This is a genomic window from Polaromonas glacialis (genome assembly GCF_000709345.1).
In the GTDB taxonomy this organism is placed as follows: domain Bacteria; phylum Pseudomonadota; class Gammaproteobacteria; order Burkholderiales; family Burkholderiaceae_C; genus Polaromonas; species Polaromonas glacialis.
In genome coordinates this window covers 3343419-3432450 of sequence record NZ_KL448323.1, presented here as the reverse complement: position 1 = coordinate 3432450, position 89032 = coordinate 3343419, and the positions used below count along the sequence as shown (strand labels likewise).

Below are 89032 nucleotides of genomic sequence, written 5' to 3'. Positions count from 1 at the left end.
TGGACTGGCGGGTGCAGCTGGCATCGGTGCGCCGGTTGAAGGACGCCGGCCGGGTGCGCTACGTCGGCATCACCCACTACACCGCCTCAAGCTATGCCGAAGTCGAGGCGGTGCTGCGCGCCGAAAAGCTCGATTTCCTGCAGATCAACTATGCGCTGGACGACCGGGCTGCCGCCGAACGCCTGCTGCCGCTGGCGCAGGCGCGCGGCGTGGCGGTGCTGGTCAACCAGCCGTTTGGCGGCGGCGGCCTGCTGCGGCGCCTGGCCGGCAAGCCGCTGCCCGGCTGGGCGGCGGACATCGGCTGCGCCAGCTGGGCGCAGGTGCTGCTGAAGTTCGTGCTGAGCCACCCGGCCGTGACCTGCGCCATTCCCGGCACCGGCCGGCCGGCGCACATGCTGGACAACCTGGCGGCGGGCCGGGGCGCGCTGCCGGATGCGTCGTTCTGGCGGCTGCATGGGGCTTTGCTGTTGGGGTGAGGGCTGGGCGTGGTTATGCCTGTGCTGGTGATTTATTTTTTCTTTACGCTTCGCGGTCTTGCTGGCCGGGGGGTCGCCCGGCCAGCAAAGCCACAGAAAAACACCAGCCGGCGCCCGATTCCCGCCGGCACCTCCGCTGATTGACAGCCGAGTTTTTGCGCCGGACGATTCAACACACCGACCACCCTTAACTTGCAGGCCAGCCCATGCTCAACACCTACCTCGACCACTTCCTGGCGCCCGTCGTCGTCCTGACCGGCGCTTCCAGCGGCATCGGCCATGCCACCGCCCTGGCCTTCGCGCGCCAGGGAGCGCAGCTGGTGCTGGCCGCGCGCGGTCCCGAGGCGCTGGACAAGGTGGCGGCCGAATGCGTGCTGCTCGATGCCCAGGCGCTGGCCGTGCCGACCGACGTGACCGACGCAGACGCCGTGCAGGCGCTGGCCAATGCGGCCATCGAGCGCTTTGGACGCATCGACGTCTGGATCAACAACGTCGGCATCGGCGCGGTCGGCGCGTTCGACGCCACGCCGATGGAGGCGAACGAGCGCGTGATCGCGGCCAACCTGCTCGGCCACATGAACGGCGCGCATGCGGTGCTGCCGCATTTTCGCCAACGCGGGCGCGGCACGCTGGTCAACATGATCTCGTCGGGCGGCTGGGTGCCCGCGCCTTATGCCGCTGCCTACACCGCCAGCAAGTTCGGGCTGCGCGGCTTTTCAGAGGCGCTGCGGGCCGAGCTGGCCGGCCTGCCCGACGTGCATGTCTGCGAGGTCTACCCGACCTTTGTCGACACGCCCGGCCTGTTCCACGGCGCCAACTACACCGGCAAGCGCCTGCGCCCGCCGCCGCCCGTGCTGGACCCGCGCGAGGTGGCCGCCGCCCTGGTGGCGCTCAGCCATGCGCCGCGCGACGTCACGGCGATTGGCAGCGTGGCGATTCCCGGGCGGCTGGCGCATGCCGTCGCGCCCGGCCTGACCGCCCGCCTTGCGCGCTGGCTGACCGACCGGGCGCTGGAGCGCGCCGACCCGGCGCCGATCACCAACGGCAACTTGTTCGAGCCGTCACGCGTTCACACCATCGACGGCGGCTACCGCACGCTGGCGGTGCGCGCCATGCCGGCGCTAGCGGTGGCGCTGGCCGGCGCGGTCGGGCTGGGGATGCTGTGGGCCATGCGCCCGCGCCGCAGCCGGCCTCAGGACACGCGGCGGCTGGCCGCGCGGCCCAGGCCCGCGCGCTGACCCACTGCCAAGCTCACGGCCGTTCACCAGCCGCCTGAACCCGGCCCACCCTTGAACGGCCCGACCACCTCGGGCGTGATCCAGCCGGCATAAAAACCGCCGGGCTGCGGCTGCACCTGCAAGCCGTCCACCCGGCAATCCAGGTGCTGCGGATAAAAGCCGAAATGGCCAGCCAGCGCTTCGTAAGGCGCCAGCGGATGCGGATAAGACCAGGCCACGCGGTCGAGCATGCCGCCCCCTGGCAGCCGCACCGACCAGTAGGCCGCCTGGCCCTTCCACTCGCAGTGCGAGGCGCCGTCCGCCGGCACCAGCCGGTCGGTGCAAACATCCTGCGCCGGCAGGTAAAAGCCCGGCGGGCTGGCGGTTTCCAGCAGGCGCAGCGCGCGGCGGCTGCGGGCCAGCACAAGGCCGCCGGCCCTCACGACCACTTCCCGGTTCTCAAGCACCAGCCGGGGCGGGCGCGGATAGTCCCAGACCGATTCCTGGCCCGGGCCGGCCGGCAGCGCAAAAGACGGCCGTTCGCGGCCAGTGTGCTGCCACAGGGCGGTGGCGCGGGCCAGGCGGTCGGCGTTGCTGCGGTTCATTTGAGGCTCCTGTAAAAATTGCGCGCTGGCGCCTGCGGGGTTTCGTCGCTGCCCTTCAGGAATTCCCCGGCGGGCACCCGGACCCACTTCATGCGCAGCGGGTTTCAAGCACCTGGCGCGCAGGAAAAGCACGGTGCGAGGGCGCATCTTGTTTCAACATGTCAAGTCGGGAGCACCACTTTAGGGCATCAGGCGAACCCTGTCCTGAAGAGGGTGCAGCCGGCGCGGTACGCAGTTGCCGGGGCGGGCCGGCGCGAATCAAGACCTGCGAAGGCGGCGCCGACACCTGGCAGGCGCTGCAATGGCTCCCTCAAGCTCAACAAGCGCTAACGATTTCGCCAGGAATGTCTCTGGTGCCCTGATTCTTTCAGGCCTATTCTTTTGCTTTGGCCTGAAGGCCATTTCTGCACTGAATGCATGCCATGACTGTCGAGCGGCGCCATCACGTTCAGGTAGCCGGCAGCGGTCCGGCGACCATTTTCTTTGCCCACGGCTTTGGCTGCGACCAGACCATGTGGCGGCTGGTGCAGCCGGCCTATGCCAGGCGTTTTCGCACCGTGCTTTTCGACCTGGTCGGCGCCGGCCAGTCTGACCTGTCGGCGTATGACCCGCAAAAATACGGTTCGCTGCAAGGCTATGCCGATGACGTGGTGGAACTCATCAAGCAATTCGGCCAGGGTCCGGTGACCTTCGTCGGCCATTCGGTCAGCGCCATGATCGGCCTGCTGGCCGACCTGAAGGCGCCCGGCCGCATCGCCGCCCAGGTGATGATCGGCCCGTCGCCGTGCTATCTCAACGACGGCGACTACACCGGCGGTTTTGAGCGCCAGGACATCGATGCGCTGCTCAGCACCATGGACAACAACTACCTTGTCTGGGCCAGCACGATGGCGCCGGTCATCATGGGCGCGCCCGACCGGCCCGAACTCGGCGCGGAACTCGCCAGCAGCTTTTGCCGCACCGACCCGGACATTGCCAGGCAGTTTGCCCGCGTCACCTTTTTGTCCGACCACCGCGCGCAGCTGCCCCGGCTGAAGACGCCCACGCTGATCCTGCAATGCAGCGACGACCCGATCGCCCCGGTGTCGGTGGGCCACTACATGCGCCAGGCCATGCCGCACGGCACGCTGAAGGTCATCCGGAACATCGGCCATTACCCGCATCTGAGCGAGCCCGGCGCCATCACCGACGCAATCGATGCCTTCCTGGCCAGGCAGGGGCTGGCAACGCAAAACGCCGGCCCGGCCGGGGTCACCGAAGCGCCGGACCTGCTTGATCAGGCGCCCTGCGGGCTGGCGCAGACCGATGCGCAGGGGCTGCTGCGCCGGGTCAACCTGACGTTTTGCCACTGGCTCGGCTACACCGCAGACGAGCTGGTCGGCAGGCGCAAGCTCCAGGAATTGCTGACCACGGGCTGCCGCATTTTTCACCAGACGCATTCGCTGCCCCTGCTGCAGATGCAGGGCTCGGTTTCGGAGGTGCGGGTGCAGATGCTGCGCAAGGACGGCCAGCTGCTGCCCATGCTGCTCAATGCGCGCCGGCACACGCAAGATGGCGAGGTGGTGGATGAATACGCGCTGTTCATCGCGCAGGACCGCGACAGGTATGAAAAGGAACTGGTGCAGGCGCGCACCAAGCTCGAAGCGATGGTTGCACATGCCAACGACCTGCAGGCGCAGGCCAGCGACCGGGCGATGTTTGCCGAGCAGATGGTCGGCATCGTCAGCCATGACCTGCGCAACCCGATCATGGCCATGCTGATGAGCGCCGAACTGCTGGGCAAGGGCGTCGTCACCCCCGAGCAGTCGGAGGTGCTGGCCCGCATCCTGAGGGCCGGCGACCGCGCCAGCCGCCTGATCGCCAACCTGCTGGACCTGACGCAGGCGCGGCTGGGCAGCGGCCTGTCGGTGTCGCCGCAGGCCATGGAGCTGCATGCCACGGTGGCCGGGGCGGTGCAGGAGCTGTCGCAGGTGTTTCCCGACCGGGTGCTGCACCATGTGCAGCAGGGGCCCAGCCGGTGCATCGCCGATGCCGACCGGCTGGCGCAGCTGGTCGGCAACCTGGTGTCCAACGCCATGGCCTATGGCGAGTCCGGCGCTCCGGTGCTCGTCACCTCGACCCGTGAAAAGGCATTTTTTTCCATCTCGGTGCAGAACCGGGGCCGGCCCATTCCCGCCGGCATCATGGACGGGCTGTTCGACCTCATGGTGCGCGGCTGCGACGAGGTGAACACCGGCCGCAGCGTCGGCCTGGGGCTGTTCATCGTCAGCGAGATCGCCAAGGCCCACGGGGGCACGGTGTCGGTCACCTCGACGCTGGAGGATGGAACGGTGTTTACCGTGGTGATCCCGCAAGCGCGCGCTTCTTAAGACCGTTATTGCTATTTTTTTAATAGCTGCAAACGCTTTCTGGTATTGCCAAAACACCTGATTCTGTTCAAAAAAATTGACTGTTCACGTTTCCTATTTGATCGCTGCGTTTTTTTTGGGTTTTTGGTGGTTTCTTCTGTGGTTTGAGGGGTGAGCCACCCAAAGTCCAAAAAAGAAAACGCAGCGATCAAATCGCAAGCGTTAGCAGTGACCAAAAAAAGCAAGGCCAGCGCCCTGCAATGGCAAACCACCGGCTTCGTGTCCAATACGCACGATGAACCCACCGCAAGGCACCGAGCCCCTTCCCGCCCCGAGCCTGCTTGAGCAACTGCGCGCCGGCGCGCTGGCCGGCAGCCGCCGCCTGAGCCTGTCCTGCGGGCTGGAAACCTTTCCGCCCGAGATCTTCACGCTGGCCGACACGCTGGAAATCCTCGACCTCTCCGGCAATGCGCTGAGCGCCCTGCCGCACGACCTGGCGCGGCTGCACCGGCTGCGCATCATTTTTTGCTCGAACAACCGCTTCACCGAAGTGCCGGCGGTGCTGGGCCAGTGCGCGCAGCTGGAGATGATCGGCTTTCGGGCCAACCAGATTCGCCACGTGCCGGGCGCCGCGCTGCCGCCGCGCCTTCGCGCGCTGGTGCTGACCGACAACCAGATCGACACGCTGCCGGCCGCCCTCGGCCGCTGCACGCGGCTGCAAAAACTCATGCTTGCCGGCAACCGGCTGCACGCCCTGCCGCCGGAAATGGCCGCCTGCACCCGGCTGGAGCTGCTGCGCATCGCCGCCAACCGCTTCACCGCCCTGCCCGGCTGGCTGCTGGCGCTGCCGCGCCTGGCCTGGCTGGCGTATGCCGGCAACCCGCTGTCTGACGCCGGTGAAGCCGCCGCGCTGGCCGATGCGCCGCTGGCCCGCATCGACTGGGCCAGCCTGCAGCTCGGGCCAGTGCTGGGCGAGGGCGCTTCGGGCGTGATCCGCCAGGCGCTCTGGCAGCAGGGCAGCGCGGCGCTGCCGGTGGCCGTCAAGGTGTTCAAGGGCGCGCTGACCAGCGACGGCCTGCCTGCGCATGAAATGGCAGCATGCATCGGCGCCGGCGCGCACCCCGCCCTGATTGCCGTGCATGGCCGCATCACCCATCATCCGGCAGGCAGCGACGGCCTGGTGATGGCGCTGGTGGCGCCGCACTTTGGCAACCTGGCCGCGCCGCCCAGCCTGGACACCTGCACCCGCGACGTGTATGACGCCGCGACGCGCTTCACACCCAGCGCGGCGCTGCGGCTGGCGCAGGACGTGGCGTCGGCGGCCGGCCAGCTGCATGCGCGCGGCGTCCTGCATGGCGACCTGTATGCGCACAACATCCTGTGCGCGGCGGGCGGCCAGGCGCTGCTCGGCGACTTTGGCGCGGCCTCGTTTTTTCCGCCGGACGACGCGCCGCTGGCGCTGGCCCTGCAGCGCATCGAGGCGCGGGCGTTTTCCTGCCTGCTCGAAGAACTGCTGGCCTGCTGCCCGGCGCCAGCCGGCGCGCGACAGGCGGCGCTGGCGATGCTGGCCGACCTGCAGGCCGACTGCGCACTGGAAGACACGGCCCGGCGCCCGCTGTTTTCCGACATCGTGCAGCGGCTGGCGCAGTGCCGGCAAGCCTGCTGAAACGACGAGGCAGCGCAATTCGCTCCTGAATCAATAGCTATCAGCCATCGACCCACCAGCCCGCACCCGGCAAGTTAGGGGGCAAAAAATGGCGGAGTCGACAGCGACGCGCGTAGCGCAAGCCAACCAGACCAACCAGATCAGGCAGAGCGTGAAGCTGTTGGCGAACGAGCGGTAGAACCAGCCAGCCTCCGGCATTGGCCACCGGCCACCGATCAAGGAACCCAGGGCCCAGCGAAGCGATGGCCCGACAGAGCGTTCAGCTCTAACCCGCTCCCGACCCCAGGCAACTTTCTTGGCTATGTCACTGTTAAATGTGGAAATTTTCCCAAGGCCATCGCCAAGACAGCTTGCCCAGAGTCGCCATGGTGGCTGTCCAGGGCGCGAAACCAGCCCAGGTAGTTGTCCAGATAGCCCGTGGCAACGCCGTGAAAGCGGTGCAGCCACTGTTTGAGACGGCCGTGATAGGCGTTGACATTCTGGACATGGATGGCGCCGTTGACGCGCACGCCTGCGTTCAGATTGACCGCCTCGTGCGCCAGGTGCGCGTCGTGCGCAAAGCCGCAGTAGGTCCGGTTGCCATCGCTCACCAGCAGCGCATCCTTGGCCAGCACGGGCTGCAGTGCGCCGGCCAGTGCGGCTTTTGTCATCTGCCCGCGTCCCATCACCCAGTCCAGCGTCTGTCCGGCACGGTCCCGAGCCACCAAAACGCAGACCAGTTCACCGGACAGGCCCGCTTTTCTCGCCTTGCTGCCGCGACGGCGAGGCGGGCGGTCCAGCTTGCGACAGCCCTTGCGCGACTCCAGGATATAGGTCTCGTCGGCCTCGGTAATACCTTGCAGCGTTGTCGCGCGGTCTGCCTTGAGGCCGCTGAGAAAGCGATGGCGCCAGCGCAGCGCCGTGTTTCGGTGAACCTGCAGGGCAGTAGCGGCCCGGCGAAGGGTGAGGGACGCGGCCAGGGCTTGACTAAAACCGAACCACTTGCCCTTCTTGCGCAGCCGCGCCAGCGCGGTGCCCGTCAGGGCATTGAACGTGCGGTGGCATGTCCGGCAGCGGTAGCGCTGCAACCCACTGACGTGGCCATGCCGGTAAAGCTCGCTGCCTTGGCAGTGTGGGCAGCAGCGCGGCTCAGTCGCGCTGGACGACTCAATGACGGCCAGCCCTTTTTGCTGCTCATCGAGTTCATCCAGACGCTTTTTGAGCAGTTCACGCTGGCGCAGCGTGAGCCGGGGCACCTGTTGGTTCATCAACGCATTGAAAGTCTCGGCGTTCATGGCTAACCTCCTTCACGGTTCGCTATGAACTCTACGCCTCTGGAAAAAAAATTCCACATCTAACAGTGACAGAGCCACTTTCTTTGGTGGGCTTTCTTTTTTGCCAGAAAAGAAAGTTACCCCCCGCCGGGAAGGCGCTCACCCCCCAAACCACAGAAGAAGCAAACCCAAAGCCCAAAAACAAACAAAAAAAAACGCAGGTGGAAATCCACCTGCGTTTTTAGGGAGCGAAAGCGAAAAAATTACTTTTGCGGAACGATGACGACCGTGTCGCCGCCGGTCTTGCCGGTGTCGCCCTTGCTGCCGTCAGCGCCGGTTGCGCCCGTCGCGCCGGTGTAGCCGGTGGAACCGGTGGAACCTGTCGAACCGGTGGCGCCGTCATTGCCGGTCGCACCCGTGGCGCCGGTGGCACCCGTTGGGCCGGGAACGGCAACCGTTGAACCGGTCGAGCCCGTAGAACCGGTAGCGCCCGTGGCGCCGGCCGGGCCAGCGGGGCCGGGAACCACGACGACCGGTGCGGCGGCAGGCGGCGCAACGGTGGTTTTTTCGCAGGCGGTCAGGCCGAGCATCGCAACCAGGGCGGCAAGCAGTAAAGAGTGTTTCATGGGAAGTCCTTTGAGGTGAAGAATAAGCCGCACATCAAATTCAGTGTGTGCGTTCACAGTTTTATCTTGCCGCGACATTTAACAGTCACTGACAAGCTGTAACGGTAATTTACTAAATAAGTTCCGTCTCCGGTGTAGGACGGCTTCACAAACGGCTGTCGCCTTTGGGCGGATGGCGTTTCACCGCAGCCGGCGGCAATTGCCGGCGCGCCCTGCCGGACCGGGCGTGGAAAAGCGCCTGTAGGTTTGGGCTGACGGCATCTACCCCGATGTTCTTTCAGCCTGCGCGCGGCAAACCCGCAAGATGGACGTTCATCCGGTCAACAACGCAACATGAATTCCTTCACAGCCGAAACCACGCATCTTGCCGGCGTTCCCGGCCTCGCAGGCGCAGGCGAACGCACCGGCAGCGTGCGGGTGTGCAAGGTGGTTCACCAAGTCACCGAAGCGGTGGCGGACACGCCGTGAGAACCGGTTTTTTATCAGCCCACTGATCAACCTTGATCCATTTCAGGAGTCGAGCCATGCAGACAATAGTAGGAGTTTTTGACACGGTCGACGAGGCGCGGAACGCGCGCGATGCCCTTCTGGACAGCGGTTTCGATGCCAGCGAGGTGCGCCTGCAGTCCAACCCGGCCGCGCAGGAAAGCGACACGCTGACCACGACCGACCGCACGATCACCGGCACCTCCCGGGGCAGCGAGGACGAAGGTTTCATGGCCAGCATCGGGCGCTTTTTCAGCGACCTTTTCGGCAGCGACGACACAGAGCATGCCGGCCACTATTCCGAAGCCGTTCGCCGGGGCAGCACGGTCGTGGCGGTGACGGTGTCCGACCCGGGCCGGGTCGAGGAGGCCCGCTCCATCCTGGCCGCCGCTGGCGCGGTCGATATCGACAAGCGAACCGAAAGCTGGCGCGAGGAAGGCTACGCGGGCTTCGACCCGTCGGCCCAGCCTTACCAGCCCGACCAGATCGCCGCCGAGCGCAGCCGCTACCAGAGCGCCAGCCTGCGCTCGTCCGACGATCTTCTGACACCCAACGATACCCGCGTTGACCCTGCAGACCAGGGCACGGTGCTGCCGGTGGCACGCGAGGACCTGGAAATCGGCAAGCGTGAAGTGGACCTGGGAACGGTGCGGGTGTTCCCGCGCTCCAAGACACCGCCGGTCGAGGAACAGGAGCAGTTGCGCAACACCGTGGTCGAAGTTGACAAGAGCGGCAACGCGACACTGAGCACGGCTGCGCCCGACTACCGCAGCCACTACGACGCCAACCTGGCCTCGCTGAACGGTGCCTACGAGGACTATGAGCCCGCCTACCAGTACGGCTCGTCATTGCGCGCCGACCCGCGCTATGCCAGCCGTTCCTGGGACGAGGTCGAGGCCGATGCCCGCAGCGACTGGTCCCACCGCTACCCCACCGGCGCCAGCACCTGGGAGCAGACCAAGCAGGCCGTGCGGCACGGCTGGGAATCGATGACCGGCAGGCGCTGAGCCCCTCCAGGCCAGCGGGCCTGTGAAGCCTGGCGGTCAGGTGCCCAGGCACCGGCCCGCCGGGCTTTTTCGCTTGAAACGGGCCGCATCAGCCTTACCTGTGTTTCTTTGAAAAGAAAGCGACCCCCATGCCTTCCTCGCCCGTTCTTCGCATCGAGCCGCTGGGTTTTCCGTGGCCAACGGTCGATCCTTTCCTGTTTTGCGTGTACCACGACGACGCCTATCCGCAAGGCAATGCGCAGCACGGCCCGGCGGCGTCGCTCGCGGGGCGCGACATCGGCCAGGACTTCAGCCGCAAGGACGGCTGGAGCATGTACCACGGCAGCACCGTGCCGGGCTTTCCGGCGCATCCGCACCGGGGTTTTGAAACCGTGACCATCGTGCGCAAGGGCCTGGTCGACCATTCCGATTCACTCGGCGCGACGGCGCGTTTCGGGCAGGGTGACGTGCAGTGGCTCACCGCCGGCCAGGGCGTGGTGCATTCCGAAATGTTCCCGCTGCTCGACCCGGACGGGCCGAACCCGCTGGAGCTGTTCCAGATCTGGCTAAACTTGCCGGCTTCAGCCAAAATGGCCACGCCGCACTTCACCATGTTCTGGGCGCAGGACATTCCGAAGTTCACGGCGACCGATGAAGCGGGCCGCACGACCGACGTGGCGGTCATCACCGGCCGGCTGAACGACCCGGACGCCAGCGTGGGCGCGCCCTTGCCGCCGCCGCCCGACTCCTGGGCCGCGCGGCTTGAGGCCGACGTGGCCATCTGGACGCTGCGCATGGCGCCCGGCGCTCGCTGGACGCTGCCTGCCGCCGCTGGCGAATCCACCCGTCGCCAGCTGTATTTCTTCAAGGGTGCCTCCGTCACCGTGGCCGGCCAGGCGGTGCGCCAAGCCAGCGCCATCGCCTTGCGCGCCGATGCCGCCGTCGAACTGGTCAACGGGCCCGGGGAATCCGAATTTTTGCTGCTGCAGGGCCGGCCGATTGGCGAGCCGGTGGCGCAGCATGGCCCGTTCATAATGAACACCGACGCCGAGATACGGCAGGCGTTCGCCGACTACCAGCGCACCCAATTTGGCGGCTGGCCCTGGCCGGATGCGGCGCCAGTGCATGGACGGGTGCCGGACCGGTTCGCGCGGCACCCGGGCGGCGCCGAGGAGCGGCCCGAAGCGCACGCCAGCGACCCGCTTCGGGCCCTGTCGTCGCCCAGCTGAAAAAGGTTTCAGGCTGTGCCGGACCCGCGCGCTGTCCTACTCTGGCTGGCGTTATTGGACGGCGGCGACCTTTCCCTGAAAGTGTTTCCATGGGCAAGGGAGTTTTCCTGATGGGCAGCAGCAGCTGCCACTCAAACACACAGGCGCTCTATGCAAACCTTGATTGCCTACCTGGTTGAAGACAACCCGGTCGTGCGCACCAACCTGATCGAAACCCTTGGCGAAATAGCCGCTCTGGAAATTACCGCGCATTCGGCGACCCAGAACGAAGCCAGCCAGTGGCTTGACCGCCATCCGGACTGGCACCTGGCCATCGTTGACCTGTTTTTAAAGCAGGGAAGCGGCCTGGGCGTGCTGGCCGCGTGCCAGGACCGCGCGCCTTTCCAGAAGGTCGTGCTCCTGACCAACTACGCCACGCCGGAAATCCGCAAGCGCTCGGTGGCGCTGGGGGCCGATGCGGTGTTCGACAAGTCCACCGAACTCGACCGCCTGCTGGACTTTTGCATCGAGCAGACCCGCCAGCTGGCCAGAAAACGGCCCGACGCGCCGGACTCTGGCTTCCGGCTGAACTAGATTTCAGCATCAAACAGGCTGCTTGCGCACGACTGGCATGCGCAAGCAGCTATGAATTCAGTAGCAACAACTGTCAGGCGCCATGAGGCCAGGAATTTCGCGCCAGCCGGCAGGCGGCTTCTGCATGAACAGCTGCCAGAATCCCTTCACTTATTTGTCGGGAGCAGCTTGTGAAAATTGCAATCTTGGGCGCGGGCGCATTGGGCTGCGCCATGGGCGGCGTGCTGACCGAGGCGGGCCACGAGGTGTGGCTGATCAACCGCAATGCGGACCAGGTCGAGGCGATGAACCGCCGGGGCTTGATGTTGCGCACCGGCGGCGTGGACCGCACGGTAGCGGTGCATGCGGCCACCACGGCGCAGCCGGCGGGCACGGTGGCGCTGGTGATCGTGCTGGTCAAGTCCTTTCACACCGCCGAGGCTATGCAGGCCGCCACTTCCTTGCTGGGGATTGATACGGTGGTGCTGTCGCTGCAAAACGGCCTGGGCCATGAAGACGTGCTGGCCGGCATCGTCGGCCGCGAGCGGCTGCTGGCGGGCAAGACCTATGTGGGCGGCACACAGCTGGCGCCCGGCCATGTGCTGGCCGGCACGGTGAACAAGCTGACGCTGTTGGGCGAACCGGGCGGCGGCGTGTCGCAGCGCGTGCTGCGCATCGCCGCGCTGTTCAACCAGGCCGGGCTGGACACCACGGTCAGCGAGAACATCTCGGGCGCGATCTGGGACAAGCTGCTGGTCAATGTGGCGACCGGCGCGCTGAGCGGCATCACGCGCCTGCCCTACGGGCTGCTGTACCAGTCGCCCGAACTGCAGGCCTGCGCCGTCGCGGCCGTCAGCGAGGCAATGGCCGTCGCCAGGGCCAGCGGCATCATATTGAGCATTGCCGAGCCGCTTGATGCCTGGCGCATGGCCGGCGCCGGCCTGCCGTTCGAGTTCAAGCCGTCGATGCTGCAAAGCCTGGAAAAAGGCTCGATCACCGAGATTGACTACATCAACGGCGCGGTGGTGCGCCAGGGCGAAAAGGTCGGCGTGCCGACGCCGGTCAACCAGACGCTGGTGGCCTGCATCAAAGGCATCGAGCGCGGGCTGGCGGGCTGATCCAGGCGCAGGGCGACATGCATGGCCCAGGCACCTATGGTTTGCTATTGATTCAATAGTTGGTTGTGCAGGCGCAGCTTGCGCAAAAGGCAGTTTTTGGCAACAAAATCGTAACTGCTAACGCTGCTGTTTTGATCGCTGCGGTTTCTATGTTCTTGGGCTTTGGATTTGCTTCTTCTGTGGTTTGGGGGGTGAGCGCCTTCCCGGCGCTCCAAACCCAAAAAACCAAGACAAGCAAGCAAAAGACACAGCAACCCTGCGGCAACACCCAGGCAAGGACTGACAAAGCCGTTGACCTGCAGCGAAGCAGGAAGTTAAAAAATCAAGGCCAAACAGGCCTGCCCGGCCAGCACAGCCGCCAGATAGCCGAGCGTGTAGCATTTGGCCGCGACACCGACGCCACGGCGCGGGACGGTGTGCTGACTTCGGAGCCCCAGGCATGACAGATCTTTACGCCGTTATCGGCAACCCCATTCACCAGAGCAAATCGCCCCTGATCCACGGCATGTTCGCGCAGGCCACCGGCCAGGACATGCAGTACACCGCCCTTGAAGGCCCGCTGGACGGCTTCGCCGGCGCGGTCGATGCGTTTCGCGCCGCCGGCGGGCTGGGCCTGAACATCACCACGCCATTCAAGCTCGATGCCTTTGCCTATGCGACCGAGCGCTCGGAGCGCGCCGAACTGGCCGGCGCGGCCAATGCCATGAAGTTTGACGGCGACCGGGTGCTGGCCGAGAACTTCGACGGTGTCGGCCTGGTGCGCGACGTGGTCCACAACCTGAACTGCCCGCTCAAGGGCAAACGCGTGCTGCTGCTCGGCGCGGGCGGCGCGGCGCGGGGCGCGCTGCTGCCTTTCCTGGCGCAGGAACCCGCCGAACTGGTGATTGCCAACCGCAGCCTGGACAAGGCGCAGGTACTGGTGCGCATCGCCGAAGCGTCAGGCGCCGGCCCTGTGCGCGGCTGCACCTACGCGGACCTGGCGGGGCAGGCGTTCGACGTGGTGTTCAACGCCACCTCGGCCAGCCTGCACACCGAGTTGCCGCCGGTGCCGGCCAGCGTGTTCGCGCCGGGTGCCCTGGCCTATGAACTGGCCTACGGCAAGGGGCTGACGCCGTTTTTGCGGTTCGCGCAGAACGCCGGCGTGCAGCAGCTGGCCGATGGCGTCGGTATGCTGGCCGAACAGGCCGCCGAAGCTTTTGAGTGGTGGCGCGGCGTGCGGCCCGACACCCGCGCGGTGATCGAGAAACTGACCGTTCCGCTGGTCTGAGAAACCCTTCAGGCGGGCCGGCTCCGGCGGGCTGGCGTCAAAAACCCGGCAAGCCGGGCGGGTTCAGGCCGCCGCCTTGGCGGCAAGGCGCTTGGTGCGCGCCCGGATGTTGAGCGCCTCCACCGTCAGGGAAAACAGCATGGCCACATAGACGTAAGCCTTGGGCACATGCACATCAAAGGCTTCGGCGACCAGCAGCGTGCCGACCATGGTCAGGAAAGCCAGCGCCAAAATCTTGATGGACGGGTGCGCATCGACGAACTCGCCAATCGGCTTGGCCGCGAACATCATGACGGCGACCGATGCCACGACGGCGGCCACCATGACGCTGATGTTGTCCACCATGCCGACGGCGGTGATCACCGAGTCCAGCGAAAACACGATGTCCACGATGCCGATCTGCACGATCGTTCCCCAGAACACGGTAGCGCCGGCCTTGACCTTGTCGACCCCGGCGCTGACCTCGTCGGACTCATGCGCCTCGACCTCCTGGAAAATCTCGTGCGAGGCCTTGTACAGCAGGAACAGGCCGCCGCCAAGCAGGATCAGGTCGCGTCCGCTGATTTCCTGGGCGAATACGGTGAAGATCGGCGTGGTCAGCGTCATGACCCAGGCCAGGCTGAACAGCAGCGCAATGCGCGAGACCATCGCAAAGCCCAGCCCCAGCCGGCGCGCCAGGTCGCGCTTTTCAGCCGGCAGGCGGCTCACCAGGATGCTGATGAAGATGATGTTGTCAATGCCCAGGACGATTTCAAGCGCCGCGAGCATGAAAAAGGCGATCCAGATATTCGGGTCGGAAAGAAGTTCCATGAGAATTTCGCAAAGGTAAAGCCGGCGAGTCTAATGAGATTGTGCCAATCGGGGCACCGGCACCGCCCATGAATCCACAAGCGAATCAAGGCTTATCCATGCGGCGCCATGAACCCGGCGCCGTGTACCGTGGGCTGGAGCAGCCGAAAAAAGCCGGCATGCGGGCGCCCGAGCTGCCGCCGGCTGAAATGGCCATGATTCGCAGGCAAGCTGGCCGGGCGCTTTTTCCGATGCGGCCCGTCCGCACGGGTGACGCGCGCCTGTCAATCCCTCGCAACCGATCAGGAAGGCTATGTCACTGTTAAATGTGGAAATTTTCCCAAGGCCATCGCCAAGACAGCTTGCCCAGAGTCGCCATGGTGGCTGTCCAGGGCGCGAAACCAGCCCAGGTAGTTGTCCAGATAGCCCGTGGCAACGCCGTGAAAGCGGTGCAGCCACTGTTTGAGACGGCCGTGATAGGCGTTGACATTCTGGACATGGATGGCGCCGTTGACGCGCACGCCTGCGTTCAGATTGACCGCCTCGTGCGCCAGGTGCGCGTCGTGCGCAAAGCCGCAGTAGGTCCGGTTGCCATCGCTCACCAGCAGCGCATCCTTGGCCAGCACGGGCTGCAGTGCGCCGGCCAGTGCGGCTTTTGTCATCTGCCCGCGTCCCATCACCCAGTCCAGCGTCTGTCCGGCACGGTCCCGAGCCACCAAAACGCAGACCAGTTCACCGGACAGGCCCGCTTTTCTCGCCTTGCTGCCGCGACGGCGAGGCGGGCGGTCCAGCTTGCGACAGCCCTTGCGCGACTCCAGGATATAGGTCTCGTCGGCCTCGGTAATACCTTGCAGCGTTGTCGCGCGGTCTGCCTTGAGGCCGCTGAGAAAGCGATGGCGCCAGCGCAGCGCCGTGTTTCGGTGAACCTGCAGGGCAGTAGCGGCCCGGCGAAGGGTGAGGGAGGCGGCCAGGGCTTGACTAAAACCGAACCACTTGCCCTTCTTGCGCAGCCGCGCCAGCGCGGTGCCCGTCAGGGCATTGAACGTGCGGTGGCATGTCCGGCAGCGGTAGCGCTGCAACCCACTGACGTGGCCATGCCGGTAAAGCTCGCTGCCTTGGCAGTGTGGGCAGCAGCGCGGCTCAGTCGCGCTGGACGACTCAATGACGGCCAGCCCTTTTTGCTGCTCATCGAGTTCATCCAGACGCTTTTTGAGCAGTTCACGCTGGCGCAGCGTGAGCCGGGGCACCTGTTGGTTCATCAACGCATTGAAAGTCTCGGCGTTCATGGCTAACCTCCTTCACGGTTCGCTATGAACTCTACGCCTCTGGAAAAAAAATTCCACATCTAACAGTGACAGAGCCATCAGGAAAGCCCATGAAAATCCTCACGCTCAACGGCGTCAAACTGAACATGTTCGGCGAGCGCTGAACGCACGGCCAGGCCAAAAAGCAAGGCAAACGTAAGTTTCGTGTAAGTTCAAAGATTCATGCTGCACTGCAACATGAACGCTTCTTCCTTATCCCTTCAAAATGGACTCGAAGACATCTTGGGCGACCTGCGCTTCGCTCGCAGGAAGGGAGACCTGGGCCGGCTGGCCTTGCTGACTTACTGCGAGGTCCGGCGCTGGGCGCGCCAGGCCGAGGCGCAGGAGCTGGCCAGGCATTCATCGGCGCTGGTCAGCAATTTTCCGCATGCCAGTCGCGAAGACTTTCTGGCAGCGGTTGACGCGCTGATTGCCGAACTGGAGCAGGTCCGCTGCAGCGTTGTCAGTGCGCCTGGCAGCAGGTTTTCCGACAGCCTGCACTGATGTCAATCCGCATGAGCGCGTATTCGCTGCAACCAGAAAGCAAGGTTTTTCAGAATCAAAAAGGCTGCTTTGGCATGCGCAGCCTACGCAAGCAGCTATTAATTAAATAGCAAAACCCGTCAGCCGCCCTGGCGGCGCAGCAGCCGCAGGCCGTTGGCCACCACCAGCAGGCTGGCGCCCATGTCGGCGAACACCGCCATCCACATGGTCGCGCTGCCAAACACGGCGAGCACGAAAAACACCGCCTTGATGCCCAGCGCCAGCGTGATGTTCTGCCACAGCACGGCGTGCGTTCGCCGCGACAGGCGCACCGTCTCGGCAATGCGCAGCAGGCTGTCGTTCATGATGACCACGTCGGCCGCCTCGATGGCAATGTCGGTGCCCGCGCCGCCCATGGCAAAACCGATGTCGGCCTGCGCCAGCGCCGGTGCGTCGTTGATTCCGTCGCCGGTCATGCCGGTCGGCCCGTAATCGCTTTGCAGCTGGCGGATGGCGGCCAGCTTGTCCTCTGGCAAGAGGTTGCCGCGCACGTCGTCAATGCCGGCCTGCGCGGCGATGGCCCGGGCGGTGGCGGCGTTGTCGCCGGTCAGCATCACCGTCACCACGCCCAGCGCCTTCAATTCGGCCACCGCCTGGCGCGAGCTGTCCCGGATCGTGTCGGCGACCGCAAAAAAGCCCAGCACCCCCTGCGCGCCGGCCAGCAGTGTCACCGTCCGGCCCTGCGCTTCATGCACCGCCAGCGCCGCTTCCAGCGCGGGCGAGCATTGCCCGCGCGCCTCCATCAGCCGGTGGTTGCCCAGCACGTAACTGGCGCCATCGACGCTGCCCTGAACGCCCTGCCCCGCCAGCGCGCCAAAAGCTTCAACCGCAGCAGCGCCGGCACTGCGGCTGTCGGCCAGCCCCTGGGCAATCGCCCTGGACACCGGATGGTCCGAGCGGGCCGCCAGGCGGGCGGCGATGTGGTGGACTTCAGCCTGATCAAGCCCGCCCCAGGCCTGCCAGCCGACCAGCGACGGCGCGCCCTGCGTGAGGGTGCCGGTCTTGTCGAGCGCCACGGCCTTCAGGCGGCGGGCTTCCTCCAGGTAGGTGCCGCCCTTGATCAAGATGCCGCGCCGCGCCGCCGTCGCCAGGCCGCTGACCACCGTCACCGGCGTGGACACCACCAGCGCGCACGGGCAGGCGATGACCAGCAGCACCAGCGCCTTGTACAGCGCGTCCAGCCAGGTCCAGTCGAGCAGCAGCGGCGTGAACAAGGCGACCGCCAGCGCCAGCACGAACACGGTCGGCGTGTAGACGGCGGCGAAGCGGTCGATCAGCGTCTGCGTGGGCGCGCGCTTGCCTTGCGCCTGCTCGACGGCGTGGATGATGCGCGCCAGCGTGCTGTCCTGCGCGGCCGCCGTCACCGCCAGTTCCAGCTCGCCGGTTTCGTTGATGGTGCCGCCGAACACACTGTCGCCCACGCCCTTGTCCACCGGCAGGCTTTCGCCGGTGACCGGCGCCTGGTTCACCGCGCTGGCGCCGGCCGTGACCAGCCCGTCCAGCGGAATGCGCCCGCCGGGCCTGACGCGCACGGTGGCGCCCAGCGGCACGTCATTGAGTGCCACGGTCTGCCAGTTGCCGCCGGGCTGGCGAACATCGGCTTGCTCGGGGGCCAGCGCCATCAGGCCCTTGATGGCATTGCGCGCGCGGTCCACCGCCATCGCCTCGATCAGCTCGGCGAGCGAATACAGCGCCATCACCATCGCCGCCTCGGGCCACTGGCCGATCAGGAAGGCGCCGGTCACGGCCACCGTCATCAAGGCATTGATGTTGAGCCGGCGTTTGAACAGCGCGGTGAGGCCTTTCTGGTACACCTCCAGCCCCGCCAGGTAGATGGCGGCCAGCGCCACCGCCATGCCAGCCAGCATCCACGGCAGGCCTTCGGGGGCGAAAAAACTGATCGCCTCGGCCACGCCCGCCAGCACCAGCGCGCCGACCAGCCGGGGCAGGCCCGCAGGCAGCGCGTGGCCGTCGTCATGCGCGTGGTCGTGCCCCTTGTGCGCGCCTTCATCCGCCGGGGCCGTGGCAAACGGCTGCATCTTGTAGCCCGCCTGGCCAATCGCCGCGACAGCGGCCTGCACGGCGTCATCCGGCGCGTCAATCGCGAGGGTTCGCGCCACCAGCTGGAAGTTCAGCGAACGGATGCCCTTCACCGGCTCCAAGAGGCGGCGGATATCGGCCTCTTCCACGGCGCAGTCCATCGCCGGAATGCGAAAGCGCGTGGCGCCCGAGGGCGGGGGCGCAGCAGGCGCCACGGGAATGGCGCAGGTATCGGAAGGTTTTGAGCAGCAATCGGTCATGGTTTTTTTTCCTGTGCCACCATTAAAAACCCTGAACCCACTTGAAGGTCAAGCCATGCTTGAGTCAAAACCCCTGCACCTGATCGGGAAAGCCGCCGCCCTGAGCGGCGTCAGCACCGCCAACATCCGTTTTTATGAAAAAGAAGGCCTGCTGGCGCCCGGCGCGCGCGGGGCCAACAGCTACCGCGGCTACTCCGATGGCGACATTCACCAGCTCAGGTTCATCCGGCTGTGCCGGGCGATGGACATGTCGCTCGATGAAGTGCGCACGCTGCTGCACCTCGACCTGGCGCAGAAAGCAGACTGCGCGCTAGCGAACGCCGCGCTCGAATCGCATATCGCGCATGTGGCCGAGCGGCTGGCCGAACTGCAGGCCTTGCAAGACGACTTGATCAGCCTGCGCGCGGGCTGCGACGGCAGCGGGCCGCAATGCCGCATCATGGAAGCGCTGCATGAGCGCGCCGAACACCTGCCGCGTGAAGAGCCCAGGTCGCGCGCGCATCGGCATGTTTGATGCGCCGCCGCGCCATCGCCGCGCGGCAGTCGAAAGTGCTGACGCCTAACACGCAAGGGCCGGGCTTCACCGGCAATGGCAAAACGGCCCGCCACCAGGTCGTGGTCACGATCAGCAACAAGCGCCAAAATGAGCGACCGCTACACTCGCAGACGCTGCAGCCGGACGGGGTCCTGGAAACGCTTCATGACCGCAAGCTGGCGATGGCGCGCCAAGCAAGTGCCGCTCAGCGTCCTGCAAATGCTCCTGTTTTAATAGCTTTAAGCGCCCGTTGCCATTGCGCCAACGGCCTTTTTCATAGAAAATTTCCCTGTGCAAACGATTATTTCCATTCAAAAGCTCGGCAAGGTGTATGCCTCGGGCTTTCAGGCGCTCAAGTCGGTGGACCTGACGATCCGGCGCGGCGAGATTTTTGCGCTGCTGGGCCCCAACGGCGCTGGCAAGACCACGCTGATCAACATCGTTTGCGGCATCGTCAGGCCGAGTTCGGGCAGCGTGACGGCCGACGGGCACGACATTGTTCGCGACTACCGTGCGGCGCGCGCCAAGATCGGGCTGGTGCCGCAGGAGCTTTCGACCGACTCGTTTGAAACCGTCTGGTCCACCGTCAGCTTCAGCCGCGGGCTGTTTGGCAAGCCGCCGAACCCGGCGCACATTGAAAAGGTGTTGCGCGACCTGTCGCTGTGGGACAAGAAGGACAGCAAGATCATGACGCTGTCGGGCGGCATGAAGCGCCGGGTGCTGATTGCCAAGGCGCTCTCGCACGAGCCGCGGATATTGTTTCTCGACGAACCCACCGCCGGTGTCGATGTCGAATTGCGCCAGGGCATGTGGCAGATGGTGCGCAACCTGCGCGAAAGCGGCGTCACCATCATTTTGACCACGCATTACATCGAGGAAGCCGAGGAAATGGCAGACCGCATCGGCGTCATCAGCAAGGGCGAGTTGATCGTGGTGGAAGACAAGGCGGTGCTGATGCGCAAACTCGGCAAGAAGCAGCTCACGCTGCAACTGCGGTCGCCGCTGCCAACCCTTCCCGAGGCACTGGCCGGCCTGCCGCTGGAGCTGACTGAGGGCGGCCAGGCGCTGGTCTACACCTTCGACACCCAGCAGGAGGAAACCGGCATCGGGGACCTGCTCAAGCGGCTCGCCGGCCTGGGCATCGACTTCAAGGACCTGCATTCGAGCGAGAGTTCGCTGGAAGACATTTTTGTCAGCCTGGTCCATGCGGGAAAGCCGGCCCCGCCGCTGGTCATCGACAACAACCAAAACAACACCAAGGAGATCGCATGAACTGGCACGCCATCCGGGCTATCTACCGGTTTGAAATTGCGCGCACCTTCCGCACGCTGACGCAGTCAATCGCCGCGCCGGTCATCTCGACCTCGCTGTATTTTGTCGTTTTCGGCGCCGCCATCGGCTCGCGCATGGGCGACATCGACGGCATCAGCTACGGCGCCTTCATCATTCCCGGCCTGGTCATGCTGTCGCTGCTCAATGAGAGCATTTCCAACGCCGCCTTCGGCATCTACATGCCCAAGTGGTCGGGCACGATTTACGAGCTGCTGTCCGCGCCGGTGTCGTCCATGGAGGTGGTGATGGGCTATGTGGGCGCGGCGGCGAGCAAGTCGGTGCTGCTGGGCCTGTTGATCCTGGCGACGGCGCGCCTGTTTGTGCCCTACAGCATTGCGCACCCGTTCTGGATGCTGTGCTTTTTGCTGCTGACCGCCGTGACCTTCAGCCTGTTCGGTTTCATCATCGGGCTGTGGGCGGACAACTTCCAGAAGCTGCAGATCGTACCGCTGATGGTCGTCACGCCGCTGACCTTTCTGGGCGGCGCGTTTTACTCGATCAACATGCTGCCGCCGGTGTGGCAAAAAATCGCGCTGTTCAACCCGGTGGTCTACCTGATCAGCGGCTTCCGCTGGAGTTTTTATGGCGTTGCCGATGTCAACGTGGGCGTCAGCGTGGCCGCCATCCTGGGGTTTCTGACGCTTTGCCTGGTGGCGATTGCGTGGATTTTCCGTTCGGGATGGAAGTTGAAGGCCTGAGGCTGCGGGCAGCCGCACCCTCGCGCAGGTCGAGGCGGCCGCTCCAGTACGTCAGCGCCAGCGCGCCCAGCACCACCAGCGCGCCTATCCACGGCGTATGCATCACGCCCAGATGCGTCACCACCAGTCCGCCGGCCCAGGCCGCAAAGGCGATGCCCAGGTTGAAAGCGGCGATGTTCAGGCCCGAGGCCACATCGACCGCCTGCGGCGTGTGGCGCTCGGCCTGGCGCACCACGTAGACCTGCAGGCCCGGCACGTTGCCGAAGGCCACGGCGCCCCACAGCAGCACGGTGGCCACCGCCAGCCAGGGATGCGGCGCGGTGAAGTTGAACACCATCAGCACGGCGGCCAGCAGCGCAAAGATGATCTTCAGCGCGGCAATCGGCCCCTTGCTATCGGCCAGCCGGCCGCCCCAGATATTGCCGGCGGCCACCGACACGCCGTAGACCAGCATCACCCAGCCGATGGCGCCGGCGCCAAAGCCCGACTGCTGCAGGATGGGCGCCAGAAACGTGAACGGAATGAAAGAGCCGCCGTAGCCGACCGCCGTGGTCACATAGACCAGCAGCAGGCGCGGCTGGGCCAGCACCTTGAACTGCTGCGCCAGCGACGCGGGCGGCGTGTGTTTGAGGCTGCGCGGGATGAAGATCAGGCTGACCGCAAAGGCGATGGCGCCCAGCGCCGACACGGCCAGAAAGGTTTCGCGCCAGCCGAAATGCTGGCCGATGAAGGTGCCCAGCGGAACGCCGGTGACCAGCGCCACGGTCAGGCCGGTGAACATGATGCTATGCCGCCGCGCCCACGCTGAGCGCCTCCAGCGGCGAAACCATGCGCCAGCTGGCGCTGGCCGGCATGGGCATTGTCTGCCTGGCCGACTTCATGACCGAAACCGACCGCCAGCGCGGCGACCTGGTGCAGGTGCTGGCGCGCGAGACGGTAGACCTGCGCCAGCCGGTCAACGCGGTGTATTACCGCAACACCGCGCTGTCGTCGCGCATCACGGCCTTCCTGGATTTCATCGCGGCGCAGATGCCGCCTTGAAACCGCGCCCCGCGTCCACTACAGTGCGGCCATGCACACGACACTTTTTCCCTGGCGGCTGGTTCTACTGGCGCTGCTGGCGTCCGCCCTGGCCTTCGGCGCCGGCGCGCAACAGGCGCCGCCCCGCATCCAGCCCGACAGCGGCCCATGGGACAGCGGCGCGGGTTTTGACTTTGACCTGGGCAAGAAAAAAATCAAAAAAACCCGCCAGTCCGTCAGCGGCATCGCCTGCAACCTCGACGCCAGCCAGCGGCGCTTTTGCCTCGTCGTTTTTGACGAAGGCGCGCAGGCGCGCTACGCGCAGATCGGCAACAAGGCATTGACCATCGATGCCGAGCCGGTGGTGCTGCGCGACACGGCCGACGAACTCGATGCCGAAGGCGCGGCCACGGACGGGCGTTATTTCTACGTCACCGGCTCGCACTCGGCCAAGCGCGGCGACTGCGCCAGCAACCCCGGCAGCCGCCATGTACTGCGCTTGCGGCTGGACCCGGCCACCGGCCGCGCCTTGCGGTCCCCTGGCGGCAGCGCGCTGGCGGACCGTGCCGACACCGGGCGGCTGTGGGCCATCATGCAGGCGCAGCCCGGGCTGGCGCCGCATGTGGGCGAACGCAAATGCCTGGGTTCCGAACCACCCGAGGAAGCGCCAGCGCTGGCCGGCCAGCAAGGCGTGAACATCGAGGGCCTGGCGGCGCAGGGCGGGCGGCTGTACTTTGGCTTTCGCGGCCCGGTGCTGAAAGACACGGCGCTGGTACTGGCGGTCGATGCCGATGCGCTGTTCGACGCACAGGCCGCGCGCGACCCGAAAGCGACGGTGACGCGCCTGGCGCTGGGCGCCAACCGGGGCATTCGCGACATGGTCGCTGTCAAGACCGGGTTCCTGCTGCTGGCCGGGCCCGACGACAGCCGCGCCAGCCAGGGCGCGGGCTGGACGGTGGCCTGGTGGGACGGCAAGGCCGACGCAGGCCGCGTGGTGCAGCCCAAAATCCTGGCGGCGCTGGACCTGAGCCGCGTCAAGCTGCGCAAGTGCGACAAGGAAACCAAGCCCGAGGCCATGATGGTGCTGGAAGAAACGCCTGCGGCCTACCGGCTTTTGGTGCTGTCGGACGGCATGTGCGACGGCGGGCCGCTGGCGTTCACGGTGGCGCGCTGAGGGGCCGGCGCTCCTGAAAACATAGCTATACGCGCTCGTCCGCATTGCGCAAACAGCCAATTTAGTTGCGAAAATCGTTACTGCTCAGTGCCCTCGAAGCGCTTCATTTTCTCTTTTGTCATTGCGGGCCTGACCCGCAACCCATGTCCCTGTGTCCCCATGTCCGATGACAGCGCCCAGCAGAAGTCATGGATCCCGGGTCTGGCCCGGGATGACAGCGGGGGGTGGGCTGTCTATATTCATGTTTCATGTGAGAGCGCGGCGTTGACCACGGCTTCATCCAGAACCGCAAAGCGCGTGTTGTGCCGGTCGGTCAGCGGGCCGCCGCCCGGAATGAGCTGGCCGTCCGCGTCATGGCCAATGGCCTTGAAATTCCACACATTGCCAATCAGCTTGAGGTTGCCGACGCACTCGCCCTGGCTGGACAGCACACGCACCACCTGGTCATTCACGGGGTGCAGGGTCAGTTTGTTCATCATTTTTTCCTTGCATGCGCAGCGCATGGAACGATCATAAGAAGGCTTGTGAAACTGGGGGAAGGGCAAGCGTATCAACCACTGCAGGGCCTCTGAATAGGCGTTTGGCTGTCCCGGGCTGCTCGCTGTGCCTGCAAAGACGGCAAAGCCCGTTAATCTCGGGCCTTGGTGCAACTTACCGCAAAGGCGCAGATGCTTGATTTACTCGTCAAAAATGCCACCCTGCCCGATGGCCGGACCGGCATGTCAGTGGCCGTGCGCGATGGCCTGATCGCCGAAATCGCGCCCGGCCTGGACGCCCCGGCGCACGAGCTTGTCGACGCGGGCGGCTTCCTGCTGAGCCCGCCTTTCGTCGATGCCCATTTCCACATGGACGCCACGCTGAGCTACGGCCTGCCGCGTGTCAACGAAAGCGGCACGCTGCTCGAAGGCATCGCGCTGTGGGGCGAACTCAAACCCACGCTGACAGCCGACGCCATCATTGAACGCGCCCTCGCCTACTGCGACTGGGCCGTGGCCAAGGGCCTGCTGGCGATCCGCAGCCATGTCGATACCAGCGACCCCAGCCTGCTGCCGGTCGAGGCGCTGCTCGAAGTCAGGCGCCGCGTCGCGCCCTACATCGACCTGCAGCTGGTCGCCTTTCCGCAGGATGGCGTGTTGCGCTCCAAAGGCGGCCTGGAGAACCTGAAACGCGCGCTGAACCTGGGCGTGGACGTGGTCGGCGGCATTCCGCATTTCGAGCGCACCATGATTGATGGCGCGGTCAGTGTGCGGCTGCTGTGCGAACTGGCGGCCGAGCGCGGTCTGCTGGTGGACATGCACTGCGACGAGAGCGACGACCCGCTGTCACGCCACATCGAGACGCTGGCCTTCGAGGCGCAGCGGCTTGGCCTGCAGGGCCGCGTCAACGGCTCGCACTGCACGTCGATGCATTCCATGGACAACTATTACGTGAGCAAGCTGCTTCCGCTGATCGCCGAGAGCGGCGTCAGCGTCATCGCCAACCCGCTGATCAACGTCACGCTGCAGGGCCGCCACGACAGCTACCCGAAACGCCGGGGCATGACGCGCGTGCCCGAGCTGATGGCCGCCGGCGTGAACGTCGCCTTCGGCCACGACTGCGTGATGGACCCGTGGTATGGCATGGGTTCGGGCGACATGCTGGAGGTGGCGCACATGGGCCTGCACGTGGCGCAGATGACTAGCCAGCAAGGCATTCGTGCCTGCTTCGACGCGGTGACGGTGAATGCGGCGAAGGTGATGCATTTGCCGGGCTACGGACTTGATGCGGGCTGCGATGCGAGCTTCGTGCTGCTGCAGGCGCGGGATACGGTGGAGGCGATTCGGTTGCGGGCGAATCGGCTGAAGGTTTGGCGCAAGGGGGCGCTGGTGGCTGAGACGCCGGAGGTGGTGGCCCGGTTGACCGTCGTCAACCGACCCGCCAAGACCGCCTTCTTCAAGGTAAATTAGGAATTCTGACTGTCCCCTTGAGGAGCATCCCCCCTCAAGGCACCGGCAACACGATGTCCACCCGCCCGCCGCCCATCGCGCCGCGCGAGAGCTTCAGCTCTCCCTGGTGGCTGGCCACCAGGTCGCTCACCACTGCCAGCCCGACGCCGTGCCCGGGCACGCGCTCGTCCCCCCGCACGTGCAGCCGCAGCACCGACTCGGTGTCGCTGAACCCGGGGCCGTCGTCCTCGATGCGGAGGCACAAGCGCCCTGCTTCGCGCCACACCCGCACCAGGACCCGGTTGCGCGCCCACTTGGCCGCGTTGTCCAGCAGGTTGCCCAGCACCTCGAACAAGTCGCCCTCGTCAATGCGCCAGGCCAGGTCGGGCGGGCACTCGACGCTGAAGTCCAAGGCCTTATCGGCATAGACCTTGGCCAGCGCGTCGCGAATGCGCTCCACGATCGGCGCCACCAAAAGCGGCGGCGCAAAGCGCGCGGCGCCCCCGGCGATGGCGCGCCCCAGCTGGTGCTGCACGATGTCGTCCATGCGGCTCACCTGCTGGGCCACCGTTGCTGGCAGTTGCGCCGGCTCGGCCAGTGCGCTGCGCAGCACGGCCAGCGGGGTCTTCAGGCTGTGGGCCAGAAAGCTCAGCGCGTCGCGATGCCGGATCTGGCGCACCCGCTCCTGCTGGATCAGGGTGTTCAGGTTGTCCGTGAGCCCGGAGATTTCGGTGGGGTAACGGCCCTCGATGCGCGATTGCTCGCCCCCTTCGATGCGCCGGATCTCGCTAGCCACCTGCCGCAGCGGCGCCAGGCCCCACCGCAACAGCCACAGCTGTGCCAGCAACAGCAGCCCGGCGGCGCCTCCCAGCCAGAGCCACAGGGTGCGGGTGAAGGCGCTGACTTCGCGGTCGAAGGCCGCACGGTCTTCCAGTACCGTGAGCACCAGCGGTGCCTCACGCGCGGAGGCCTTCCAGATGACGGCATAGCTGACCGACAGGAAGGACCTGCCAGCCCCATCCGCCGTCTCGTTAAGCCATTGACCGGGTTGCAGGCTGCGCCGGAACGGTGGCTGTTGGCCCAGGGTCGAGGCCGACTGCCACTGCTCCCCCCGCACCACGTTGTAGATACCGGCGTACAGACCGGAACCCGGCAGCGACAGGCGCGGCTCCGCAAATGCCGGAGGCATCACCAGCGCACCGCCGGCATCGAGTTCGGCAGCTGCCAGCAGCAGATAGATGGTGCTCTGCAGGCGGCCGAAATAGGCCGCCCGCACGCTTTCGGCATTGGCACGCTGCACCGCCAGCCCTGCGCCCGTCATAAAGGCCAGCAGCATTAGCGCAGCACCCAGAAGCAGACGGGTACGGATGGCGTAGCCGGCCCTCATTTCAGGTTGAACCGGTAGCCGCGCCCTCGCACGGTCTCGATCGGGCCGAGGCTGCACTCCGGGTCTAGCTTGCGCCGCAGCCGGCCCACCAGCACCTCCAGCACGTTGCTGTCGCGGTCTTCCCCGTGCGGGTACAGGTAGTCCGACAGCGCCTGCCTGGTGACGATGGCCGGGCGCTGGCGCACCAGGGTTTCGAGCAGGCGATATTCAAAAGCCGTGAGCTCCAGCGCCGCGCCATTGAGCCGCACCGCCTGCGCTGTCAGGTCGATGCTGAGGGGACCAAGCGTCAGCATGTCAGAGGAAGCTCCGAGCGAGCGCCGCAGCAAGGCCTTGAGCCGCGCCGCCAGCTCCGGGTATTCGAAAGGCTTGACCAGGTAGTCGTCGGCACCGGCTTCCAGGCCGACCACCTTGTCTTGCCAGCTGCCGCGCGCGGTGAGGATCAGGATGGGTAGGGCGCGCCCCTCCTGCCGCAGGCGCTGCACGATGCTCAGCCCATTCAGCTTGGGCAGCCCCAGGTCGACGATGACGAGGTCTACCGGGTACTCGCGCGCCAGAAACAGGCCCTCTTCGCCGTCCCTGGCCTGGTCGACCCGGTAGCCATCGGCCTCCAGCTGGCGGGCCAGGGTGAGCCGCAGCGCGGCATCGTCCTCAATCAGCAACAGGCGCATGGGACTTAGGCTGCCGCAGGCCGGCCCTAGCGGACTTGGCCGGTGGCGACGTCCACCTGGATCACGCGCACCTCGCCAGCCGGCGTGACCACCTTGACGCGCCACACCGGCGGTCCCGAAGACTCGGACTTCTCGACCGACAGCACGCGGCCGCCACTGGCCCGCTGGGCCACTTCGGCCGCGTCGTCGCGACTCAGGTCGGCCCAGGCCAGGTTGGACGCCAGCAGCAAGGTGGCGCAGAGCAGTTTGGCAAATGCGTTCATCGGTTGTAAGCACCATAGTACTCGCGACCGCCACGGTCATCGCGCCTGCCTTGGTATTCGCTTGCGCCCTGGTACTCGCGCCCCACCGGCTCCACCGGCGCCACCGAGACGCGCACGGGCAAGGTGCGGCCCGGGTTCTCGCGGGTCACCGTGCTGTAGACCTGACCGCGGTACTCGTACTCGACCTGGTAGCCCGTGAGGCGGGTCTGCACGTCGTTGACGGTGCGGCAGTTCTGCACCTGGCGCTGCTGCTGCGGCGCTGCCTGTTGGTAGCCGCCCCAGCCGTTCTGGTTGGCAAAGTGCTCGCCGGTCAGCGCGCCGACCACGGCACCGACGGCGGTGGCGGCTTCGCGGCCGCGGCCCCCGCCGACCTGGTTGCCCAGCAACGCGCCGGCCACACCGCCGATCGCCAGCCCGCCATAATTGCGCGAAGCCGGCACGGCTTGCTGCTCGGTTACCCACTGGCTGGTGCACTCGTTGCGCGGCACGGAGATGTTCTCGTGCTGTGGGGTGACATTGCGCACGCGGGCAGTGTCGTTGAAGGTCTGGGCCTGGACGCCCGCCGCCAGCAGCGTGGTCAGGCAAAGAATGGCAGAACGTTTCATGGAGAGCTCCTTGGTTGATGTGAAACAGAGCTTACGAAGGAGTGGGTGAACAGAAGCTGAACGAAATCGATAAAAGGTTCGTCACGACCCCTACCCCAAGCGTCGCAGCATGACCCGCGTGCCCGAGCTGATGGCCGCCGGCGTGAATGTCGCCTTCGGCCACGACTGCGTGATGGACCCCTGGTACGGCATGGGCAGCGGCGACATGCTGGAAGTGGCGCACATGGGCCTGCACGTGGCGCAGATGACCAGCCAGAAAGGCATACGCGCGTGCTTCGACGCGGTGGCGGTGAATGCGGCCAAAGTGATGCACCTGCCCGGCTACGGCCTGGAGGCGGGCTGCGATGCGAGCTTCGTGCTGATGCAGGCGCGGGATGCGGTCGAGGCGATCCGGCTGCGGGCGAATCGGTTGAAGGTTTGGCGCAAGGGGACGCTGGTGGCGGAGACGGCGGAGGTGGTGGCGCGGTTGCTGCTGCCACAGCGGTCCTCGATCACCCGCTTCATGCCTTCTCGATAGGCTCCTTGCTGCTTTGGGCGTCGTTGGCCGGGTAAGGTGGACACTGCCGAATCAGCTTCTGGCTTTCAAGCTAAATCCAAGGATGGTCACTTTTTCCTTGAAGAAAACCGGCCGCTGGCGCTTATTTCAAACGGATTCAAACGGGTTGAAAAGCTCGACACCAAAATCAGAAAAATCCGCCACGTTGCGCGTCACCACCTTCAGTTGATGGCGAATGGCCGTTGCGGCGATCATCGCGTCTTCATACAGCGTGTCAGAGCGCCGGTGCATGAGCTTTGCCCAGTGGCGAAAGGTGGCTGCGTCCATCGGCAGCACGTTGTAAGACGCGGCCACCAGGTCAGCCCACTGCTCTATCTCCGCTGCCTTGGCCGCATCCTGGTCGCGCGTGAGTTCAATGCCCGCCTGAATCTCGCCCAGGCTGACCGCCGAAATGTGCAGCTCACTGTCAGCAACCGACTCCAGCCACGCCAGCACCGCGCCATGCGGCCTGGGCCGGCGCAGTTCAGAAATAACATTTGTGTCCAGCAAGTACACAGCGCTTACTCCAGCGCCTCAACCTGCCGCCGGCGGGCAGAACCACGCGGCGGCACCAAAAACTCGGTGCGGGCAGTGTCCGATAAAAGCAGTTCCTTCAGCGACGGCCTGGCAGCAGACTGCAATCGCTTCCACTCAGCCGCAGGCACCAGCACAGCTGCCTCCGCACCCCGGCGCGTGACCATCTGCGGACCGTCTGCCAGGCAGGCATCGAGGAACTCACTGAAACGCGCTTTTGCGTCTTGAACGGGCCATATATTCATGAGGGCACTCCTGATTTAACTAGTCATCTGCCTAGTCATTTTAATGTAAACCGGAATGCGTTGAGGCGACTTGCCGAAAATTGCGCACGAATGAAGTTCGTTTTTATCGAACAGTCGTTATGACATTTTTAGGTAACCACATTCAAAAATCCGTGCGCCATCAATGACAGAAAAAGACTGACAAGAGTCAGTCGACCTCCGGAACTGCTTGCTGCATTCCCGACATTGGGACCAGCAGCTTGACCGTCAGCAAAGGGGCGACGATTTCGATGAGCGCAGCACCGGCACCCGACCAAGAGCTGTCGCTGAATCTATTAAAACCAATGTCCGCTCTAGACTAATTCTGCTGAAAAACTCGATTTTGAGGGCGGGCTCCAAAAATTCCAGGCTTTAGAGGCCATCTAATTTCTCGGTAAGGGTCGACCATATGCTGCCCACTAGATTGCTGCCACGGCCTCGGTAAATGCTTTCACGAATGTCCCACTCCTTGCATTGCCCGCTGAGACGACAACCACGGCGATTTCTCTCATCCTGGAATTTGGAGTTTTTCAACAGAATTGACTGATTGCAGAAGTTCAGAATGGGCAACTGCTAGGTCCGCTCCAGGCCTGGGTGCGGTCGGTAATATTCAGCGGTTGAACGACCGCTCTTACTTCCAGGATGAACCAGCCTCAGCCCTTCCACCACCCCTTCACCGCTGCCCAGAAGCCCACTGGGTCACGCACAGTCGCAGACTTGCTTGTAGTCTCCCGGGGAGGCTGGAATGACGGCATCGCCGATGCTGCGGCTGGCGGGGCACTTGGAACGGATTTCTCGGCCGAGAAGTAAGCCGCCTTGTTTTGACGGTCGCGGGTCCGGCCGAGCTCGATGGCCGCATTCGACATGTTGCTGGCCCACGCAATCGCACCTCTATCAATAATGTAGTGGGAACGGCACGGAAGGCTCCAATTGCCTATTGATGGATTGAGCGAGATGGAATCACCGTCGAAGATCAGCGACCAGTAGGTGGGCGACAGAGGCGTGACCACCTCCTGGCCGCAGAAGGAGCTGCTCGCGCTTTTATCCACTGACCTGTAGGCTAGTTTGATAGATAAAAGTGACGGTTTTCAGCGACATGAAAGGCCACACGATTCATTTTTTGCCTTTTTCAGGGTTCATTTTGGCCGTCAGCCCAATCAATACGTGCGCAAGCAACTACTTATTTGGTAGCGTTTTTCGATAGCTTGCAAGGCCGTCAAAAATATTTGAGAAGATGTCGATTGCATGCAGCTTCGCGCATCACAGGGTTAGGCCCAGCAATGTTGCAGAGGGCCCATGACAACTTTATTTGGAGAAATACCATGCAATTCATGTTGATATTTAAAGAAACTGACAGCGATGTGGCCCAGAAGACCAACCCCCAGGCGTCCCCCGCTTACTGGGGAGCGTGGAACGCCTACGTTGGCGCATTGGGCCAGGCCGGGGTGATCGTCAGCGGCAACGGCTTGCAAGAGCCGCACACCGCCACCCATGTGCAAATGCGCGGCGGCAAACGGGTGATTCACGATGGCCCTTACGCAGACACCAAAGAGCACCTCGGGGGCTACTTCATCATTGAAGTACCCGGCCTGGACGAAGCACTGACCTGGGCGGCACGTAGCCCGAATGCGGCGACGGGTACAACGGAAGTACGCCCTGTGCTGCCACCCCCGGTTGCATCGTAAAGCGCACCACGCAGCATGCTGGGTGCCAGCTTTCGGGGCGATGCGGACCATGCGGTAGAACGAGCCGCCCGGGAGTCTTACGGGCGGCTGGTGTCCTACCTGGCGTGGCAGTGGCGTGACATTGCTGCTGCGCAAGATGCGCTGGGCGATGCGCTGGTCAAAGCACTGGAGACCTGGCCACGTGAAGGTGTTCCAGATTCGCCAGATGCCTGGCTGCTGACGGTGGCAAAGCGGCAGTTGCTCCAGATGGCCCGGCATGACAAGGTACGCTTTGACCCAGCAGTCACCGCACTGTTGGCAAAAGACGAGGCCGAAGTACACACCTTCACTATCCCCGATGCGCGGCTCAAGCTGTTGTTTGTCTGCGCGCACCCGGCGATTGATGAAAAAGTACGCATTCCATTGATGTTGCAAACCGTCCTTGGTCTGGAGGTGGCCGATATGGCGCACGCCCTGCTGCTGTCGCCCACAACGCTGGCCCAGCGGCTGGTACGCGCCAAACAGAAAATCCGAAGCACCGGCCTGCGCTTTGACGAACCCGAAGCGCGCGAGTTGCCGGAGCGCCTGCACCATGTGCTGGAAAGTATTTACGGGGCTTTTGGCTTGAGCGTGGACGCCATGGACGGCGCAGAGGCACGCGTGCTCGACCTGAAACACGAGGCCTTGTATCTGTGCAGCATCGTTTGCCAGTTACTGCCCGAGTCAGCTGAAGCCAAAGGCCTGCTGGCGCTGATGACCTTCAGCAATGCCAGACGCGCCGCACAGGTGGATGCGCATGACCGCTTTGTGCCCTTAGCCCAGCAAGACGTCCTACTTTGGGACAAAAATGCCATCGTGCAAGCCGACCAGTTGCTGTGGGTGGCTGCGCAGTCGCGCACTCCGGGCCCTTTTCAATTGGAGGCAGCGGTTCAGTCGGCCCACTGCCACAGACTTTTTACCGGGCAAACACCGTGGCAAGGCATTGCCGACCTGTACCGGCAGATCAATATGTTTTACCCCACCGAGGGCGCCTGTGTGGCAGGTGCGGTTGCATTGGCCGAGGCGGGAGACGTCGCAGCTGGACTCCAACAGCTTGATACGATGAATCGGGACACCGTCAAAAGCTTTCAACCCTGGTGGGTGGCGCGTGGCTACCTGCTGTCAAAGCTGGACAAGCAGTCGCTGAACGCAGCAGACGCGGCCTATCAAACCGCGATAGGCCTAACCACCCAGCAGAAAATCAGGGATTACCTTGAAAGCGTCAGGGCTGGGTTAAATTGAGATTGGTTCAGCTCACGAACGACCGCTGACGGGCAAGTCAACCGTTGAAATTCAACATCCATAAAGCTGCCGCTCGCCAAGGGCAGGTATCGCTGCATTCCGGCTGTTCCCGATAAATTTTTTCCGTTGACGTGGTCGATCTCACTGGACTTATCGCATGTCCAGTCTTGCAATGGTGGATAAAAACTGACCAGACAAGATTTGAACAATGCTGATGTCGGCCACGCCCAAGGCGTTTAGGAAGTTTTACATACTCCTCATGATTTGTTCAAATATTATTGAACAAATCACGCTATTTGCTAAGCTATGCGATATGCCACAAGTAGCCTCAGCCCTTGAAACCCTGCCACCCGCCGCCACAGCCGCACTGCGAAAACTCGGTGCTGACCTCGCCACCGCCCGCAAGCGGCGCAAACAACCGCTGCGCGCATGGGCGACGCGGCTGGACATTTCCGTTCCCACGCTCATGAAGATGGAAAAGGGTGACGCGGCGGTGTCCATCGGCGTGTACGCCACGGCGCTCTGGATCATCGGTCGCCATGAAGCCCTGGCCCTGGTGGCCGATCCGAAAGAGGATGTTGCTGCGCTCGAAAACGAGATCAGTGCAGCGGCGCAGCGGCACCGCCGCAGCCCGGCAAAGCCGAAGGACTGAGCAACATGGCTGACAACTACATTCTCCAAGACCGCCTGTTCCTTTGGTGGCTTGGCGATCCTGCGCAGCCGCGCCCGGTCGGTGAACTAGGCCTGGCTGCCGGGGGCCGTGCCGTGTCCTTGCGCTACTCGCCCGACTGGCTGCGCTCCGGCTTTGCACTGAGCGAAGACCTGCCATTAACGGGCGATCTGTTCGTGCCGTGCGAAAAAGACTGTGCGGCGGGCGCCGTGGACGATGCCCGCCCCGACCGCTGGGGCGAGCGGGTGATCCGCAGGTTTGAGCCCTCGCCAAGGCTGTCGATTCTGGAGTTTTTGCTGTTTGCGGGCGATGAGCGCTACGGCGCGCTGGGGGTCAGCTTGCGCGCCGATGGCTACACGCCATGGCGCAGCGGGCCGATGCCCGGTCTTGACAGCCTTCAGGAGATGGCTGAAGTCGTGCGAAAAATTCTGGCGAACGAGGCCGTACCGGAGTTGCAAAGGCGACTTGTGCGGCCCGGCGCATCGCTGGGCGGCGCGCGCCCCAAATCGCTGATCACCATCAACGACGAGCCCTGGCTGGTGAAGTTTTCCGAAGGCGAAGAGATCGACACGCCGCTGATCGAACATGCCACCATGGAACTGGCCCGTTCCTGCGGCATTGAGGTGGCAACGACCCGGGCGCTGCCGGTGGGCTCTGGCCATGCCGTGGCGGTGCGCAGGTTCGACCGGGCTGGTCAGGCGCGGCTGCATGCGGTTTCGGCGCATGTCGCCCTGCGCGCCGCCGGTGAAGACCTGGGCTATCCGCAACTCGCGCAACTGCTGCGCCGGGTGGCGCCCGCCCAAGAGATTCGCAGCCAGCAGGCGCAACTCTTCCGGCGCATGGTGTTCAACATCCTCATGGACAACACCGACGACCATGAAAAAAACCATGCGCTGCTGCGGCAGTCCGACGGCCACTACCGACTGTCGCCGGCATTCGATGTGGTGCCCAGCGCGCAGGGGCTGGGCTATCAGGCGATGCTTGTCGGCGACCAGGCCACCGAATCCACGCTGGCCAACGCGCTGTCGCAGGCGCGCCAGTTCGGGCTGAAGCTTGATGCCGCGCGCACGATCATCAGCGAGGCGGCTTTGCGAGTTGCTACTTGGAAAGAAGCGTTTTCAGCCAAAGGGGTGGCGGCAAGCGACATTGACCTGCTGGCGCAGTACATCGACGGCGACAGACTGCGCCGCCAGCGGGAAGCGTTTTCGGCACGTTAAGGATGTGGCTAAAAATAACTTCCCGATTTCCAGACGCGTGCTGCGCCCGGCTTCGTCATGCGGCTGGATTCCCGCCGTCGCGGGAATGACGGGCAGGAAGTTATCGGTGCCTAGGTGATCTGAACGATGACCGAACCTTCCGCTACGTCCGGCGGGCTGGCGTGGGTAGTCGAGGCATTTTTCTGGATCCATTCGCGCGCGACTTTCAAGCTCTCGTCCGCGCCTGCCTTGTCCGTGCAAACCGTGACCGACATACCGCCCTCACCCTGACGCAGCAGCGTGTAGCTGACGAGGCCAGGCACTTTGCGCAGGGTGGCTTCGACGTCGGCCTTCTGCGCTTCCAAAACATCGAAAAGCTGCGTTGCGCCAGCACCCGAGTAGGTTCTTACAACCGCATGCATAGCCATCTCCTTGGTGGGTTATTGTCTTGAAGAAAATCCAGATCCGCCGAGGGCCGCTTGTCGCCTGGGTTGGCGTCCCTCTCGCCAGAAAATAGCCTCAAGCTCGACGCGAACAGCCTGTTTGGCAGCAATCACTGGGGTCGTGCCTGAAATTCAAATGCAGGCCAGATCAAGTATCCCGTGCGGTCCCGATCAAGCCGCACGCTTGCGGTTTATGTTACGTCTGTGTTCAAAGGGAACACCGCAACAGGCTACCTATCGCACTGCGACAAAGCCTTGTCTGTCGGGAACCGCTCACTCCAGGCGCAAACCAGACGGCCAATGACCTGCCAGACGCTGCACCCGCCTGCCCGGCATGCAGCGCCGCAAGCCCACAAACGCAGCCAGCGGGTAAAGTGAACCAACTCAACCACGGGCCACCCCATGAACCCCATCAACCTCCACCAGATCGCCGTCGAGGCCATGCGCACCCGGGGCCTGCTGCCCGCCTTCGCGCCCCAGGCCCTGCAAGAGGCCGAGGACGCGCGCCAGACTATTCCTGAACGCAGCAGCGCCATCCGCGACCTGCGCCACCTGACCTGGTTTTCCATCGACAACGACGACACGCGCGACCTGGACCAGCTGAGCGTGGCCGAGCCGCTGGCCGCCAGCAGCACGCGCCTGCTGGTGGCGGTGGCCGACGTGGACACCAAGGTGGCGCCCGGCGGCGCAGTGGACGACCATGCGGGCGCCAACACCACCTCGGTGTACACGGCGGCCGGGGTGTTCCCGATGCTGCCCGAGGTGCTGTCGAACGACCTCACCTCGCTGCATGAAGGCCAAGAGCGGCTGGCCGTGGTGGTTGACATGCAGGTCGAGGCGGACGGCACGGTGTCCGCGTCCAGCGTCTACCGCGCATTGGTGTTCAACCGCGCCAAGCTCACCTACGACGGCGTGTCGGCCTGGCTCGACGGCACGGCGCCCCCGCCGCCGCAGATCGCCAGCGTGCCGGGACTGGAGGCGCAGCTTCGTTTGCACGACGCACTGGCGGGTGCGTTGCGGCAATGGCGCCAGACGCGCGGCGCGCTCAATGTCAACACGGTGTCCGCGCGCCCGGTGTTCGATGAAAGCGGTCAATTGGTAGACCTGCGCCCCGACCACAAAAACCGCGCCAAGGACCTGATCGCCGACCTGATGATCGCGGCCAACGGCGCGACGGCGCGGTATCTGGCAGACCAGGGCTTCCCGTCGCTGCGCCGCTTTTTGCAGGCGCCGCGCCGCTGGGACCGCATCGCCCTGCTGGCGGCCAGCCACGATGTGCAACTGCCGGCAACGCCCGATCCGCTGGCGCTGGACCGCTTCCTGAACGCGCGCCGGCTGGCCGACCCGGCCGGGTTTGCCGACCTGTCGCTGGCGGTGGTCAAGCTGCTGGGCTCGGGCGAATACGCAGCCGCGCCCGCCACGGCGGACGGTGCCAACGGACTGGGGCACTTCGGGCTGGCGGTGAACGACTACGCGCATTCGACCGCGCCCAACCGGCGCTTTCCCGACCTGGTGACCCAGCGCCTGCTGAAGGCCGCCATCGCGGGCGAGGCGCCGCCCTATTCGGCCGGACAACTCACCGAAATCGCCAGGCACTGCACGCTGCAGGAGGACAACGCCAGCAAGGTCGAGCGCCAGGTGCTCAAGGCGGCGGGCGCCTGGCTGCTGCACGGGCGCATCGGCGAAGTGTTCGATGCCCTGGTCACCGGCGCGGCGCCGAAAGGGACTTTTGTGCGCATTACAAGCCCCATGCTCGAAGGCCGCGTGGTGCGCGGCTTCGAGGGGCTGGACGTGGGCGATGCGGCGCAGGTCAGGCTGCTGGCGGTGGATGCGGAAAAAAGCTTCATCGACTTTGAACGCGCCTGATCGGGGGCACGGCCCGGGGATCGGAATGTAACGTGTGGTGAAAAACCCTTGCAGTCGCGCCGGCCAGCGCCATCTGCGCTGGACACGGGTCCATCGGGAGCCGATCAGGAAGGATGTTGATTGCCATGTTGAAACGCTTGACCCTGCTTTGGACGCTCGTGCGCGGCGACGCGCGGCAGTTGTGGTTCGCGCTGCGCCACCCGGACGCGCCGGGCTGGCTGAAGTGGGGGTGCGCACTGATCGCGCTGTACCTGTTTTCGCCCATCGACCTGATTCCCGACGTGCTGCCCGTGATCGGCATGGTCGATGACCTGGTGCTGGTGCCGCTGGCGATCCGCTGGCTGCTCAATCGCCTGCCGCCGCACATTGCCCAGGCGGCGACCCGGCGGCGCGCGGGCTGAACCCAAACAGCGTCTGAATTGAGCGCCCATGCCGAACGGCAGGACGCTGCCACAAGTTTGGGCATGAGGCACGGTTTCGGGGCGTGCATGCAGGGCATCGATAGCTTGCCGCCCTGGAATTGATGGGCGGCGGAAGCCTCAAGCACTGGATTTCCCTATCTACCCGGTGGCACATGACTTGCTAAAGTGACTTTAACCTGACCAAGCAGTCAGCTTTAAAGCCAAATTGTCATGACAGGAGCCGCCAGCGTGTCCACCCCCTTCATTTCCGACATCCGCCCGGGCCGGCTGAATGCTGCCGACTATGCGCTGCATTTCGCCGATGCCAGCCCGCTTCTTACGCCCGCGCAGGCGCTGCTCGAAGCCGAGCGCTGCCTCTACTGCTTCGACGCGCCGTGCGTGACCGCCTGCCCGACCGGCATCGACGTGCCGTCGTTCATCCGCCGCATCACCGACGGCAACCTGCGCGGCGCGGCGCGAACGATTCTCGAATCCAACCCGCTGGGCGGCATGTGCGCCCGGGTCTGCCCGACCGAAACGCTGTGCGAACAGGCCTGCGTCCGCACCACGCAGGAAGGCAAACCGGTCGCCATCGGCCGGCTGCAGCGCCATGCGGTCGATGCGCTCATGGACAGCAGCCGGCCGCAGTTGTTCACCCGCGCACCGCCGACCGGCCGCAAGGTGGCGGTCGTCGGCGCCGGGCCGGCCGGGCTGGCCTGTGCGCACACGCTGGCGCTGCAGGGCCATGAGGTGGTGGTGTTCGATGCGCGGCCGAAAGCCGGCGGGCTCAACGAATACGGCCTGGCCGCGTACAAGACGCCCGACAATTTCGCCCAGCGCGAACTGCAGTGGCTGCTGGCCGTAGGTGGCATCGAGATTCGCACACAGTGGAAGCTCGAATCGGTTGCCCAGCTCGACGCGCTGCGCCAGGACCACGGCGCCGTGTTCCTCGGCATGGGCCTGGCCACAACGCAAAAGCTCGGCGTGCCGGGCGAGGACCTGGCCGGCGTGGAAGACGCGGTGGACTTCATCGCCCGGCTGCGACAGTGCGAGGACAAGTCAACGCTTCCCATCGGCCGGCGCGTGGTGGTGATTGGCGGCGGCATGACGGCGGTCGATGCGGCCGTGCAAAGCCGGCTGCTGGGCGCCGAGAGCGTACACATCGTCTACCGGCGCGGCCCGGAATCCATGTCCGCATCAAGCGATGAACAACACTGGGCGCAAACCCATGGCGTGACGATCCGCCACTGGCTCGCGCCCATCGAGGTGACCGGCGCGAACGGCCAGGCCAGCGGCGTGATGTTTGCGCGCCAGGCGCTGGTCGATGGCCAACTGCAAGCAACGGGCGACACCGAATTCATCGCCGCCGACATGGTGTTCAAGGCCATCGGCCAGAAGCTGGGCAATCCGGTGCTGATTGACGCCGGCTTTGCGATGCAGGGCGGGCGCCTGTTGACCGCCGAAGACGGCGCCACCAGCCTGCCCGGCGTCTGGGCCGGCGGCGACTGCCGCGCCGGCGGACTCGATTTAACGGTGGAAGCCGTGGCGCACGGCAAAAGCGCCGCCGAAGCCATCCACGCCCAGTTCAGCCGCTGAGCGGCCCAGCCAGCCCCGAACCCCTTCGCATCCGGAGTCCCCATGGCCAACCTGCAAACGAATTTCATCGGCATCCACAGCCCCAACCCGTTCTGGCTGGCGTCCGCGCCGCCCACCGACAAGGCCTACAACGTGAATCGCGCGTTTGAAGCCGGCTGGGGCGGCGTGGTCTGGAAGACACTGGGCGAGGCCGGGCCGCCACTGGTCAACGTCAACGGCCCGCGCTACGGCGCGCTGCTGTCGCCCGACCGCCGGCTGCTGGGTTTCAACAACATCGAACTCATCACCGACCGCGACCTGGACATCAACCTCAGGGAAATCATCCAGGTCAAGCGCGACTGGCCCGACCGCGCGCTGGTCGTGTCGTTGATGGTGCCGTGCGACGAGGCCTCGTGGAAAAACATCCTGGCCCGCGTCGAGGACACCGGCGCCGATGGCATCGAGCTGAACTTCGGCTGCCCGCACGGCATGAGCGAGCGCGGCATGGGCTCGGCCGTCGGCCAGGTGCCCGAATACATCCAGCAGGTCACCGAATGGTGCAAGCACTACAGCCGGCTGCCGGTGATCGTCAAGCTCACGCCCAATATTTCCGACATCCGCCAGCCCGCCCGGGCCGCCAAACGCGGCGGGGCCGATGCGGTGTCGCTCATCAACACCATCAACTCCATCATGGGCGTGGACCCGTATTCGCTGACCATGCTGCCCTCGACCGGCGGCAAGGGCTCGCACGGCGGCTACTGCGGCCCGGCGGTCAAGCCGATTGCGCTGAACATGGTCGCCGAAATCGCCCGCGACCCGGAGACGGCGGGCCTGCCGATCTCGGGTATCGGCGGCATCGGCAGCTGGCGCGATGCGTTTGAGTTCATCGCGCTGGGCGCGGGCACGGTGCAGGTCTGCACGGCGGCCATGGTCTACGGCTTCAAGGTCGTACAGGAAATGAAAAGCGGCCTGTCGGATTACATGGACGAGATGGGTTTCACCTCGATTGACGACTTCCGGGGCCGCGCCGTGCCGACCGTGACCAACTGGAGCAGTCTCAACCTCAACCATGTTTCCAAGGCCGTCATCAACCAGGACAGCTGCATTTCATGCGGCCGCTGCCACATCGCCTGCGAAGACACCTCGCACCAGGCCATCACCGCCCTGAAGGACAGCAAGCGTCACTTTGAGGTGAAGGAAGACGAATGCGTGGGCTGCAACCTGTGTACGCTGGTGTGTCCGGTGCCCGAATGCATCACCCTGCGCACGCTGGCGCCCGGAGAAATGGACCTGCGCACCGGCCGCATGGTGAGCGGCCAGCACGCCGACTGGACGACGCATGCCAACAACCCGATGCGCGTGGGCGTTTAAGCATCAAATCGGCCTCTTGCGCTTATTCCACATGCGCGAGCAGCTATCTAAACAGGAGCAAATCATGACTTCCATCTTGATCCGGGGCGGCACCGTGGTGAACGCCGACCGCGCCTTCCGGGCCGATGTGCTGACGCAGAACGGCCGCATCGCCGCCGTCGGCGAAGCGCTGGACGCGCCCGCCGGCGCCACGGTCATCGACGCCGGCGGCCAGTACGTCATGCCCGGCGGCATCGACCCGCACACCCACATGCAGCTGCCCTTCATGGGCACGGTGACGATGGACGATTTTTTCACCGGCACGGCGGCGGGGCTGGCGGGCGGCACCACCAGCATCATCGACTTCGTGATTCCCAGCCCGCAGCAGCCGCTGATGGACGCCTACCAGACCTGGCGCGGCTGGGCCGAGAAATCCGCCAGCGACTATGGCTTTCACGTCGCCGTCACCTGGTGGGACGAGTCGGTGCGGCGCGACATGGGTACGCTGGTGGAGCAGGAAGGCATCAACAGCTTCAAGCATTTCATGGCCTACAAGAACGCCATCATGTGCGACGACGAAACGCTGGTGAACAGCTTCAAGCGCTGCCTCGAACTCGGCGCCATGCCCACGGTGCATGCCGAAAACGGCGAGCTGGTGTTCATGCTGCAAAAGGAAGTCGCCGCGATGGGCATCACCGGCCCCGAAGGCCACCCGCTGTCGCGCCCGCCGATGGTCGAGGCCGAAGCGGCCAACCGCGCCATTGCGATTGCCGACGTGCTCAATGTGCCGATCTACGTCGTGCATGTCTCGTGCGTCGAGGCGCTGGACGCCATTTCACGCGCCAGAGCCCGTGGCCAGCGCGTCTATGGCGAGGTGCTGGCCGGGCACCTGGTGGTCGATGACAGCGTGTACCGCCACCCCGACTTCGCCACCGCCGCCGCGCACGTCATGAGCCCGCCTTTCCGGCCAAAAGCCAACCAGGAATTCCTCTGGCGCGGCCTGCAGGCGGGCAACCTGCACACCACCGCCACCGACCACTGCACCTTCTGCGCCGCGCAAAAAGCCGCCGGCAAGGACGATTTCGCCAGGATTCCGAACGGCTGCGGCGGCGTCGAGGAACGGCTGGCCGTGATCTGGGACGCAGGCGTGAACACCGGGCGCCTGACGCCCAGCGAGTTCGTCGCCATCACCTCGGCCAACACCGCCAAATTGTTCAACCTTTACCCGCAAAAAGGCAGCGTGTCGGTCGGGGCGGACGCCGATCTGGTGGTCTGGGACCCCGAAGGCACCAAAACCCTGTCGGCCAAGACCCAGCACAGCAAAGGCGACTTCAACATCTTTGAAGGCCGCACCGTGCGCGGCATCCCCAGCCACACGCTCAGCCAGGGCGAACTGGTCTTTGTGCAGGGCGATTTGCGCGCCGTGCAGGGCAAGGGCCGCTATATAAAGCGCCCAGCCTTCGGCCCAAATTTCGCGGCGGCCAAGCTGCGCGCAGAAGCGTTGGCGCCGACTGCGGTGCTGCGCTGAACCCCCGATGGCACACCCATAAGCGTTACCCTCCCCGCATCCTGTCATCCCGGGCTTGACCCGGGATCCATGGATTGCGGGTCCCCGGATCAGGTCCGGGGCAGGCTCAGCCCGCAATGACAGCCAGAACAGACCGAACAGCCCTGACAACCCAACCCTTCTGGAAAACCTCATGGACACTGCAACCCGCATCGACATTGACAGCCTGCGCATCAACGGCGACCGCCTGTGGGCATCGCTCATGGAGCTGGCAAAAATCGGCGCCACGCCCAAGGGCGGCGTCTGCCGGCTCACCCTGACCGACCTCGACAAGCAGGGCCGCGACCTGGTGATCGGCTGGGCGAAGGACGCCGGATTGACCATCACCATCGACAAGATCGGCAACGGCTTCATGCGCCGCGCCGGCCGCAACAATGCTTTGGCGCCCATCATCACCGGCAGCCACATCGACACCCAGCCCACGGGCGGCAAGTTCGACGGCAACTATGGCGTGCTGGCCGGCATCGAAGTCGTGCGCACGCTGAACGACCACGGCATCGAGACCGAAGCGCCGATCGAGGTCGCCTTCTGGACCAACGAGGAAGGCTCGCGCTTCGTGCCGGTGATGATGGGCTCGGGCGTGTTCGCCAAGGCCTTCACGCTGGAACACGCCTACGCTGCCACGGACACCGAAGGCAAGACCGTGAAGGACGAGCTGGCGCGCATCGGCTACATCGGCGAACAGGAGCCGGGCGACCACCCCATCGGCGCCTACTTTGAAACCCACATCGAGCAAGGCCCGGTGCTCGAAGACAACGACAAGACGATTGGCGTGGTGCAGGGCGTGCTGGGCATCCGCTGGTTCGACTGCACGGTGACCGGCATGGAAGCGCACGCCGGCCCGACGCCGATGGCGCTGCGCAAGGACGCGCTGCAGGTCGCCACGCACCTGATGCAGGACGTGGTGGCCAGCGCGCTGCGCCACCCGCCGCACGGGCGCGGCACCGTGGGCATGGTGCAGGTGTTCCCGAACAGCCGCAACGTGATTCCGGGCCGGGTGAAGTTCAGCATCGACCTGCGCAACGCCACCGACGCGCTGGTCGATGAAATGGCCGGCGAGGTCAAGGCCTGCGCCGCCCGCCTGAGCGCGCAAACCGGGCTGGCGATTCACATTGAGCTGGTGTCGAGCTACTCCGCCATCGGCTTTCACCCCGACTGCGTGGACGCCGTGGCCAGGGCCGCCGCCAGGCTGGGCTATTCGAATATGCACGCCGTGTCGGGCGCAGGCCACGACGCGGTGTACATGGCCCAGCTCGCCCCCAGCGGCATGATCTTCATCCCGTGCAAGGACGGCATCAGCCACAACGAGATCGAAGACGCCAAGCCCGAACACATCACGGCGGGCTGCAATGTGCTGCTGCACGCGATGCTGGAGCGGGCTGGGGTTTGAGGGAAGGCTTTACGGCATCGGTTTGATGCTTTTTAGGCCGTTTGCGCAGGCTGTACGGGCGCAGGCAGCTATTTATTTAATAGCGTATTGGATGATCTGGATACGCCTACTGGGAAGTGGAGCTTTCAGGCGTTGGACGGCTGTTGCGGTGGCGTTGCTGCCGGTTGCGCAAGCGTGGTAGAGGTATGCGGATGGGAGTTTGAACGGCAGCAAAAGACACATAGCGGGCGCACAGTTTTTCTATCTGCCCGCTCCAAACCAGTCACTCCCAACAGTGTTTGTGGTTTCGCCCATCGTTAAATTGAGGGGCGCGCCGCTGTTGGGGGTCCGTGTTCATCGGCGGGTTAGACCTGTGCTTGCGTAAGACGAATATCGACTTCTCGGTCGACGTATTTCCATTCCTCTGACGCACGCAGTTCGGAAAGCAGCCTGTTGAACTCAACCTCATGAATTGGCGCGTATTCGAACCAATTCAGAAAATCGAACGGTTCATTCTCTGAGAGGTCGCGGCAGTGGTGGAGCTTGCGCGCTACTGCAGGCAAATACTGAAGCCCGATTTGGATGTGCTTCGACTGTTCGAAAACGCTCCGGCGTTCGTCTTGCGTGAGCTCCCACCAAGCTGCGTTCTTCCGGATCGGTATTAGTGCAGCGCACGTTGCTTCTGGGCGCGCCAGACCTTGCTGCTTCGCTACAATTTCATTCTTCTCTGCGCGCATGACATATCGTTCATTGCTGGTTATTCCACGAAGTATCCAGGGTGCATTGGTTTCAGACTGCACCTCTGAAGCGGATATGACGTTGAGCCTTTTGGCTTCAGGCAGGGGCTCGCCAACTCTGGTTTCGGCCCTGACAATCCGCCAAGGGCCAATGTCTGCGCCGACGAATGCAAATAATCGTGTATTCATTTCAACCTTTCGTGTTGAGGTCTAAAGTAGAGCTAACCGGCGCTGCGCGGCTTTATCGCGCAGCGTCCAGCGACTGAAAGGAGCGCGGTTGAGCGCCGGATTAGGTTTCATTCACGTACCCTCGCTCCAGTGCATCGCCTTGGTTTTCGAATATGGCCATAGGGGTGCTCATTCTCTTGAAGCCGAACTTCTTGTAGAACGGCTCCCTGCCTGGCACGGCGTACAGGATTATTTTCTTGTGACCGCTCGATAATCTCACAAGATTGGAAACGATCTGATTGCCAAGGCCAAGGCCCTGATGACTTGGTAAGAGGGCAACTTCGCATATATACGAACAGTCAACCCCACCCGCGAGGGCTCGGCCAACGCCCACAAGCTTACCCTCCTCGTATGCGAAGCACTTGAACATACTGTTCGTGAACGCGATTCTCAGACCGTCGGGAGTCTTGTTTCCAAGGGGTGCGGCACGATAGAGCGCGGCAAGTTCGTTCCAGTCGAGACTGTCGATCGAGTATGGCCAGACTAGCGGCATTGAGCGCTCCTTCTGAAACCTAACATGCGAGTACCCACACCATCCGCCATCCACCGGCTGATTGCGAACTTTCGCGGGATAGATCAAGAGGTTCCCCCATGCATGCGCTGGAACTGAACAAGGCCTTTACCCTGATGGAATCGGGGCCTGTCGTGCTGGTGACGACCCATGATGGGCAGAAGGACAACATCATGACGATCTCCTGGACCATGGTGATGGATTTCACGCCGGTCTTTGCCATCACCACGGGGGCATGGAACCACTCTTACGCGGCGCTGAAAAAGAACAGGGAATGCGTCATTGCCATTCCCACGGTGGACATGCTGGACACGGTGGTCGGCATCGGGACGTGCTCGGGGCAGGACACGGACAAGTTTGCCAAGTTCAAGCTCACGCCTGTGCCGGGCAAATTCGTCAGGCCGCCCTTGATCCGCGAGTGCCTGGCCAACATCGAGTGCAAGGTCATCGACATCGTTGAAAAGCACAACATCGTCGTGCTGCAGGCCGTTGCCGCTTACCTCGACACCACGCGCAAGGAGAAGCGCATGCTTCATGCCGTGGGTGACGGAACCTTCATTGTTGACGGGCGCAAACTGGACCGCAGGAAGATGATGGCGTCCAAGCTGCCGGACGCTGTCTGGACTCAGGCCACGCGCTGACCCCGCCCATTACCTGCCGGCCGACGCCAATGGCGCTGCGACGCGGCGTACATGGCCCAGCTCACGCTTCTTCGGCCACGCCGCCGATCCGCTCCCTAAGCTCGCTCAGCGGTGCTGATCGGACTGTTCATGACCTTTTACATGAAGCCGAAAATGGATCGCCTGCGCCAGGCGGCGGCACAGCCGGTTTTTTGAATCAAATCGCCCTCTTGCGCACGTCTGGCATGCGCAAGCAGCTATTAATTCAATAGCATTAACGGTCAGGCGACTAGCGTGCAGGCCAGCGTGGTCAGGACGAAGCCGGGCTAACCAGCCGCCTGTCGCCACCGGCCGGAATCCGGACACACACTGGCCAGCGCGCCGTTGCGCCAGACTTGTTCATCCCCCAGCAGCAAAGCGGTCGAAGGGTCGATGTCGAAGGCGATCCGAAGTGCGTTCCCAAGAGTCGCATCCTCGACGGGAAGCTCCCAGGTCAGGAAGACCTGCGTGCAATCCCGGTCGGCGGGAAAGTCGTCCGCCCCAAAGCCGCTACTGCCCCGCGCGATAACGCCGTGCGGCTGGCCCGTGTCGAATATCACCACTGTGCCCCGGACCAGCGGGATTCGATGGCCGGTACACGGGAAATGCAGGTCCTGCCCCCGGTCCTCGCCCAGAAACAGATTGCAAAAGGCCGCAGCGCCATACTGCGCGCCGTCATGGTGGTACTTCGCGCCCCGGCAGGCCATCAGGGCCACGTCGCACGAGGCCAGCATGTCGGTCAGGCCCAGCGTTCGCGTCCAGTCGGACACCGCCTGCACGCAGCGCCGGTAGTCGGGCCAGCGCATGTGTGCCCGCGCCAGGGGCAGTGCCTCGACGTCTCCGGGCGCCAGGACGAGGCGCTGCGAGGTTTCCCTTTGCCAGTCCGCCACCAGCCTTGCCGGGGGCGCGGGAACGTCGAGCGTGCCCGAGAGCACGACATCGCTCACGCTTCGGCTGCGGATGGCCTCGCCGCTCCAGAAATACGAGGTCAGGCGGTTTTGCGCAGAATGGCCAGAAGCCGGAACTTTCATGCCAGCCCGCAGCCCCGCAAGATCAGCGACACCGCATGCTCGGTGGCCCGCGCATGCGCTTCGGGCGCCAGGCTTGGCGTGCCCAGCACGGCGCTGGCCTGCACCTCGAAATCGGCATAGGTCTGGGTTGACGCCCAGATGGTGAAAAACAGGTGCGTGGCATCGACCGGCGCCATGCGCCCGGCATCGATCCAGCCCTGGATGACGGCGGCCTTCTCGCGCACCATAGGGCCGAGTTCGGCCACCAGCAACTCGCCCAGCACCGGCGCGCCGTGCAGCAACTCGTTGGCGAACACGCGCGAGGCATGCGGCCGCTGGGCCGACAGCGCCATCTTGGCGCGGATGTAATGCTCGATGGCCTGGCGCGGGTCGGCCTCTGGCGTGATGCCGTGGGTCGGCACCAGCCAGTCGTCCAGCGTGCGCGCCAGTACGCGCCGGTACAAGGCCTGCTTGCTGCCGAAGTAGTAATGCAGGTTGGCCTTGGGCAGACCGGAGGCCTCGGCAATCGAGGCCATGGTCGCGCCGCCAAAGCCGGCGCCGGCAAAGACACGCTCGGCGGCCGCCAGGATCAGCGCTTCATTGGCCTGGCGGATGGCGCCTTTGGCGCTGTCATCAGCGGGCGGCGGGGAAGGCGGCGGATTCATCATGGCGAGCCCATTTTATGAGGGGCAAGTCCCACGCCCCGGATGGCCGCCAGCCGATGGCGCACGTTCGAAAAAAAAGCCGCCCGGTCGTCACCGGGCGGCTTCGAGCCCGAAGGCTCGTTCATGGAAAGGCGGCGTGCTTACTTCGACACGACCCGCGCCATTTCCAGGCACTTGTTCGAATAACCCCATTCGTTGTCGTACCAGGCAACGATCTTGACGAAGGTGCCGTCCAGCGCAATGCTGGCGTCGGCGTCAAAGATCGAGGTGCGGGTGTCGCCACGGAAGTCGGTGGCGACGACCTTGTCTTCGGTGTAGCCGAGCACGCCCTTGAGTGCGCCCTCGCTTTGCGCTTTCATCTCGGCGCAGATTTCCTTCAGCGTCGCTTCGCTGTTCAGCTCGCATGTCAGGTCAACCACCGACACGTCGCTGGTCGGCACGCGGAAAGACATGCCGGTGAGCTTCTTGTTCAGCTCGGGAATCACCACGCCGACGGCCTTGGCCGCGCCGGTGGACGAAGGAATGATGTTTTCCAGGATGCCGCGTCCGCCGCGCCAGTCCTTGTTGCTCGGGCCGTCAACGGTCTTTTGCGTAGCGGTGGCCGCATGCACGGTGGTCATCAGGCCGCGCTTGATGCCCCACTTGTCGTTCAGCACCTTGGCGACGGGCGCTAGGCAATTGGTGGTGCAGCTGGCGTTGCTGATGATGGCCTGGCCAGCATACGTGCTGTCGTTCACGCCGAAGACGAACATCGGCGTGTCGTCTTTCGACGGCGCCGAGAAGATCACCTTCTTCGCGCCGGCGGCCAGGTGTTTTTCACCAGCGGCCTTGTCCAGGAACAGGCCGGTGGCTTCCAGCACCACGTCGGCGCCGACCTCGGCCCACTTCAGGTTCAGCGGGTCGCGCTCCTGCGTCAGGCGGATGCGCTTGCCGTTGACGATCAGGGTGTTGCCCTCGACCGAAACCTCGCCCTTGAAGCGGCCATGCACCGAGTCGTACTGCAGCATGTAGGCCAGGTACTCTGGCTCGAGCAGGTCGTTGATCGCGACGATCTCGATGTCGCTGAAATTCTGCACGGCGGCGCGCAACACGTTGCGGCCGATGCGGCCGAAGCCGTTGATACCCATCTTGATCGTCATTTGCTTTAGCTCCAGTTGGTTAACTTGCAACCCCCCCGGCCAAACGGGCCGGAACGGCACTTACTTTTTACGCAGCACCTTGCGCACGGTCGCCACCACGTTGTCAGGCGTGAAGCCGAAGTGCTTGAACAGCACGCCGGCCGGCGCCGACTCGCCGAAGGTGTCGATGCCGATGACGGCGGCGCAGCCGTATTTCCACCAGCCGTCGGTCACGCCCATTTCCACGGCGATGCGCGGGATGCCTTCGGGCAGGATTTTCGACTTGTAGGCCGCGTCCTGGCGGTCAAACGTGGTGTTGCTCGGCATGGAGACCACGCGCACCGCGATTTTCTGCGCCGCCAGCAGTTCCTGCGCCTTCAGCGCCAGCTGCACTTCGGAGCCGGTGGCGATGATGACGGCCTGGGCCTTTTTCTTCAGGCCGACCTCGGCCGGCTCGGCCAGCACGTAGGCGCCCTTGCTGATCTGGCCGACGTCGTCTTTCGGCGCATACGGCAGGTTCTGGCGGCTCAGCAGCAGCGCCGTCGGGCGGGTCTTGTTCTGCAGCGCCACGGCCCAGGCCACGGCGGTTTCAGCCGTGTCGCCCGGACGCCAGACGTCCAGGTTCGGGATCAGGCGCAGGCTGGCGGCATGCTCGATCGACTGGTGCGTCGGGCCGTCCTCGCCCAGGCCGATCGAGTCGTGCGTGAACACATGCACCACGCGCAGCTTCATCAGCGCGGCCATGCGGATGGCGTTGCGCGAGTAGTCGCTGAAGGTCAAAAAGGTGCCGCCGTAGGGAATGAAGCCGCCATGCAGCGCCACGCCGTTCATGATCGCGGCCATGCCGAATTCGCGCACGCCGTAGTTGATGTGGCGCCCGCCGACCAGGCTGCCGTTGACAGCCTCGGTCTGCACCACGCCGCCATTGGCGTCAAAGCGCAGGCTGGGCGTGGAATGGGTGTTGGTCAGGTTCGAGCCGGTCAGGTCGGCCGAGCCGCCGAGCAGCTCGGGCAGGCCGGCGGTGAACGATTCCAGCGCCAGCTGCGACGCCTTGCGCGAGGCCACGGTTTCGGCCTTGGTGTGCGCGGCGACGACGGTATCGACGGCCAGCTGCGAAAAGCTTTTCGGCAGCTCGCCCTGCATGCGGCGAACGAATTCAGCCGCCAGCTCGGGATGGGCCTTGGTGTAGGCGGCGAACTTCTTGTCCCAGGCGGCCTCGGCCTTGCCGCCCTTGACCTTGGCGTCCCAGGCGGCGTAGGTTTCCTTGGGCATATCAAACGGCGTATGCGGCCAGTTGATGGCGGTGCGCGTGAGGCCGATTTCCTCGGCACCCAGTGGTTCGCCGTGGGCTTTGGAAGTGTTGGCGCGGTTCGGCGAACCCTTGCCGATGTGCGTCTTGCAGACGATCAGCGTCGGCTTGTCGATGCTGCTTTTGGCGCCAGCAATGGCGGCCGACACGGCGGCGGCATCATGGCCGTCCACCGCGTCAATCACGTTCCAGCCGCAGGCGGCAAAGCGCATCGGCGTGTTGTCGATGAACCAGGGCGCGACCTGGCCGTCGATGGAAATGCCGTTGTCGTCGTACAGCGCGATCAGCTTGTTCAGCTTCCAAGCGCCGGCCAGCGCGATGGCTTCGTGGCTGATGCCTTCCATCAGGCAGCCGTCGCCCATGAACACAAAGGTGTGGTGGTCCACGATGGTGTGCTCAAGCTTGCCCACGGTGCGGTTGAATTCGCTGGCCAGCAGCTTTTCAGCCAGCGCCATGCCGACGGCGTTGGTCAGGCCCTGGCCGAGCGGGCCGGTGGTGGTCTCGATGCCGGGCGTCACGTCCACTTCGGGGTGGCCGGGGGTCTTGGAGCCGATCTGGCGGAAGTTTTTCAGCTCGCTGATCGGCAGGTCGTAGCCGGTCAGGTGCAGCACCGAATAGATCAGCATCGACGCATGGCCGTTGCTCAGCACGAAGCGGTCGCGGTTCATCCAGTGCGGGTTGGCGGGGTTGTGCCGGAGGTGGTCGCCCCAGAGCGCAACGGCCATGTCGGCCATGCCCATGGGGGCGCCGGGGTGACCCGAGTTGGCTTGTTGTACGGCGTCCATTGCGAGTGCGCGTATCGCATTCGCCATCATTTCGTTTTTGGCCATCAGGCTAAGCTCCGGAAGGTTCGGTAGTCAAGGTAATCCGGCATTTTAACGGCCGATGCGCGGGCGGCCCTTTGGCGCCGCTTTGCGCAGTGCCGCAACAGCGGCGGTGGTAAATGCCCTAAAGTCGTGTTCATGCAAACACAGCACCTCTGCGCAAGCACTTCATTCCGCCGCGTCCACCGGCCATTCGGGGTGCGCAAATGAGCCCGCCAATCCCGGCCATGATCCTGGCCGCCGGGCGCGGCGAGCGCATGCGTCCGCTGACCGACGACTGCCCCAAGCCGCTGCTCCAGGTTCAGGGCAAGGCGCTGATCGACTGGCATGTGGAAGCGCTGGCGCGCGGCGGCGTTCACGAGCTGGTCGTCAACACCGCCTGGCTGGGCGAGCAGATTTCAAGTCATTTAGACCTTTTGCGCACTACCGGCGGGCATGAGCAGCTATCATTTTCATACTCGCACGAAGGCGAAGATTTTGGCTACGCGCTGGAAACCGCTGGCGGCATTGCGCGGGCGCTGCCGCTGCTGGGCGACGTGTTCTGGCTGCTGGCCGCCGATGTGTTCGTGCCCGGTTTTGAATTCTCGGCAGAAGCCGCCGACCGTTTCATCGCCGGCGACAAGCTGGCCCACCTGTGGCTGGTGCCCAATCCGCCGCACAACCCGCGCGGCGATTTCGGCCTGGGCGCAGGCGGCCTGGCGCTCAACCTGGCAGCCGCCGACGCGGCGCCGCGCCACACCTACAGCACCATCGGCCTGTACCGGCGCGAGCTGTTCGGCAGCCTGCCCTTTGGCAATTCGCCCGGACTGGCGGTCGCGCTGGCGCCGCTGCTGCGCGCGGCGATGGACCGCCGCCAGGTCAGCGCCGAGCTTTATCTGGGCGCCTGGACCGATGTCGGCACGCCCGAGCGGCTGGCCGAACTGAATCAACATTTTCCGAACTGAAAGCATCCCGCCCCATGAGCACCCTTCTGAATCCTTCCGCCGTTTATGCCAAACGCCGCGCCGCCATTGGCCGCGCCCTGGTCAAGGCCGGCGGCGGCGTGGCCGTGCTGCCCACCGCGCCCGAGCTGGCGCGCAACCGCGACTGCGACTTTCCCTATCGCCACGACAGCTATTTTTACTACCTCACCGGCTTCAGCGAGCCCGGCGCCTGGCTGGTGATCGAGGCCAGCGGCAAAACCGTCAAGAGCACGCTGTTTTGCCGGCCCAAGGACCTGGAGCGCGAGATCTGGGACGGCATCCGGCTTGGCCCCGACGCAGCACCGGCGCAGTTGGGCGTCGATGCCGCCTTCAGCCTGGACACGCTCGACGACAAGATGCCCGACCTGCTGGCCAACCAGCCCGCCGTGTGGTTTCCCTTCGCCACGCACAAGGGCCTGGAAACGCAGGTCGATGGCTGGCTCAACAAGGTGCGCGCCAGGGTGCGCCTGGGCGCCGAATGCCCGCAAAGCCAGCACGACCTGTGCAGGCTGCTCGACGAGATGCGGCTGGTCAAGGACGCGCATGAAATCGCGATTTTGCGGCGCGCCGGCGCCATTTCAGCCGGTGGCCATGTGCGCGCCATGCAGACCTCGGCGGCGATGCTGCGCAATGGCGTGAAAGGCGGCCTGCGCGAATACCACCTCGAAGCCGAACTGCTGCACGAGTTCCGCCGCCACGGCTCCGAATTTCCGGCCTACACCAGCATCGTCGCCGCCGGGGCCAATGCCTGCGTGCTGCATTACCGCGCCGGCAACGCAGAACTGAAACCCGGCCAGCTGTGCCTGATCGACGCCGGCTGCGAGCTGGAGGGTTACGCCAGCGACATCACGCGCACCTTTCCGGCCGACGGAAAATTCACCCCGGCGCAGCGCATCCTCTACGACATCGTGCAGGCGTCGCAGGAGGCGGCCATAGCCGCCACCCGGCCGGGCAAGCGTTTCATCGACCCGCACAACGCCGCCACGCGCGTGCTCATCGAAGGCATGCTGGACACCGGCCTGCTGGCCAGGGCCAAGCACGGCAGCGTCGATGACGTGCTCGAATCGGGCGCCTACCGCCAGTTCTACATGCACCGCACCGGCCACTGGATGGGCATGGACGTGCATGACTGCGGCGACTACACCGAGCCCGGCAGCTCGCCGCAGCCCGAAAAAGACGCCTTGGGGCAGATGGTCATGCGCAAGCCGTCGCGCATCCTCAAACCCGGCATGGTGCTGACCATCGAGCCCGGCCTGTACGTTCGCCCGGCCAAGGGCGTGCCGAAGAAATTCTGGGACATCGGCATCCGCATCGAGGACGATGCGCTGGTCACCGCCAAAGGCTGCGAGCTGATGACGCGCGGCGTTCCGGTGAAGGCCGACGAGATCGAGGCCTTGATGCGCGGCTGACCTGCGCCTGCCGCCGGGCCGTGGCGACGCACGCCCTAAAATCAGCCATGAAAACTTTTATCCGATTCTTCTTTAAAACCGTGCGCGTCGTCCTGGGCCCGGTGGTGGTGCTCAAGGAAACGCTCACCCGGCCCCGGGGCGTGGTGCGCATCCAGGCCGCGCAAGACAAGGTCAACCGGCAATGCAAGTCGCTGACGCTGTACCAGTACAAGACCTGCCCGTTTTGCAGCAAGGTCCGGCAGGAAATGAGCCGCCTGTCGCTGAACATCCAGCGCATCGACGCGCAGCCCGCCGGCCCCGACCGGCAGGCCTTGCTCAAGGGCGGCGGCCAGGCCAAGGTGCCCTGCCTGAAGATCACCGACAAGGCCGGCAAAAGCGAGTGGCTTTACGACTCGGACAAGATCATTGCCTACCTGCGGGAGCGGTTCGTGGCGGCTTGAGGGCGGGCAGGCACGGTATCTGCGCGCAGGCAGGCTTGCGCTGGACGTTCTGCCCGTCAACAAGCTGCCAGCCACCGGACGCTACAGCCTGCAAAACCGCCTGATTTGTGGCCAAAACCTTGACGACGGCTTTGACGGCTGGAGCGGCGCGGCGCACATCGACTGGCCCGGTCAGCCCGTGGCGCTGGAACTTTCATCAAACGATGCCGGTTATTTCCAGGTGTACTCGCCGGTCGGGGGCGGATTTTTCGCGGTAGCGCCGGGTTGTAAGGCGGGCACTTTTAAGCAGTACAAATCACCATACTTTTATATGGCCGTTTGTACCTGCCCGTTTTAATCTTCTTTCCCATGACCAAGGCGCACTTTGAGTGGGACGAGAACAAGGATGCAAAAAACCAGAAGAAGCACGGCGTCGCTTTTTCGCTGGCGCAATATGCCATTGCCGATGCACATCGCGTGATTGCCGAAGATCTCATGCACAGCACCAGCGAAAAACGTTATTTTTGCTTTAACGCCGTGGATGGCGGAATACTCACGGTGCGGTTTACCTGGCGCGGCGGTGTCATTCGCATCTTTGGTGCCGGTTACTGGCGAAAAGGAAGGGCTATTTATGAGCAGGAAAATCAAATACAGCGATGAGCCGATGGAAGCCCAGCTTATTCAGGATTTTCTTCCGCCTCCCGAGGAACTGGCGTTCCGCGAGGAAGGTGTCAAGGTGACGCTGGCGCTGAGCAAAAAGAGCGTGGATTTTTTCAAGGCCGAGGCGGGAAAGCATCACACGCAGTACCAGCGGATGATCAGGAAACTCATCGGCAGCTATGTCGATGCGTATTCAAAGCCGGATGGTTCTGGCTCAAGGTGAATGCGGCGGGTGGTGACGGGGTGAGGGTTAGGTCAGCTTCTTTGCTTTGGCTGCTTGATTTATTGAGCAAAAGTGGCTTTAGCGCACGGCTTATACCAATCCCGACAGACAAAGAACCAAAGCCAGCGATCGGAGTCTGAGACATATTGGCTCTCGCAGGAGGTTACGAAAATGTTATCTCAGCACATCATTGATCAGCTGCAGCCCTATGATTTCGACCGACTGGCCCACAAGGAAAAGGATGGGCGCCGGCGACTGCGCCTGATCGCGCTGGCGCACCTAAAGGACGGCAAGAGCTATACCGAAGTGGCGGCTGCATTGCGCGTGACCCGCCACGCCGTCATGCGCTGGGTGCAGTGGTTTAGCGCTGGCGGCGTGGCCCGTCTGGCCGGTCTGCCGCACGACTGGAGCACGCAGCGCCTTGCCAAAGCACAGGAGGAAGCGTTTCGCCAGGCGGTCGAGCAACTGCAGGGCGAACGCGGCGGCGGTCGGGTGCGGGGCGAAGACATCCGCCAGTTGCTGGCCGGGCAGTTTGGCGTGGCCTACAGCCTGAACGGTGTGTATGACCTGATGAAGCGCCTGGGGCTGGTATGGATTTCGGCCCGCGCCGTCAGTCCCTACGCCGATCTGGTTGCACAAGCCGAATTCAAAAAAAAACTTCGTCCAGGAAGTCGCCGCAACGCTGCCGCCAGGCGTTGCGCCTGAACAGGTGGACATCTGGTTCCAGGATGAAATGCGCATCGGCCAGCGCGGCACGCAAACGCGCCTGTGGGCGCGCAAGGGAACGCGGCCCCGGGTGGTGCGCCAGCAGCAGTCCGAATCGGCGTACATCTTTGGGGCCGTCTGTCCACGGCAGGACAGTGCCATCGGTCTGGTCATGCCGCACGCCAATACCGAGGCGATGAGCCATCATCTGCAGGTCCTGAGCGAAGCGGTGCCTGCGGGACGCCATGCCGTGCTGGTGCTGGACCGCGCGGGATGGCACACCACGCCCAAACTGCCGCAGTTCCCGAACGTTTCATTGTTGCCGCTGCCAGCGGGGTCGCCCGAGCTCAACCCGGCCGAGCAGGTGTGGGCGCAACTACGCGACCGGCACTTGGCCAACCGCTGCTACGACGGCTACGAGCAGATTGTTGACGCCTGCTGCGACGCCTGGAATGCCTTCACGCAAATCCCTGGCGCCATCCGCTCTTTGTGCTCCCGCAGCTGGGCAGTGCTGCCCTCGGCTTCGGTTATTTCATGACACGGGATTGGTATTACGTACGCAGGTAGCTATTTATTTTTAGCGCTAGATTTTAATTAAAATCTGACCCCGACTTCACTTGGGCACAACTGCTGCGATGGGAGCGCCAGAGTCCGGTTTGCACTGCAAATCCTTAAAACTCCCTTGAAAAAAAATACTCCACACTGCAAACAGCGTTGCCACAATAAGAAACCATATTGAAATTCTGATCCATAAGAAGTTCTTTGCCAGCCATTTTGACTTTCCATAAATGTTTTCGATAAGGTCGCGGCCGAGCAAGCCTGAAGCATCCTTTTCAAGGTATTTTTTCCAATAATGCTCGCTGCAGCAATGCGACCGAATGGCCGCAAAAAACAAAACGTCAGACGCATCATCAGGTCGATGTTTGGGCAAGATCGCCGCAAGCGCCGAAATCAGTCCCATCATGAGCAAAAGTCCCGCCAAGGAAAATTCAAGGAATGCCAAAGGCCTGTTCTGAAACGATGTGAACACACTGCAATCTTTTGCAAGGGTCACGTAAGTTCCTCCCACAATAGCCTGTACAGCCACAAGAATGGTCGCCTTTGTTGCCGCAAGACTGGATTGCTGTTCAACATGATCGTATTGAACCAAGGCCAGTTCCCATCCCTCGTGCGTTAGTCCCTGCTGGTTCATGACCTTCACCTTCTCGTTTTTCGTAGAGCTTACTGCGCTAGAAAAACACGGCGCGCATCAATTAAAGAGTATTCAGTAACTTAGGTGACAAGAGCTGAAAATTTCGATCGAAAATATGTTTTGCTCTTTATTTGATAGCTAATCAAGTATATAAACATTAGGGAAGAACCATATTTCACAAGTGAAAATGCAACTGCTCAGCTTTGGAAACGCTATTTTTTCGAGGGTGCGCAATGCAATAGCGAGGATTGAATGACCTTAAGAAGTGTGACCTGGCCCCCGCACGGGATTAACGGACGAATACCGGTCTACGCTTGAATCGGCCATCCACATCAATGACCCAGAACCTCTTCGGCGAACCGCCAACGCCTTATGCAGCCCCCGAACCCATCGCGCCAGGCGCCGCGCTGCTGCGCGGTTTTGCCCTGGACCAGGCCGAAGCGCTGCGTCAGGCCGCACAGCAGGTCATCGCGGCAGCGCACTTGCGCCATCCCGTCACGCCCGGCGGGCGTGCCATGTCGGTCGGCATGACCAACTGCGGCGCGCTGGGCTGGACCTCAAGCCGCACGGGCTACCGCTACAGCAGCACCGACCCGCTCTCAGGCCAGCCCTGGCCGCCGATGCCCGCCTGCTTTGCCGACATCGCTGCGCGGGCGGCGGCCGAGGCGGGTTTCGAGGGCTTCGCGCCCGACGCCTGCCTCATCAACCGCTACGAACCCGGCGCGCGCATGTCGCTGCACCAGGACCGCGACGAAAGCGATCTGGGCGCGCCCATCGTCTCGGTGTCGCTGGGGCTGCCGGCGGTTTTTCTGTTTGGCGGTTTGCAGCGCAGCGACCGCCCTGCCCGGTATGGGCTGGCGCATGGCGACGTGGCGGTTTGGGGCGGCGCGGCGCGGCTGGCGTTCCATGGCGTGGCGCCGCTGGCCGATGGCGAGCATCCGCGCCTGGGGCGCCAGCGCATCAACCTGACGTTTCGCCGCGCGGGTTGAGGTTTAAAGCGGCGGCATGCCGCGACTGGCCTGCGCAAACCAGCCCAGCCCGTCCGGCGTCGCGCCGGGCGCCAGGCCGCGCACCGGCTTGTATTCGCAGCCCACCCAGCCGCCATAGCCCAGCTCATCGAGCAGCGCAAACAGATACGGGTAGTTGATTTCGCCCACATCGGGCTCGTTGCGCCCCGGCGCGCCGGCGATCTGGAGGTGGCCGAAGCGCCCTGTCGGCAGGTAGCGGCGCAGCTTCATCGCCAGGTCGCCCTCGACCACCTGGCAGTGGTACAGGTCCATCTGCACCTTGAGATTTTCCGCGCCGACTTCGTCCAGGATGGCGTGGGCGTGGTCTTGCCGGTTCAGGAAATAGCCGGGCATGTCGCGGGTGTTGATGGGCTCGATCAGCACCTCCACGCCGACAGCCGCCGCCTGTGCCGCAGCCCGGCGCAGGTTGGCAACGTAGGTGGCCTGCGCCGCTTCGCGCGTCACGACATCTGGCAGCTCGGGCAGCAGGCCCGCCATGACGTGGATGCGCGGGCAGTCCAATTGCTGCGCATAGTCCAGCGCCATAGCAAATCCAGCGGCGAATTCGGCTTCATGGCCGGGCAGACAGGCCGTTCCCCGGCAGCCGGGCAAGGCCCATGCCGCCTCGATGCTGGCGGTGTCCGTGCCGCCGGGCGGCGCGTTCAGCAGCACCAGTTCAAGGGCGTTCGCCGCCAGCAGCGCCTTGAGTTCGGCCACCGGCCAGCTGTAGGGCGACATCAGTTCCGCGGCTCTGAACCCATCGCTCGCAGCAGCTTCAAAGCGTTCGGCAAAAGGCAGCTCGGTGTAGAGCCAGTTCAGGTTGGCGGCGAATTGGGGCATGGCGGTTCAGGTTTTGGGCTGGTTGGCCGGGTCGTCGGCACCGGGCGCGGCCCGGCATTCCCAGAAAATCCGGGCGCTGCAGTGCCTGCAGATCTCGGGGTCGAGCTTGCCGAAGATATGGGAAATGGCGGTGTATTTGTCCGGGAACTGGTGTTCAGGCCCCAGCACGTCGGTGAACCCGGTCTTGCGCCACATGCGGATCACCTCGGGGCGCGGCCGGTGAAAGTACAGGTTGCCGCCCATCGCGCGTCGTGCGGCGAGTTCGGCCTCCCACAGTTCGGCGCCGGCCAGGTCGATGAAGTTCATGCTCTTGGCCATCACCAGCAGGTGCTTTTGCGGATTCGGCTGGCTGCGCAGCGCGTGCAGGATGTCGGCGACATGCTGGGTCGCGCCGAAATACACCTCGCCCTCCATGCGCAACAGCTTGAGTTGCGGACACTCGGGTAGATAGGCCCCCACGCTCCCCGCTTCGCGTGGTTCGCTGCCCCCCGAGGGGGCGCTGCGCCTGTGGCCCGGCAAAGCCGGTTCCACGGCCCCGGCTGATGGGGGAAATTCCCCCACGCTCCCTGAGTGGGCCTCTGCGCCTGCGGCCCGGCAAAGCCGGTTCTGCAGCCCTGGCTGGAATGGTGCGGTCCCGGGCTTTTCGAAGGGTTGCGGCGCATCGTCGATCACCACGAACTGCCGGTCCACCCCCCGGCTGTCAAAACCCATGCTGCGCATCGCGGGGCGCGAGGTGCGGTACAGAAACGACATCAGCGACAGCAGCATGCCCAGCAAGATCGCCACCTCCAGCCGGATCGTGACGGTGGCCACCAACGTGGTCAGCGCCACCGCAAAATCGGTTCGGCTTAGAACGAACAGCTGGCGCCAGCGCTTCAGGTCGAGCAGGCCCAAGGCCACCAGCACCAGCAGCCCCGCCAGCGCAGCCATCGGAATCTGCGCCAACAGCGGCCCGCTGACCGCCACCAGCGCGAGCAGCAGCAGCGCCGAAAACACCGAGGCCAGCGGCGTGCGGGCGCCGGCCTCCAGGTTGGGCATGGAGCGGTTCATCGAGCCGCAGGACACGTAGCTGGAGAAAAATCCGCCAATGATGTTCGACAGCCCCTGGCCCCGGAACTCGCGGTTGGCGTCGATGCGCTGGCCCGAGCGCAGCGCCACCGCGCGGGCAATCGCAATCGCCTGACCGAGCGCGACGATGGTCAGCGCAAACGCCAGCCCGACCAGGTCGGACGCCTGCGCCCAGCTGATGCGCGGGACCTCGAAGCGCGGCCACGGCGTGGCGATGGTGCCGACAATGCGCAGCGCCGACGAGGGCGTGGCGCTGCCCGCCGTCCAGCGGCTCCAGCCCCAGGCCAGCGCAGTGGCCACGGCCAGCCCGATCAGCATGTAAGGCCAGTTGCGGCGAAACCGGCGCAGCCCCAGCGCCACCGCCAGCGTGATGCCGGCCACCGCCAGCGCCACCGGATTCGCGTGCGGCAATTGCGTCACGACATGCGCCAGCACGCCCGCTGCGCTGTGTTCGGGCGCGGCGGCCAGGCCGAGGAAATCCGGCAGCGCATGCACCGCGATCAGGAGCGCCGCGCCCGAAGTGAAGCCAAACAGCACGGCGGGCGAGATGAAATTGGCCAGCACGCCCAGCCGCAGCGCGCCAATCAGCCACTGCAGCACGCCAACCATCACGGTGACGGCGAGCGCCAGCTGGATGTACATCGGGCTGAAGGCCATCGCCAGCGGCGACAGCATGGCAAACAGCGCCAGCGAGTTGGCATTGGTCGGCCCCGACATGACATGCCAGCTGGAGCCGAACAGCGCGGCGATGATGCACGGGATGATGGCGGTGTACAGCCCGTATTCGGGCGGCAGCCCGGCCAGCGTGGCAAAGGCAATGCCCTGCGGCAGCACCAGCACCGCGCCCAGCAGGCCGGCCATGGCATCAAGCCGCAGCGTGGCCGGCGTGACCTGCCGCACCCAGCCGCCCAACAGGCGCTCGGCCAGCCGCTGCATGAGGGCCGTGAAGGGAATGGCGGCGCTGGCGTTGGAAGGTTTCATGGCTAGGGTTTGAGCATACTGCGCGCCCGTAAGCTACTGCGGCATCAGGCGCTCAGGCCAGGCCGGACCAGCGCAGCAGCAGCCCGGCGACCGCCGAGGCGGCGATGACCGGAATCACACCCCACTTCAGGCGCCACAGGCCCAGGGCAGCCCCTAGCGCCAGCGTCAGCGCCACCCAGTCAGGATTATTGGCATCAAAAAGGCCATTTGCGCTTTCTGGATAAGCGATAGCAGCTATGAAAAACAGAGCAAGGTTGGCAATCACGCCGACCACGGCGGCGGTCACGGCGGCCAGTGGCGCGGTCAGCCTGAGGTTGCCGCGCGTCGATTCGACCCACGGCCCGCCCGCCAGGACGAAGATGAACGAGGGCAAAAAGGTGAACCACGTCGCCACGCAGGCGGCAAGGGCCGCGCCCAGGAACAGCGCATCCGGCCCGGCCACCTGCTTGACCCAGCCGCCGACAAAGCCGACAAACGCCACCACCATGATGAGCGGGCCGGGCGTGGTTTCGCCCAGCGCCAGGCCGTCCATCATTTGCGCCGTAGTAAGCCACTGGTAATGCCCGACCGCCATCTGGTTCACATACGGCAGCACGGCATAGGCCCCGCCAAAGGTCAGCAGCGCGGCCTTGGTGAAAAACCAGCCGATCTGCGTCAGCGTGCCGCTCCAGCCATAGGTGAAAAACAGCGCCGCCATCGGCGCCAGCCAGAGCACGGCGCCAGCCAGCAGCACCCATGCCAGGCGCGAGCGGCTGAACAGCGCATGGGGCGGCGTCGGCGTGTCGTCGTCGATCAGGGAGGCGACGCGAACGCCTTGCGCTACCGACGCGTGGCCCTTGCCGTGCGCCAGGCTGCCGGGTGCCACGCGCGCCAGCACGGCGCCCGTCAGCATGGCGCTAAGGACGACCAGCGGAAAAGGCAGCTTCAAGGCCCAGATCGCTATGAAACTCATAGCTGCTATCGCCCATGGCACGGGCGCCAGCAGCGGATTTCCCAATGATTTACTGGCAATGCGGTGCAATGCGTGCAGCACGATGGCCGCCACCGCCGGCTTGATGCCGTAGAAAATCCCGGCCACCAGCGGCTGCTGGCCAAAGGCCATGTAGATCCAGCTCAGCACGATCAGCAGCGCCAGCGACGGCAGGAAAAACAGGGTTCCCGCCACCACGCCGCCCCGGGTGCGGTGCATCAGCCAGCCCAGGTAGGTCGCCAGCTGCTGCGCCTCGGGGCCGGGCAGCACCATGCAAAAGTTGAGCGCATGCAAAAAGCGCTTTTCAGACACCCAACGGCGCTTTTCCACTAGCTCGCGGTGCATGATGGCAATCTGCCCGGCCGGCCCGCCAAAGCTGATGAAGCCGAGCAGCAGCCAAAAGCGCAAGGCTTGGGGAAAAGTGATGGTGGCCGGGGGGAGCTGGGTGTGCATCAGTCCGTTTTGGGGCGTGGTGGTGACTGCTTGTTGATCCAGCAAGCTAGGGCTTCGAGAGCTTCAAGTGCTCCTGCGTGGGTGTACGTGGAGGGCCAAGCATCCAAAGCAAGCAATTTTCCTTTACTTTCTGTCCAAGTGCCTTTCGGGGCGGCATTGCTGCTCATGGGATAGAAAGCGGGGTGGGTCTCAGGGAGTGACTCGAATTTTTCACGCAGTTGCACGAAGTCGAACTCTTCAGCGTGCAAGTAAGCCCGAACGAACCAGCCCAACATACCATCTTCGGCGTACTCTTGATCTGGATGGTAGGCCAGAACCAGTTGTGATTTCCCTCCCCACGATGCGGGGAAAAACCGCCGTACTTTGATTGTGCCCCCGTCCCATATCGCTGAACCGAGCCTGATCTGCGTGTCCTCCCCCAGCCCACGGCAGACAGCCTCGCGGCCCTGCTCGTCGATGGCTTTATCGAACTCCTCAAGCAGGATTCGCGCTTGCTGAAGGGTAGAGAAATGCTCTTTGACAAAGGTTTGTGCTGCGTCGTCCATGCGTGTTCCCAGTTCGGGGTGAGCCACTATATTGAGGTGGTTCAGAAATTCCAGGTAGAAGACATGCCACTTGCCGAAGGGCGTGGCAATACTTTCTTTGCCCCATTGCCCCAAGGCTTGCTTGTAAAGCTCCCCATAGCTGATGATGAGCCAATCGCTGGGGCAGCCCGCCACTTGTTTTTTGGGCGCGGTGAGGCACTTGAAGACTGGCAAACCCCCAGCAGTCCCAGCCCGCTGGTTCAACAGCTGTTCGTAGATGGGGAAGGGGTTGTGGTTGGCGTTGGCAAAAACTTTGTTTTCAATGCCGAGAACGAAACAATCGGTAGTCAGCACAATGTCCAAGCGCTTGGAACCTTCGCCTTCGACATCCATGCACACTTCCCGCTCAACTTGGACGCTGCACCAGTCCACCTGATCAATGCAGTCAGCCATCGCTTCTGGTGGCAGGCATTGCACCAAGGCTTTGGCCAGCCACGGCGGGACACCACGACCGCCACCCATGAAAAGGGCCATCATGTCCGAGATCGGGTTTTCGGCAAATCCTCGCCCGCCTGCCTCGAAGAAGTTGAGTTCAGGGACTGGCCGACTGGCGAAGCCGTGCAGTTGGGGCAACAGCTCTGCCAGTGCTGAAAACGAAGTTTCGGACGGTGTAGCCATACTGGTCTGTCGTTATTCCCGCTGCAGCTTGAACACCGCGCGGCTGGCGCGCGCGTTGGGCCAGAAGCGGATTTCCTGGCCATCCTGCAGGCCGAACGAATCAAGAATCCGCAGCCGGTTCTGGCCCGCGAGCGCGGCAAAGTCGCGCAGCGTGCCGACGCGGATGTTCGGCGTGTCGTACCACTGGTAGGGCAGCACCTTGGTCACCGGCATGCGGCCGCGCAGCACCGCCAGCCGGTTCGGCCAGTGGCCGAAGTTGGGAAAGGCGACGATGCCGATCCGGCCGACGCGCGCTGTTTCGCGCAGCATGACTTCGGCATTGCGCAAATGCTGCAACGTGTCGATCTGCAGCACCACGTCGAACGAGTCGTCGCCGAACAGCGCCAGGCCGTCTTCGAGATTGAACTGGATCACGTTGACGCCGCGCGCCACGCAGGCCTGCACGTTGGCGTCGTCAATCTCGACGCCATAGCCCGAGCAGCCGCGCTCCTTGATCAGGTAGGCCAGCAGCGCGCCGTTGCCGCAGCCCAGGTCGAGCACGCGCGAGCCCTGGGGCACCAGCCGGGCAATCGACAGCTGGTCCGGCGTCGGCTGCACGTCGTGTTGAGTCGTTCCGGTCATGCCGCCACCTTGCTCTTAAAATAGGAGCGCACTACGCCCATGTAACGTGCGTCATCGAGCAAAAAGGCATCATGACCATGGGGTGCGTCGATTTCGGCGTAGCTCACGTCAATCTGGTTGTCGAGCAGCGCCTTGACGATCTCGCGGCTGCGCGCCGGGGAAAACCGCCAGTCGGTGGTGAAGCTGACCAGCAAGAACTTGGCGCTGGCCTGCGCCAGGGCACGGCTCAGGTCGCCGCCGAATTCGCCGGCCGGGTCGAAATAGTCGAGCGCGCGGGTGATCAGCAAATAGGTGTTGGCGTCGAAGTATTCGGCGAACTTGTCACCCTGGTAGCGCAGGTAGCTTTCGATTTCAAACTCGACTTCCTGGGTGGTGTAGCGGTAGGGCGCAGCGTTGGCCAAAGCGGCTGGCAGTCCGTCCAAGCCAGGGCCGCGAATCCGGCTTTGCCGGTTCGCAGGCGCAGCGTCCCCCCCGGGGGGCAGCGAACCACGCGCAGCGGGAAGCGTGGGGGCTCGTAACTGTCGTCCAAACTTCTCGTTCATCACGTCGTCGCTCAAATACGTGATGTGGCCGATCATGCGGGCGATGCGCAGGCCGCGCTTGGGCAGCACGCCGTGCCGGTAGAAATGGCCTTCGTGAAAATCCGGGTCGGTGACGATGGCGCGGCGCGCGACTTCGTTGAAGGCGATGTTCTCGGCGGTCAGGTTGGGCGCGCTGGCCACCACCACGGCGTGGCGCACGCGTCCGGCGTATTGCAGCGTCCAGCTCAGCGCCTGCATGCCGCCCAGGCTGCCGCCCATGACGGCGGCCAGCGTCTCGATGCCCAGCGCATCGAGCAGCCTGGCCTGCGCGTTGACCCAGTCCTGCACCGTGACGACCGGAAAATCGGCACCATACACTTCGCCCGTGTCGGGGTTGACCTGCATCGGCCCGGTTGAGCCGAAGCACGAACCGAGGTTGTTCACGCCAATGACAAAAAACCGGTCGGTATCGAGCGGCTTGCCGGGGCCGATCATGGTGTCCCACCAGCCTTCGGACTTGTCCAGCACCTGCCCGGCTTCGTCCAGATAGACGCCGGCCACATGGTGCGACGCATTGAGCGCATGGCAGACCAGCACCGCGTTGGATTTGTCGGCGTTGAGCTGGCCGTAGGTTTCATAGCTCAGGTCATAGGCGCGGATCGAGGCGCCGCTGCGCAGGGGCAGCGGCTCGGCAAAATGCATGGACGCTGGCGTAGCAACCAGGGCGGGGGCAATGGGCACTGTGAGGGGTGAATCCACGGTAATCAGTACAGGTTCGGGACAGGACAACGGCAACTTTGGGCGGCAAAAAAGAAAACCCGGCATCGCTAAGGCGAGTCCGGGTTAATGGGGAGAATCGTCTTTAGCCGTACTTTTTACGCGCCCGCAAGCTGAGCAAATCGGCGCCTGGCCAGTATAGCAATCTAGGCCGGCACGGCCAGCGCCAGCACGCCGAGCGCCGCGAAGACCAGCGCCGACACGACATGCACTATGCGCAGCGGGATCAGGTGCATGAAGCGGCTGCCCAGCCAGACCACCGGCGCATTGGCGAGCATCATGCCCAGCGTGGTGCCCGCGACCACCCAGAAATAGGCGTCATAGCGTGCGGCGAGCATCACGGTGGCAATCTGCGTCTTGTCGCCCATCTCCGCCAGGAAAAACACGAACACCGTGGTGCCGAAGACGCCGAAGCGGGGCGGCTTCTTGTCGAGGTCATCCTCGTCGAGCTTGTCGGGAATCAGCATCCACACCGCCATGGCGATGAAGGAAATGCCCAGCATCCAGCGCAGGGTTTGCGGACCCATAAAGGTGGTCGCCCAGGCGCCGAGTGCGCCCGCCATCGCATGGTTGGCAATGGTGGCGGCCAGAATGCCCCAGACGATGGGCCAGGGCCGTCTGAATTTGGCCGCGAGCACCAGCGCAAGAAGCTGGGTTTTGTCGCCCATTTCAGCAAGGCCGACGATACCGGTGGAGACGAGGAAAGCTTCCATGAAAAAAACAGCTCAAGCCGGTTTTAAAAACCTATGACTGCACGACATCCCCGGCCTGAAGCTTTAAAAAGTTCTGGAGGCTGTGCAGTCAAAGGTCTCGCCAGGTTTGAAAAACTGTTTGCGCCATGTTGACCTTGTTGCAAGGCCAGACAAGTCTGTTGACGCAAACCCCTCTCAGTGAAGAAGGGCGGCTACTCCCCAATGACAGCCGGGATTATAGAGACGAGCGGCGACCATGAACGCAGGAATGGTTCCGGCAATGCCCCGTATGCACCATGACGGCTCTTTTATCGCGGCGCAGTTCTTGCTTTATTTTGGTGCAGTTTTTGAGATTTTATTAAAAACGCACCAATACATCACATTTACTGGAGGAAAGCGCGTTATGGAAGCACTAAAACAGGGCTCCGATGCCTTGTTCATTTTGTTGGGCGGCATCATGGTGCTGGCGATGCATGCCGGTTTTGCCTTTCTGGAACTCGGCACGGTGCGCAAGAAGAACCAGGTCAACGCGCTGGTCAAGATCCTGGTGGATTTTTCGGTGTCCACGGTGGTGTATTTTGCCGTTGGCTATGGCGTGGCCTACGGCACCCATTTTTTTGTGGGCGCCGAGCAACTGGCCGCGAGGAACGGCTATGAGCTGGTCCGGTTCTTTTTCCTGCTGACCTTCGCGGCCGCCATTCCGGCGATCATCTCGGGCGGGATTGCCGAGCGCGCGCGCTTTTATCCCCAGCTTATTGCAACGGCGGTCATCGTCGGGTTTGTCTACCCCTTTTTTGAAGGCATCGCCTGGAACCAGCACTTTGGCGTGCAGGCCTTGATCAAGTCGCTGACCGGGACCGAGTTTCATGATTTTGCCGGCTCTGTCGTGGTTCATGCGCTGGGCGGCTGGCTGGCGCTTCCCGCCGTGCTGTTGCTAGGCGCGCGCAGCAACCGCTACCGCAAGGACGGCGCCATGTCGGCGCATCCACCGTCCAGCATTCCCTTCCTGGCGCTGGGCGCCTGGATATTGGTCGTCGGCTGGTTTGGCTTCAATGTGATGAGTGCGCAGACGCTCGACAAGATTTCCGGCCTGGTGGCGGTCAACTCGCTGATGGCGATGGTCGGCGGCACACTGGCGGCGCTGGCTTTTGGCAAGAACGACCCCGGTTTTGTACACAACGGGCCGCTGGCCGGACTGGTGGCGGTGTGCGCGGGTTCGGACATCATGCATCCGCTGGGCGCGCTGGTGGTCGGCGGCGTGGCAGGCGCGGTCTTTGTGGTGATGTTCACGCTGACGCAGAACAAATGGAAAATCGACGATGTACTCGGCGTCTGGCCACTGCATGGACTGTGCGGCACCTGGGGCGGACTGGCTGCAGGCATTTTTGGCAGCAAGGCGCTCGGCGGCCTGGGCGGCGTCAGCTTTGGGGCGCAGCTGATCGGCACGCTCATGGGCGTGACGTGGGCGGTGCTCATGGGATTCGTGGTGTACGGCGCACTCAAAATGACCATGGGGCTGCGGTTGACACAGGAAGAAGAGTTTGAAGGCGCCGACCGGTCGATTCACCGCATTGGCGCAACGCCTGAACACGAGGTTAATTGGTAACTTTGTGCTACAAATACGACAAAAAGATATTAAGACGCTTTTGACTTACCAACAGTCGTAACCCAAATCGCAAATGACTTTGGTTCCAAAAAACTTCAGGGCGTCAGTGTTTCCCCCTACCAACTCTTGGTAGCAAGGCCTTTCAGGGGCAATTTCACGGTTGTCCTTTTGGGGAAGTGAAGCATAATATGCAAGTGCAAATTCAAAGTTTGTACTTGTTAGGTGATCGGTAAGTTTCGCGCGCTACAGCGGTACGTTCAAGATTTGTTGTGCTTTCGGGACCCCATCGCTTTTATTTATGTGTTTTAGAGGAGTCCCTTCATGGGCAACAAACTATACGTCGGCAACCTGCCTTACTCGGTGCGTGACGAAGACCTGCAACAATCCTTTGGTCAATTCGGCGCTGTGACCAGCGCCAAAGTCATGATGGAACGCGACACCGGTCGCTCCAAGGGCTTTGGCTTTGTCGAAATGGCCAGCGATGCTGAAGCACAAGCTGCCATCAACGGCATGAACGGTCAGCCTTTGGGCGGCCGTAGCGTTGTAGTAAACGAAGCCCGTCCGATGGAGGCACGTCCCCCACGCACCGGTGGTTTCGGTGGCGGTGGTGGCGGCTACGGTGGTGGCGCTGGCGGCGGCGGCGATCGCTCTGGTGGCGGTGGATACGGCGGCGGCGGCGGTGGTCGTTCTTCCGGCGGCGGCAGCGACGGTGGCTTCCGTAGCCCGTACGGCGGCGGCGGTGCTGGCGGCGGACGCTCCGGTGGCGGCGGCGGCGGTGGACGCGGCGGCTACTAAGCTCTGCGCTATTTCCCGTCAGGCCATCTGGTCTGCAAAAACAGCTTCTTTAGTCTCTGATTAAAGAATGCCTGAAACGGCTTCAAGACTTCGGTTTTGAAGCCGTTTTGCATTTCAGTTCCCTTTCCTTGTATATATCCATGGCAAGTAAACAACCCGAGTGGAGCAGTTCGCGCCTTACCGGGGTTTGGAAACGGGGGCAAGGGGTCGGTTTGCTGAATTGGGCATCAAGACCCCGCGAACGCGGCCTGTAAGAACAGCCACCTGGTCGAGGTTGTTGTAGGTAAAAACATTGCCAGTGAACTGGTCAGCGCCTCGGATCAAGACGACGGGCAGATGCGACTGGACGCGTTCTTCATTCAAAAACGCATGCAGGAATTCACCGCGAAATTCCAGCCTCGGCGCTTCCTTGCCTTGTGCGTCACGGCTTGCTTCACGCACTACCCGTGCATTGCCGGTCAATTGGACCTCAGAGCCGTCGCCGTTTGAATAAGCCCGATTGGCAGTGGCTGTGGTGAGTTGCTTGTTGACATTGATGCTGTGGATCCGCGCCTGGTCGATTTCCAGAATGTCGGTATCGGCGAAATGCCGGGCCTCCGTTCCTGCAATTTCACTTTTGAGTTTTCCATCCTCATCAAAGGTCTTGATGGTGAAATCCTGCATGAAATAATCCACCTCGTGCATCACCTCTTTGACCGCTTCCGGGGCGCTGAAAGTCGGCGTGTTGCGCACCAGCCAATAGGTTCCCAAGGCCAGGGCTCCCATCATGAGAAGCGGCATGTACATGGCCGTCCGGTCCCAGAGGGACAGGAATTTTCGCCATCCACTTTTGGGGGATACCTTGAACTTGCCAGGGGTTGTACGGCTGTCCAGGGTATTCGTCATGCAGCGTACTCGCGTAGCAGCCCGGCATAGTGGCCGCCGGCAACCAGCAGCAAATCGCAAAATTCACGAGCGGCTCCCTCCCCTCCCCGGGCCAGGGTGACGTGATGGGCGCGCGACCTGACCTCCAGGTGGGCATTGGCCGGCGCGCAACTCAATGCCGAGCGGCTCATGACGGGCAGATCCGGCCAGTCGTCGCCCATCGCAGCAGCTGCGCTCCAGTCCAGCCCAAGGGCCTTCAGGGTCTGCTCGGCAGCCGGGCGCTTGTCTTCGGTTCCGAAGTGGCAATGGTGGATCCCCAGCGCCCGCAGGCGCCCGCGCAGCACGGAACTGTCCCGGCCAGTGATGACAACGGGCGTGATGCCCACTTTTTGCAGCAGCTTGAGCCCTTGACCATCCAGTGTGTTGAAGCGTTTGATGATTTCGCCGGACGACCTGAACCCGTCCACCGCCCGGGCGTGTTCATGTCCGTCCGGATATTCCGAAAAATACAGTCCGCCATCGGTCAAGACACCATCCACGTCGAAAAACGCAACCTTGACGCCCTGGCCCCGCAGCAGCAGTTCCGGTGAAAAATTCAGGTTCGGCTGAGCCGTTGCAGGACAAGGGACTGGCATGTCAGATGACTTTCGCACGCATCAGGTCGTTGCTGCTGAGAGCGCCGCAAAGCCTCCCGGTTTCATCCACCACCAGGACGCTGTTGATGCGGTGCTGTTCCATCAGCGCCACGGCTTGCACCGCAAGCGCACTTGTGCTTACCGTACGCGGGTCGGCATGCATCACGTCAATGGCTGTAAGGCTTCGCAAATCCACGCCTTTTTCGACCAGACGGCGCAAGTCGCCATCGGTAAAAATTCCGATGACCTGCTGGCGGCTGTCCACGACAGCCGCAGCGCCCAGTCCCTTGGCGCTCATCTCGCGCATGAGATCGGTAAAGGAGGTTTGGGCAACGACCTGCGGAACAGCGCTGCCGCTGCGCATCACGTCGCTCACATGGGTCAGCAACTTGCGGCCCAGCGCACCGCCGGGGTGCGAACGGGCAAAATCCTCTTCCCGAAAGCCGCGTGCATCAAGCAACGCCACGGCCAGCGCATCACCCATGGCGAGCTGCGCCGTGGTGCTGGCCGTCGGCGCGAGATTCAGCGGGCAGGCTTCCCTGGCAACACTGGTGTCGAGTGTGATGCGGGCCTGCTTGGCCAGCGTGGATTCCCGGCCACCAGTGATGGCGACGAGCGCCACGCCCAGGCGGCCCAACACGGGAAGAATCGCGACCAGTTCCTCGCTTTCGCCGCTGTTGGAAATGGCCAGCACCACGTCGCTGGCCTGAATCATCCCAAGATCGCCATGGCTGGCTTCAGCCGGATGAACAAACATGGCCGCGGTACCGGTAGAAGCCAGTGTGGCGGCAATCTTTCGGCCAATGTGACCGCTTTTCCCCATGCCCATGACCACCACGCGGCCAGGGCAGGCAACCATCAGCGCGACCGCCTGAACAAACTCATCGCCGATCCGGCTGGCCAGGTCCAGCACGGCAGCGGCTTCAATCTCGAACGTTTTTCTGGCCAGGCTCAAAACCTGCCCGGCATTAATAGTCGCGGCATCAAAATTCATGGCTGCATTCTATCGATGCCTGTCACAACCAGCCATGCCGGAAGGCCAACCAGACGGGCCAGCCACGCCATATCCTTCAGCTACCATCAGCCAATGAGCGCGCTTGAACTGACCCTTTTGTACCTGCTGGCCGCCGTGCTGGGAGTGGTCATTTGCCGCTCGTTCAAATTGCCGCCCATGCTCGGCTACCTGGCCGTCGGCGTGGTGATCGGCCCGCATGCGCTGGCCTTGTCGAAGGACTCCGAAGGCGTGCGCCACCTGGGCGAGTTTGGTGTCGTATTCCTGATGTTCGTGATCGGACTGGAATTCAACCTGCCCAAGCTGCGATCAATGCGCCGCCATGTGTTTGGCCTCGGCCTGCTTCAGGTGGCGCTCACGATGCTGCTGGTCACCGCGGGTTCCCTGTTTTTGGCGGTCGTGGCGCCGACGCTCTGGACCATGCAGTGGCAAACCGCGCTGTCGCTGTCGGGCGCTATGGCCATGAGCAGCACCGCCATTGTGGTCAAGCTCCTGGCCGAGCGGCTGGAAATGGCGTCCGAGCATGGCAAGCGGGTGATGGGCGTCCTGCTTTTCCAGGATCTGGCCGTGGTGCCGCTGCTGGTGATCATTCCCGCGCTCGGATCGCCCGCCGACGAACTGTTCAGGGGCCTGGGCATCGCCGCGCTGAAGGCTGCAATGCTGCTGGGCCTGCTGCTGACGGGCGGGCAGCGCCTCATGCGCTGGTGGCTCACGATCGTCGCGCGGCGCAAGAGTGAGGAGTTGTTTGTACTCAATCTGCTGCTGGTGACGCTGGCGCTGGCATGGCTGACCGAACTCGCTGGACTGAGCCTGGCGCTGGGCGCCTTTATCGCGGGCATGCTGATTTCCGAAACCCAGTACAAGCACCAGGTCGAAACCGACATCCGCCCTTTTCACGATGTGCTGCTGGGGCTTTTCTTCATCAGCGTCGGCATGATGCTCGACTGGCACCAGGTCGTTGACCATTGGGCATTGGTGCTGATGCTGCTGACGCTGCCGGTATTGTTCAAGCTGATCCTGGTCACGGTGCTGGCGCGCGCGCTGGGAGCGACCGAAGGCGTATCGCTGCGCACCGGCCTGTACCTGGCGCAAGCCGGCGAGTTTGGCTTTGTACTGCTGTCGCTGGCGCAAGGCAGCAAGCTCATACCGACGGACTTGATGAATCCCATCCTGGCGAGCATGGTGCTGTCGATGCTGGCCACGCCTTTCATCATCCTCTACGCCAACCGCATCGTGATGAAGCTGGTGTCAAGCGAGTGGCTGCAGCAGTCGCTCCAGATGACAACGATTGCCAGCAAGTCCATGAGCGCCAACCGGCATGTGATCATTTGCGGCTACGGCCGGTGCGGCCAGAACCTGGGCCGCATGCTGGAGCGCGAAGGCATTCCTTATATTGCCCTGGACCTGGACCCAGACCGCGTGCGGCAAGCTGCTGCAGCAGGCAGTTCCGTGGTGTTTGGCGATGCGGTTCGCTTGCAGGCGCTGATTGCAGCTGGACTGGCACGGGCCAGCGCCGTGGTGGTGACTTATCTGGACACTGCCAGTGCCTTGAAAGTGCTGGCCAATGTACGCACCCATGCGCCCACGGTGCCGATCATTGTGCGCACGGTGGACGACCGCGACCTGGAAAAGCTCAAGGGTGGCGGCGCAACGGAAGTGGTTCCGGAAGCAATTGAAGGCAGCCTGATGCTAGCCAGCCATGCGCTGGCGCTGGTGGGCGTGCCCATGCGCCGCGTGATTCGCGTGGTGCAGGACCAGCGCGATGCTCGCTACAACCTGCTGCGCGGTTATTTTCGGGGTGCTGACGATGACACGGCAGACGAACTGGAGCAGGAACGCCTGTCCACCGTGACGCTGGTTCCCGGCCTCAGTTCGGTCGGTCAGACACTCGGCGAAATGGCACTGCAGATGGTCGATGTGCGCGTGGTCAGCTTAAGGCGAAGCAACGGCAAAACACTCAAGGCGCTGGACAACATCAACCTGGAAGGTGGCGACACCCTGGTCCTATCGGGCAAGCCGGAAGCGCTTGCTCTGGCCGAACAGAAACTTTTGAACGGCTAGCGGTTCACACCTGCATGCACAAACGACAATTTATCGGCGCATTGCTGGCCGCTCCCTGGCTGGCGCAGGCGCAGCCCGATGCGCTGGGCGCGCGATTGCGCGCTGGCGCCTGCGTGGTGCTTCTGCGCCATGCGCAGACCGATCCGGGCGTTGGCGACCCCACCGGCTTTCGACTGGACCGGTGCAGCACCCAGCGCAATCTCAGCGCCGAAGGACGCGCCCAGGCCGAACGCATCGGCCAATGGTTCAAGTCGCGTGGTTTGGAGCCCGGCGCTGTCCAGTCCAGCGCCTGGTGCCGCTGCAAGGATACTGCCGACCTGGCATTTGGCCGTCACAGAGTCTGGCCGGCGCTCAACTCCTTTTTTGGTGAATACAGAGCCACGGATGCGCAGACTGCGCAGTTGCGTGCTGCTTTGAAGGGTATGCCCGCAGGCAAGTTTGAAGTGTGGGTCACGCACCAGGTCAACATGACCGCGCTGACCGGGGAAGGCATGGTGATGGGTGAAGGGCTGGTGCTTGACGCCATGGGCAAAGTTGTTGCCCGAAGTACTTTTGCCTGACCCTTGAAAACAGAAAATTTCGCATCAAACAGGCTGTTTGCGCTCTTCTGCATTGCACAAGCAGCTATTAATTCAGTAGCAAATCGATTTAATCCTTAAAGCGCCATGAAAGGCCAGTCAGGATGATGCTGCTGCGGTAAAAATCACTGGCGTGTATTGCGTGTCAAGTCACCGCCGCCCGTTTGGGAGGAATGCACAGGCGCCTGGCCATGACTGCCCCCATCGCCAACGTCAGTTCAAGCGCAATGGAACTGTGGTGACGGGCCAGGTCCTTGAAACGCAGCGAGGTAAGACACCACATCTTGCACGGGCTTGATGCATAGACCGTCGCCCTGCGCGGCTGGTTTGAAAAAAATGAACCCTCTCCCAGCACGGTGCCTGCGCCGACCAGGGCCGTCTGGACCTTTGCATTCTCATCCTTGCAATGGGCGCTCAAGGCGCCGCTTTCAATGAAATACAGCGTGGCGTCCCGGGCGCCTTGCTCGATCAGGACCTGACCCTTGTTCAAGGGAAAAGGATGCATGAACGACGCCAGCGTCGTCCAGTGTGGCTGGCTGAGTCGACAGCGCAAGGCGTCACTCGCCTCACAGTTCTGGATGACCTGGGCCAGGGTCTGGACATCAAAACGGATAGCGCCGGGAAGTAGTGCATTCATGATGTTGCAAAGATACCTTTGCCCCAACACCTCATGTATCAATTGAACTTTCACTTACTTTTGATACGTCGGGCTTTTTGTTTTTCCAAAATAAACAGGGTGGAAACAGAAAAAGACGGTTTTTCAATGCCTTGTTTTAGAGAATTTCCGCTATTTTCCAATGCAGAATTTGGAAAAAATTTCGCCCAGCAAATCGTCGGCGCTGAACGCGCCCGTGATCGAGCTCAGGTGCAACTGGGCCTGCCGCAAATCTTCGGCCAGCAGGTCGAGTGCGGGCACCGCCGAGGCCAACTGTTCCCGGGCGGTGAGCAATTGCAGGCTTACCTTGCGCAATGCACTGACATGGCGTTCACGCGCCATGAAAACCCCTTCGGGCGAAGCCTGCCAACCCACCACCTGCAGCAACCGCGCTCGCAGGGCCTCAAGGCCGAACCCGGTTTTGGCGGAAATCAACACGCCCCCGTCCACCTGGCGCAATGTTTCCGCGCTGGCCATGTCGGATTTATTCCAGACATCGATGACCGGTGTATTTTTTAAGAGTTTTATAGCCAGTGCGCTTTCCAGGCGGGCGTCTTCAGCTATGTAATCAATAGCGTTTTCGATGCTTTCTCCGGTGTTCTGCCGCGTCAGGTCGTGCAGGAACAGCACGGCATCGGCACTTTCGATCTCGGCCCATGCCCGCTGGATGCCGATTTTTTCGACTTCATCGAGCGCCTCGCGCAAACCGGCCGTGTCCACCACATGCAGCGGCACGCCTTCGATCTGGATCAGCTGCGACACCTTGTCGCGGGTGGTGCCGGCGACGGGGGTCACGATGGCCAGTTCGGCGCCCGCCAGCGCATTGAGCAGCGAGCTTTTGCCGACGTTGGGCTGCCCGGCAATCACGACCTTGATGCCTTCGCGCAGAATCGCACCCTGAGTGGCGCGCTGCATGACGCTGGCCAGCGTCGCCTGCAGGCGCAGCAACTGGCCGTTCGCATCGGCCTGCTGCAGGAAATCGATGTCTTCCTCGGGAAAATCGAGCGTGGCCTCGACCAGCATGCGCAGGTGGATCAACTGCTCCAGCAACAGATTGACAGCCTGCGAAAACTCGCCCGACATGGAGCGCGCTGCCGACCGCGCGGCGGTTTCGGTGCTGGCGTCGATCAGGTCGGCAATGGCTTCGGCCTGGGCCAGGTCAATCTTGTCGTTGAGGAAAGCCCGCTCGGAGAATTCGCCGGGCTCGGCCACCCGCAACGCCGCCAGCACCGGCTGACCGGTCGCCGGGTCGGCCGCAGAAGCCGCCTCAAGGCATCGCGCCAGCAACAGTTGCAGAACGACCGGGCCGCCATGCGCCTGCAGTTCCAGCACGTCTTCGCCCGTGAACGAATGCGGGGCGGGAAAAAAAATCGCCAGCCCCTTGTCGATGACCTGCCCGTCCGCATCCCGGAAGGCCAGGTAGGTCGCCTGGCGTGGAGAAAGTGCGCGGCCGCACAGTGCCTGAACCACCGGCGCAATGCCCCGGCCTGAAATACGGACGATTCCGACGGCGCCGCGGCCCGGCGCGGTGGCAATCGCAACAATGGGATGGTGATGGCGGGCCAGCATGACGCCTCAATGGTAAAGGGCCGCTGAGCGGCCCTTTTTGTTTATCTGAACTTCGGCAGGTTGAACTGCGGCGGCACGCCCATCCGGGTGTTGATGACCCACTGCTGGGCAATCGACAGGATGTTGTTGGTGATCCAGTACAGCACCAGACCGGCCGGGAAGAAGAAGAACATCACGCTGAAGATCAGCGGCATGAACCACATCAGCTTGGCCTGCATCGGATCAGGCGGCGCGGGGTTCAGGGCGGTCTGCAGCATCGTCGTCAGGGCCATCACCACCGGCAGGATGTAAAACGGGTCCGGTGAAGACAAATCCCTGATCCACAGAATCCACGGCGCATTGCGCATCTCGACGCTGGACAGCAGCACCCAATAGAGCGCGATGAAGACCGGAATCTGCACCATGATCGGGAAGCAGCCGCCCATCGGGTTGACTTTTTCCTCGCGGTAGATCTTCATCATCGCCTGCTGCATTTCCTGCGGCTTGTCTTTCAGGCGTTCACGCATTTCGGTGATCTTGGGGTTGATCGCCTTCATCTTGGCCATGCTGGCATAGGCCTTGGCATTGAGCCAGTAAAAAGCGATTTTCAGCAGCAACACCAGGGCCACGATGGACCAGCCCCAGTTCTGGATGAAACTGTGCAGTTTGTCGAGCAGCCAGTAGAGCGGCTTGGCAAGGATCGTCAACCAGCCGTAATCCTTCACCAGTTCCAGGCCGGGCGACAGTGATTCAAGGACTTTTTCTTCCTGAGGGCCGACGAAAAATTTCGAATCGATGGTTTTGGTGGCGCCCGGGGCAATCGGGTCCAGCGGCGTGATCATGCCGACGGCATACAGGTTGGTATCGACCTTGCGCAGAAACAGGTCGCGTTTCAGGCCGTCAGGCAGTATCCAGGCCGATGCAAAGTAATGCTGCACCATGGCCACGTAGCCGTTGGTCGCCTGCTTCTCGACATCGACTTTGTTGTTTTCAATGTCCTTGAATTCAACTTTCTGGTATTTCTTGGCTTCGGTGTAGATGGCCGGGCCGGTAAAGGTCGAATAAAACGACGATTCGCCAGGCGGCTTGTTGCCGTCGCGCACCAGTTGCAGGTAGAGCTGCGGAGCCACCGGCGTGCTGCCGGTGTTGATGACTTCATGGCGCACCGCCAGGTCATAGGCGCCGCGCCTGATGGTGTAGGTCTTGAGCAGTTTCACGCCGCCCAGGTCGGCGGATTCAAACTGGACCAGCAACTCGTTTTGCCCCTCCTTGAATTCGCGCTCGCCCGGCAGCAAGGTCATCGGCGTCTTGTGCGTGGGGAGCGTGCCGCCGTTGCTGCCGGCAATCAGGCCGGTCTGCGCCACATAGACACGGTTCGTGCTTTCATCCAGCAGCACGAACCCCTGCTCTTTGTGGGTCATGTCCTTGTACTTGATGAAGGCCGAATGAACCAGGGTTCCGCCTTCGCTGTCGAACGTCAGGGAAAGCACATCGGTGTTGACGACCAGGCGCTCCCTGGCGGCAGACGGTGCAACCGATGGCGCACCAGAAGGCACCGCAGCCGGAGAACCGGGCACAACGCTGGCAGCAGGCGACGGCACGGCGGCGCTGCCGGCAGACGCTGGCGCAGCGGCGACAGGCGATGTGGCCGTCTGGGTGCTCGACGGGAAAAATGTGGCTTTTTTGCCATGAAAGACCTGCCACTGGTCCCACAACAAAACCATGGAAAAACCAAAAATCACCCACAAGATGGTGCGGCGGATGTCGTTCATGACGGCGTCTTTTTAGAAGGAATGGAAGCCGCAGGCGTGAGCAGGCGGCTGAAAAAAGAGGCAGATTGTGGCGGCGGCACAGGATCGTTCCCGCCATCGCACCAGGGATGGCAGCGCGCCAGGCGGCGCAATGTCAGGTAGCTGCCTGCCAGTGCGCCATGCTGGCCCAGTGCCTGAAGGGAGTAAGCCGAACAGCTTGGCTCAAAACGGCAGTTTGAACCCAGCGCAGGGCTGATCAGCAAGCGGTAAGCCATGACCAGGCCCATCAAGGCCTTTTGCGGAAAGCGCACCAAGGTGGTCAAAATACGGCTCATGCGGCCTTGGCTCCAGCTTGCATCAGGGTTTGAATTTCATGGCGGACAGCCTGCCTGAGCTGCTCGGAGACGGCACTGACAAACTCCGTGCGGGCAAAGCCGCTGCGCAGGCGAACCACGAACGCAGCCTGCGGATACACCTGGGAAAAATCAGCACTCACCGTGTAAATTTGTCTTTTGATGGCGTTGCGCGTCACGGCCCGCTTGGCCCAGCGTTTGGGAACCATCGCACCGATCCACATGTCCTGCTCACGAAACAATCTGGCGGGCTCCGCTGGTGTGTCAGTCCGTAAAGCCGCGCTCCCGGCCTCAAGCCGGTTCCGGTGCAAGGCAAAGTGCGGTGTTTTTGCAATGATGGTTCCGGCCAGGACGGCCTGGAACTGCGCCCGGGTCTTAAGCCGCTGCACTGGTGCCCAGCATCAGTTCAAGCGCGGAAGTACCGGATTGCCCGCGGAAAACCAGCTTAGACAGCCAGGCGTTTGCGGCCTTTGGCGCGGCGGGCAGCAATCACTGCGCGGCCACCGCGGGTTTTCATGCGGGTCAGGAAACCGTGGGTGCGGGCGCGCTTGACTTTAGAGGGTTGGTAGGTGCGTTTCATGATAAATCCTGGTGGCCCTAACGGGCTTGTTACTGGGCTGTCAGCTGTAAAGCTTCATTTGGCGATTCGAATGATCTTGGGTAGCTGTACGAGACCAAGGCCAATCTGGCAAGTCTCGACAACCGGCAACACATCTGCTCCACCCTGAAAGGTGAATTCGAGACGAAGTCACACACAAAGCTGCGCAGGCAGCCTCAAGCCGCTACGAATCGGGAAAACCCGTGATTATTACAGATTTCCTGATGCTGGCAACCAAGAAGACAGCCGGACTGCGGGGAAATGCCGAAATCCAGGTCCTGAGAGACTCGATTCCAGCCCTGAAGCGTGCGAAATGACTGAAATCACCGCAGCAGTTTTATGGCGCGGCTTTCCCCTGTCTTTATCTTCAATTCTTTAATTCAAATTAGTAGCAGTAGTAAAGGCTGCGCTTTTCTGTGGACAGTCCGTTTTTTCTGTTTTAAATCATGGGCTTGGCGTTTGTTTAACCATGTGGCAAGGCGCCATGCAATCAGCCTGCCCGATATGAACAACTTTCGGTTTTGGGCGGGGCCTGTGGATAAGTCATGAGTTGCCAGAAAGTTATCCCCAGGGTTTGGCCTGTGCCTGTCATGTGCAGTCCTTGTGCTGGTTGGCTCGCAATAAAAATTTCACTGGTTGGATAAAAATACTGTTGGCTCGCGGGAACAGGCAGCACAGGCACGTTTTGAAAATCCCTGATTTGTGGATAACCGGCCACCCCGACTACAATTGCGGGTGCTCAAAATTAACAATATCCACAAGCGGCGGGCGGCTGCTTTGCACTGGCTCGCAGGACAAAAATTGTCATGAGCGAAGTGTCCGTGTCGGGTCAGACCGACGATTTGTGGCAAATCTGCGTTGACCATCTGGCCCAGGAGTTGCCTGAGCAGCAGTTCAATACCTGGATACGGCCGCTGGTGGTGGTCATTTCGGCCGACCTGTCCAAGGCGACGGTCCAGGTCGGCAACCGCTTCAAGCTCGACTGGGTCCGGGCGCAGTATGCGGCGCGGATTGCGGCGCTGCTTGAACAGGTTTCTGGCCGGCGAATCCCGATCGAACTGACCCTTGCGCCCCGGGAGGCGCCCACGAAGTCAGAGCCGCTGGTCCGAAAATTCGACGCTGCCGCAGGCATCGCCGAACAGGCCTCCACCATCGCAGCGGCAGAAGATGCCGCCGGTTCGGCTTTCAAGAACCGGCTCAATTCCGCCCTGACGTTCGATACGCTGATCGAAGGCACGGCCAACCGCATGGGCCGCGCCGCGGCGCTGCATGTCGCCAGCAGCCTGGGCCAGCTCTACAACCCGCTGTTTATCTACGGCGGCGTCGGCCTGGGGAAAACCCATTTGATGCATGCGATCGGCAACAAGCTGATGGCCGACAACCCGGCGGCCAAGGTGTTGTATATCCACGCCGAGCAGTTTGTCTCGGACGTGGTCAAGGCCTACCAACGCAAGACGTTTGACGAGTTCAAGGAGCGCTACCACTCGCTCGATCTGCTGCTGATCGACGACGTGCAGTTCCTCGCCAACAAGGACCGCACGCAGGAAGAGTTCTTCAATGCGTTTGAAGCCTTGCTGACGAAAAAGTCGCACATCGTGATGACCAGCGACACCTATCCCAAGGGCCTGACGGACATTCACGAGCGACTGGTGTCGCGCTTTGATTCGGGCCTGACGGTGGCGATTGAGCCACCCGAACTGGAAATGCGCGTTGCCATCCTGATCCGCAAGGCCGATGTCGAGGGTGCGGTGATGCCCGAGGAAGTGGCGTTTTTCGTGGCCAAAAATGTCCGCTCCAACGTGCGCGAACTCGAGGGCGCGCTGCGCAAGATCCTGGCGTACTCGCGCTTCAACCACAAGGAAATCTCGATCCAGCTGGCGCGTGAAGCGCTGCGCGACCTGCTGTCGATCCAGAACCGGCAGATTTCGGTGGAAAACATCCAGAAAACGGTGGCCGACTACTACAAGATCAAGGTCGCCGACATGTATTCGAAAAAGCGGCCGGCCAGTATTGCCCGGCCGCGCCAGATCGCCATGTACCTGGCCAAGGAACTGACGCAAAAAAGCCTGCCCGAAATCGGCGAGCTGTTCGGCGGACGCGATCACACCACCGTGCTGCATGCGGTACGCAAGATGGCCGCCGAACGCCAGCTGATGACCGAACTCAACCAGCAGCTCCATGTGCTGGAGCAAACACTCAAGGGCTGACAATCACGAACTTTTAAAGCTGTGGACAAGTTTTGAACAAGTCATGACTTATCCACAGGAGCAGATGACAATCGAAAGTTGTTCATGTTTGACATGCAGCCCGCACGGCGCTGCAACACAAGGTTAAACAAACGCCAAGTGCTTGATTGAAAAGGGAATAATGGTGCTGTCCACAGAAAGGCGCCGCCCTTACTACTGCTACTAATTTGAATTAAAGAACTAAAGACATAGATAGAGGAAAACATGATCGTTCTGAAAGCCACCCAAGACAAGTTTTTAGGCGTACTGCAATCGGTCGCCGGCATCGTGGAGCGCAGGCACACCTTGCCCATCCTGGCAAATGTGCTGATCCGCAAGACGGGTGCGCAGCTGCAGCTCACGACCAGCGACCTGGAAATCCAGATCCGCACCACCGCCGAACTCGGCGGCGATGACGGCGACTTCACCACGACTGTGGGTGCCCGCAAGCTGATCGATGTGCTGCGCTCCATGCCCAGCGACCAGACGGTGTCGCTTGAATCGGCGCAGAACAAGCTGATCCTGAAAGGCGGAAAAAGCCGCTTCACGCTGCAAACCCTGCCCGCCGAGGACTTTCCGCTGGTGCAGGAAGCCGCCAGCTTTGGCCCGGTGTTCTCCGTGCCGCAAAAGGTGCTGAAGGAACTGCTGAACCAGGTGTCGTTCGCCATGGCGGTGCATGACATCCGCTACTACCTCAACGGCATCTTGTTCGTCGCCGAAGGCAAGCAGCTGAGCCTGGTCGCCACCGATGGCCACCGGCTGGCGTTCTCGTCGGCCACGCTCGATGTGGAAGTGCCCAAGCAGGAAGTGATCCTGCCGCGCAAGACGGTGCTGGAAATGCAGCGCCTGCTCAGCGACAAGGAAGGCGCGATCGAGATGCAGTTTGCCGGCAACCAGGCCAAGTTCAGCTTTGAAGGCATGGAATTCGTGACCAAGCTGGTCGAAGGCAAGTTTCCCGACTACAACCGCGTGATTCCAAAGAACCACAAGAACATCATCACGCTGGGCCGCGCGCCCCTGCTGGCCAGCCTGCAACGCACCGCGATTCTGACCAGTGAAAAATTCAAGGGCGTGCGGCTGAACCTCGAGCCCGGCACGCTGCGCGTGGCATCGAACAATGCCGAGCAGGAAGAGGCGGTCGATGAACTCGACATCGACTACGGCGGCGACTCGATCGAGATCGGCTTCAACGTGACCTACCTGATCGACGCCCTGAACAACATGAACCAGGACATGGTGAAGATCGAGCTGGCCGACTCCAACAGCTCGGCACTGCTCACCATTCCTGACAACGCCGCTTTCAAATACGTCGTGATGCCGATGCGGATTTGAGGCCGGTCCAAGCGCTAAAACGCTGACGCGCTAGAGACAGACCCGCGACGCTTCGCGGGTTTGGTCATTCAAGAGATTGAAGAAATGGGGAAATTGCACGCCATGACTGAAGAAAATAAACTGAACGAAGCCGACCAGGTCCACGTCTCCGACGGACTGGCAGGCGAAGGAAGCTCCAATTTCCAGCCCAAGATCGACACCAACCAGGCCGGCGCGTCCGAAGCCTATGGTGAAGGCTCGATCCAGATCCTCGAAGGACTGGAAGCCGTGCGCAAGCGGCCCGGCATGTACATCGGCGACACGTCGGACGGCACCGGCCTGCACCATCTGGTGTTCGAAGTGGTCGATAACTCCATCGACGAGTCGCTGGCGGGCCATTGCGATGACATCCTGGTGACCATCCACACCGACAACTCGGTGTCGGTGGTGGACAACGGCCGGGGCATTCCGACCGGCATCAAGATGGACGACAAGCACGAGCCCAAGCGTTCGGCGGCCGAGATTTCCCTGACCGAACTGCATGCCGGCGGCAAGTTCAACCAGAACAGCTACAAGGTGTCGGGCGGCCTGCACGGCGTCGGCGTGAGCTGCGTGAACGCGCTGTCGAAAATGCTGCGGCTGACGATCCGCCGTGACGGCAAGGTGCATGTCATGGAGTTCTCGCGCGGCTTCGTGCAAAACCGGATCACCGAATCGGTGAGCGGCGTCGAGGTGTCGCCGATGAAGGTGATGGGGCCGACCGACAAGCGCGGCACCGAAGTCCACTTCCTGCCCGACACCGAAATTTTCAAGGAAAACAACGATTTCCATTACGAAATCCTGAGCAAGCGCCTGCGTGAACTGAGCTTTTTGAACAACGGCGTTCGCATTCGCCTGAAGGACGAGCGCACCGGCAAGGAAGACGATTTTGCCGGCGCCAACGGCGTCAAGGGGTTTGTCGCCTTCATCAACAAGGGAAAAACCGTCCTGCATCCGAACGTGTTTGCCGCCATGGGCGACCGCCAGAGCGACCAGGGCACCAACATCGGCGTCGAAGTGGCGATGCAGTGGAACAGCGGCTACAGCGAGCAGGTCCTGTGCTTCACCAACAACATTCCGCAGCGCGACGGCGGCACCCATCTGACCGGCCTGCGCGCGGCCATGACGCGCGTCATCAACAAGTACATCGACGACAGCGAACTGGCGAAAAAAGCCAAGGTCGAGGTCACCGGCGACGACATGCGTGAAGGCCTGTGCTGCGTGCTCTCAGTCAAGGTGCCCGAGCCGAAATTCTCCAGCCAGACCAAGGACAAGCTGGTGTCGAGCGAAGTGCGCGGCCCGGTTGAAGACATTGTCAGCAAGCTGCTGCATGACTACCTGCAGGAACGCCCGAACGATGCCAAGATCATCATCGGCAAGATCATCGAGGCCGCCCGTGCCCGTGAAGCCGCCCGCAAGGCACGCGACATGACGCGCCGCAAGGGCGTGCTTGACGGCATGGGCCTGCCCGGCAAGCTGGCCGACTGCCAGGAAAAAGACCCGGCGATGTGCGAAATCTACCTGGTCGAGGGCGACTCCGCCGGCGGCTCGGCCAAGCAGGGCCGCGACCGCAAGTTCCAGGCGATCTTGCCGCTCAAGGGCAAGATCCTGAATGTTGAAAAAGCGCGCTACGAAAAGCTGCTGACCAGCAACGAAATCCTGATTTTGATCACCGCCTTGGGCACCGGCATTGGCAAGGGCGGCGGCGTGGGCGGAACGCCGGGCACCGACGACTTCAACGTCGCCAAGCTGCGCTACCACCGCATCATCATCATGACCGACGCCGACGTGGACGGCGCGCACATCCGCACGCTGCTGCTGACGTTTTTCTACCGCCAGATGCCCGAGCTGATCGAGCGCGGCCACATCTACATCGCCCAGCCGCCGCTGTACAAGGTCAAGGCCGGCAAGGAAGAGCAATACCTGAAAGACACCGCCGCGCTGGACGGCTTCTTGCTGCGGATTGCGCTGAGGGATGCGTCGGTGCAGACCAGCGCTGACGAAAACGCCGTGCTGACCGGCGAAGCGCTGGCCGAACTGGCGCGCAAGCACCAGCGTGCCGAGTCGGTCATCAACCGCCTGCTGGGTTTCATGGATGCCGAAGCGCTGCGCGCGATTGCCGATGGCGTGTCGATCAACCTGGACACGGTGCTTGACGCCGAAGCGTCCGCCGTTGCACTGCAAGCCAAACTGCGTGAACTGAACACGACCGGCGCACCTGCCGACGTGGCCGGCGAGTTTGACGAACGCAGCGACAAGCCCATTTTGCGCATCAGCCGCCGCCACCACGGCAATGTCAAAAGCAGCGTGCTGACGCAGGACTTCGTGATTGGTGCCGATTACGCCACCCTGGCCGAAGCAGCTTCTGCTTTCCGTGGCCTGATCGGCAACGGCGCCAAGGTCATGCGCGGCGAAGGCGATCGGCGCAAGGAAGAAAAGATCAGCGACTTCCGCCAGGCCATGCGCTGGCTGATTGGCCAGGCGGAAAACGGCACGTCACGCCAGCGCTACAAGGGGCTGGGTGAAATGAACCCTTCGCAGCTCTGGGAAACCACGCTCGACCCGAAGGTGCGCCGCCTGCTCAAGGTGCAGATCGACGACGCCATCGAAGCCGACCGCGTGTTCACCATGCTGATGGGCGACGAAGTCGAGCCGCGCCGCGAGTTTATTGAGCAAAACGCCTTGCGTGCGGGGAATATTGATATTTGAGGGATTGATGTGTACGGCAATATGCCGCACAATATTCCCAACAGGAGATCATCATGACCACCGCCCGACTCGAAGCTCGCATCAGCACCGAGCTGCACGCCTTGCTCAAGCGCGCCGCTGAAATTCAGGGCCGCACCGTGACCGATTTCGTGGTGGCCGCCGTCCAGGAAGCGGCCCAGCGTTCCATCAGCCAGGCTGAAATCATCCAGCTCTCGCTGGCGGACCAGCAGTGTTTTGCGCAGGCGCTTTTGGCGCCGCCCTTGCCTGTGCCCGCGCTGGAGCGCGCTCTTGCGCGCCGCCGCAACCTGGTCGCGCCTGAGTGAGTCAAGCGCTTTTTCGGGTCGCGCCGCTGGATGAAACCCATGAGCGCAGCGCCTTCAAAAGTGGCTCCGCCCCGCTAGACCGTTATTTTCACCAGCAAGTCAGCCAGGACATTCGGCGCAGGATCACCGCCTGCTTTGTAGCGATTGATGTGGTGCAGAGCCCGCGCATTGCCGGCTTTTACACGCTGGCTTCCACCAGCGTCTTGCTGGCCGATCTTCCACCTGAAACCGGCAAAAAGCTGCCGCGTTACCCTTCGGTGCCCGCCGTTCGCATGGGGCGGCTGGCCGTGGATGAACACTTCAAGGGCCAGGGGCTGGGCGGAGCGCTGCTGGCCGATGCGCTGGCGCGTGCGGCACGGGCAGAAATTGCCGCTTTTGCGCTAGTCGTCGATGCCAAGGACGACGCAGCCACCAGCTTCTACCGTTACCACGGTTTTATAGTCTTGCCTGATTCGCCGCTGACCTTGTTTTTGCCGTTGGCAACGGTCAAATCCACCGTTTAACTTTTCTTCCATGCCTATCACCGCCGTCATCGACTTCGAAACCACCGGCATTTCGCCCGGCTGCGGCGACCGCGCCACCGAAGTGGCGATCGTGCTGCTCGATGGCGGCCGTGTGGTGGACCGTTTCCAGAGCCTGATGAATGCCGGCGTGCGCATACCGTCCTTCATCACGCAGCTGACCGGCATCACCAACGCCATGGTGGCCGGCGCGCCCGATGCGGCGCAGGTCATGCTTGAGGCCAGCCGGTTTGTCGGCGATGTGCCGCTGGTGGCGCACAACGCCGCGTTCGACCGCAAGTTCTGGCAGGCCGAACTGGACCGCGCCGGGCTGGCCGCGCCGCAGCCCTTCATCTGCACGCTGCTGCTGTCGCGCCGGCTTTATCCACAGGCACCGAACCACAAGCTCGGTTCGCTGGTCGATTACCACCGCCTGCCGCGCACCGGCCAGGCGCACCGGGCGCTGGCCGATGCCGAAATGGCCGCCGGCCTGCTGGGCCAGATCCAGCACGACCTGCGCACCCGCCACGGCGTGCGCCAGCCCGACAATGCCCTGCTGATGGCCTTGCAACGCTGTGCCAAGGCATCGGTCAGCAGCTTCATGGCCAGGCATGCCCAGCCGTGAAGACCGCAAGAATGCTATCGAATAAATAGCTGTCAGCGCACGGCTGGCGTGCGCAAGAGCCTTAAAACACTTGAATATTTCATCATGAACACCCACGCCCGCACCGCCACGCCGCTTTCCACCCAGGACACCACCCGCATCGACGACCTGCGCATCGGCGCGGTGCGCCCGCTGATCACGCCGGCGCTGCTGCAGGAATGGCTGCCCACGCCAGACAGCATGCAGGCGCGCGTAGCGGCCAGCCGCGCCGCGATTTCCAGGGTGCTGCATGGCCTGGACGACCGGCTGGTGGTGGTGGTCGGGCCGTGCTCCATCCACGACCATGCACAGGCGATGGACTATGCGCGCCAACTCAAGGCGCAGGCCGACGCGCTGCAGGACGACCTGCTGATCGTGATGCGCGTGTATTTTGAAAAGCCGCGCACCACTGTCGGCTGGAAGGGTTACATCAACGACCCGCACCTGGACGGCAGCTTTGCCATCAACCAAGGGCTGGAAATGGCGCGCCAGCTGCTGCTCGACGTGCTGGCGCTGGGCCTGCCGGTGGGCACCGAGTTTCTGGATTTGCTGAGCCCGCAGTTCATCAGCGACCTGGTGAGCTGGGGCGCGATTGGCGCGCGCACCACCGAAAGCCAGAGCCACCGCCAGCTTGCCAGCGGCCTGTCGTGCCCGGTCGGCTTCAAGAACGGCACCGACGGCGGCGTGAAGGTGGCGGCTGATGCCATCCAGGCGGCGCAGGCATCGCACGCCTTCATGGGCATGACGAAGATGGGCCAGGCGGCAATTTTCGAGACGAGAGGCAATGACGACTGTCACGTGATTCTGCGCGGCGGCAAGCAGACCAATTATGCAAAGGCTGACGTCGACGCGACCTGCACGCAGCTCAAGGCCGCCGGCCTGCGCGAGCAGGTGATGATCGACGTGTCGCACGCCAACAGCAGCAAGCAGCACCAGCGCCAGATCGAGGTCGCGGCCGACGTGGCCAGTCAGGTGGCGGCGGGCGACCACCGCATCATGGGCCTGATGATTGAAAGCCACCTGGAGGAAGGTCGGCAGGACATCGTCCCCGGCCAGCCCTTGCAGCACGGCGTGTCGGTGACCGACGCCTGCATCAGTTTTGCGCAGACCGTGCCGGTGCTGCAGGGGCTGGCGGCGGCCGTGCGGGCGCGGCGTTTGGTGTAAACCTTCCTTCGATTTACGCTGGTCAGACTGACCAGATGGAGGCAATCTTGTCCACATGGAAACTGCAGGAAGCAAAGGAAAAATTCAGCGAAGTAGTCAAGCGCGCCTTGAGTGAAGGGCCGCAAGGGATTACGGTGCGCGGCGAGTCCGTGGCCGTGCTGATTTCACGCGCCGAATGCGCAAGCTTGGCTCATCCCAAGCCTGGGTTTGTCGAGTTCATGCGCCAGTCTCCCTTGGTCGGGCTGGAACTGGAGACCGAACGGGGCAAGCGGGCCTGACACGCGCGATCGAATTGCGAGGTCCTTGATTGACTGCAACCCGTATCAATTTTGTGCCGGTGGCCGATGGCTTCATGATCGTGCCGCTGTGCGAGGAGGCGGCTTCGCTGAAGGGCAGGTTTGCCGGCCGGGTCGCCCGTCCCATCAGCCTTGCGGCCATGGAGCAGGCGATTGCCGCCGAAGCAGCCGAAAGCCATGCATCGGACCAGGCCACGCCATGATCGGCCTCGAAACCAATGTGCTGGTGCGCTACCTGGCGCAGGACGAGCCCAAGCAGGCGGCACGGGCGACGCGGCTGATTGAAGAAGAACTCAGCGTTGCCGAACCCGTTTCATCAGCCTGGTGGTGCTGGTGGAGTTGTGCTGGGTGCTCAAGCGGCTGTAAAGCGCCAGCGCAGGAGAACTGCTGGCGACGGTGGAAGACTTGTTGAACACCCCCCCTGTTTCAGCTGGACCGCCGCGACGTGGTGGCGGCGACGGTTCAGTTCATGAAGGCTGGAGAAGGCGCGAAGGCAGGCTTTGCAGACGCCCTGATCACGCAACTGGCTGCGGCGCAAGGCTGTTCGCGGATGGTGAGTTTCGACAGGGCGGCGGTGCGGTCTGCGGGGATGGCGCTGCTGTCATAAATCGGCTCGGCTCGGTTTGGCTGAAAGTTTTGCGCGCGTGCACGATGCTTTATTGATGACGAAAAGGTATTCATGAATCTTCCATCCGGCTTGTATGACCGACTCGTGTATGCGGATGAGATGGGCGAACTGACCCGTCTTTGCGATCAACACCGGGCCTTGATGGAAGCGCCAACATCACATCAGAGGCGAGAGCAGTTCATTGCTGAATTGATCCACCGGCTTCCTGAGTTGTTGGATGCGGCAGGTTCCGCACAGACCGAGGCCAGCGAAAAAGCGAAAGCTGAAATCGAGCTGATTAGCCATCTCCTGATGACCTTGCGTTCACAAAGCAGTGGCGAGCGCCCGCTGGCGATGCCTCCGCAGCTATTGAAGTCGGTTCATGCACCGAATGCAGACATTGCTTTCCCGGCCACCGGATTACGCCATCCCTGGCTGTTTACTTCAGCCAGGGCCGACCCGTCCTTGCTCAACGAGCTTCGCGCGGAGCTACGCAACGTGGACCGCGTGGATATCTTGGTCAGCTTCATCACGTGGAGCGGCGTGCGCAAATTGCTCGATGTGCTGACGCAGGTGACGGAACTTGATGCAAACGGTCAGCCCAAGACGAAATTCAGGATTCTCACCACCACCTACATCGGCGCGACGGAGGTTCGTGCTGTCGATGCGTTTGCAAAACTGCCCGGTGTTGAATTGCGTATTTCGCTCGATGGGCGCCGAACGAGGCTGCACGCCAAAGCGTGGATTTTCCACCGGCGAACCCACTTTGGAACGGCTTTTGTCGGCAGCGCCAACCTGTCTGAATCGGCACTGATTGGCGGCATCGAATGGACGGTGAAATTTGCACAAGCCAGCGGGTCTTCTCTTTTTACGGCGGCCGTCGCAAATTTCGAAACGCTCTGGAATGACCGCGAATTTCAGCACTACGATCCCCACGACGCGCAACACAGAGAAGCCTTGACGCGTGCACTGGCCAATGAGCGCGGACATGGAAATAAGCAAGGCGCTGCCAGCGCCAACGGCAATGTCGTCGCGATTCAAACCTGGTTTGACCTGCAGCCCAAGTCCTATCAGCAGGAAATGCTGGACCGGCTGGCCGCTGAACGCCGGCTTGGGCGACGCCGGAACCTAGTGGTGGCCGCGACAGGAACTGGGAAAACCGTGGTCGCGGCTTTTGACTATCTCCGCCTGAAAAATGAAGAAGGTACGGCGCCAAGACTTTTGTTCATTGCGCATCAATCTCAAATCCTCGCGCAAGCGCTTTCCACTTTTCGGCAAGTGCTTCGAGATCCGGCTTTTGGCGAGTTGCTCGATGGCAACAACACACCAGAGCAATACGGGCATTTGTTCGCCACGATCAACACCATTCACGGCCGACGCCTGGTAGAGAAGTTGGGCGCAGACTTCTGGCGAGTCGTCATTGTTGACGAGGCACACCATCTGCCCGCAGCCACCTTCGATCAATTCATGCGAGCCGTGCGGCCGCACTATTTGCTGGGCTTGACGGCAACCCCTGAACGTTCGGATGGACAAAGCCTCAGCCCCTATTTCGATTCCCGGCCGGACGGTTCGCCAGCCGTTTCGCTGCGGCTGTGGGATGCGCTCGATCAACAACTGCTGGCCCCGTTTGAATACTACGCAAGCGCCGATGACACGGACCTGAGCGCTGTCGAATGGGGCCGTGGCTCGGAAGTGGCGCAACTGTCGAACCTCGTGACAGGCAACGACCTACGCGCCCGCGCCGTGGTCAATGCCGTTTCCCTGTACGTGTCAGACCTTGACGCGTTGAAGGGTCTGGCGTTCTGCGTCAGCGTCGCCCATGCCGCGTTCATGGCGGCGTATTTCTGCCGCTCTGGCTTGCCGTCGCTCGCCTTATCGGGCGCTGATTCACAAACCATGCGGGCGGCTGC

90 protein-coding genes, 5 pseudogenes and 1 riboswitch (1 of these 96 running past the window's edge) are annotated in these 89032 nt (G+C 63.1%); of the genes and pseudogenes, 55 read left to right on the top strand and 40 right to left on the bottom strand.

Features of this window, described 5'->3' with window-relative positions; translation table 11 throughout:
• Together EC86_RS29985 and EC86_RS0116885 are read left to right on the top strand one after the other, a co-directional pair.
• Positions 1-476: aldo/keto reductase (locus EC86_RS29985; RefSeq protein WP_232229923.1), on the top strand; the 476-nt coding region annotated here is incomplete at its 5' end.
• A gap of 206 nt (positions 477-682) precedes the next feature.
• A complete protein-coding gene (locus EC86_RS0116885) occupies positions 683-1714 on the top strand; it encodes an SDR family oxidoreductase (protein ID WP_051676012.1) in 1032 nt (343 codons plus the stop codon).
• 23 nt (positions 1715-1737) lie between these two features.
• Here the strand turns inward: EC86_RS0116885 and EC86_RS0116880 are convergent, their stop codons facing one another.
• Positions 1738-2298: a DUF427 domain-containing protein gene (locus tag EC86_RS0116880; RefSeq protein ID WP_084181402.1), complete on the bottom strand. Its 561-nt coding sequence runs from the start codon at positions 2296-2298 to the stop codon at positions 1738-1740.
• A gap of 422 nt (positions 2299-2720) precedes the next feature.
• Between EC86_RS0116880 and EC86_RS29980 the strand changes: the two are divergent.
• From EC86_RS29980 to EC86_RS0116860, 3 genes and pseudogenes are all read left to right on the top strand, one after another.
• Positions 2721-3518, top strand: a pseudogene (locus EC86_RS29980) (alpha/beta fold hydrolase); the annotation flags it as partial.
• On the top strand, positions 3492-4667 hold the full coding sequence (locus EC86_RS0116865) for a PAS domain-containing sensor histidine kinase (protein ID WP_408633928.1): 1176 nt from the start codon (positions 3492-3494) through the stop codon (positions 4665-4667). The pseudogene EC86_RS29980 and the gene EC86_RS0116865, both read left to right, overlap by 27 nt.
• A gap of 274 nt (positions 4668-4941) precedes the next feature.
• The gene (locus EC86_RS0116860; protein ID WP_051676010.1) at positions 4942-6312 is read left to right on the top strand and encodes a leucine-rich repeat-containing protein kinase family protein; all 1371 of its coding nucleotides are present in this window, start codon (positions 4942-4944) and stop codon (positions 6310-6312) included.
• Between the two features lie 299 nt (positions 6313-6611).
• Here the strand turns inward: EC86_RS0116860 and EC86_RS0116855 are convergent, their stop codons facing one another.
• Together EC86_RS0116855 and EC86_RS0116850 are read right to left on the bottom strand one after the other, a co-directional pair.
• The gene (locus EC86_RS0116855; protein WP_029524292.1) at positions 6612-7586 is read right to left on the bottom strand and encodes an IS1595 family transposase; all 975 of its coding nucleotides are present in this window, start codon (positions 7584-7586) and stop codon (positions 6612-6614) included.
• Between the two features lie 242 nt (positions 7587-7828).
• Complete coding sequence (locus EC86_RS0116850; protein ID WP_029526957.1) at positions 7829-8191, bottom strand: hypothetical protein; 363 nt, start codon at positions 8189-8191, stop codon at positions 7829-7831.
• A gap of 333 nt (positions 8192-8524) precedes the next feature.
• On the opposite strand from EC86_RS0116850, the gene EC86_RS30405 reads away from it, so the two are divergent.
• The 7 genes from EC86_RS30405 to aroE all read left to right on the top strand — a co-directional run bounded on the left by EC86_RS30405 (position 8525) and on the right by aroE (position 13829).
• Positions 8525-8659 carry a hypothetical protein gene (locus EC86_RS30405; protein ID WP_269635726.1) on the top strand — a complete coding sequence of 45 codons (135 nt, stop codon included), beginning with the start codon at positions 8525-8527 and terminating at the stop codon, positions 8657-8659.
• A gap of 56 nt (positions 8660-8715) precedes the next feature.
• Positions 8716-9684, top strand: a complete 969-nt coding sequence (locus EC86_RS27130) for a hypothetical protein (protein WP_051676009.1) — start codon at positions 8716-8718, stop codon at positions 9682-9684.
• A gap of 128 nt (positions 9685-9812) precedes the next feature.
• Positions 9813-10892: a pirin family protein gene (locus tag EC86_RS0116835; RefSeq protein ID WP_029526954.1), complete on the top strand. Its 1080-nt coding sequence runs from the start codon at positions 9813-9815 to the stop codon at positions 10890-10892.
• A gap of 150 nt (positions 10893-11042) precedes the next feature.
• The gene (locus EC86_RS0116830; RefSeq protein ID WP_029526952.1) at positions 11043-11465 is read left to right on the top strand and encodes a response regulator; all 423 of its coding nucleotides are present in this window, start codon (positions 11043-11045) and stop codon (positions 11463-11465) included.
• A 170-nt stretch (positions 11466-11635) separates the two neighbouring features.
• Positions 11636-12562, top strand: a complete 927-nt coding sequence (locus EC86_RS0116820; RefSeq protein ID WP_029526950.1) for a ketopantoate reductase family protein — start codon at positions 11636-11638, stop codon at positions 12560-12562.
• A 59-nt stretch (positions 12563-12621) separates the two neighbouring features.
• The gene (locus EC86_RS0116815; RefSeq protein WP_029526948.1) at positions 12622-13005 is read left to right on the top strand and encodes a hypothetical protein; all 384 of its coding nucleotides are present in this window, start codon (positions 12622-12624) and stop codon (positions 13003-13005) included.
• Positions 13002-13829, top strand: coding sequence for a shikimate dehydrogenase (aroE, locus tag EC86_RS0116810; RefSeq protein WP_029526947.1), 828 nt, complete (start codon positions 13002-13004; stop codon positions 13827-13829). Before EC86_RS0116815 ends, aroE begins: the two co-directional genes overlap by 4 nt.
• Before the next feature lie 63 nt (positions 13830-13892).
• Here the strand turns inward: aroE and EC86_RS0116805 are convergent, their stop codons facing one another.
• Positions 13893-14639 carry a TerC family protein gene (locus EC86_RS0116805; protein WP_029526946.1) on the bottom strand — a complete coding sequence of 249 codons (747 nt, stop codon included), beginning with the start codon at positions 14637-14639 and terminating at the stop codon, positions 13893-13895.
• Between the two features lie 290 nt (positions 14640-14929).
• Positions 14930-15904, bottom strand: a complete 975-nt coding sequence (locus EC86_RS0116800) for an IS1595 family transposase (protein ID WP_029524292.1) — start codon at positions 15902-15904, stop codon at positions 14930-14932.
• Between the two features lie 216 nt (positions 15905-16120).
• Between EC86_RS0116800 and EC86_RS0116795 the strand changes: the two genes are divergently transcribed.
• Positions 16121-16426: a hypothetical protein gene (locus EC86_RS0116795; protein ID WP_156955343.1), complete on the top strand. Its 306-nt coding sequence runs from the start codon at positions 16121-16123 to the stop codon at positions 16424-16426.
• A gap of 119 nt (positions 16427-16545) precedes the next feature.
• Here EC86_RS0116795 and EC86_RS0116790 read toward each other — a convergent pair whose 3' ends face one another.
• Positions 16546-18765, bottom strand: a complete 2220-nt coding sequence (locus EC86_RS0116790) for a heavy metal translocating P-type ATPase (protein ID WP_029526941.1) — start codon at positions 18763-18765, stop codon at positions 16546-16548.
• A gap of 55 nt (positions 18766-18820) precedes the next feature.
• Here EC86_RS0116790 and EC86_RS0116785 point away from each other — a divergent pair, with 55 nt between their 5' ends.
• From EC86_RS0116785 to EC86_RS0116775, 3 genes are all read left to right on the top strand, one after another.
• Positions 18821-19279, top strand: a complete 459-nt coding sequence (locus EC86_RS0116785) for a MerR family transcriptional regulator (RefSeq protein WP_029526940.1) — start codon at positions 18821-18823, stop codon at positions 19277-19279.
• Between the two features lie 312 nt (positions 19280-19591).
• Positions 19592-20572, top strand: coding sequence for an ABC transporter ATP-binding protein (locus EC86_RS0116780; protein WP_051676007.1), 981 nt, complete (start codon positions 19592-19594; stop codon positions 20570-20572).
• A complete protein-coding gene (locus EC86_RS0116775; protein ID WP_029526938.1) occupies positions 20569-21330 on the top strand; it encodes an ABC transporter permease in 762 nt (253 codons plus the stop codon). Before EC86_RS0116780 ends, EC86_RS0116775 begins: the two co-directional genes overlap by 4 nt.
• Here the strand turns inward: EC86_RS0116775 and EC86_RS0116770 are convergent.
• Positions 21323-22117: pseudogene (locus EC86_RS0116770) on the bottom strand (MFS transporter); the annotation flags it as partial. The gene EC86_RS0116775 and the pseudogene EC86_RS0116770 overlap by 8 nt on opposite strands.
• Before the next feature lie 5 nt (positions 22118-22122).
• Between EC86_RS0116770 and EC86_RS0116765 the strand changes: the two are divergent.
• Together EC86_RS0116765 and EC86_RS0116760 are read left to right on the top strand one after the other, a co-directional pair.
• Positions 22123-22371, top strand: a pseudogene (locus EC86_RS0116765) (LysR substrate-binding domain-containing protein); the annotation flags it as partial.
• A gap of 31 nt (positions 22372-22402) precedes the next feature.
• Positions 22403-23524 carry a DUF3616 domain-containing protein gene (locus EC86_RS0116760; protein WP_029526934.1) on the top strand — a complete coding sequence of 374 codons (1122 nt, stop codon included), beginning with the start codon at positions 22403-22405 and terminating at the stop codon, positions 23522-23524.
• Between the two features lie 239 nt (positions 23525-23763).
• Here the strand turns inward: EC86_RS0116760 and EC86_RS0116755 are convergent, their stop codons facing one another.
• A complete protein-coding gene (locus EC86_RS0116755; protein ID WP_051676186.1) occupies positions 23764-24000 on the bottom strand; it encodes a hypothetical protein in 237 nt (78 codons plus the stop codon).
• A gap of 192 nt (positions 24001-24192) precedes the next feature.
• Here EC86_RS0116755 and EC86_RS0116750 point away from each other — a divergent pair, with 192 nt between their 5' ends.
• Complete coding sequence (locus EC86_RS0116750) at positions 24193-25470, top strand: amidohydrolase family protein (protein ID WP_029526932.1); 1278 nt, start codon at positions 24193-24195, stop codon at positions 25468-25470.
• A 34-nt stretch (positions 25471-25504) separates the two neighbouring features.
• Here EC86_RS0116750 and EC86_RS0116745 read toward each other — a convergent pair whose 3' ends face one another.
• The 4 genes from EC86_RS0116745 to EC86_RS0116730 are packed head-to-tail and all read right to left on the bottom strand — an operon-like array spanning position 25505 to position 28372.
• The gene (locus EC86_RS0116745) at positions 25505-26836 is read right to left on the bottom strand and encodes an ATP-binding protein (protein WP_029526931.1); all 1332 of its coding nucleotides are present in this window, start codon (positions 26834-26836) and stop codon (positions 25505-25507) included.
• A complete protein-coding gene (locus EC86_RS0116740; RefSeq protein WP_029526930.1) occupies positions 26833-27504 on the bottom strand; it encodes a response regulator transcription factor in 672 nt (223 codons plus the stop codon). The genes EC86_RS0116745 and EC86_RS0116740 overlap by 4 nt, the downstream gene beginning before the upstream one ends.
• Before the next feature lie 26 nt (positions 27505-27530).
• A complete protein-coding gene (locus EC86_RS0116735; protein ID WP_029526929.1) occupies positions 27531-27767 on the bottom strand; it encodes a PepSY domain-containing protein in 237 nt (78 codons plus the stop codon).
• Positions 27764-28372, bottom strand: a complete 609-nt coding sequence (locus EC86_RS0116730) for a glycine zipper 2TM domain-containing protein (protein WP_036772309.1) — start codon at positions 28370-28372, stop codon at positions 27764-27766. Before EC86_RS0116730 ends, EC86_RS0116735 begins: the two co-directional genes overlap by 4 nt.
• Positions 28373-28451: 79 nt before the next feature.
• Here EC86_RS0116730 and EC86_RS0116725 point away from each other — a divergent pair.
• A pseudogene (locus tag EC86_RS0116725) lies at positions 28452-28889 on the top strand (amidohydrolase family protein); the annotation flags it as partial.
• A 126-nt stretch (positions 28890-29015) separates the two neighbouring features.
• On the opposite strand, the gene EC86_RS0116720 reads toward EC86_RS0116725, so the two are convergent.
• The 3 genes from EC86_RS0116720 to EC86_RS29975 form a co-directional block, all read right to left on the bottom strand.
• Positions 29016-29423, bottom strand: a complete 408-nt coding sequence (locus tag EC86_RS0116720) for a type II toxin-antitoxin system VapC family toxin (RefSeq protein WP_029526926.1) — start codon at positions 29421-29423, stop codon at positions 29016-29018.
• Between the two features lie 5 nt (positions 29424-29428).
• Entirely contained in the window at positions 29429-29686 is a 258-nt protein-coding gene (locus EC86_RS0116715; RefSeq protein WP_029526925.1) for a type II toxin-antitoxin system Phd/YefM family antitoxin, read from the bottom strand.
• 671 nt (positions 29687-30357) lie between these two features.
• Positions 30358-30714 (bottom strand): ubiquitination-like system serine protease family protein, encoded by a 357-nt coding sequence (locus tag EC86_RS29975; protein WP_232229922.1) that lies wholly within the window; start codon positions 30712-30714, stop codon positions 30358-30360.
• Positions 30715-31026: 312 nt separating this feature from the next.
• Here EC86_RS29975 and EC86_RS0116705 point away from each other — a divergent pair, with 312 nt between their 5' ends.
• The 5 genes and pseudogenes from EC86_RS0116705 to EC86_RS0116690 all read left to right on the top strand — a co-directional run bounded on the left by EC86_RS0116705 (position 31027) and on the right by EC86_RS0116690 (position 34536).
• Positions 31027-31389, top strand: a complete 363-nt coding sequence (locus tag EC86_RS0116705) for a YciI family protein (RefSeq protein ID WP_029526922.1) — start codon at positions 31027-31029, stop codon at positions 31387-31389.
• Positions 31390-31404: 15 nt separating this feature from the next.
• A pseudogene (locus tag EC86_RS30570) lies at positions 31405-31635 on the top strand (sigma factor); the annotation flags it as partial.
• The gene (locus EC86_RS0116700; RefSeq protein WP_232229921.1) at positions 31636-32649 is read left to right on the top strand and encodes an RNA polymerase sigma factor; all 1014 of its coding nucleotides are present in this window, start codon (positions 31636-31638) and stop codon (positions 32647-32649) included. It begins immediately after the preceding pseudogene.
• A gap of 208 nt (positions 32650-32857) precedes the next feature.
• Positions 32858-33301 (top strand): XRE family transcriptional regulator, encoded by a 444-nt coding sequence (locus EC86_RS0116695; protein WP_232229920.1) that lies wholly within the window; start codon positions 32858-32860, stop codon positions 33299-33301.
• Positions 33302-33306: 5 nt separating this feature from the next.
• Positions 33307-34536 carry a type II toxin-antitoxin system HipA family toxin gene (locus EC86_RS0116690; protein ID WP_029526916.1) on the top strand — a complete coding sequence of 410 codons (1230 nt, stop codon included), beginning with the start codon at positions 33307-33309 and terminating at the stop codon, positions 34534-34536.
• Positions 34537-34646: 110 nt separating this feature from the next.
• Here EC86_RS0116690 and EC86_RS0116685 read toward each other — a convergent pair whose 3' ends face one another.
• The gene (locus EC86_RS0116685; protein WP_029526915.1) at positions 34647-34937 is read right to left on the bottom strand and encodes a hypothetical protein; all 291 of its coding nucleotides are present in this window, start codon (positions 34935-34937) and stop codon (positions 34647-34649) included.
• A 423-nt stretch (positions 34938-35360) separates the two neighbouring features.
• Between EC86_RS0116685 and EC86_RS0116680 the strand changes: the two genes are divergently transcribed.
• From EC86_RS0116680 to EC86_RS0116655, 6 genes are all read left to right on the top strand, one after another.
• A complete protein-coding gene (locus tag EC86_RS0116680) occupies positions 35361-36824 on the top strand; it encodes an RNB domain-containing ribonuclease (RefSeq protein WP_029526914.1) in 1464 nt (487 codons plus the stop codon).
• Between the two features lie 125 nt (positions 36825-36949).
• The gene (locus tag EC86_RS0116675; protein WP_029526912.1) at positions 36950-37225 is read left to right on the top strand and encodes a YkvA family protein; all 276 of its coding nucleotides are present in this window, start codon (positions 36950-36952) and stop codon (positions 37223-37225) included.
• A 249-nt stretch (positions 37226-37474) separates the two neighbouring features.
• Entirely contained in the window at positions 37475-38821 is a 1347-nt protein-coding gene (locus tag EC86_RS0116670) for an NAD(P)-dependent oxidoreductase (protein WP_232229919.1), read from the top strand.
• 42 nt (positions 38822-38863) lie between these two features.
• The gene (gene preA, locus EC86_RS0116665; RefSeq protein ID WP_029526910.1) at positions 38864-40171 is read left to right on the top strand and encodes an NAD-dependent dihydropyrimidine dehydrogenase subunit PreA; all 1308 of its coding nucleotides are present in this window, start codon (positions 38864-38866) and stop codon (positions 40169-40171) included.
• 64 nt (positions 40172-40235) lie between these two features.
• A complete protein-coding gene (hydA, locus tag EC86_RS0116660; protein ID WP_029526908.1) occupies positions 40236-41678 on the top strand; it encodes a dihydropyrimidinase in 1443 nt (480 codons plus the stop codon).
• 172 nt (positions 41679-41850) lie between these two features.
• Entirely contained in the window at positions 41851-43107 is a 1257-nt protein-coding gene (locus tag EC86_RS0116655) for a Zn-dependent hydrolase (RefSeq protein ID WP_029526907.1), read from the top strand.
• A gap of 344 nt (positions 43108-43451) precedes the next feature.
• On the opposite strand, the gene EC86_RS0116650 is transcribed toward EC86_RS0116655, so the two are convergent.
• Both EC86_RS0116650 and EC86_RS0116645 read right to left on the bottom strand, forming a co-directional pair.
• The gene (locus EC86_RS0116650; RefSeq protein ID WP_029526906.1) at positions 43452-44012 is read right to left on the bottom strand and encodes a chlorite dismutase family protein; all 561 of its coding nucleotides are present in this window, start codon (positions 44010-44012) and stop codon (positions 43452-43454) included.
• A gap of 100 nt (positions 44013-44112) precedes the next feature.
• Entirely contained in the window at positions 44113-44544 is a 432-nt protein-coding gene (locus EC86_RS0116645) for a GNAT family N-acetyltransferase (RefSeq protein WP_029526904.1), read from the bottom strand.
• Positions 44545-44642: 98 nt separating this feature from the next.
• On the opposite strand from EC86_RS0116645, the gene EC86_RS0116640 reads away from it, so the two are divergent.
• Positions 44643-45203 (top strand): flavin reductase family protein, encoded by a 561-nt coding sequence (locus EC86_RS0116640; protein WP_029526903.1) that lies wholly within the window; start codon positions 44643-44645, stop codon positions 45201-45203.
• Between the two features lie 305 nt (positions 45204-45508).
• Here EC86_RS0116640 and EC86_RS0116630 read toward each other — a convergent pair whose 3' ends face one another.
• The 4 genes from EC86_RS0116630 to tkt form a co-directional block, all read right to left on the bottom strand.
• Positions 45509-46252, bottom strand: coding sequence for a hypothetical protein (locus EC86_RS0116630; protein WP_029526902.1), 744 nt, complete (start codon positions 46250-46252; stop codon positions 45509-45511).
• Positions 46249-46899, bottom strand: coding sequence for a TetR/AcrR family transcriptional regulator (locus EC86_RS0116625; RefSeq protein ID WP_408633906.1), 651 nt, complete (start codon positions 46897-46899; stop codon positions 46249-46251). The genes EC86_RS0116630 and EC86_RS0116625 overlap by 4 nt, the downstream gene beginning before the upstream one ends.
• Positions 46900-47036: 137 nt before the next feature.
• The gene (gene gap / locus EC86_RS0116620; RefSeq protein ID WP_029526900.1) at positions 47037-48035 is read right to left on the bottom strand and encodes a type I glyceraldehyde-3-phosphate dehydrogenase; all 999 of its coding nucleotides are present in this window, start codon (positions 48033-48035) and stop codon (positions 47037-47039) included.
• 60 nt (positions 48036-48095) lie between these two features.
• The gene (gene tkt / locus EC86_RS0116615) at positions 48096-50153 is read right to left on the bottom strand and encodes a transketolase (protein WP_029526899.1); all 2058 of its coding nucleotides are present in this window, start codon (positions 50151-50153) and stop codon (positions 48096-48098) included.
• Positions 50154-50353: 200 nt separating this feature from the next.
• Here tkt and EC86_RS0116610 point away from each other — a divergent pair, with 200 nt between their 5' ends.
• The 7 genes from EC86_RS0116610 to EC86_RS0116575 all read left to right on the top strand — a co-directional run bounded on the left by EC86_RS0116610 (position 50354) and on the right by EC86_RS0116575 (position 55063).
• Complete coding sequence (locus tag EC86_RS0116610; protein ID WP_029526898.1) at positions 50354-51091, top strand: nucleotidyltransferase family protein; 738 nt, start codon at positions 50354-50356, stop codon at positions 51089-51091.
• A 14-nt stretch (positions 51092-51105) separates the two neighbouring features.
• Positions 51106-52518: an aminopeptidase P N-terminal domain-containing protein gene (locus tag EC86_RS0116605; RefSeq protein WP_029526897.1), complete on the top strand. Its 1413-nt coding sequence runs from the start codon at positions 51106-51108 to the stop codon at positions 52516-52518.
• 47 nt (positions 52519-52565) lie between these two features.
• Positions 52566-52958 (top strand): glutathione S-transferase N-terminal domain-containing protein, encoded by a 393-nt coding sequence (locus tag EC86_RS0116600; RefSeq protein WP_029526896.1) that lies wholly within the window; start codon positions 52566-52568, stop codon positions 52956-52958.
• Positions 52959-53306: 348 nt separating this feature from the next.
• Complete coding sequence (locus EC86_RS0116590; RefSeq protein ID WP_029526894.1) at positions 53307-53597, top strand: BrnT family toxin; 291 nt, start codon at positions 53307-53309, stop codon at positions 53595-53597.
• Positions 53569-53820 (top strand): hypothetical protein, encoded by a 252-nt coding sequence (locus EC86_RS0116585; RefSeq protein WP_029526893.1) that lies wholly within the window; start codon positions 53569-53571, stop codon positions 53818-53820. Before EC86_RS0116590 ends, EC86_RS0116585 begins: the two co-directional genes overlap by 29 nt.
• 171 nt (positions 53821-53991) lie before the next feature.
• Positions 53992-54525: a helix-turn-helix domain-containing protein gene (locus EC86_RS0116580; RefSeq protein ID WP_029525659.1), complete on the top strand. Its 534-nt coding sequence runs from the start codon at positions 53992-53994 to the stop codon at positions 54523-54525.
• The gene (locus EC86_RS0116575; RefSeq protein WP_198026741.1) at positions 54452-55063 is read left to right on the top strand and encodes an IS630 family transposase; all 612 of its coding nucleotides are present in this window, start codon (positions 54452-54454) and stop codon (positions 55061-55063) included. The genes EC86_RS0116580 and EC86_RS0116575 overlap by 74 nt, the downstream gene beginning before the upstream one ends.
• A gap of 75 nt (positions 55064-55138) precedes the next feature.
• Here EC86_RS0116575 and EC86_RS0116570 read toward each other — a convergent pair whose 3' ends face one another.
• The gene (locus tag EC86_RS0116570; RefSeq protein WP_156955342.1) at positions 55139-55717 is read right to left on the bottom strand and encodes a Pycsar system effector family protein; all 579 of its coding nucleotides are present in this window, start codon (positions 55715-55717) and stop codon (positions 55139-55141) included.
• Between the two features lie 335 nt (positions 55718-56052).
• On the opposite strand from EC86_RS0116570, the gene alkB reads away from it, so the two are divergent.
• Positions 56053-56706 carry a DNA oxidative demethylase AlkB gene (gene alkB / locus EC86_RS0116565; RefSeq protein WP_029526891.1) on the top strand — a complete coding sequence of 218 codons (654 nt, stop codon included), beginning with the start codon at positions 56053-56055 and terminating at the stop codon, positions 56704-56706.
• A gap of 3 nt (positions 56707-56709) precedes the next feature.
• Here the strand turns inward: alkB and otnI are convergent, their stop codons facing one another.
• From otnI to EC86_RS0116530, 7 genes are all read right to left on the bottom strand, one after another.
• Positions 56710-57564, bottom strand: a complete 855-nt coding sequence (otnI, locus tag EC86_RS0116560; protein WP_029526890.1) for a 2-oxo-tetronate isomerase — start codon at positions 57562-57564, stop codon at positions 56710-56712.
• 6 nt (positions 57565-57570) lie between these two features.
• Positions 57571-59613, bottom strand: coding sequence for a SulP family inorganic anion transporter (locus EC86_RS0116555; protein WP_029526888.1), 2043 nt, complete (start codon positions 59611-59613; stop codon positions 57571-57573).
• Positions 59614-59665: 52 nt separating this feature from the next.
• Entirely contained in the window at positions 59666-61036 is a 1371-nt protein-coding gene (gene chrA, locus EC86_RS0116550) for a chromate efflux transporter (RefSeq protein WP_029526886.1), read from the bottom strand.
• A complete protein-coding gene (locus EC86_RS0116545; RefSeq protein ID WP_084181400.1) occupies positions 61036-62238 on the bottom strand; it encodes a PDDEXK-like family protein in 1203 nt (400 codons plus the stop codon). The genes chrA and EC86_RS0116545 overlap by 1 nt, the downstream gene beginning before the upstream one ends.
• A gap of 12 nt (positions 62239-62250) precedes the next feature.
• On the bottom strand, positions 62251-62859 hold the full coding sequence (metW, locus tag EC86_RS0116540) for a methionine biosynthesis protein MetW (protein WP_051676001.1): 609 nt from the start codon (positions 62857-62859) through the stop codon (positions 62251-62253).
• A complete protein-coding gene (gene metX / locus EC86_RS0116535) occupies positions 62856-64082 on the bottom strand; it encodes a homoserine O-acetyltransferase MetX (RefSeq protein ID WP_029526882.1) in 1227 nt (408 codons plus the stop codon). Before metX ends, metW begins: the two co-directional genes overlap by 4 nt.
• 221 nt (positions 64083-64303) lie before the next feature.
• Positions 64304-64870 carry a TMEM165/GDT1 family protein gene (locus EC86_RS0116530; protein WP_029526881.1) on the bottom strand — a complete coding sequence of 189 codons (567 nt, stop codon included), beginning with the start codon at positions 64868-64870 and terminating at the stop codon, positions 64304-64306.
• A 58-nt stretch (positions 64871-64928) separates the two neighbouring features.
• A riboswitch (yybP-ykoY riboswitch) is annotated at positions 64929-65082 on the bottom strand.
• Between the two features lie 170 nt (positions 65083-65252).
• Between EC86_RS0116530 and EC86_RS0116525 the strand changes: the two genes are divergently transcribed.
• Entirely contained in the window at positions 65253-66455 is a 1203-nt protein-coding gene (locus EC86_RS0116525) for an ammonium transporter (RefSeq protein WP_029526880.1), read from the top strand.
• 321 nt (positions 66456-66776) lie between these two features.
• The gene (locus EC86_RS0116520; RefSeq protein ID WP_029526879.1) at positions 66777-67250 is read left to right on the top strand and encodes an RNA recognition motif domain-containing protein; all 474 of its coding nucleotides are present in this window, start codon (positions 66777-66779) and stop codon (positions 67248-67250) included.
• Positions 67251-67427: 177 nt separating this feature from the next.
• Here EC86_RS0116520 and lptC read toward each other — a convergent pair whose 3' ends face one another.
• The 3 genes from lptC to EC86_RS0116500 all read right to left on the bottom strand — a co-directional run bounded on the left by lptC (position 67428) and on the right by EC86_RS0116500 (position 69743).
• Positions 67428-68036, bottom strand: coding sequence for an LPS export ABC transporter periplasmic protein LptC (gene lptC, locus EC86_RS0116510; RefSeq protein ID WP_051675999.1), 609 nt, complete (start codon positions 68034-68036; stop codon positions 67428-67430).
• Between the two features lie 95 nt (positions 68037-68131).
• A complete protein-coding gene (locus EC86_RS0116505; protein WP_029526877.1) occupies positions 68132-68749 on the bottom strand; it encodes a KdsC family phosphatase in 618 nt (205 codons plus the stop codon).
• A gap of 1 nt (position 68750) precedes the next feature.
• Entirely contained in the window at positions 68751-69743 is a 993-nt protein-coding gene (locus tag EC86_RS0116500) for a KpsF/GutQ family sugar-phosphate isomerase (RefSeq protein ID WP_029526876.1), read from the bottom strand.
• Positions 69744-69836: 93 nt separating this feature from the next.
• On the opposite strand from EC86_RS0116500, the gene EC86_RS0116495 reads away from it, so the two are divergent.
• Entirely contained in the window at positions 69837-71822 is a 1986-nt protein-coding gene (locus tag EC86_RS0116495; protein WP_029526875.1) for a monovalent cation:proton antiporter family protein, read from the top strand.
• 14 nt (positions 71823-71836) lie between these two features.
• A complete protein-coding gene (locus EC86_RS0116490; RefSeq protein WP_029526874.1) occupies positions 71837-72382 on the top strand; it encodes a histidine phosphatase family protein in 546 nt (181 codons plus the stop codon).
• 163 nt (positions 72383-72545) lie between these two features.
• Here the strand turns inward: EC86_RS0116490 and EC86_RS0116485 are convergent, their stop codons facing one another.
• The 6 genes from EC86_RS0116485 to rpmH all read right to left on the bottom strand — a co-directional run bounded on the left by EC86_RS0116485 (position 72546) and on the right by rpmH (position 77287).
• Positions 72546-73037 (bottom strand): Crp/Fnr family transcriptional regulator, encoded by a 492-nt coding sequence (locus tag EC86_RS0116485; protein WP_029526872.1) that lies wholly within the window; start codon positions 73035-73037, stop codon positions 72546-72548.
• A 150-nt stretch (positions 73038-73187) separates the two neighbouring features.
• Positions 73188-74624 carry a tRNA uridine-5-carboxymethylaminomethyl(34) synthesis GTPase MnmE gene (mnmE, locus tag EC86_RS0116480; RefSeq protein ID WP_029526870.1) on the bottom strand — a complete coding sequence of 479 codons (1437 nt, stop codon included), beginning with the start codon at positions 74622-74624 and terminating at the stop codon, positions 73188-73190.
• Positions 74625-74665: 41 nt separating this feature from the next.
• Positions 74666-76375 carry a membrane protein insertase YidC gene (yidC, locus tag EC86_RS0116475; RefSeq protein WP_029526869.1) on the bottom strand — a complete coding sequence of 570 codons (1710 nt, stop codon included), beginning with the start codon at positions 76373-76375 and terminating at the stop codon, positions 74666-74668.
• Positions 76372-76689, bottom strand: coding sequence for a membrane protein insertion efficiency factor YidD (gene yidD / locus EC86_RS0116470; protein ID WP_051675997.1), 318 nt, complete (start codon positions 76687-76689; stop codon positions 76372-76374). The genes yidC and yidD overlap by 4 nt, the downstream gene beginning before the upstream one ends.
• A complete protein-coding gene (locus tag EC86_RS0116465) occupies positions 76686-77096 on the bottom strand; it encodes a ribonuclease P protein component (protein WP_029526867.1) in 411 nt (136 codons plus the stop codon). Before EC86_RS0116465 ends, yidD begins: the two co-directional genes overlap by 4 nt.
• Before the next feature lie 56 nt (positions 77097-77152).
• A complete protein-coding gene (gene rpmH / locus EC86_RS0116460; RefSeq protein WP_007862708.1) occupies positions 77153-77287 on the bottom strand; it encodes a 50S ribosomal protein L34 in 135 nt (44 codons plus the stop codon).
• An 824-nt stretch (positions 77288-78111) separates the two neighbouring features.
• Between rpmH and dnaA the strand changes: the two genes are divergently transcribed.
• The 10 genes from dnaA (at position 78112) to EC86_RS29530 (ending at position 86927) form a co-directional block, all read left to right on the top strand.
• The gene (gene dnaA, locus EC86_RS0116455) at positions 78112-79512 is read left to right on the top strand and encodes a chromosomal replication initiator protein DnaA (RefSeq protein WP_029526866.1); all 1401 of its coding nucleotides are present in this window, start codon (positions 78112-78114) and stop codon (positions 79510-79512) included.
• A 243-nt stretch (positions 79513-79755) separates the two neighbouring features.
• Positions 79756-80862: a DNA polymerase III subunit beta gene (dnaN, locus tag EC86_RS0116450; protein WP_029526865.1), complete on the top strand. Its 1107-nt coding sequence runs from the start codon at positions 79756-79758 to the stop codon at positions 80860-80862.
• A 102-nt stretch (positions 80863-80964) separates the two neighbouring features.
• Positions 80965-83589 (top strand): DNA topoisomerase (ATP-hydrolyzing) subunit B, encoded by a 2625-nt coding sequence (gene gyrB, locus EC86_RS0116445; protein WP_029526864.1) that lies wholly within the window; start codon positions 80965-80967, stop codon positions 83587-83589.
• A gap of 53 nt (positions 83590-83642) precedes the next feature.
• Entirely contained in the window at positions 83643-83912 is a 270-nt protein-coding gene (locus EC86_RS0116440) for a type II toxin-antitoxin system TacA family antitoxin (RefSeq protein WP_029526863.1), read from the top strand.
• A complete protein-coding gene (locus EC86_RS0116435) occupies positions 83909-84415 on the top strand; it encodes a GNAT family N-acetyltransferase (RefSeq protein WP_029526862.1) in 507 nt (168 codons plus the stop codon). The genes EC86_RS0116440 and EC86_RS0116435 overlap by 4 nt, the downstream gene beginning before the upstream one ends.
• A gap of 10 nt (positions 84416-84425) precedes the next feature.
• Positions 84426-85037, top strand: a complete 612-nt coding sequence (locus EC86_RS0116430) for a 3'-5' exonuclease (RefSeq protein WP_029526861.1) — start codon at positions 84426-84428, stop codon at positions 85035-85037.
• An 84-nt stretch (positions 85038-85121) separates the two neighbouring features.
• The gene (locus EC86_RS0116425; protein ID WP_029526860.1) at positions 85122-86219 is read left to right on the top strand and encodes a 3-deoxy-7-phosphoheptulonate synthase; all 1098 of its coding nucleotides are present in this window, start codon (positions 85122-85124) and stop codon (positions 86217-86219) included.
• A gap of 47 nt (positions 86220-86266) precedes the next feature.
• Positions 86267-86497, top strand: coding sequence for a type II toxin-antitoxin system prevent-host-death family antitoxin (locus EC86_RS0116420; protein WP_029526859.1), 231 nt, complete (start codon positions 86267-86269; stop codon positions 86495-86497).
• Positions 86498-86526: 29 nt separating this feature from the next.
• Positions 86527-86718, top strand: coding sequence for a hypothetical protein (locus tag EC86_RS0116415; protein WP_029526858.1), 192 nt, complete (start codon positions 86527-86529; stop codon positions 86716-86718).
• The gene (locus EC86_RS29530) at positions 86715-86927 is read left to right on the top strand and encodes a PIN domain-containing protein (protein ID WP_198026808.1); all 213 of its coding nucleotides are present in this window, start codon (positions 86715-86717) and stop codon (positions 86925-86927) included. Before EC86_RS0116415 ends, EC86_RS29530 begins: the two co-directional genes overlap by 4 nt.
• 50 nt (positions 86928-86977) lie before the next feature.
• Here EC86_RS29530 and EC86_RS29525 read toward each other — a convergent pair whose 3' ends face one another.
• Entirely contained in the window at positions 86978-87196 is a 219-nt protein-coding gene (locus EC86_RS29525) for a hypothetical protein (protein ID WP_198026807.1), read from the bottom strand.
• Between EC86_RS29525 and EC86_RS0116405 the strand changes: the two genes are divergently transcribed.
• Positions 87195-89032, top strand: the 5' portion of a protein-coding gene (locus tag EC86_RS0116405; protein ID WP_029526857.1) for a DUF3427 domain-containing protein. The gene runs 1309 nt beyond the window's last position; the window shows 1838 of its 3147 coding nt (coding positions 1-1838); its start codon is at positions 87195-87197; the stop codon falls past the right edge of the window. The two genes, EC86_RS29525 and EC86_RS0116405, sit on opposite strands and share 2 nt — an antisense overlap.

Excerpts from the sequence above, each read along its gene's own strand:
- EC86_RS0116885 (WP_051676012.1), top strand. The coding sequence starts at position 683 with ATGCTCAACACCTACCTCGACCACTTCCTGGCGCCCGTCGTCGTCCTG.
- EC86_RS0116880 (WP_084181402.1), bottom strand. The coding sequence starts at position 2,298 with ATGAACCGCAGCAACGCCGACCGCCTGGCCCGCGCCACCGCCCTGTGG.
- EC86_RS0116860 (WP_051676010.1), top strand. The coding sequence starts at position 4,942 with ATGAACCCACCGCAAGGCACCGAGCCCCTTCCCGCCCCGAGCCTGCTT.
- EC86_RS0116855 (WP_029524292.1), bottom strand. The coding sequence starts at position 7,586 with ATGAACGCCGAGACTTTCAATGCGTTGATGAACCAACAGGTGCCCCGG.
- EC86_RS0116850 (WP_029526957.1), bottom strand. The coding sequence starts at position 8,191 with ATGAAACACTCTTTACTGCTTGCCGCCCTGGTTGCGATGCTCGGCCTG.
- EC86_RS30405 (WP_269635726.1), top strand. The coding sequence starts at position 8,525 with ATGAATTCCTTCACAGCCGAAACCACGCATCTTGCCGGCGTTCCCGGC.
- EC86_RS27130 (WP_051676009.1), top strand. The coding sequence starts at position 8,716 with ATGCAGACAATAGTAGGAGTTTTTGACACGGTCGACGAGGCGCGGAAC.
- EC86_RS0116835 (WP_029526954.1), top strand. The coding sequence starts at position 9,813 with ATGCCTTCCTCGCCCGTTCTTCGCATCGAGCCGCTGGGTTTTCCGTGG.
- EC86_RS0116830 (WP_029526952.1), top strand. The coding sequence starts at position 11,043 with ATGCAAACCTTGATTGCCTACCTGGTTGAAGACAACCCGGTCGTGCGC.
- aroE (WP_029526947.1), top strand. The coding sequence starts at position 13,002 with ATGACAGATCTTTACGCCGTTATCGGCAACCCCATTCACCAGAGCAAA.
- EC86_RS0116805 (WP_029526946.1), bottom strand. The coding sequence starts at position 14,639 with ATGGAACTTCTTTCCGACCCGAATATCTGGATCGCCTTTTTCATGCTC.
- EC86_RS0116800 (WP_029524292.1), bottom strand. The coding sequence starts at position 15,904 with ATGAACGCCGAGACTTTCAATGCGTTGATGAACCAACAGGTGCCCCGG.
- EC86_RS0116795 (WP_156955343.1), top strand. The coding sequence starts at position 16,121 with ATGAACGCTTCTTCCTTATCCCTTCAAAATGGACTCGAAGACATCTTG.
- EC86_RS0116790 (WP_029526941.1), bottom strand. The coding sequence starts at position 18,765 with ATGACCGATTGCTGCTCAAAACCTTCCGATACCTGCGCCATTCCCGTG.
- EC86_RS0116785 (WP_029526940.1), top strand. The coding sequence starts at position 18,821 with ATGCTTGAGTCAAAACCCCTGCACCTGATCGGGAAAGCCGCCGCCCTG.
- EC86_RS0116775 (WP_029526938.1), top strand. The coding sequence starts at position 20,569 with ATGAACTGGCACGCCATCCGGGCTATCTACCGGTTTGAAATTGCGCGC.
- EC86_RS0116760 (WP_029526934.1), top strand. The coding sequence starts at position 22,403 with ATGCACACGACACTTTTTCCCTGGCGGCTGGTTCTACTGGCGCTGCTG.
- EC86_RS0116755 (WP_051676186.1), bottom strand. The coding sequence starts at position 24,000 with ATGAACAAACTGACCCTGCACCCCGTGAATGACCAGGTGGTGCGTGTG.
- EC86_RS0116750 (WP_029526932.1), top strand. The coding sequence starts at position 24,193 with ATGCTTGATTTACTCGTCAAAAATGCCACCCTGCCCGATGGCCGGACC.
- EC86_RS0116745 (WP_029526931.1), bottom strand. The coding sequence starts at position 26,836 with ATGAGGGCCGGCTACGCCATCCGTACCCGTCTGCTTCTGGGTGCTGCG.
- EC86_RS0116740 (WP_029526930.1), bottom strand. The coding sequence starts at position 27,504 with ATGCGCCTGTTGCTGATTGAGGACGATGCCGCGCTGCGGCTCACCCTG.
- EC86_RS0116735 (WP_029526929.1), bottom strand. The coding sequence starts at position 27,767 with ATGAACGCATTTGCCAAACTGCTCTGCGCCACCTTGCTGCTGGCGTCC.
- EC86_RS0116730 (WP_036772309.1), bottom strand. The coding sequence starts at position 28,372 with ATGAAACGTTCTGCCATTCTTTGCCTGACCACGCTGCTGGCGGCGGGC.
- EC86_RS0116715 (WP_029526925.1), bottom strand. The coding sequence starts at position 29,686 with ATGAATATATGGCCCGTTCAAGACGCAAAAGCGCGTTTCAGTGAGTTC.
- EC86_RS0116705 (WP_029526922.1), top strand. The coding sequence starts at position 31,027 with ATGCAATTCATGTTGATATTTAAAGAAACTGACAGCGATGTGGCCCAG.
- EC86_RS0116700 (WP_232229921.1), top strand. The coding sequence starts at position 31,636 with ATGGCCCGGCATGACAAGGTACGCTTTGACCCAGCAGTCACCGCACTG.
- EC86_RS0116695 (WP_232229920.1), top strand. The coding sequence starts at position 32,858 with ATGCTGATGTCGGCCACGCCCAAGGCGTTTAGGAAGTTTTACATACTC.
- EC86_RS0116690 (WP_029526916.1), top strand. The coding sequence starts at position 33,307 with ATGGCTGACAACTACATTCTCCAAGACCGCCTGTTCCTTTGGTGGCTT.
- EC86_RS0116685 (WP_029526915.1), bottom strand. The coding sequence starts at position 34,937 with ATGCATGCGGTTGTAAGAACCTACTCGGGTGCTGGCGCAACGCAGCTT.
- EC86_RS0116680 (WP_029526914.1), top strand. The coding sequence starts at position 35,361 with ATGAACCCCATCAACCTCCACCAGATCGCCGTCGAGGCCATGCGCACC.
- EC86_RS0116675 (WP_029526912.1), top strand. The coding sequence starts at position 36,950 with ATGTTGAAACGCTTGACCCTGCTTTGGACGCTCGTGCGCGGCGACGCG.
- preA (WP_029526910.1), top strand. The coding sequence starts at position 38,864 with ATGGCCAACCTGCAAACGAATTTCATCGGCATCCACAGCCCCAACCCG.
- hydA (WP_029526908.1), top strand. The coding sequence starts at position 40,236 with ATGACTTCCATCTTGATCCGGGGCGGCACCGTGGTGAACGCCGACCGC.
- EC86_RS0116655 (WP_029526907.1), top strand. The coding sequence starts at position 41,851 with ATGGACACTGCAACCCGCATCGACATTGACAGCCTGCGCATCAACGGC.
- EC86_RS0116650 (WP_029526906.1), bottom strand. The coding sequence starts at position 44,012 with ATGAATACACGATTATTTGCATTCGTCGGCGCAGACATTGGCCCTTGG.
- EC86_RS0116645 (WP_029526904.1), bottom strand. The coding sequence starts at position 44,544 with ATGCCGCTAGTCTGGCCATACTCGATCGACAGTCTCGACTGGAACGAA.
- EC86_RS0116640 (WP_029526903.1), top strand. The coding sequence starts at position 44,643 with ATGCATGCGCTGGAACTGAACAAGGCCTTTACCCTGATGGAATCGGGG.
- EC86_RS0116630 (WP_029526902.1), bottom strand. The coding sequence starts at position 46,252 with ATGAAAGTTCCGGCTTCTGGCCATTCTGCGCAAAACCGCCTGACCTCG.
- EC86_RS0116625 (WP_408633906.1), bottom strand. The coding sequence starts at position 46,899 with ATGATGAATCCGCCGCCTTCCCCGCCGCCCGCTGATGACAGCGCCAAA.
- gap (WP_029526900.1), bottom strand. The coding sequence starts at position 48,035 with ATGACGATCAAGATGGGTATCAACGGCTTCGGCCGCATCGGCCGCAAC.
- tkt (WP_029526899.1), bottom strand. The coding sequence starts at position 50,153 with ATGGCCAAAAACGAAATGATGGCGAATGCGATACGCGCACTCGCAATG.
- EC86_RS0116610 (WP_029526898.1), top strand. The coding sequence starts at position 50,354 with ATGAGCCCGCCAATCCCGGCCATGATCCTGGCCGCCGGGCGCGGCGAG.
- EC86_RS0116605 (WP_029526897.1), top strand. The coding sequence starts at position 51,106 with ATGAGCACCCTTCTGAATCCTTCCGCCGTTTATGCCAAACGCCGCGCC.
- EC86_RS0116600 (WP_029526896.1), top strand. The coding sequence starts at position 52,566 with ATGAAAACTTTTATCCGATTCTTCTTTAAAACCGTGCGCGTCGTCCTG.
- EC86_RS0116590 (WP_029526894.1), top strand. The coding sequence starts at position 53,307 with ATGACCAAGGCGCACTTTGAGTGGGACGAGAACAAGGATGCAAAAAAC.
- EC86_RS0116585 (WP_029526893.1), top strand. The coding sequence starts at position 53,569 with ATGAGCAGGAAAATCAAATACAGCGATGAGCCGATGGAAGCCCAGCTT.
- EC86_RS0116580 (WP_029525659.1), top strand. The coding sequence starts at position 53,992 with ATGTTATCTCAGCACATCATTGATCAGCTGCAGCCCTATGATTTCGAC.
- EC86_RS0116570 (WP_156955342.1), bottom strand. The coding sequence starts at position 55,717 with ATGAACCAGCAGGGACTAACGCACGAGGGATGGGAACTGGCCTTGGTT.
- alkB (WP_029526891.1), top strand. The coding sequence starts at position 56,053 with ATGACCCAGAACCTCTTCGGCGAACCGCCAACGCCTTATGCAGCCCCC.
- otnI (WP_029526890.1), bottom strand. The coding sequence starts at position 57,564 with ATGCCCCAATTCGCCGCCAACCTGAACTGGCTCTACACCGAGCTGCCT.
- EC86_RS0116555 (WP_029526888.1), bottom strand. The coding sequence starts at position 59,613 with ATGAAACCTTCCAACGCCAGCGCCGCCATTCCCTTCACGGCCCTCATG.
- chrA (WP_029526886.1), bottom strand. The coding sequence starts at position 61,036 with ATGCACACCCAGCTCCCCCCGGCCACCATCACTTTTCCCCAAGCCTTG.
- EC86_RS0116545 (WP_084181400.1), bottom strand. The coding sequence starts at position 62,238 with ATGGCTACACCGTCCGAAACTTCGTTTTCAGCACTGGCAGAGCTGTTG.
- metW (WP_051676001.1), bottom strand. The coding sequence starts at position 62,859 with ATGACCGGAACGACTCAACACGACGTGCAGCCGACGCCGGACCAGCTG.
- metX (WP_029526882.1), bottom strand. The coding sequence starts at position 64,082 with ATGCATTTTGCCGAGCCGCTGCCCCTGCGCAGCGGCGCCTCGATCCGC.
- EC86_RS0116530 (WP_029526881.1), bottom strand. The coding sequence starts at position 64,870 with ATGGAAGCTTTCCTCGTCTCCACCGGTATCGTCGGCCTTGCTGAAATG.
- EC86_RS0116525 (WP_029526880.1), top strand. The coding sequence starts at position 65,253 with ATGGAAGCACTAAAACAGGGCTCCGATGCCTTGTTCATTTTGTTGGGC.
- EC86_RS0116520 (WP_029526879.1), top strand. The coding sequence starts at position 66,777 with ATGGGCAACAAACTATACGTCGGCAACCTGCCTTACTCGGTGCGTGAC.
- lptC (WP_051675999.1), bottom strand. The coding sequence starts at position 68,036 with ATGTACATGCCGCTTCTCATGATGGGAGCCCTGGCCTTGGGAACCTAT.
- EC86_RS0116505 (WP_029526877.1), bottom strand. The coding sequence starts at position 68,749 with ATGCCAGTCCCTTGTCCTGCAACGGCTCAGCCGAACCTGAATTTTTCA.
- EC86_RS0116500 (WP_029526876.1), bottom strand. The coding sequence starts at position 69,743 with ATGAATTTTGATGCCGCGACTATTAATGCCGGGCAGGTTTTGAGCCTG.
- EC86_RS0116495 (WP_029526875.1), top strand. The coding sequence starts at position 69,837 with ATGAGCGCGCTTGAACTGACCCTTTTGTACCTGCTGGCCGCCGTGCTG.
- EC86_RS0116490 (WP_029526874.1), top strand. The coding sequence starts at position 71,837 with ATGCACAAACGACAATTTATCGGCGCATTGCTGGCCGCTCCCTGGCTG.
- EC86_RS0116485 (WP_029526872.1), bottom strand. The coding sequence starts at position 73,037 with ATGAATGCACTACTTCCCGGCGCTATCCGTTTTGATGTCCAGACCCTG.
- mnmE (WP_029526870.1), bottom strand. The coding sequence starts at position 74,624 with ATGCTGGCCCGCCATCACCATCCCATTGTTGCGATTGCCACCGCGCCG.
- yidC (WP_029526869.1), bottom strand. The coding sequence starts at position 76,375 with ATGAACGACATCCGCCGCACCATCTTGTGGGTGATTTTTGGTTTTTCC.
- yidD (WP_051675997.1), bottom strand. The coding sequence starts at position 76,689 with ATGAGCCGTATTTTGACCACCTTGGTGCGCTTTCCGCAAAAGGCCTTG.
- rpmH (WP_007862708.1), bottom strand. The coding sequence starts at position 77,287 with ATGAAACGCACCTACCAACCCTCTAAAGTCAAGCGCGCCCGCACCCAC.
- dnaA (WP_029526866.1), top strand. The coding sequence starts at position 78,112 with ATGAGCGAAGTGTCCGTGTCGGGTCAGACCGACGATTTGTGGCAAATC.
- dnaN (WP_029526865.1), top strand. The coding sequence starts at position 79,756 with ATGATCGTTCTGAAAGCCACCCAAGACAAGTTTTTAGGCGTACTGCAA.
- gyrB (WP_029526864.1), top strand. The coding sequence starts at position 80,965 with ATGACTGAAGAAAATAAACTGAACGAAGCCGACCAGGTCCACGTCTCC.
- EC86_RS0116440 (WP_029526863.1), top strand. The coding sequence starts at position 83,643 with ATGACCACCGCCCGACTCGAAGCTCGCATCAGCACCGAGCTGCACGCC.
- EC86_RS0116430 (WP_029526861.1), top strand. The coding sequence starts at position 84,426 with ATGCCTATCACCGCCGTCATCGACTTCGAAACCACCGGCATTTCGCCC.
- EC86_RS0116425 (WP_029526860.1), top strand. The coding sequence starts at position 85,122 with ATGAACACCCACGCCCGCACCGCCACGCCGCTTTCCACCCAGGACACC.
- EC86_RS29530 (WP_198026808.1), top strand. The coding sequence starts at position 86,715 with ATGATCGGCCTCGAAACCAATGTGCTGGTGCGCTACCTGGCGCAGGAC.
- EC86_RS29525 (WP_198026807.1), bottom strand. The coding sequence starts at position 87,196 with ATGAATACCTTTTCGTCATCAATAAAGCATCGTGCACGCGCGCAAAAC.